Source organism: Thalassospira australica, from assembly GCF_044790785.1.
GTDB classification, from domain to species: domain Bacteria; phylum Pseudomonadota; class Alphaproteobacteria; order Rhodospirillales; family Thalassospiraceae; genus Thalassospira; species Thalassospira australica_A.
Window position 1 is genome coordinate 162,501 of the sequence record NZ_CP085258.1, and the last position, 115,343, is coordinate 277,843.

Sequence of the window (115,343 nt, forward strand, 5' to 3'; positions counted from 1 at the left end):
TCCGACATTGATGTGGATACGGAGATCCTGTTCCTGATGGTTCAGGCGTCCCCGTCCCTTCAAAAGCAGCTTAATGCAGCTGAGCTTTGCGAATTGGTCGGCCCGGAGCCCTCTGGTGGCGCAATCCAGTCCGTCGTGTCCGCGGTTAGATGGATCCTCACCAATCAGGTCAAACTCAGGTCGGCTGTCTGGCGCGTGGCGCTTGATAAGCACGGATGGGCGGCACTCGCGGCCGTTGTCGTTGCTGTCGATCGGCAAGGCGTTCGAGATCCGGCCAGCTACCTCTATTCCATGCTCAAAGCTGCCCGCTTGCGTGACACGGTGCGCCATAGCCTTCGCGCCCTTGAAAGTCAGGAGGGCGGCTATGCTTGATCTCGTTTCACATGACAACGGTTTGCCTCAAACTCACGTCGGGCGAATTTCGATGTTCCAGGCGAAAGCCCGCGCCCTTTCCCGGCTCCGCCGTTGGAATGGTGCCAGTGACGTAACCGTTGCACAACATCTGGTCGATGGATGCGACCGTGCCCCGCTGGAAGTGAAAAGTTACATCCTTCTCCATGACATCGAGGAAGATGAAACCGGCGATCTTATCACGCCGATCAAGCACCGAATGCGAGAGCTGGGCATCTGGGACAAGTTTGAAACCCATGTCGTCATGCCGATCCGACAAAAGTTCACACTTGCGGCCGGTCTTGAATGGCCTTGTCCGTCGGAGATCTGCGCCCAGATCGAAGAGATCGATCACCGGCTGAAGGCAACAGAATACCGTGATGCTGTCAATCAGCTGGTGGTCAGGGATTTTCGGCCGGGAAAAACACAACCTTACCCGGAATACATGCTGCCCTGGAGCCCGCAGAAGGCCGAAACCCAATTCATGGATCGGGCAATGCGCTATCTCCCCGCGCTGGAAGGTGGCAATGGGTAATATTCTTCCGATCAACACGATCCCGAAGCCCACAGTCGAAACCTATGCCGAGCTTCAGGCGGCTTTCGATCACTTCAATGCCAGGATATTTGACGGCAAGCTTCCGGCCTGTCTGATCACGCTTCAGCGGAACAAGAGGACCTATGGTTATTATTCCCACGACCGGTTTGTTTGTGGGGAGACAGGAGAGCTTACCGCCGAGATTGCGATGAACCCGAGTTACTTCGTTGCGAGGCCGATCCGTGAAGCGCTTTCCACCCTCGTGCATGAAATGGCGCATCAGTGGCAATACCATTACGGCAAGCCGGGCCGTCGTGGATACCATAACCACCAATGGGCCGACTTTATGGAACGGATCGGCTTGATGCCCAGCAATACCGGGGAACCGGGCGGGCGTCGGGTCGGTGAGCAGATGACGCATTACATCATCGATGACGGCCTTTTTGATCGTGCTTGCGCGGATCTGATGACGACAGAATATACCTTGTCCTGGTTCGACCGTTTTCCACCAATTGAGCCTGTGTCTGTCGAGAGAGGCGGCTGCGCCAGTGTTGGCGCTCTCGCCGCCGTAAGCCCCACCATCAAAGAAAACGGCTCCAATCGCGTCAAATATCGCTGTCCGTCCTGTTCATCCCAAGTCTGGGGTAAACCGGAACTTAAGCTTGTTTGTGGTGAAGAAGCATGTAACGGGGCGCACTATGCCCCCGTCGGCAAAGAGGGAACGGTATGAGTAAAGCAGGAATGGTATCGAGGATAACCGGCAAAATTTTGCCGGTTTTTACCTACGCGAGGGAATGTGTGTTTTCTGGCAATCATCCCAAGCGTGGTGCGGATACCAGACCGAATAAATATCAAACCAAAACTAAATTGGTATTGAATAAATACTTATTCGGTCTTTTTCTGGTTTTGGTTTGTGGTGGCGTCCCCGCCGATGCCAGCGCTTACGATTGCTATCAATGGCCGTTGCGCGAAAGCAAAGGCAGCTACGCCTATGATGGCGATACGATCTATATCCAGATGCCGGGGCTGCCTGATCCGATAGCAAGAATGTCAGTCCGCGTAGCCGGCATCGACACGCCCGAGATCCGGGGAGCATGTGAAGCGGAAAAATCCGCAGCCATAACGGCGCGTAATCGGGTGCGCGCGTTACTGGATCAAGCAGACCTGACAAATACCCCTGTTCAATTCTGCAATCCGGAGTGGGGCAGGTATGGCGGCCGTGTGGTCGCTTGGGTCTCAATCGGCAATATCTGGCTGCATGATCTGCTGATCGGGGAAGGACTGGCACGCCCTTACGACGGCGGCAAACGAGGCGGATGGTGCAATGTGCCTGAATGATCGGCGTATTTCTTAGGTGGCAGGATAAGTGTAGATAAAAATACTTATTTAGTACCGAATTAGTGCTTGCGGCAGGCTGCAATTTCAGTATATTTAAAGTATTGAATAAGTATTATTTTTTAACTAACAATATACTTTAATGATGTTTTTTAAGCACATTTTCAATGCGGGTTCGAATGGAGGTCAAAGTGACCGAACACAAGAAGTCCCAGAGTTCAATCTGGTCAGCAGATCGAAAGATCACGGCGAGGGCATTTGAGCTAAGGGCCGCACAAGAACTGCAATCCTTGCTGCGCGAGGAGATTTCAATCCTGCCTGCAACATTGTCGGACCAGATCAAGCCGTTTCAGATTGGCGTTCGTGCTCTCTTTGACGACCTGGCGAAAGTCGGCACAACACCTATCGAGCTGAAACTTGCCTTACAAAGATATACCGGGGCGACCGGATACCAGATGGCCTTGGGGCTTGATGGCAGTCACCGTTATCGCCTTAACGGATCTGTGGATGGTCCTGTGTCGGATGACAATCGGGAACATGCCCGGAAGATTGCCCTGAGCCGCTTTGAAAAGATGCGACGCAAGAAAGCAAATCCGGAACCTGATGTCCGATCATTTTCACCGCTGCCAGAACCGGCGAGACAGGCTCGTGCCATTCTAACAATTAATCGCCGATCTGGTACCTAACAAACACATATCCAATACCGATTATGTATTGATTTAATGCAGGAGCAATGCTGTGATTGTCATGTTTGGAAGCCGCAAGGGCGGATGTGGAAAATCGACGACAGCGGTAAATGTTTGTGCCGCGCTCGCAAAGCAGGGAAAAGATGTTGTGCTGGTTGATGCCGATCGACAAAGCACTGTTGCCAAATGGGTGATGGACCGGGACGAAAACCCGGACCTTCCCAAGGTTCACTGCATCCAGAAATACGATAACATTCGCGATACCCTGATCGATCTGAACAATCGATACGAGTATGTGATTGTCGATGCTGCGGGCAAAGACAGCCGGGAGCTTCGCACCGGTATGACAGCTGCCCATAAGCTGATCGTGCCGTTCAAGCCCTCAAATGCGGATCTGGATACATTGGACGACCTGCAAAAGATCATTGTCGAGGCGCGTGACTTCAATCCCGGGCTTGCGGTTCATGGCTTGATGACGATGGTGCCCACCAATCCTGTCATTCGCGAGCGTGAAGAAGCTCGCGAATATCTGGCAGACTTTCCCGAGATCGAGTTGCTTGCAGAGGTCATTTGTGAGCGCAAGGTATACCGGGATGCCCTGCCGGAAGGACGCGGTGTCGTCGAAATGGACAATCCCAAAGCGGCTTCCGAGATCAATGCTCTCATGCAAAGGATATTCTGATGGTCAAACGTCGTGAGCAAAAAAACGCGGAAATCCCTAACGTTGACCCCGAGAAGATCGAAGAATTTGCAAGCCGGGTGGATGATGTTGCCAAGCCCGGCCGCATGGGGCGGCCGCCGAAGGCTCCAGGCAAGAAGCGAGACTACAAGGCGATCAGTCTTCCATTCAATCAGGTTGAATGGGAGGTCCTAGAGGAGGCGGCCGAAAAATCCGGGCGGTCGAAGAATAACTTTATTCGCTGGGCGATCGCGGAAATGGCCAGGAACTTATAGTACTGGACTGGCATTTCGTAGGTGCTGACAGCCGTAACGATGCTCAAGGGATCAAGTAATGTATCGATGAGCGTCCATTTTGTCGTCGGGCAAACCAATCCGTTTGTTTGAGGATATCCCGAAAAAACAATATCGAATCAGAAAACACTGTTCCTGTCTGATCTGTCAAAGCAACTTTACGGGGCCGATACGGATGACTTTGATGAAGTGTAAGTGTTTTCTAATTCATGTTACGGTAGAAGTTGACGTTTTACATTCCAATAAAACGATTGTCCGAGTTCGGGGGCTTTATGTATCTGCGTGAACTTGAATTGACCAATTTTCGGATATTTGCAGATGGGAATGACAAAGGTCGTATCCTTTTGTCAAAAGGAGTTACGGCCATCGTCGGCGGTAACGATCACGGCAAGACCGCAGTCATTGACGCTATTCGATTGCTGCTTGGCACTAGCGATCTCGACTTTGCACGTATTTCTCTCTCAGATTTTCACACTTTGACGACTGGTGAAACCGCTACAGAGTTCAAAATTCGTGCTTGGTTCGATGATCTCAGTAATCAAGAGCGCGGTACTTTTGCCGAATATCTGAGCTATGAAAAATCGGATGATGGCACAGTTCATGCCGTTCTTTGCCTTAACCTTATTGCCAAAAATCACAAAAATTACCGCCGGGGAAGGCCATTCATTACCACCGAAGTTAGAGCCGGGGCGGAGAGTGATGGCCCGGTCTTGGATCAGAATGCTAGGTCGCTATTGGTGGCGACATACCTTCGCCCTTTGCGAGATGCAGAGCGGGAGATGTCTGCGGGGCGAGGGTCACGATTGTCGCAAATTTTGTTAAATACAAAAACCGTTGGGGCGCGCGGTGAAGAGGATTACGTCAGAGGGACTGAACCCGCCGATGTAAAAAAACTGAGTGTTCTGCACCTTGGCGACTACTCCAATGATTTGTTGTCCGGGCACGATGCAATTCAGGAAGCAGGAAAAAAGCTTAATAGCGAGTATCTTGAGCCTTTGTCGTTTGGCGGGGATATGAATTCCAGCCAGATTTCCATCGGTGCCGGAGGGGACGACAAGGCGCGTTTGCGGCAGCTCTTGGAGAAGCTGGAACTCCAACTTATCGGGGATGCGATCGGAGGGGACATTCGTCACGGGCTTGGCTCAAACAATCTGCTCTATATGGCTTGCGAGCTTCTCCTGCTTGGTGATGGCGATGACGGCACATCCCTGCTTCTGATTGAGGAGCCTGAAGCCCATCTGCATCCTCAACGGCAATTACTCTTAATGCAATTCCTGAAAGACCATGCCGAGAAGTATAAAGCCGACTTGCAGATCATCCTTACCACTCATAGTCCCAATCTAGCTTCAGTGTTGCCGCTGAATAGTCTGATGTTGATGCAAAAAGGCAAGGCCTTTTCCTTAGCAAATGGGCAAACCAAACTAGCGGAGGGTGACTACCGTTTTTTGGAGCGTTTCCTTGATGTTACCAAGGCCAATCTATTTTTCGCCCGCGGGGTTTTGATCGTTGAGGGGGATGCTGAAAACATCCTGTTGCCGACCTTGGCCCGACTTCTCGGCCGAGATCTCGCTAAACACGGCGTGTCCATAGTGAATGTCGGTGGTGTTGGGTTAGGCCGTTTTGCGCGAATCTTCATGCGTGAAGATGAGAACGATGGCGAGATCGGCATTCCTGTGGCCAGCATCACTGATCTTGATGTGATGCCCGATTGCGCACCCGAGATTTTGGGGATCAAAAAAGTTCGGAACGGTGAAGGGAATGAAGAATGGTCAGCAAATCGGAGGTGGTTGATGGTGTCGGAGTTTCCTAAAAATGGGAAAACGTTGGATGAGTTCCGACAGGATAAAATCGATAAGGTTTCGGGACAGTCTGTCAGCACTTTTGTTGCGGATCATTGGACCCTCGAATACGACCTTGCCATTACGGAGCTGGCCGAGGAGGTTTATGTCGCGGCAAAGTTGGCTCAGGCCGATGAAAAAATCTGCGACAAGACGAAAACCCGTGAAGGAGTCGAGCGTGAAGCGCGGGCTAGCTTTAAGGATCTTCCTAAAGATCGCAAGCGACCATCAGAGATTTACGCCCAATTTGCGCATAAAACCAAAACAACCGCTTCCAAGGCCATTGCTGCGCAGTACCTATCGGAGTTGTTGGAAACCAAAACCCCTATGGTTTGGGGAACTGGGAAGTGGGAAGATGTTCTTCCGTCTTACCTTGTGGAGGCTATAAAGCATGTTACGCCAAATGCTGGAGTGCTCGGCATTCAGCCACAAGATGACGACAGGGTTGCTGGGGAAGAAATACCGGAGCAGCCTATCCCATGAAGGACCTTTCACCGTTTGTTTTTCCCGAGATTACCGATGACGATATTGCTTGGGCTTCCAAAGCAATTGGCTTGCCTGCTGACGCGTTCGATCAGGCTCGGAAAGGGGTGCTAAAGGATAGGGCGTCTATTGATGTCGCTGCGTGTCCTGGTAGTGGCAAAACTACGCTTCTTGTTGCTAAATTGGCAATCTTGGCCCGTAAATGGAGGGATACGAGACGCGGTATTTGTGTTCTCTCGCATACCAATGTCGCGCGTGATGAAATTGAAAAAAGGATTGGCTCAACTGCGGAAGGTCAGATGCTGTTGAGCTATCCGCATTTCATCGGGACGATCCACGGTTTCGTGGATAAGTTTTTGGCAATTCCTTATCTGAGATGGAAAGGCTGGGACTGCCTTGTCAACGACGAACTGTGTTTTGAGAAGATCAGAGATGAAGTTCAGTTTGTTGAGGGTTTTGATTTTGATTTTAAGAATAAATATCGCGTACTTAATCACCAAAATAAGAACAAATACATCAAGCTAACTCTTTCTTATTCGGAACGGAGTGTGTCGGTTACTCCATCATGCAGTGTCGGAAATCTAGATGCGTTTTCTGATGACATCACTCTGAATGACCTAATTAGTTTCCAGACGAATTTAAAGCTCAGCGTTAGCAAGAGAGGATATCACGCCTATAATGATATGTTTGCTTACGGACATCGGCTTCTTGATGTTTTCCCCGGTAGTAGCCAGCATTTAACAGCACGTTTTCCAATCCTTTTCATTGATGAGGCGCAGGACAACAGCGAACTGCAATCTAATATTCTGCATCGGGTATTTGTTAGTGGGCAATGCAAAGTTGTTTGTCAGAGGTTTGGCGACGCCAATCAGGCGATCTTTAACAACGTAGACTCAAAAGATATTCCGATAACGTGGGTTTTCCCCAGTGATGAAGAAAATATCAAGCGCGATATTCCTGACAGTCATCGCTTTGGACAGTCCATAGCAGACTTTGCAGCTCCGTTTGCTATCGTGCCACAGGGGTTAACTGGAAAAGGTCCCGATCAAAGAAAGGCAGGCGCGGATATTGGTGAGATGCATACCGTCTTTTTGTTCGAAGAAGACGCGCAGGCACATGTTCTTCCTGCCTTCACAGATTATTTGCGAGAAATTTTTGCGCCCGATGTTCTGTCAAATGGTAGTTTCGTTGCTGTTGGCGGTAAACACAAAGAGCCGAGCGACGATAACAATAAACCGAATTCTGTCTGCGATTATTGGAGTGCGTACTCGCCCGAACAAACAAGAGCCGAACCTAAGCCGGATACCTTTATCGGCTACCTTCAGGCAGGGCACTCTAAGTTTTACAAGTGCGATAACGGAAATCTTCATAGCATGGTTGAAAGTATCGCAGAGGGAGTTCTGGAAGTGGTGCGGCTTGCGGGAGGGAAAATAGTAAGAAAGCAGCGAAAGGATCGCTATATCCGCGAGATACTTGCAGAGAAACCGGAGGTACGTGTTACTTATAGTGAGTTTATGCGCCGTTTTGCCGTTGATTGGGAAGATCTGACCCAACAACAATGGGAAAATGAGTGGCAACGGAAAGTTAGTGACATTGCCGAAGCTATGTTCGACGGTGATGAAGCATATCAGGCACCGCAGGCATTTTTAAATTGGCCGGATGTCGGAGCTGACGCTCCTGCGGGTGCGCAGGCTAGGACGATTTACCAGAAGGACGAACAATTGCCGAAAATTCGTCTTGGCTCTATTCATTCCGTCAAGGGTGAGACCCATACGGGGGTCTTGGTGTTAGAAACCTTCTGGAATGGTTATTACCATGGCAAACTCAAACGCTGGTTGTTGCGAGAAAAGCAAGGCGGTAACGGAGAAGGAGTCCAGAACTTAAGTCGTCTGAAGCTACACTACGTAGCGATGACTCGCCCAACTCACTTATTGTGCCTCGCCGTGCCATCCGCGACATTTGCCCCTGATGAAATAAACACCCTTTCAGGGGGGGGATGGCGTATCGCGCGGATTGCTGCAGGTGGTCAGGTTACATGGCAAGCTTAACCAAAAAGTGGCTGACGTTTACGGGATTAATACTCATTTAAGCCCAAAAAGCACAAGATAGAGTGTGTAATTTTAATTGCCTGATTTTCTAGCGAAATTTCAGAATATTATTGCAAGCTAAACAAGAGCTAATGGAGGTAATTTGCTTATCGGGATAGACAGAAACAATGGCCTTTTTTATGAAGGACAAAGTTACCGGGGATATGGGGTATGGCCCAAACCTGTGATATCGAACGCCAGATTTGTCTATCCCACGACTAAAATCAATGCAGATGATCCTGCTAGTCTTGGTGGGTGTTTTTTTCGTGAAGATACGTTTGATCCTGTATCGCGTATCAGACGTGGTCGGTTTTATTTCGAAGGATCCAGTCAGCCTGCTCAATGGACCGTAGAGCCTCATCCAGCGCTAACTAGTGAACTTAGGGAGAAGGCGCATTTAACGCTGAAAAAGGAGCTGGACACGTATTATGCGAGGCCAATATCGGATCGATATTTAGCGAATAGGAGTGAGCGACCGGTCGTTTGGCTGGGAATAGAAGAGCGGTTCACAATATGGAATATTGTTGACGTTGAAGCGATCCACACAGGCGAGGATCTAGTTACATTAAGATCTTGTTCTCGATTTGGGATTTTACCCGAAGTCTCTGAGGCCAAGGTGGATAAAGACTATAGAGCACCGCTAAACGAGATGCTTAATTATGTAGCAGATGACCTTTTTAAATCTTCCGCCCCATCGGTTGTTGATCGAGCACGGGAGGCAATTAGTCAAATATTGCTAACGCATTATAAAGCAACAGCGGAAAATGCTAAAGACCTTAGCAAAATGATCAACGAATTGGAGCGTGAAAAACGTATTATTGCGGCTTCAGCGGCCAAGATAGTTGCCAGGTTACATGCCCGGGCAAAACCGGTTGAACGTAAGGCGCGTGATTTGCCCCCTATTCGTCGTCAAGACGCTGAACTGGCGGTTCAATGTGTTGGCGTTGTACTTTGTGAGCTTGGTTTTGCTGAATGGCCGTAAGCTTTAAAAAAAATTAATTTTATGCGTCAAAACTTCAACAATTGTGAATTATTTTACTTCTTTCTTGAACGCTAATTCTCTGCGCAACCTCTCAAGTATTTGCCTCTTGGATGCTTCAGTGGTTAACCAAGCTCTTCCAAACCCTTGTTGTTCAACTTCGAAGTCGAAAATTTTGAATGGAGGTGTTGCTCCATCAAAATAAAATTCTGCTGGGTTCTTTCTACCTTGTCTAGAGGTACGATATCTTGGATTTGGGGCATATGTACAAAGGATCGTTCGATCTATCCAATAATCTGCACGCAGGAGAACATCTGCCAAAAGGTGATACTTCAACGGTATGCCTTGAGAATGCATCCAGACAAGAAACTCTACTTCACGTATAGCAGAATAGTAGAACTTTCCTAACCGCCACCTGAGAGCGTCATCAATACGCTGATCCGAATAGTTTTCGCGAAGTCTCAACTTCAGCGGCGCAATTTGATCCAGCCAATGAGGTTTGGCTTGTTTATTCATCCAACGCCAAAAACGCTGCCATGTTGGTAAGTTTCCGGTGCGTTCAATGAACCGATGAAAAAGATGTTGGAGAGCAAAAGGACATGTGAAGTCTTCAATTTCCCGGATTTGATGCTCTTTCGGGACATTGCCAAGTGCATGTTCAGTTTTCTCTAAAGTTTCTCTTATGTCATCTGGAGAAAGAGAAAACAATTTTTCATGATCGAAGTTTTGTACAAAAGATACCACATCCCCGTAGCCAGGCCGTTCGACCCACTCCCGGTAAGCTCTTTTTGCAGTTGGCCCGCCGTTCTCAACAAGATCACAATAACATTCAGAAAAAGAAACCTTCATTGTTCTCGTTTGTTAATTTTAATATTTCAAAATTACTTTGATTGTGCCGAATATTATCTAGAGATCGTCGACAATGGCTATGTTACAAGATCAAGTGGAAGATCTGATATGTCTCGTAATCGTTTTCCTTCAACCATTGTATCGAGAAGTTCAAGAGTTTCCTCCCGACTTTGATCAACGAGTGCTTCTCGGAGTTCATATAGTGCAAAGTGATAAACACAGTCGATGTCACCTGTACCCAAAGCCAAAGAAGCGATACGGCCCGGGGTCGGCTCACCTGTAATGACTGCTATATGAGGCAAGCGTCCTTTTCTGTTGCGGACAAGATTCAAGCCTTCCGACCTTGCATTCTGCGCCCTGTCGCTACGCAGAGTCCATTTGCAACTGATAGACGCGTGGAGTATGTCCTGCTCTTGGTTGACTTTTCTGAGGCTGCTCAAGCGCGCAGTTTCACTGTCTACAAGCAACTCTATGGCGTTAATCGTAAGGTCTTCTTCGGGGGCGCGGGCAACAACAATATCTGGCTTAATAAGATAGTCCGACCCGAGAGCTGTCGCGATTTCGCGGTTTGACTTCGCAATCGCTTCAAGATCATCGAGGTGTGCATATTGATCGAAAGACGCGATAGCACCGCCCTTTGATACTCTAAACATGCCAGGGCGAAGGTGCCGCATTCTATCAAAGCAAACGCTTACAAAGCTGGCGCACACACCTTCGAAGTCTGCTCCTGCTGTCTGTCCTGCGAGTTTTGGTGCGGTTTTTGCCGTGCCGAGCCGATCTAATATTGAACTTGCAATAGCAATACTAGCTTTGCTGGACTTATCGGCATTGCTCGGAATACCTGATGCACTTTTGGTCAGAATGTTATCTAGTAAGGTTGCGTGGAATTCCCGCCGTGCCAGCGTCAGCCAACCGTCTCTCATTACGCCACCACCTGAAAAGACCTTCTAACTGACAACGCAGCTCTGATTTTCAGAGCTACGGCTTCCGCGACGGGAGGAGGAAACGCGTTTCCAACTTGCCTGTAAGCTGGTGTTTTCTTACCAGAGAATTGCCAATGATCGGGAAAACCTTGGAGCCGAGCGACCATCCGGACCGTGAGGCGCGGCATGCCAACAAAATCTTCATCGGGAGATTCAGTGGTGATACCCATTCCGTCCACCCCGAGAGTCGCCCAAGCACGTTTAGCTCTCGTCGGGCCCAGATCCGGACCACCATGTTTTTTGGAACCGCCAACTATAGTTGGTGCGATATCATCAGCTTGTTTTTTCCATCGCTCTGCACCTTTCCAACCATTTTCGGACATTAAATCATAAAGCGCCTCGCCAACCGTCGGAGCATTGACTCCTGATGGAACTGGCCAAGAAAAATGTTCTGCACGATCATTTCGGATTGCCACGATAACAACACGTGGGCGAAGTTGCGGTACTCCGAAGTCGGAAGCATTAAATAGGTGCCACTCTGTCTGGTAACCTAACTTTTGGAGCTGCCGTTTGAGGCTCTGGCGATAGTCTGCGAACACGGCATCAAGAAAGCCGCGCACATTCTCAATCATAACCGCTTGTGGACGAATTTCATCAACAACGCGCAGAGCGGCAGGAAAGAGGTTTCTCTCATCTGCGTGGCCAAGCTGTTTTCCTGCAACAGAAAATGGAGGACAAGGCAACCCTCCTGCCAGTAAGTCTACCCCTTCGTACGGACGACCGTCGAACTTCATCAAATCAGCTTGATCACCTTGTAAAATATTCCACTGCGGTCGGTTCAAGGCTAGTGTGTTCCGGCAGTGGTTGTCGATTTCGATAATAGCTTGATGGCTGTAGCCAGCTTGCTCCAAGCCTAAGGCTTGGCCTCCTGCTCCGGCACAGAGCTCCACTGATGTAAGATTTTCCAACATTCATTCCTCCCCTTTCCTAACACATCATAACTGTGCTGGCTGCAATGCGAAAGGAACCAGATATTGATACCCATCCCCGCTTGTTCCCCATGTGTTCTATATTCTATGTAAGCATTCGGTCAAGCTTGTTTCAGCCTAGTTTCCTCTGTTTAGCTAGGTGACAAATCCCTGTAATCTCGTCTTGGTTGGAGAACCACCAAATGCTTCTTGGTTCACATAATTCCGATATTATGCGGGCTTGGTGACCATAACCCGGTCAGAAGGGTATACTAACTAGCACTTAAGGTATTGGAACAGGAATCGACTTTAGGTGAGTTTGTTTAACTTTTGGAGAGAACGCTGCAAGCTTTTGAGCTTCCACATCACCTTCCACCTAGCGAACGCAAATCAAATTGCTTTTGCCCTTGTCGGCCTCCTTACCTCAAAATTAGCCAAGAAGGTGTCTGTGAACCTTGGGGCTATTCTTCAGTTGTCGATATCGATCTACTGACAGATTTGGCTGCCGATCCGGGGAGGGGGAATTTGCCGAGTTCCCCCTCGTTGGTAAGTATCTCATGCCCCAACATAATTTGATTTTTTAGAATGAAGTCAGTTTTTTGCTATTCGATTGTTCATTGGCAATCGATCCGAGGGCTTTGCGGGCCGTGTGCAGATAAAGCACCGGCTCGCGATATACCGCATTACTGGATTCTGCCTCGCGGAGATCCGACAGAAGGGTATCAATGCGCTGGGTCAGGTCGTTGTGATTGACAACCATGTTTGCCTCCAAGGATGTAATTGAAACTATCCCCAAGAAAGTATGTCGGCCTTCTCCCTGGGCCGGACCCAGCAATCCTAATGCGCAATGATGAATGGATTTTTCGTTGTTGGTCCATATCTTGCGCGGATTATTCCATGCAGCAGCCAAACGCGGTTATTTGTATTAAGTGGATTGTGCTATCCAGAAGTCGGTAAAATTCAGATTGGTATTTTTTCAATACATATTTGGTATTTTTTATCTATTGATTTTGTATTTTTGAGCATGCTCGCCTGATAAGGTTTTGCGAGTGCATGCGTTTGTGGATTGCACAAACCACAAAGAACCCCCGGCATATTATTCGATGCCGGGGAGAGGGTTGGGGTGTGCAGTTTTGGTTACCAGACTTCAGTCCCATGCACCGAGTAGTTTCGTTCAAGTTGGCCTGCCTGGTCTTTTAGTAATTCTTGTCGCAAAACGTTACGGTCAAAGGGAGAACCGTACCGTTCGGCAATATCGATCAGTGGATCTGGGGTGTCGAAAGTACTACCGCCATTACCTTTCCAGATAAAAGGCTCGTCTGCCCCAAGGTGGAGAACTTGAACGAAAAAACTGCAAATTCCCGGATCCCAGCCAATTACTACTTCATGTTCACGGTTATCAAGGACACAACGGCTCATGGTAGCTCCCTTTGGAATGTAAAAATCGGCCTATGTAAGCATGGCTAACAACACGTTCAATATTCAGGAACAGATTGCTGCATGCAATCATTGATTGCATATTTTGTGTTAAAGCAGCATCTGAAAAAGGCATGATTTTGTTTCCGGGCTGAGAGATTAAGCAAACATTTTTTCTCGGCTGCACTCAAGTTCAGATAGGTGCGCCATGCGCGACACCGGTCAATCTCACTCGTATACATGGAAGCCGAAATACGACCCTTACGGGAAACGATTGGTCGTGCCGACAGTATCGTGGACAACACCCTTTCAGGCACTTATCAGGTACCCTTGAGGCACTGATCTTCATGATCGGCCGAAGGAAGGGCTTCGCCCTCTGCCGTAAAGCAGAATCAGGGTCCCCGCTCGCGCCCTAACGGTCGCGAACATCCCATATTCAGCTTGACGGCATTCACCCTTTTTAGACGACGGGAAGAAGTTGAACCCGCCATAAGGAAAGGGAAGAGCGATGAAGATCACTAGCAAACATCATCTTACGCAGACCGAGCGACGCCATATTAAGCGACTTATCGAGATCGGGTTCGGTCTCGGCCGGTGTTATGGAGCCACCAGTCGCAAGCGCTTTGCTCTTGTGAGCAGCGCCGGAAACACCGTGATACTCAAAATCTCTGATTATTATCGTGACGATATGAACCGCCCCAAATGGTCGCCCTGGAAAATGGCGCAGATTGATTTCGCATCAACCGAGGAAAAGCCAATCAAGTCGAAGCCTGACAACGATGTATCAGCATCGGATGCAACACATCAAATGAACTTGAGGTTGTGAAATAGGAGGCAAAATAATGCACAAGGTCACAGATCACGACATAAAGAACGCCAAGCGTATTGCCCTTGAATTTGATGCTGCAGTCATAGCAAACGATGGTAATGCTGCACAGAAGGCCGCACATGATTTCCAAGGTCTCATCGCAACGACCAATGGAGAAAATGGCAGCTTTGGCAGTTTTGCCGCCGATGGGGCAGGGAGAGTTCTCACAACAGTACTTGCGGCTAAAGCCGGTCAGGTTCCGCATTGGGGGCAGAACGGGGTGTTTGTTCTGGAAACCAAACATGGCCGTGCATTGGTCGATTTCACCTGCCCATTGGATACATGCAGCAGCTTTGGCTTTACTGCCATTGATCTTGGTATGCCCTTCATTTCCACGACAGGGTATCGCTCACATTTCTATGTAGAATGGCCGCCACTCAGCGTTAAGGAAGCAGCTGCTGCAGTCTTTTGCGAATATGCTGAGGCCGGGGAGATGGTAAATATCAAAATCGAATATCGTCAGGGCCGGAACAACTCGCTGCCGGATTTCGCAAAGCCGTCATGCACAGCGTTTCAGGGCATTCCAACGCAAACCGATGATAAAGGCCAAATCGGTTTTCAGTTTTGATCGGCCGGTTGAATACGACAGGAAAAAGACATAGACGGAAACCGGCAAAATTCTGCCGGTTTCATTTCTTTTTGCCAAGTACCCGCGCCATGGCCTCAAAGTCATGTTCAATTTTACAGGTGCGATGCCAACGCAGACCAACGTGATCCCAATGAGCTGTAATCGTGTATCGCTTCATCATGTGCCGGAGCTGTGAAACTGTCTCGGGTTCACGCGACCATACCTGTAACCTGGATATCAAGGCGCTAAATCGCTTATGGATATCGGCGATATTTGCCGGTGCCTTTATCTCTTCAAGTGACCGTTTTAATCGTGCAATTTCCAGCTTTACGAGACGCATCTGTTCGGTGTTGTCATCAAACCATGCCTTTAACTCGGCACTGTCGCTATTCACCTTGAACGTGTTCAGTGCATGGGCGGCGCGATCCCGCATTCCTTGCAGCCTTTGTTCGGCTTCGCTGATCTGCTTTTCCAGCCTGTTACGTCTTTCCGCTATGGCTTCATGACCATAATGCGCTTCGATGTCCGCGCAAGTCAGGCGCATGGCTTCACGAGTGATAATATCGCATAGCTCTTCGTAACGGATCGCACGGTTCGGGCAGCCTTTTTTCTTGCAGGAATAACGATCCGCCCAAGCCGCTGTGATTGTGGTGTCATGTTCGGCACATCGGAGACGCCCAGCAAAAACCGCAACAACCTTTCCTGTCGACTTGATCTGTCTTTGTCGCCAGTGCTTGATCCGTGTTTTTGAAATCTGGTCTGTTTCTTTAGGTGATCGCATGCTGGCGGTTTTTCGATATTCCGCTACCTTGGATGACCTTTCATCCAGTTGCGCCTGAATCGCCTCAAATTCCTGTTCGTCGATGATTTGCAGCTCGGGAACGGGGACTTGTATCCATTCGCTTTCCGGACGGAGGACCGCGAGCTTTTTACCGGTCTCGGGGTGTTTGCGATATTGCATCCTGTTAAACGTCACCACACCCTTGTAAAGCGTGTTGCGGAGCAGGCCGGTTTTGCGAATGCGCGATCCTACCAATGTCGTTGGTGCCCACTTGCCGCCAGAAGGTGCCGCGATCCCCTTGCGGTCAAGAATGGTGCAGATATGCTGAAGCTTGCTGCCAGTTGAATACAGTCTGAAAATTTCGCGGATGACTTCGGCTTCTTCCTCGACAATGCGACGCTTGCCACGGATAAGTTCACCTTTGCCATCAAAAGCCCGTACAATCTCGTATCCGAAGGTTCGGCCTCCGGGGACGCCGCCGCGTAATACAGAAGCAACCATGCCTCGATGCGTCTTGTCTGACAGATCCTTCAGGTAAAGAGCATTCATCGTGCTTTTCAGGCCGATATGCAGTTCGCCGATGACACCTTCAGAAATGGTTTCGACATCGATGCCGAGGAAGACCATTTTTTTGAAGAAGTTTGCTGTATCTGCCTGATCGCGGCTAATGCGTGACAGATCTTCAGTAATGATCCGGTCGAAGCGACCGTCAAAGGCTCCCATAAGAAGGTTGTTTATGCCCGGGCGGTTTTCCATCTGGGAGCCAGAGAACGCTTCATCGTAATACACATCTTCGATCGTATATTGCTTGGCTTCGCAATAGCCCTCACACCTCAATATCTGGTCTTGGCTGCTGGTGGTTTGGCGGTCTGTCGAATGGCGTGCGTAAATCGCAACTCTCACGTGAAGTCCCCTGCGTTTCTCTTTTTTGATTACACGGCGCAGAAACAGGTGTGCAAGCGATATGTAAGCGCAGGGTTTTCGCCTAAAAACTGGAGGACTGCAACACTTTGGAGGGTTTCAGCCATATTGCAGGAGTTTGCAGGAGATTGCAGATGTTTGTCGAAGTTCGCACAACTTTACCCTGTCGTTTCTTAGGCAGGATAGGTTTGGTGATATCACCAAACGATCACTTTGTGATCATCCTGCCTTATTCGCACGACAAGTCGCGCTCAACGGATAAAAGAGTGTTTTTTTGTTGTCCCGCAGCCAGTTACACTGAATGCCGAATTTAAGGATGGCTTGACATACGTCATCCACCTGCTGGTGAAACTCCGAAAGGAAGAGAAACATGAGCAAGGTCATAGCGTTTGACTTTGAGGGAGTCGAAGTCAGGACAATCTATAAAGGGGATGAGCCTTGGTTTGTTGCCATGGACGTGTGTATGGCTCTGGGGCTTTCCAATCCGCGTAAGGCAATCGAAAGTCTCGACGATGATGAAAAGGGTGTAACTTTAAGTGACACCCTTGGCGGGAAACAGGAAATGAACATCATCAACGAAAGCGGTCTCTACATCCTTATTCTGCGAAGTCGCGATGCCGTGAAACCAGGTACGTTGCAACACAGGTTTCGGAAATGGGTTACGAATGAGGTGCTGCCTGCTATCCGGAAGGTCGGACAATATGTTCCTCAAGGCAGAAATATGCCATCAGAGATGATAGAACACAGGCCTACTAGCTACCGAGTGTTTGAGGCGATTATCCGTCCTGATGGCCCTTGGGGGAAGATATGGGCAATTCCTGTCTACAGACTAGATGATGTAGATTACTGGAATGTGCCGCTCCTTCTTGAAGCTGTTTCCGGATCAAGGGAAATTCCTCCACATATCAATCCCCGACAGTTTTCGTATGACTTGATGAAGGAGCACATCGATCTCCCCGGTGCGGAGCCGCTTCGTGTTGCCAGTTATCGCCAATTAGAAACTCTTGTGCCAGCTGCTGTAGGGTATCTTGACAAAAGAACCCGTGAATTGTTGCAGATGATTCAAAATACGCCTCTGAGGGAGATAGCCCGACGCGGGAATAATGTCGTTCATCTTCGTGATATTACCTCTGAGCAGCCGTAAAGGAAGCCATCAGCATGGCAGAACGGGCGTCTTGGGGAAACTTTCCACCTATTATCCGAAACGGTGATTTGGGTGAGCTACAGAAGCAGCCGGAGTACGCTCTGGCAAAAGGTGGCGATACAGAGGCTGCCCAGGATATTGCGGAACGACTTGTGCGAGCCGACATGCTCAATCAGATTCAACAGGTGATAGGCAACAAGAGACCCCTGAATAGCCCCTGGAATTGTAGACACCCGGTTTGATCAGATTGATACGACAACAGCGGTCGGAAAGATGTTCTTTCACCTTATCGGGATGTTTGCCGAGTTTGAAAGAAATATGATCTCAGAGCGGACAAAAGCGAGGCTGGAAGCCGCCAAGCAGCGCGGCACGTATGGCACAAAACCCTCAATATCCCACGCAACCATGCAAAAGGCGGCAATGCTTTATAAGAAAGGGTTTAATTGGGTGGCTGTTGCTAAAGCAGTCGGCGTATCAAAAAGCACGATCTACAATTATCGAAGCGAGATTGAGGCCTTAATGAAGGCCGATGTAGAGGAAGAATTAGAAAACCCTAAGCCAACAGATTAAGGGGCTATTCATACTGACGCCAAATTTCAATCTCCTAAGGTGCCCCTATTGGTGTGCTCTGATGTTGCCGGGTTCAAAATGCATCGATTTGGATGCTAAATGTCTCAATTTACAGTAGTGTATAAGTTGTGCATTACTGGCAATGGGTTCATTTTCAGAATGCTGCGCATAACTCAAGGTGTTATCATACAGGGGCAAGTGTAGATGCAGGTCAGCCGCCTTAAGATCGATAATTTCCGGGGAATCAAGGCCGCTGAGCTTGATTTTGATGGGCATACGCTCCTTGTTGGGGGCAATAATATTGGCAAATCGACAATCTGCGAAGCCCTGGAGCTTGCTCTTGGCCCTGATCGTCAGAGCCGCTTCCCCGTCGTCGAAGAGTTCGACTTCTACAATGCAGGCTATCTCGACGAGAACGAGGAGTCTGTCGAAATCCGCATCGAGGTCCTGCTCACGGACGTGACCCCCGCCGTCGAGAAGGCGTGCGCGAACTATCTTGAGCGCTGGAACCCGGCGACGCGGACAATCCTGGGTCAGGGGGAACTGGCTCAGGTCGATGGTGCCGGTCTCGTCTGGTGTCTGCGCCTGCTGACCATCGCCCGATACAACAAGGAAGAGGACGAGTTCGAGGCGGCAACACATTATGCGAAAGCCTACGACGCTGAAGACGAGGGCGACAGCCGGGTCTCGCGAATCATCAAACGGTCCTTCGGCTTTCTCTACCTCCGCGCCCTCCGTACCGGGTCGCGGGCGCTCAGTCTAGAACGCGGCTCCCTTCTTGATGTGATCCTTCGCATTCAGAGCCTCCAGACCGGTATCTGGGAACACGTCCGTCGCCGCCTCGAAACTCTGGACCCTCCGATCGAGAAGGGAGCGGCAAAGCTTACGCCCGTGCTCCAAACCATCGAAGCGCGCCTTGCCGAATATATCTCCATTGCCAACCCTGGATCGGCAACCCGTTTATTTGTATCGCAACTCACACGGGAGCACCTCCGAAAGACGCTGAGCTTCTTCATCTCCGTCACTGAAGATCAGAAGCCGGTACCCTTTCAGGATGTCGGTACCGGCACACTCAATACATTGGTACTGGCTCTGCTCAGTTTCATTGCCGAGCTTAAAGAAGAGAACGTGATTTTTGCGATGGAGGAGCCGGAGATTGCACTGGCGCCCCACACGCAGCGGCGGATTGCGACGTACCTGCTGACGAAGACGACCCAGTGCTTCGTCACATCCCACTCGCCGTATGTCATCGAGACCTTCGATCCAGACCGTATTCTCATCCTACGCCGCGACAATGCGGCGACCGTCACGGGCAAGCGTGTCACGCTCGGCGAGGACGTGAAAGCCAAGACCTATCGCCGCTACATCCGCCGCGGCTTTGCTGAAGCCATGCTCGGACGCGGTGTCATCGTGGCTGAGGGCATGACGGAACAGTTCGCCCTTCAGGCGGTTGCCGAAAAGCTCGAAGCGGCCGACGACAACCGTTATCCGCTCGACCTGTCCGGTGTCACCATCATCACCACTGATGGCGACGGCAGCATCGCGGAGTTCGGTCGCTTCTTCGTTTCCCTTGATCTGCCTACTTTCGCATTCTTCGACAACAAGGCCCGCCCGCAAAAGGAGAAGGATGCCCTAGCACAAGCCAGCTTCCAAATCCTGAACGAGATTGCCTATGCCGGCATGGAGGACCTGCTTGCGGCTGAAGTGCCGCTCGGTCATCAGTGGACATATCTTGAGCATGTTCGGGACACGGGCATTGCGCCCAAGATACTTCTTCCAGCTGCGCGTCCAGAGGACGACAAGGTACGAGAGTTCACGCGTCAGGTATTGAAGGACGGGAAAGGCTGGGGGCGTGCAGCCGATTTGATCGAGCGCTGTGCGGTCGACGAACTTCCGCCGAGCATCGTCGGGTTTCTTGATCAAATCTATGCGCTGTTTCCGCGCCCGCAGGTGCCGGACATTGTGGAGCCGAATGACGATCCGGCGGAGGAAGGTTTGGAAGTGGCGGACGATGACGCGGCTATGCCCGCGGCCCCAGCCGTCCCTGCCCCCGAGGCGGGTGCATGACCTTCGTCACCTGTCCCGACCGCGACCGCATTCTTGGCGCCGATGGACACGTTCTTGTCACGGGCGGACCCGGTTGCGGCAAGACGACCGTTGCGCTCCGCAAGGCGTTATTGCGGATCGGCGCAGGCTTGCTGCCGGGGCAGAAGGTGTTGTTCCTGAGCTTCTCGCGTGCGGCAGTGGCGCGCATCGCGCAGGCCGCCCGCAAGGATCTGCCGAAAGAGTCCCGTCGGCATCTCGACATCCAAACCTTTCATTCTTTCTGTTGGCAGATTGTGCGGGGGCATGGATATCTCCTCGGCGCCGCATCCCCGGTTTGCCTGCTTCCGCCACACGACGAGCGGGCGTTGCGCAGCGGTGCCAGGGACGATGACCCGGCCTGGGATGCAGAGCGGGAACGCCTGTTTCTGGAGGAGGGGCGCCTTGCCTTCGACCTTTTTGCGCCGAAGGCACTCACGTTGCTTCATGGCAGCGCAGCGCACAGGAAGCTGGTTGCGGATCGCTATCCACTCATCATCGTGGACGAGGCGCAGGACACCGGCACGGAACAATGGGCCTGTATGGAAGCTCTCGCTGGCCTTACGCAACTGGTCTGTCTCGCCGACCTCGACCAGCAGATTTATGACTTTAGACGCGATGTAAGCCCGGAACGCCTCAAACAGATTATGGCGGCACTCGCGCCTTTGGAGGTGGACCTTGGCGTTCAGAACAACCGCAGTCCCGGCGCCGAGATCGTGAAGTTCGGGAATGACATCTTCGCGCAAACACCTCGCGGCTCCGCATACAACGGTGTTAGCCAATTGTCTTTCCGTCCGGATGCCGCCTTGCGCGACCGCGCCATTCGCACCGCCGTTGGCATGTTGTGGAAGAAGATCACCGACGCCACAGGTTCACCCCCAGAGAGCATTGGCTACCTGACAAACTGGGGGAAGGGGGTAACGATCATAGCGCGCGCCCTTCAGGGCGGAGACGGCGTTCAAGAAATCCCCCATCGTGTCGTCATGGACGAAGCCGAGGTGCTCCTTGCTACGCGCGTCGTTGCGCTGTGTCTGGAACCGGTTGAAGACGTGTGGGTGACTTTGGCCGCCGGTCTCGACCTTATTGCCGAACTCTACCGCGCTCGCGGGAACATCAAGAAAGCCAATCAGCTCAGTGCAAATGCCGCTGACGCTCGGGCGGAGCGGGTGCGCGGAAATGCGAAATGTCCGCGCTCACTGAAAGATATTCTGGAGCAGTTGAAAGCCAATCCGCTGAGTGGGAATCCCGGACAGGACTGGCTCTCGGTCCGGCGCCTCTTTGAAGCTAGTGACACCGCGGAGCTTGAGTTTGTCGCGCGCAAAGTCATCTATCTGATGGGGTTCAATCGAGGTCGGCGTATCTCGGATGCGCTGGCAGAAGTATGGCAGCGGCGTGGTTCCTACGAGGGTGCTCGCGTACTCATGGAAGCGGCGATTACGGAAGATCAGATCATGGGCAGCGACGGTGACCTGACCGGGATCAACGTCATGACCATGCACAAGTCTAAGGGCAAGGAGTTCGATGGCGTTATCATTCTGCACTTGGGAAACAGTATGTCGCCCCTGTCGCCGGATAATGAAGCGGCACCGCATTTGAAGAGTCGACGCTTGCTACGGGTGGGCATTACCCGTGCGAAGGATCATGTCCTTATGCTGACGGATGCTTACAGCCCGTCGCCGTTGTTGGTGGGACACAGTCTGAATCGCAATCTGGAGGAAACAAAGGGCGAAACATGACCGAAGCCAAGGGAATCTTACATATCATCCGCGGGCGAATTTATGAGTTGGCTGAAAATGCTGCATCGATGTTTCGAAAGAGCGTTTTACCCATCTACGGAAGTACCCCAAATGGTCAGCCGGTAAACATCGAGTCCTGTATTGCTATTGAGTTTTCGGTCACCGCAAAGCCGAATGGTGATCGAGGAGCGGATCGTTTTGATTTCGCGCTCGGAAAGCTCTCAGAGAGCGACGTTCAGGCAGTGTCAGGTTTGGTGAGTGCCAAGGGCTACGCCTTAAAGAAAGCCCGTGTGCCAATCTTCGGCTGTGAAGCCGTGGCAAAAGCTGCTCAAGATCTGGTTGAAGCATATAATGCACCCAAAGAAGAATATGATGCCATTGTGCAACAGCTCATCAATAGGATGAGAAAAGATCTAACCGGGATCAATTCCAAATAAGGGAGAAAATAATGTCTGAGCCATTCGACAATCTGGAAGAGCAAGAACGTCTCATGGAGGAAATGCTGGACAGTGATTTGCGGGCACCTTTAAGAGCCGGCATTGAACATTACGTCCGGCATCTTGCTGGACTGGACTACCCTCACCTAGAAAAAGCTTTTTGGGACGATGTGAGAAATGAATTCCATAAGGCCACTGTGAAGCATTTCGGTGAGCAAGAAATTGCAAAGTACAAAGGAAAATAAGGGACGCAGAAATGGCACGTCGGTTGGATGATAAGCACGAGATAGAGTTTCGTAATCGAGAGAACTTGGGACGTGAGTACCAGGTGACAGGTGAGATCCTGAAAATAGGAACAGGCGGACTCATTCATACTGTGAGAGGCACTGGGCGCGATCAGAAGAAAGCCGAAGACAGCGCCTATCAACAGGCAAAGGATTACATCCTTTTTCTTGATGACGAATGAGTCAACTTCACATCAAGGAACAATAGTATGGCAGTAGAGTACAATTTCCATGTTCGCTTCCTGCATAGCTGGTCAATAAAGCAGACTCAGGACTGTAACGGACTTGCCCAACTACGGGAGTGGCATCCAAAGTTCATGTGGGACGTGAATGATAAGCGCTTAATTCATGCCGATCTGACTAATGAGCAAGCAATGGCATTGAAGCTCAATGATCTGGAAGTGGAGCCATATCCAGAGACAACGGGCCCTGTCCGGCATTCCAAATAAGGGAAATCGAGATTGTGCCGGTTATCCAGATCGCATTCCCATCATCAATGAACCAGCGCGATATTGAAGCCAGTCCGACTTGGTTGGCCATAAAAGATCTGAATCTTGCAATCACACCAACCCTTGCGCATCCACAACGCAGCTTAGTGTCAGGGAGCGACGAACAGATAACATACGTCGAATTAGCAGCAGGTTGGACGACCGTTAAGATTGAGGTAGTTTCCAAATAAGGGACATGTGAGGAAGCCGATAATGGAGCCAATCAAACATACCTTAACTAGACCGGCTCCCTATGCGCTGGGTATTTGGGGGGGCCTGTGGCTTCCGGATATCGATTTGGCGTTGCTGTCTATTCTTCATCATAGATCAATTATCACGCATTCAATCCTTATCCCTTGGCTGCTTTTTGTAATACTCAAGAACCGCGTGCCTTTTTGCGGCATTGCCGGTCTTTATGCAGGTATTGCTATTCATTTGGCTGCCGATTGTTTGTCCGCGACTGTTGGTTTCGGGATGATTTGGACGCCGTGGCCATTCAAAGCGTCACTGGGGCCAGCTTCACCGATCTGGATCGTGGTCAATGCCGCACTGGGTATTTGGTTATCATTGAAACTGACACCAGAGAAAAAGATCTGGCTCGTTACAGGGATGTGTTTGGTGGCATTGGGTTATTCTGTGCTAAACGAGATGGCAATGTTGCCCTTCATCACCTTTGGCCTGATCTTTTCTGTCGTGTTCTTCATCCGCTATAAAATGATGAGAAAACAGGCCATCGATAAAACGTCGGCGAGTTGAACCGTCGTAAGGATCAATTCCATCAAATAAGGGACAAAGAATGTAACTGGCTGTCAAGGCTGTGTATCCAGACCTAAAAGCTCGGCCTCTACATAGTTCTTTGCAATTCTTGACTGCATAATGGGGAGAGTAAGATTGATGGATATGCCATATGAAGATGGAGATTACGTTGTCTTCCCTGAGGAGGCGCTGAAATATCTTCCTGAGAAATGGCAAGACCACATCCATAGCCTCAAGGAAGAAGGAAAGGCCGTTCTCGATATCGCAGACAAGGATCTTCAGAACCTGTTGCGTCTGGTGCATGCATTTCCATCAACTGTCACTCTTCGTTACATCCTATCACGGCTCCGCTCTCTGTCATTTGAACCCTCACTCGATTGGGTGTTGGAGAACGATACGCTAATCCTAGCCTTTGTAACGACCTATGCTCGACTTGTTGAAGGAGGTATAGCGAGTGGGATTTCGCGCGGAAAACTGCCAAATCATCTTCGTACCGTCCATGACGAAGTAATGGAACTGCGGCACAAGCGTTATGCACACAATGCTGGACACAATTCACTTGGCGGAAGCCTTGACGTTCAATTTGACAGTCAAAAATTTGAAGTCGGGATAAAATACATGATTGGCTTTCAGGTGGGAGGGGCCTTGGAATGGGATCCCCTTGTTGATGCCATCGAAGAGTTGATGTTTGATCGATTGGAAAAGCAACTGCACAGATTGGGTAAGAAAACCGGCCGTAAATGGCAGTTGAAGAAACAATCGGCCGAAGAGAGTGGTGAGTGGTTTTTTCCAAAGAACCCATCATCAAAAAAGCCCCCGCAGGGTCTCTGACATTATTTAAAAGATCCGTATTGGTACCTTAACAAAGTATCAGATTCCAATTAAGGGATGAATCTGGCAGACGCAGAACAGCAATCGGCAGCTGGGCGTCAATGGTTGGGGCAATCATTCTTGCGCGCGCAATTGATGACCCAGAGTTTTCAAATGAAGTACTGGAACAGACCCGGGAATGGATTAAAGCTGGAACGGTGGAATGCGTGCCTAACGAATTAGATAGCTGATCAATTGATAAGAACTTTGATGAAAAAATTTACAATTCGGGTTGCTATTGCAAGCCTTATGATTGTCGCGGAGGGTTAAATACAAGCAGACCTTGACAAGACGTCTCGCCGCAAAAAAAAATCTCGACATAAGGTGCGAGAAGAGCGAGTTCACCTCATTCACTTGGACTTACTCGGCCCGTTCTGGATTGATGCGTCGCGCTTCCAGTTTTGTTCGTCAGTTCACAATAATGGCGGTCGCTTTTCATCAGGGTGGTTCGGTGTCAGTACTAGGAAAGTTTTCCGGTCTGATCTTTAGTGGCACAAAATGTGATTTCACGGAGATAATTGCGATCTGGTAGCAATTAATCTGATCTCGTTCGCAGGTAATGTGATTTTGCTAAATCATTTAGTTTGATCCGGAAGAGCGCAATAAGTGCAATCCGCTATGCATAGTGCATGAAGTCCAACACCACTGTCTGTTCGTTCTCGTCCCAGATGGCATGAATGCTCAGTCTGCCGATGTTTTGGCGAAGCTAGATCACCGCTTCCTGGTTACGAAACCAGATCCGCTATTTAACAATTGTATTGCTCAGACTGCCTGAGAAATACAGTTTCCAGTATCAAATCGTAACGCTGGGAAAGTATAATGACACTGTCGTGCCTGCTTCTCTTTCCGATATAATTTTGCAATCTCCACCGGATTGCTTTGCGAAACCATAAACCATGCTCAAACCAAGACCGCTACCTTTCCCGACATCTTTGGTTGTGAAAAATGGTTCGAAAGCATTCTTGATCACCTCTGGGCTCATGCCTGTGCCGGTATCTGAAACGGAAATCGAAACATAATGACCGGGTAACATATCTGTATTATCCGAAATATCGCTCGCATCAAGGCAGGTTTCGGAAGTTTCAATTACAAGCTTTCCACCATCGGGCATGGCATCCCGTGCATTGATGACAAGATTGAGTAAAGCTGATTCAAGCTGTGACGGATCTATTTCTGCTCGAAATACGTCTCTGGTGTGAACGATTTCAATAGAAATGTTTGCGCTTAATGTTCGTCTGAACAAGTTTGCCATGTCGTCGATATGTTCAACCACGTTGATCAGGCGAGGAGCAAGTGTTTGTCGTCTTGCGAAGGCAAGCAAACGGTTGGTCATTTCGGCGCCACGCTCGGCTGCGGTCATCGTCATTTCTGCAAGTTTGCGTAGTTCGGGCGATGGAACACTTTCGGCAAGCATTTCGGCATTGCCGATAATCACGGTAAGAAGATTATTAAAATCGTGCGCCACACCACCAGTAAGCTGACCTATCGACTCAAGTTTCTGTGATTGTTGCAAGCGTCGGTCCATCTCGCGCTGGTCCGTAACGTCAATCATGCTCCCCAACATTCGGATAGCTTTTCCTTGCTGATCACGAATGATAAATCCTCGGTCAACAACTTCGCGCACCGAGCCATTTGCATGCATAAAACGATATTCCGAAAACCAGTTATTGCTTATTGCCTGAATGGTTTCATGAATACTTGAAACAACGCGGTCAGTATCATCAGGATGAATGTGATCCGTCCATGATGCTGATCCAGATGGCATCAGGTCCGGGTCATAGCCAAAAAGAGTTTTGGTCGCTTCATTCCACCAGACCGTATCGTTGACCAGATCCCAGTCCCAGATGACATCATTGGTCGCGCGGGACACCAGTCGGAACCGCTCTTCGCTGATTCTCAGTTCCTCCTCTGCGCGTTTCCGCTCCGTCACATCACGGAAATAAACTGCAATCCCTTCCGGAGTGGGAAATGCACTGATATCGAAAATTTTGCCAAGCGGTTCATATTCTGCCGTAAAACGGGTGGTTTTGTTGTTTGAAACAGCTTTCTCGTATTCGTCTTGAAAAATTGACCCAACCGCAGCCGGGAATTCCTGCCAAACATTTTTGCCCAACAAATCGTGTCGGGATCTTTCCAAAACAATTTCAGCCTGACTGTTCAGATAGCTAAAGCACCAGTCACGGTTTAAAGTGAAGAAGGCATCGTTGATATGCTCGAGTGTTTCGACCAGTTGTCGGGAAAGCTGGTCGGTTTTTTCCTGTGTTTCGATAAATTCGGATATGTCCTGAAAGGCACCCTGAACGGCAATAATCCTTCCTTCTTCATCTTTTTCAGGTTCACCAATCGCTCGGACCCATATCCGTTTTCCTTTTGCGGTTATAAGGCGAGCGATCTCGTCAAAAGGTATTCCCCTTTCAAGGCAGTCGTCGAAAACCGTTTTGATAACTGTTTGATATTCCGTAGTGTAATAGGAGATTGCTTTCGCAAGGGTAGGAGAGAAACTATCTTTTTCTCCGTGGATGCGCGCAGTTTGCGCACTCCACGTCACGGTCAATGGTGTTATTGTCACCCGCCAGCCACCAAATTTAGCTGCTTCTCCAGCTATACGCAGCAGACTGACTGCTTGGGACAGGTTTTCCTCTCGGGCAATGATCTCACTTAGATCCTGTACAACACCGGTCAGCTTTTTACCCGCCGATCCCTGCGTAATCTCACCAATTCCTCGGAGATGGACGATTTTACCGTCAGGACGCAAAATACGATGCCGGAAAATGAAATGCGTCTGATCGGATTGCTTGAATCTTTGATAATTTCCAAGAAATTCTGCCCGGTCATCTGGATGAACTAGTGCCAGATAACTATCGAAATCGTGACCAAACTGATCAGGGGAAACGCCATACATGTCGTAAACATCATCAGACCACGACAATCTTCCCGTCACGAAATCGAGCTTCCATATACCGAGACCAAGCAACCTTTGTGCTGTTCGCAAATTGGCTTCATGTTCATTGAGGCGGCTATTGGCAATCTGCAGTTCACGGGCGCGAAGTTTGACGTCAAGCGTTACATCATTGCGATCCTCTTGCAATCGACGCATGGCTTGGGATTTTTGCGGAGCAATATCTGATGAAGTTTCCCCGTACTGGGCCACAATGTCGGTAACATCCTCAACCCAGTGAATGATGAGGCTAAGATGTCCATCCGGTCCGCGAACGGGTGTATTCACTGTGCTCCAGTAACGCTCTTCGAAACCTCCCCCCAGAGACTCCGGACGCGGAATGGGGTAGCGCTGCACGGCCATAACATCGGCCTGCATGCTGCTTTTCACCCGTTCCAGTGAAGCACAAAGCTTTCGTACCCCATCTGCATCATCCGGGGCTGCAGGAAACGCTTCGAAAAGATGTTTACCACGAAGCTCTTCGCGGCGTGACATTGTGGATTCAAGATATGAGTCACTGACGGCTGCAATTTTATAATTTTCCGGCTCCAGAACAAGAAAACGTCCAGGCACTGCCTCAAACAGCGAGCGGAAATAGTTGGCTGCTTCTTCCGCTGACTTACGCGCCTTGTTCTCTCGACGTAAAAGCTCCTCACGCTCCTGCTCAAGTTGGGCAAGACGGGTAACATCGCGAATAGACGCAAGAACAGCCTTCTTCTCGCAATATTCAAGGGTATGCCAGCGAATGTCGGCAACCATCACTGTACCGTTTTTGCGCAACAGATTCCAACGTCCCCCCACCTGAAAACCATCACGTATATTTTCAAGAGCGGTGAAAAGACGAGGAATATCCTCCTTCGGACGAAGGTCGGTTATGGTCTGAGCGAGAAATTCTTCCTTGCTAAAGCCAAATTCTTGTTCGGCAACACTGTTTACAGCAAGGAATTGAAGGGTATCGAGTTCGAACACCCACATGGGATCAGGATGATTGTCAAAAAAAATCTGCCGGGAAAAATCCATCTGGTCCCCTTAGTCTTACTCATTCCCGGGCGGTTGGACTGTCCCGAGTTTCTCCTTTGAAAGACCTTTTTTGTCGGCTATCTGCCCAGCAAAGTTTCTATTTCCTTAATCAGCATAGTAATGCGAAATGGCTTGGCCATGGTGGACGTTGCTCCGAGCTGTTTTGCAATACCCAGAAACTCCATATTGTGTGTCCGCCCTCCACCTGAAACGGCGATGATCGGAATTTTTGCATCTTTTTTTCGAATTTCCTGAATGGCGTTCAAGCCATTTGTGTCGGGCATGATGATGTCAGTTATGACAATATCTGGTTTTGCTCGGGAAAATTTCTCCAGTCCTTGCGCGCCATTTGCAGCCGATACAACGGTAAATCCATTCGCGCGCAAACCTTCCGTAACGGTCTGGCGAACCATCGTATCATCATCAATGAACAGAACTTTTAAGGCCATAATGTTGTCCGTTTTTGTATGGTCTGCATCTGGATCAATATTGTTTCATATTAGCGCAGCTGAAGAAAATCTTCCCATCCCATGGTAATGACTTTTCCTGGAATTTTTCTTGTTTCGCCTATATTTTTGCCGCTTAGGTAGTTGATACCTGCCGCAGCCGAAGCAATAGCCAGGCTGGTGTTGTTTACATTCAACAGATAGGTCCGCAAGCGTGCCGTGGATGCAAGCCCGGCAAGATGATCGATTTTTTTCATCACATCGCCTTCAGACTTTCTGACATCCATAAGGTCAACCCCAACGCCAAAAAGATTGCAGTCCGAATAAGCCTGCAAAGATTTGGTCTCAAGAGGTATCCGACATGTGATCGCGCGGAACAGCGAGCTCAGAAATGATGCGAATTCAGCTATACGCACTGCAGGAACGCCGATTGGTAAGTGAACCAATTCTACAATAAAAAAGCGCCGTAACTCTGCAGGCAATTTTGCCGCAGCATCAATATAGGCTCGTCTGAGATCGGAACGTGAAATTGTTTCATAATGAATTGTAATATTGCACGCAAAAACAAAACCATTATCCATCACTTTAGACAAGGTTTGAGCCGCAGAGCGCAACGCTGCTATATCAATATCAACAAAACTCTCAGGAGCTTCGACTATCCCTAAAACGTTATAGCCTTCGGCCATATAACTTGCCGACATCATGCGTGTGGCTATGCAGCGGTAAGTCGTTATGGTTTTTCGTTGCACATCCCAAATCGGGCGGTAGATAAATTTAACGGGGTGCTGCGTGGGGGCTTTGATATCGTCATCAGGTAGATCGTCGTGATCAATAAGGACCGAACCCTGATATTTGCCTCCGGGTGCTTTCTGCGTTGCATCGGAAAGTGCTTCGGCAAGATTGATGTCCTTGAATAGCAACTCCCCATCTACCTGTTGAACGGCGGATTTTATGATAATTTTACTTGTATCGGGCGAACCCAGAATAAACTGGTGAACTTCTTCGACAACCTTTCCGACCAGAAGCTGAGCAGCTTCATTTGACATGCTTGAAAAAACGACAAGAAATTCTTCTTCGCCATATCTGAAAAAAACATCGTAAGGAGTAAGGTGGGCCTGTAGTTTTTTCTCGGTAAAATTGAAAACCCGGTCACGCACGGCTTCCCAGCGGTCCCCCAATTCCTCGCGAAGATTGTCAAAACCGACCATATGAATGCGTCCGGCTTCCACCAATTTTGATTTGGTCAGGATAGCATTCAGCTTGGTTTTGATATTCACAAATGAGTTAGGGTTATCGTACATGTTGCTCCCGCAAATACAGTGGTGGCCGGGTAAGGCTTCAACCCGTGTCTATTGAAAACAACCTATTGTTTTGATTGTTTACAATAATTCTACCTTAAAAGATGGTGTCTATCAGCAATGTTTTTGCTGCGATACCCCTCAGATAGCAAATCTGCTATGTCGGGATTGTCAAAATTTTATATATACAGTTTATGCAATAAATGGTTGCGGGATTTATTCATTGATCTGATCCGTAATAGGAAAAACCAATCGAATACTTGTTCCTTTGCCGTGTGTGCTGCTGATTTCAAAGCGTCCCCCGGACTGGCGAACAAAGCCATCAACCTCAGTTAATCCTAATCCAACAGCCAGACGTGCATCGCGAGTGGTAAAGAATGGTTCTGTCGCGCAGGCACGTGTTTCTGCCTTCATACCTTCACCATTATCCCGGACCTGAATTGTGTATTCCTGTTTACTGCTTTCAAATGAAAGGGAAATCGCACCTTTCAGTATTCGTAAAGAATTGGCCTGAATGGCTTCAACTGCATTTTGAATTAATCGGGCAAGACAAAGTTCAAGCTGTCCTCCGTCCAGATATATTTTTCTTTTCTGGTTGGTGGGCGAGATTTCCAAATCGAAATCAATATTGACCGGCACAAGATACTTCAATCGCGCGTGTATATCAGCCAGGCCTGATCCGACTGTGATGGTTCCCGGTCGAAGATAAGCATTCTTTGCAAAAAGTGACAGGCTGTGAGTAATTCCAGATGCTTTTTCGGAAAGCGTAATAAGTGTTTCGGCATTTCTTTGGAGGTTTGGTGAGTTCCCGTTTGTCCCTATATCATCGGCAATAGCCATAATTGTTTGAAATATATTATTGAACTCGTGAGAAACTCCGCCCGAAACCATCCCCAGCAAGCGTAATTTTTCACTGGCGATAAGTTGCTCCTCGCGTTTGTAAAGCATTGATATATTGCGAAACTGCCAAACACAGCCTTGTGGAACATCATTGAATAAAATCGAACGTACATGATAGGCGGAGTTCGGTAGCTTCCAGATCTCGTCGATATCGACTTTGCCATTTGAAGTCTGCCGAAAATGCCGCCTGACCAAATTATCACGGTTCTCCGCATGATCGCGCAACTCTGCCATAGAATGGGCAATGTCACTCATCGGCACTTTACCCGAGGGACAGCAAAGTAAATCCGCGGCAATATGGTTTACAAAACCAAAAGTTGCGTTGTGAGGTATAAAGATCAAGGCTTCAGGAAGGGCATCAAAAATGCTTCTGTAGCTCTCCGCATCTTTTGCTGTTTCTTTGATATGTTCGAAATGCGCAATTTTTCCGCTGACGCTTTTGAGTGCTGCGAGAATTTCGTTATTCGGTCTTGCCGGAAATTCACTGTGGAAAAGCGCCACGTGGCATGAGCCAGGTGGTTTCGGTCTTAAAACACTGCAAACAAGACACTTGTTACTTAGAAGTGCTGCAATCTGGACAGGCAGGCGTATCCGGTGCCGGTCAATCTGTTGAAATTCATGTACTTGTTCTGCCGCCAAATCAGGTGATCGCATTGAGCCACCAAAATCAGTTATGACAGCCTCTGATGTGAGCAGGAGTAGGGGGGTAATCAGTCCATGTTGTTCAGTTGTTTCGATTTTTTCGGTGGGAATTGTTTTGCCTTGTTCTCTCCAGAAAAAGGCAGCCTCGACCGAAAAATGTGACAAATCGCGCCATATCATCTCGACAAACATATTGCGGATGAGTTTTTGAGTAGAAGAATGAATTTGGTCTGTATTCATCTGGTTTCCGGCAGGATTCTATCAAGGCAATCGATGATCACCGAGGGGTGAGTCAGATGTGGCAGATGACCGCTTGTTTTAACAATTTTAAGGGTAAGTTCAGGTATGTGACGTTCTAGATAGCAGCCGACTTCCTGAGGAACAGCGATGTCATTTTCAGGTTGGATTGCTGTTACCGGTACAGATATGCGTGACAGAATATCTCGAAAGTCGGATTGGAAAATGAACCTGGTGGTCTGGATCGCAATATCAGGTCGCATGGTGCGCAAGCTTTGCGAAAACTCGTCTATTATATCCTCCGTTGCCTCGCCTGCCACCAAAGGTACAAAACCTGCGGCCCATGTCTGATAATCGTCATTCATCATTGCAAAAAGAACATCGAAATCCGATTGCTCAAAACCGCCGATATAATCATCATCATTAAGATATCTGGGTGAAGCAGCAATCGTTACAATGCTTTCAAACATCTCAGGCTGCTCAATACTGGCCAGCAGGGACGCCATTCCGCTAACCGAATGTCCAATCATATGGCATTTAGGGATTTGTTGTTCTGAAAGCAGGGACAAAAGATCATCGGCATATGCCCAGATATTAGTATGACGATCCGGATTAAAACTCTTTTCGCCGTTTTCGCCCGCACCTGCCAGATCAAAAACTCCAACATTGTATCTTTGCGAAAGCCAAGGAACAATAAAGCGCCATGCGGTCTGGTCCGTTCCAAAACCGTGTGACAATACTACCGTTGATGTATCTGCACGTTGCTGTTTGGCAGGAGTGAAATGCCATTTGTGCAAGTCAGAAAACAACATCGGGTTCTCCGCCGGTTCTTTCAGATATTCGCGCCTTACGAAAAGAGTTCTGTCGGTTGATAGTTCGCTATCCAATTACACATTGTTTCATTTGGCATTGGATGGCCGATATAAAAACCCTGTACCGTGTCACATCCGAAAGCAGAAAGCAGTTGAAGCTGATCAAGTGTTTCAACACCCTCGGCAACCACCTCAAGTCCCAGTCCTTCGCCAAGAGCGACAATGGTTCTGACAATTTTGGAAGCTTCTTCAGAATGCCCAAGTCTTTGTACGAATGATTTATCGATCTTGATTTCCGAAAAGGGAAGTCGCGCCAGTTGGACAAGAGACGAGAACCCGACACCAAAATCGTCAATCGACAACCGGAAGCCCTTTACACGCATACGCGTAAGCATGTTCAGTGCCATGATTTTGTTATCGCTGGTGCTGCTTTCGGTTAGCTCCACAATAACGCGTTCAGCTGCAATATTGAATTTCTCGCAAGCCTCCGACAATAGACCGACAATATCCTCCCGGTCCAAAAGCCTCGGTGAGAGGTTTATAGAGATATTCAAGTTGTTGTGATCAAGGCTTGCCAGAAAAGCCAAAGATTGATGCAGGACCACTTGTGTCAGTTGCCAACTGTATCCTGCACTTTCCGCAATGCCAACAAAACTGTCGGGTAAAACAATTCCGAGATCGGGATGTTGCCATCGAACCAATGCTTCGAAACCTTTCAGGTTTCCGCTTTTGCAACAAATCTTTGGCTGAAAATAAACCACCAATCCTTTATTCGTGATCGCCGTGAGCACTTCATCTGGCTTGAAGCTGTGCGCGAGCAGTTCAGGCGCAGGTTCCCTCTGTGATAATGAACGGACCGACTGATCGGTTCTATCCCCTTGGCTAAGCAACTGGCGAATAGACGATGCACGGAATGGTTTGGTCAAAACACCAGCAACGTTCAATCCCAGTTCATCTGCAACCTGTCGGGCAGCATCAAGAACCCTGCTGCCCGCGCCACTAGCGATAATAAGGTGGGGGTGTGGTCCCGGCTGGCGCGCAAGCCGTTGAAGTATCTCTATGCCGTCCTGTTTCGGCATAATCAGGTCGATAATAACCATAGCGGGTTTGATCTTTTCCAGACTAAGGAAAAAATCATCAGGGTCTACAGTGGTATGTGCGTTAAAACCTGACAATTCCGCTGCTGATGCGATCAGTGAAAGAATACCAGGATCGTCATCAAGCACAATTATATGTCTTGCATTAGAGGCAGGCATGACTGGTGGTCCGTTTGTTTCGTGAATTTTATCCGGTAACTTTTCTGCCCAGAACTTCACGGATTTTTTCGGCAAGTTGCTGGCGGCGATATGGTTTGCTTAGCAATGTAACATTGGGATCAAGCCGCCCATCATGGATCATCACGTCTTCGGTATATCCCGAGGTAAATAAAACGCCCAGATTGGCACGATGTTCCCCGGCCATTTCCGCAAGTTCTCTGCCATTCATCCCCCCTGGCATAATGATATCGGTAAACAGCAAATCAATTTGCACGCTGCTTTTTATGATTTCCATAGCTTCGGGACCATTTGCTGCTTGCAATGCAGTATAGCCGAGGCTCTCGATCTGGTTGATGACGTGCTGACGGACCATATCGTCATCTTCCACGACAAGAATGGTCTCGGTTCCTGCCGGTGTATCGGACATGGTTAATTCCTCGTTTGTATTTCTGGCTGTTTTCCCAAGTTTCGGAAAATATATCCGAATTGTGGTGCCGTGATTTGGCTCCGAATATACATTGATGAAACCATTCGATTGCTTCACAAATCCAAAAACCGTGCTCAGGCCGAGGCCTGTCCCCGAACCGGGTGGTTTCGTAGTGAAGAAAGGTTCGAAAATGCGGCCCAGCGTTTCTTCATCCATCCCGTGTCCTGTGTCTGATACCGTGATCGTTATATAGTCCCCGGGGGGCATTTCCCGCATCATTCCGGGATCATCTATCTCGACAGTGTATAAACCGGTTTCAATAATAAGTTTTCCGCCGTTCGGCATGGCATCACGTGCATTCAGGCTTAAATTCAAAATGGCACTTTCGAGTTGAGCGCCATCTATCATTGCCAGGTCATCATCTAAAGTTTGATTGATTTCAATTACAATATGCTCCCCAAGAGTTCGGCGAAGCAGTTTTTCCATCCCCCGCACAAGTTTGCCAACACTTTCTGCTTGAGGATGGAGCGGTTGGCGACGGGCAAAAGCGAGCATGTGATTGGTTAGCTGAGACCCTTTTTCCGCAGCGTTTTGAACCATTTCAGCCAGAGAGCGGATATTTTTATCGGCTTTCTTCTGCAAAGTAATAAGTTCGGCATTACCCAAAATAACCGTCAGCAGGTTATTAAAGTCATGTGCGATCCCGCCGGTCAACTGACCGATGGCTTCCAGTCGCTGTGACCGGTTTAACCGTGCTTCAAGGTCCCTTTGTTGTGTTACATCTGCAATCGCACCTATAACACGTGTCGCAAGGCCATCTTCGTTGCGGATGATTTTTCCCCGGTCAATGATGCGCGCAGTTCTGCTATCGGGCGTAATAAGCCTGTATTCATGGCTCCACTTGGATTTGTCGGAATTTATTGTTCGGGTAATTGAAGCAGTCACATGGTCGCGATCCTCGGGATGAATGCGTGCGAACCACTCGGGGCTTCTTTTCACATCATCTGGCGAAATTCCAAAATGCCGCTCTAAACCATCGCTCCACCATGTCTTGTCAGAAGCGATGTCCCAGTCCCAAACAACATCGGATGTCGTTTCGACAATGGCACCAAACCGTTCCTTTTGTTCCGCCCCTGCTATTTCAGCAGTTTTCTGTAGTGTTATATCCCGCGCAACGCCCAAGATGCGCTGAACAGCTCCCTGATGGTCATGCATTATGAAGCTGCGGTCCTCTATCCAGCGTATGGATTGGTCCGGGCGCATGATTCTGTATTGCGCGATATGCGGATTATCAACAATACGTTCAATGTTGATCGGCGGTGAATTTCGATCTTCGGGTAAAATGGCGTCGGCCCAAGCCATTGGGTTGCGGTAGAGCTCTTCGCGAGATCTTCCCCATATGGTCTCGTAAGCCGGACTCACATATAACATTTGCGTACGATCAGGATTGGTAATCCAGAAAACTTCACCAATGGTATCGGTTATCTCCCGGATTTTTCGTTCGCTGTCTTCCAGAGCTTCCAGGCTGTTTTGATGCTCTATGGCGATTGCAACAAGATGGCTGAACCGGTTGAGTAGATCCACTTCATATTCTTTTGGCTCGCGTGAGTGAGAAGAATACAGCGCAAACGTTGCAACAATTTGCCCTTGCGCATTAAAGACGGGAACGGACCAGCAGGCGGCCAGATTGTTGTCTCGGGCAAGTTCGCGGTAATCAGCCCAAAGTGGATCAACTGCTATATCGTTAACGAAAATTGGGATTCCAAGGTAGGCGCAGGTTCCGCAAGACCCCGCATTTGGGCCGTAGAGCTGACCGTGTATTGCCTGATTATAACTCTCGGGCAATCGTGGTCCGGAACCAAAAAATATTTGTCCGTTTTTCACAAGCAAAATAGACGACATACAATCATTTGCTGCGAGGTCCATTGCGTGTGTTATCTCGTCGAGGACTTCCTTTAGGGAGCATCTTTGAGCAATTTTTTCCAATGTTTGCTGCTGGCCATTGCGAAGCTCTTCTTCTCGTTTGCGCTCTGTTACATCCCGCTCAATTGCAACAAAATGAGTGCAGTTACCTTGGTCATCAATGAGGGGAGAAATTTCAAGTTCCAGCCAGAATGGGACTTGATTGCAGTCATAATTTACAAGAACAGAACGAATGGGCGTACGGGCTATAAGCGCTTTGCGGATACGTGCCAGTTCGTTTTTGTCGGTTGCCTTACCCTGCAACAGGCGTGGTGTTTTCCCGATCACCTCGTGCCGCAGGTATCCGGTTTTTTTTTCAAATGCCGCATTAACGTAGATGATCCTCGGACCGGGTTTCTCCAGTTTGTCAGCTTCGGTGATAATAACAATATCGCCAAGAGCCTCGAACGCAGATGCCAGCAAATCCGGTGCGATGGTCATATATACGATCCTTGTTACGGAACATCAGACTGCCTTGAGAGTTTCACATCATGTTATGGCTGCTCTGCTTTTAATCAAGCCATCTTCTGTCAAAGCATCCCGATGTTTACCGACTCTTTTTGTGTCAGTCCTGTCCCAATTCCATATGTGAATTCACATTATCCCTATGGATTAGATCTCTGTAGCTTGGCAAAACCTCATCTCAGGCGTCATATCACAAATATCTTAATTCTTGCTGGAGCCTGAGGATGATAAGTCGACCGATGATTACAAGCGTTTTCCTCGCTTTGGTCGTGTTCACCGTCGCTCTTTTCGTATCTTTTCGAGGGATTTATGCCGAACTTTCCCGGTATGAAAAATCCTATCTCCAATCCAGGGCGGATTACGTATCTCTCGCTATTGGGCGGGTGATGGAGCATGCAATACAAACAATAAATCGTGTTTCTGGAATATTGGCGGTCTATCCGGAAGGTTTTTCCAAAGACAATCGATATATGAGCAGTCTTTTAACACGGATTGATGACAACAGTCATGCAATCGACGGAATTATTGTCGTTGGACCTGATGGTGTCATCAAGACAGGATCATCAACATTTGGTTTTTCCGACAATATTGTTGCCGATTTCCCTTTTTTCGAGGCGCATTTTTCTGAAGGTGTCTATTTGGATGCCACTTTTATTGGGGAGGCTTCTGATTACCGTGAAGAGGATAAGTGGTATATTCCGGTTAGCTATCCTGTCGTAAGTGGTTCGACAATACAGGCCATTATTGTTGCTTTTGTCGATACGAGTTTTCTGGAAGATTCACTTTTCCTGGGATCTGTATATGAAAATCAGGTTGCGCGTCTTTCAAACGGGGATGGTTCATTGATCTATTGTCTCGGAAGGGGAGCCCTTGAACGGCAAGCAAATTGTGAACCAGATATCCTTGATCAGGAAGGAGGTATAGGTTCTTTGGTTTTGAGCTGGTTGGTTCCTGACGGTTATCAAACAACAGTTCAGTCCGATGTAGAATCCGTAGATATTTATGTGATCCTGCATCAACCGGCAAATACGATTCTTCAGTCAACTCTCGGAGTTATCTGGAGGATGGGAATAGTTGCTTTGGTCGGTACATTGACCTTTGGCCTTTGTTTATGGGTTATATGGCGACAAACAAAAAGCTGGAGGGAAAACGAAACACGCTGGAAACGTAAAAGCCGACGGTTGCTTGAGCTGGCAATGACAGACCCATTAACCGGTTTGAATAACCGGCGTTCTTTTGAGATTGAAGCCCGGCGTATTTTGCTCGACAGTGCCAAAAATCAGTTACAGATAGGTGTAATGCTGATTGACGCTGACCATTTCAAGAAAATTAACGATGATTATGGTCATGCGACGGGTGATGTTGTTCTGCGAGAGCTGGCGAAAATGCTTAAGTCCAATACGCGCGACACCGATATTGCGGGACGTATTGGTGGAGAAGAGTTTGCAATTATATCACCGGATATTTCTCCCGAAGGATTGAATCGTCTTGCACGGCGTATTTTGCTTAAAGCCCGAATGTTAACGATAGATTCAGAGGAAGGTGAGGTTTCGCTGACAGTCAGTATTGGAATGGTCCATGTGCCAGGATCGAATATACATCATGACATTATTGATCTGATGTCAAAAGCGGACGATGCTTTATACAGAGCGAAGGAAGCCGGGCGGGATTGTCTTAAAACCGAGAAAATGTAAATCTTGCCTTGTTGTGCTCAGGAGGGAGAACTGATGGCGTACTGTCGGGAAAATGTGGTGAGATATCCTGCCCTGATTATTATTGCTCTGATGCTGCTTCAATTTTTCTCAGAGGTAGCAAGGGCTGATGGTATGCCTGTTTCGGGGGAGTTGACCCTCTTCGGTGTCTCCGGACCTGATGGCCAAACCACCACAAAACTTGATGCCCTGCAATTGGCGCAGTTCCCTCAGCATACTTACTCTGTCGAAACGCCTTGGACAAACGATGAAACCGGTTTTACCGGGCCGCTGCTTAGGGATGTCCTGCAGACTTTCGGTGTAAAGAATACCGAAAATGGGGAGTTAATCCTGCGTGCCCATAACGATTATTCGGTAAGAATACCTCTTTCGGATGTGTTCAAAAATATGCCCATCCTTGCCATGCAACGCGATGGTGTCCTGATGACGATACGGGACAACGGACCCTATTGGCTGATCTATCCTTGGCATCAGGATAAATCTCTGCGCAATGAAGTATTTTACGCACGTTCTGTGTGGATGATCAAAAGTATCTCGATCTCGAATGGCAACAATGCGCAATAAATTTCTGATCGTTGCATTTGTCATGATCGGTTTGGCAATGGTCGGCAATCTGGCGCTGATCGTGCTTAATGTTCAAGCTCAATCACAAAAAATAGACGAAGACATTAATGATCGCGTAGCAGGCACGACGCAGGGTTTGCAGCGCGAGATTATGGCGCTGACATATGAATTGTTACTCACGCATCACGGACATGCATATAGCCCTCAACTCCAGCTCAGGATCGATATTCTCGCCAGTAGATTGGAATTGCTTAATTCAGGCAAGGTTGGTGAAGAACTTCACCAGATTGCCAAAGTGCCAGAACTTCTGACAGAATTGAATAACCGTTTCGAAATTCTCGACACCAAACTCTCTTCCGGGAATGCTTCAGATATTGCCCAATCACATCCCGTCGCTGGAACGGAGGCTCTTTTTATTGCGAACCAGATGGCCGAGATCGCCAGTCAGATAGCTAACGAGACCCAGTACTACAGTGCCTATAAGCATGTTCGTGAGCAGACGGAATGGTCGCGTTTCCTGCGGTCAGTCTATATCCAATTGGTGATAGGTGTCGTAACTTTTGCTGCAATGATATGGCTGTTTGTAGTTTTGTATCGGTCCTATGAATTGAGCCGAAGACTGGCTCAACGTGAGCATGATGCAAAGGAAGCTGAGGAAAAATTCCGGCTCGTTGTTGAAAACATCAACGAAATCTTCTGGATTTCCAACCCGAACAGCGACGCGTTGGTTTATCTCAGCCCCGCTTTCGAGAGAATAGCAGGTATCAAGCCAGAAATTTGTATGGCGGACCCGACCGCCTATGTTCGTTACATTCACCCGGATGACCGCAGCCTATTTTTACAGACTATCAAAGAGCGGGAGCATAACGATTCCGTTATGGAATATCGCTTCGTAAAACCTGACGGTTCAATTCGTTGGGTTGTTGATCGTGCTTTCCCGGTCTTTGGCAGTGAAAATAACCTTCTTTATTTTGTGGGAGCTGTGCAGGATATCACGGAAATTCGCCAAGCCGAACAGGCTGTACAGAAAAGCGAAGAGCTTTTCCGACTGGTATCCGAGGTGACGACAGATGTCATTTGGGAGCGTGATCTCGTCCTTGACAGAATGTGGTGGAGTTCCGGGCTTCTGTCTGTGTTTGGATACAAGCCTGAAGACTTCCAAGATCGACCGGATTTTTGGTGGAGTAGTATTCATTCGGATGATTTTGAACGTATGCGCAAACATGTCGATACCATACTGTCTGGTGAAAAACAGGAATGGTCGCATGAATATCGCTTTCAGCGCAGTGATGGAATTTATGCAAGGGTTCAGGAACAGGGGCAGGTAGTTTCCGGACCAGATGGAAAACCACATCGCATTGTTGGTTCCATTGTTGATGTCACTGACCGTTATGAAATGCAGGAACGTGCGCTGCAATCTCAGCGTATGGAAGCGATTGGCCAGTTAACCGGAGGACTTGCTCATGATTTCAATAATCTGCTGCAGGTTATTCTGGGGAACGCCGAGTTGCTCTGTGAGGAATTAAGCAAGAATGAGCGCCTGTATGCTATGGCGCATATGACACAGGTTGCGGCAGAAAGAGGGGCGTCGCTGACAGCAAGATTACTGGCTTTTGCCCGCCGTCAAGTCCTTGAAGTATCAACGATAGATATTGGTAAACAAATTGAGGCCACGCTACCGATCCTCAAACGTACGCTGCCTGAAAACATTATCCTGCATTATCATCCATTCGAACGTCCTTTGGTGTCGCAGATTGATCATACCCAGCTTGATAATGCTGTTCTAAATTTGTGCATTAATGCCCGTGATGCCCTGCCGGGCGGAGGCAACATCACGATAAGTGTGAAAAAGTCTTCCCTGAAATCAGGCTTTGATGACGAAGACCCTCAAAGATCAATGCAGGATAGTGCTCTAATCACCATTGTTGATGACGGTTGCGGTATGACTGAAGATGTTCGGCAGCGCGTGTTCGAGCCCTTCTTTACGACCAAAGAGTTTGGCAAAGGTAGCGGCCTTGGTCTCAGCATGGTTTATGGTTTCGTCAAGCAGTCGGGAGGGCATATAAATATTGTTTCTGCTGCAGGTAGGGGAACGAAGGTTGAGATATATCTACCACTTTCTGGTGGTATCATACCTAAGACCTCACCGTTTCCGGCATGATTTCTATGGTTTGTTGGTACGACCTATATTGAACCAATGGAGGTTAGAGATTTTCAGTTATGATTCGAAATGGCTATCTGGGAGAACTTTAACAGCAGCCGGAATACACATGGAAAACTTGGGCCTCTGTCGCAAATTTTGGGGTTGTTGACAGATGTGGCTACGGGGGGCATCCCGTGAGATTTCTTCGTAGCCAGTCTTGGGTGGGTATAGGTGGTATAGCAACCATCCTTGGCGTGGTGCTATCGTTCGTGGTGCATTTATCCGCTTCGACAATAGAAAAAAAGCACCCTGCAAGAGAGCATCCCGAAACCTCATGGATTAGCGACGAGATTTCCATTCGCGTAAATGAGTCATGGATGGAGAATGAGGGAGAGAAAAGATGGTAAGCAGGTTTAGTGACGAAAAGAATAGAAATCAGCCAAATCGGGCCCGGCAAGTTTGGTTGATTTTGGTGGGTAAAGCCATGAACCGTCAAACAGTCACGTATAAACAGTTGTCGGAGCTGATGTTTGGCAAGACTGCGGCAGGCGTTTTAGATAAGATTTTGGGGCATATCGCCTATTATTGTGAAGACAATGATCTGCCGCAGCTGAACGCAATTGTGGTGAATAGTAAGACGGGTGTGCCTGGTGACGATATACCGCTTAGCTCGTTGGACATTCACGAGGTCCGTGAAAAAGTCTATCAGGAAAACTGGTACGATATTATCCCGCCCCATGCTGATGAACTAAAGGCTGCATTCAAGCAGGCATCACTCGGCTATTGAGAAAAAGTCCACCCTTTAAGATACTCAGCTCCGAATAAGGGAGTTTGAATAAATATGGCTAGATGCACTGAAACACATGAAACGTAGGCTTGGAAGATTCGACGGTCCGCACGTAATTGATGTCCATGTTGCAAAACGCATTAAAATGCTGCGTAAGGTCTTGGGCATCAAGCAGCGGCAATTGGCTGATCTATTTGGAATTTCTCCCCAACAACTCCAGAAATTTGAAGCTGGACGAGACAGATACAAAGCCAAGCATCTTCATTTGTTGTCGCAGATGTTTGGTGTGGAAATTGACTTCTTTTTTGCGGGCATTCCCGACGAAATTGCAAATATGTCACGTTCGGAACGTGACAAATTCATTTCAACCGTGAATCAAAAATCAGAAGTAAAGAACTCAAGCGCAATTGAAGCAGTATTCATTGACAACATTTCTCGTTTATCTGAGCAGCAGCTTCTGATGGTGAATGAGAGAATATCCCGGATGACGGTTGAATAGGCGCACACTCGGTTTCATTCGATCTCTTGTGCCCGGCCTTTTTGTCGATTTAGCGGTTTATCATCACCATCAATTCCGACCTTCTTAAGGGAGGTTTTGACCCCATCAATCTGTCCAGATTTCAGCATATCCCCGAACGACATGTAGTTACGCTTTTTGTCCTGATCAGACAGGGGAGGGGACAGCAAATCGGCGTCGATGGCGATTGCTGCTTTCTTCGCGTGGTCCAGAGGTTTGTTTTCGACGGCCATATGCGCATCCATAGCGGCAATGACAATCTTCCGATCGGGATTAAATCTGCGTAGAGTTTTTCCGACGGCTTCAAGATTTTCCGATTTCACTGCCCAGACAACCGGCTTTTTCGTCAGACGGTTGAGCTCGATGGCGCTGATCAGGTCATCGGCCATCAAAATAGGATCGTCGGGGTCTTTTGATATTCGCCCCCCGATAACATGATGGAGACCTTTATCGTCACCGGTGCCGCCCAGAGTTTCAACAGATCCTTTTTCATTAATGCGGTAGACGGCGGAAAGTCGGTTTCCACAGTCTCTGAGAGGGATAAGGACATTTCCGGTATCATCCACTCGGAAGCCTGCCCACGCCTTATATGAGCCCATGTCATTCCGCGCAGAAACAACCCTCTTGTCTGGCCGGGACGCTTGTTGCCATGCCAGCCACCCATCATCCCCAACAGGGACGGCCATTTCATTACGCAAGGCAGTCATTGATGGCACTGTCTCAGGATCTGGCCGAACTTCCGCTTTCCAGACATTCCGGTGTGTTGTAACCGTGCGGTTCTGAAGGTTGCCCTGATCATCACGATATTTTTCGACGACCTCGACTTTCTTCTTTTCGGCGATATCAAGTGTGATCCAGTCGCCCGGTTTTGCTCCGGAGCTATTGACGGCACCGGCAATATCAACACCCCAGACGTAACGTTCCGTTCCATCCTGATCCTGCAGCTTTACAAATTCGGATTCCGATTTGTCAGGGTCAAAGTTGTAATGATCACGACCCATATCCATCAGACGGGCTGCTGATCGAGATGGTTCATACAAGGCATATTCCTTGAACGTATCCGCTCGTGTCGGCCGAACGATCAGGGCTGCAAATTTGTCGGCCGCTGCCCTCTCCCCAGGCCTTTCCTCTTTATCCAGGGCAAGAACAATATTTGCTTCGCTGTATCGTAGGCGGGTCTGTTCAAGGGCAGTTTGCCAGTCGTCAGGTGTTTCGGGGACGACAACAGGGCAACGTGTTGCCCGATGGATGGCCGCTGCATCGGCATAGTCAAGCGCAACGATCACGGTATCCTTCTCGTCGCGCCATGCGGGATCGATCACATGCGAGAGCGCAATATTATCGATCGGATCAAAGACGGCTCGTTGATTGCCTTTTTGATCGATCAGGATGACGTTTTCCAAACGGCCGGAACGATCTTTCAATGGAACGGCGACCTCACCATCAGGCGTAAGCTTGACACCGTAACCACGAATGCCGGCAGATTTTAGCCAGGATGAATTGCCGGGGGTCGCCCATTCCGGGCAGGCATCCCAGACGAGAAATGCCTCGTCCTCTGTCGCACGGGCAAAGGCACGGCGAATTTCCGTTTGATCGTCCTGGTTCGGCATCCGAACATAACCGATACTAGGTAACTTTGCGTCGGTCTTTCCTGCGACAACCGGTTTGATCAAGGGGCTGGATTTGCGATAGCGTCTTATCACCAGCTGCAGCTCGCGAGGATCTGCGACAATGACGACAGGGCGTCGGGTTGCATCATGAATCTTTACCGCATCGGCATAATCGGCCGTGAAGATCACCGGCCCGGAATTGATCTGTTTTCTGGTGTCGATGATGTGTGTCAGCCCGCGTGCCTTGATATTGCCGATCGACATCATATTTTGTCCCGGGGCATATATGCGGACTGCCTGCATAAAACCGTTCTCGTCCTTAAAGGGGACGAGAAGGTTGCCGACGTCATCCAGCCGGCATCCCCGGCCGGTTGAGCGTGTATCTGCCAGCCAGTTTAAGGATTTTGCATCCGCCCACTTTCCGGCTTCACGCCACGCGGCAAGGGCAGGGGCTGCGAGTTTGGAAACCGGTGTCGGTCGATCATCGCCAAATATCAGATGTATGAATTCCTGCTGGGCGATCAGGAACACCATCGCAAGCGGGTCGCGATAGGCCTCACTGAGCAGAAACAGTTTCCAGTTTGAAATCGTTCTCGACAGAAGCGTACTGCGACGATGAAGAGGTTGCTGAATATTCAGATATCGTCGCCATAGCGGCGACATGCGGGGATGACGCATTGTTGGCCGACGCTTGTAGCGTCGTTTTGGGTGAGTAGGGAGGGTGGGTTTGTTATCTGTTTCTATGACCGGGGGAACAAAATCTCCGAGCTTCTTTTCCAAGGCGGATTTGCTCATGCCACGATCGAGCGCCGATGCCTTCATGCCCTGACCATCCGGGCCGACCAGAACAAAGCCGTTACCGCGCTTTTTTAGCTCGATGTCGTGTTCGGCAAGAAATCTGTGCAGATCCTGCCAGGCTTCTGCGCCGTTGATTTTATCAAGCAGATCCTCGCGATGTTGAAGAACATGGTTCTGGAAGCTTTCCTGCCATGTTTGCGCCTCGAAATCGCGAGCTGAAGGAGACAGTTTTGGACCCTGCTTTTCTCTCTGGGCCATGCCCCGGTCGATAAAAAGGCCATATTGCTTTTCCAGTTTTCGAGAGACGCGCTCGAGCAATTTGAAATCCCGGAATGGATTGACGACCTGAAGCGTGCGGGGATGGATCTTGTTAAAGGCGATATGCATGTGGAAATTGTCGGTATTGATGTGCGTACCAGCCACATACTGATGTTCGGCGAAGCCGAGGCCTTCGGCATAGGCCGAAGCAATATCCTTCAGATCCTGTTCGGAGAGCCGTTCTTTCTCGCCCGGCCGGAACGAAACCATCATGTGATATGATTTGTCGGTGACTTCGGGCTTCATCAAGCGGACGGCATAGACCTCGCGCAAGGCCAGTTCGAGATCATCCAGCGTCTCGCCGGCGCCACAGTTCTCAATCCAGAATTTATCCAGTTTTTCTCCGGGCTCTTTGGCCGCCGCTATGTATTCGGCCAGTTCTTTGTAGTTATCGGGAATGTCCGGTCTCTTAGGGATTTTCTTGGCGATCATTTCGCACCACGCCCGATCGTGCGATCGATCTTGCGCACAACATCTTTCAATTCGTCCTGGGTGGATTTGATCGCGGCGGCCAAATCATCGTATTTGCGCAAAAGATCGGCGCTTAGCGGTTCATCAAGTGCGATCTTCAGAAGGTTTCCTAGGCGGGCAAGATCGGCATTGACCTGCAGCATATCAAGGATCGCTTGGGCTGCTTCAAAATCCCGCTGTGCCGGCAGGGGACTATTCATCAACAGACGTCGCAGCACTTCTGAACGATCGAGACGTAATTGCAATGACAACTGATCCAGTCTGGCGCGTTCTTCATTAGGCAGCGTCACCAGAAGCCGAGGTTTTTTGGTCGCCACGGGCGGTGTCCTGTTAAAGCCGATAGAGCAGAATGAGGCCGACGACCGTTAAGGCCGTCGGCAGTAACAGATAATCAAACTGAAATCTGGTTTGACTGGCTCTTTTGCTTTTTGGGCGAGATCTGCATTGATCGACCACGGCTGGTTGAAATACCCAGATCGGAAAGCTGTTGCCGGATCTCGCGCCGGAACAAATCGAAGCCGCGAGCAACATGCACATCGTTATGGTCGGTCAAGCCCTGTAACTGCTCATCTGCAGTAAGGGAAGGTTTGAGGATCTGCGCGTTTGATCGCTCGGCAGCCCGTTTGGCCGCTTCCAGTCCCGGGTTGTGACCGACTTTTTCGACTTTCAGGGGGTCATCATCGGCAGCAATAACAATTGGCCGGTCAGGATTTTGATTGCGCATGGTTTCGGCAATGACTGGAAGATTACCGCCATCAAAGGCAACGACAGTGGTAAACCCGGTCGCTGCATGCAGGCTTTTTGCCGTTGCATAACCTTCTGCGATAATCAGCGGAGTGTCTTTTTTACCCGGAATGATGTGCATCAGGCCAGCTTTGCGGCCATCCTTCAGATAACGTTTTGTTCCGTCCGGGGTGATGGTTTGAATGTTCTCGATGAAACCCTTCTCGTTGGTCATCGGCACGATCAGATTGCCAGATCGGTCAACGCGAAGAGTTTCCCCGGATACCTGTTTTTTCCTAAGATATGGATGATCGCTGGTCGCCTCGATGGCGTTCATGAAGGTTCCGTAGGCACGTTTGGCAACCTGCTGATACTGGAACTTCAGTTCTTGGGCCTGTTCGGCTTTTCTGGCAGCTGATTGAGCTTTGATCCGTTCCAGTTCTTCCGGATCGATCCTGGTACCCGTCGCCACCCACTTAACCGGCTCGGATGCTTTTTTGAAATTCATGATCTGGCCGGCCGGAATACCCTCAATAAAGCCGCGATAACTGCCGCTGGTTTGACCCTTCGCATCGCCAGCAACGGCAACGCGGTGCCATTTGCCGTCCATGCTTGGTAGGCCTTCAATCATCAGACCCTCTTTGCGGCAGGCATCGGCAAATTCCTGCTGTGGATCAATCTTGGTCTGGTTCTCTGCTACCTTCTGCTGCCATTTGGCAAACGGTTTCATGTCGGTGCCTTCATGAACGAACCATGCTTTATTATGCCGATCCCATCTGGCGCCGAGGCCTTTGGCCTCTCTTTTCTCGGAGTAGGGGACATTCAGATAGATCCGTTTCTTTTCGGGATCATGCCCTTTTGCATTTTCCACCATGACTTTTTCCTCCTCCCGACTGGATGCCATATGAGCCTGCAAAGAAGTCTGGGGATGTTCGTCTAGCGGCTTCGATAGTCGTTTCAGGAAATCGTCCTTGCGCTGGTCCGCAGAGATATACCAGTCTGGAACTGGAACAGAAGACTTGGAACCGGGGCCGTCCAGATCCCACAAGGCCGAAACCAGCTCGCGATGAAGCGGCGAGGCCGACGCTTCCGACTGCATTTGATCGAGCACCTTTTCCCTATGGGATGATCCATTTAGCCGCCGTTCGGGGGAAGCGGCATAGTGGGCGACCCAATCGATTTTACCGAATTGTTCAGCCAGGTGGGCAAATTCGGCAAATTCCTCAGCGTAACCCGGTACTGTCTCGGCGACGCTGCGCCAGTTGGCTCGCTCAGAAGATTGTCCGAGGAAACGAATAAGGTGATCCGTAGACAGGTCTGTTGCTAACAGCCGTTCCTTGAGTTGATCTGCTGTTAGCAGTCCTTTTTCGTTCCTCGAACCGGAAAGCACCAGCGCATCTTGCAGCTCCATCGCCCAAAGGGTCGGGTGCGCATCAGGATATTTTTCAAACATGCCATCAACGGCCTGCTGTCGTCTTGCAGCTTCCCTTTCACCGTAAGACGCGCCGAACGACATTGATTGATTTTCAGCCATTTCCTGTCGTTGTTCTTTGACAGGGGTAAGGGAGAGGCGTTTTTCCGGTTCCATGATCCAGGTGCGAATGTTTTCTGCATCTCGTGCCGCCTGAAACAGAATGTTGCGATCCTCTTTGATCGCTGCCATCCAGTTTTTCACGTAGGGGGCATGGCGTTCCGGGTAATGTCCAAGGCCCAATTCCGTTGTCAGCATGAAACTGGCGATTTCTGCCCGGAGTTCTTCACGGGCATAGGTTTCAGACCCGAACGGCCCGAATTCCCGGGCCATGCGAGATTGATGGCCAGTCGAATGTCCGCCCTCATGTAGTGCTGTGGCGTAATATTCGTACTGACCTTTGAACCAGCCTTTTGGCGGCATGTGGATTTCATCGCTACCTGGTTGGTAAAAGGCGCGATCGCGCTGATCATGGTGGATCGGCACTCCCAACTGAGAAAGTGCCTGTTCGGCCCGTTCCACCGGGTTGAAATCGGGTTCCATGCCGACATAGGGAGCCAAACCATCAATCTGCGTGCCATTGAAAACGACAGCGTGAAAGACCTTCGGTCGATCCAACTTGAATTCGCGATACCGTTGTTTGCCCTCAGGATCGAGAACCGGGTTGCCTGCTTCATCTTTAATCGGCTGGCGTTCAGACCACTGCCAGTATTCGATCTGAGTACCTTTTTCCCCTTTACGCACCTGATATCCGTTGGCTTGTGCCTGGCGATATGTCACCCAACGCGGATCTGCATAACCGCGAGATTCAAGCCAGATCTGGTTGATCCCGCGATAGGCTTTGCCAGTGGAGGGATTAAAGGAAGGCTCGCGGACATTTCCGGGCTCCCAGGGCTTTTGCCAGGGGGCTGTACCGCGTTCCATTTGCTCAATTAGGGATTCTACGACCTGATCGCGAAAGTTCGGTTTAGCCATGGCCCTTTACCTCCTCGATCGCGGTCGGATCTTCGCCGTCGAAATGGCTATCAAGTGCATCATCAAGCGACAGCGCCGGCTCATCGATCGCGCCCATCGCTTCGGCGACATCCGGATCGACAGAAACCGGGCCAAGATCGCTTGTGGCCGAAACTGCGCGCGATGCGAGCTTGAGAAATTCGTTGTCGGTCACGCGGGCATTCGCGCCCGTATTTTGTTCAGGCTGCTTCATGGGATTTCTCCATCATTGGCGAACTGTTCTGATTGACGGGATGTGGATGCATTTCAGGAGGCGGCATCTGCGAACGCCGGTTCAGCTCTTTATCAAGGAAATAAAGGCTTTGAGTGCCGTGGATGGGTGGTGAACCGGCCACGAAAATAAGCGCATCACCAGGACGAGGCTTTTTGCCCTCGGTATCGATTACCGGCAGGCGCATGCATTCGTCAGGTGTCAGCAATGGACGTGACGTTTCCTGGATGTTGTCGGAGTTTGACCCGCCAAACTGTCCGGACTTTCCGGATTGCGAACGACGTTTCTGAACGATCGTCGCCCGACCGGTCATTTCCGAGATCAGCTTGGCGGTTTCCAGCTTGTTCGGGGTGAAGGCAATCCGCACCTTGGAGTTTGCCATCAGGGATTCATCCTTGCCGTAGCATTTATGTAGTTGCTCGACATTCTGGAAGATCATGTATGCCCGGATGCCGTAACCGGCCATGAAGGCCAGGGACTCTTCGAGGATTTCCATTTTTCCCCATGCCGCCAGCTCGTCGAGCATGAGAAGCAATGGATGCTTGAAGCTGGCCGCAAGACTTTCTGTCTGGCGACGCAGGAAAAGGTTCAGCATGATCCGGATCAATGGCCGCAAACGGTCTTTGTCGGACGGACTGACAACAAGAAAGAGCGCCATCGGCCGGTCGCCATTCATCAGATCGGAAAGCCGGAAATCGCTTACGGCGGTGTTTCTCGCAACGATCGGATCGGCAAAAACCGTCAACTGCGTTTTAGCGTTGGAATGAACACCTGATCGCTCTTGCGGAGCCTTGATCGCCATGCTGTTTGCGCCACGACGGACTTCCTTGTTCACGTGCGCGAGGCCGTGGTCGTAATCGGCCATCGCTTCGAGGATCTTCACAAAGTTGTCCTGGGCAGACATCTGATCGTCGGGAGCTTCTTCAGAAGCCCCTTCGCGGGCGGCTTCAATCGCATCGACCGGTGGTTTAACGGTCGAAATACCGGAAAGAAACGTGTTCACATCGTCAAAACAGGCGATGCGTTTTTCTTCCTTTTTAACCTTGTAAAGAACATGCAGAAGGACGACCGAGAGCCAGCCAAAGCCCTCTTCGCGCCAGTAATTTCCGGCCATGCCTTTGCCGTCAGGATCGATGATCATTGCTGCGATATTCTGGCAATCCGCAATATCGCGTTCCGTCTCAATGCGGACTTCTGCCAGCGGATTGAATCTCGACGATCCGCTGATTGCGGCCGGTTCGAACTTTTCAACACGGATGCCGAAGAACTTCAGCCATCCGGAGGTTTTCATGAAGTTCTCGCCTTTAATGTCCAGGGTAAGGCTGGAATGCACCCAGGTGAGCAGGGTGGCGATAATCAGCGAGACGCCTTTACCGGTTCGGGTCGCAGCCCAGACCAGAACATGTTCGGGGCCCTTATGTCGGAGGACGCGGATCTTGCCGCGCCAGTTGCGAACCGCCCCGACAATGACGGAATCACCGTCTTTGCGAAACAGGCGGGCTTTGCGAATGTCCTTCATGGTCGCCCATCTGGCCGAGCCATGCAGTTCGTTTCCTCTACGGGAGCCGGCAACGGTGTCGTTTCTGGCCTTGGACATGAGAATGCCAACAACGATCATCAGCAGCACGCCCCCGATGGCCGTATAAAATGCCGGATAGAGCATTTCTTTAGGCAATCCGGCCGGGTGAATAGCCGCAGCTCCGAGCCATTTCCACCACGCCGGGTTTCTCGGATCGAAACCCACTTCGAAATGCCAGAGGCCGATAACGCCGGCAATCATGCCAAGAAGGATGACGACAAGGAAAAAGTGACCGAGACGCTGGCTCATGCCGCCCTCCCGTCTTTGAGGATGAAGTTGTCGTTTCGCGGCTGCCAGATATCGGTGATGCGCCGGAAACCGTCCTGATCGCGTTTGATTTGGACAACCAGATCAACCATTTCCGTGAGGAATTCGGGGATACGATCCATCTTCATCCCGGCCCAGGCGATGTTCTGATCGAACTTGCGATGGATTGCGTGTTTCGGATTGGTCGAATGGATCGTGAAGCTGACACCGGTTGCGCCGGCATTCAGCGTGCCCAGAACGGCAAAGGCATTCTTGGTGCTGATTTCCCCGAACGGCACACGATCCGGGGTAATGCGGTTGACGTGATCGAACAGAACACGCCAGTCAACCATGCCACTATTGTTATCGCTCTCACGCGCTGCAAGCAGTCCGTTGCCGTCCCAGAAGCGATCGAGGAACAGTTCCATTGTGTCCTCAAGCGCGATAACGCGGACAAAGTCCGCTACCGACGACAGCAGAAGATTGAGCAGGGTGGTTTTGCCAGTGTTCGTTCCTCCCGAAATGGCAATGTTCCATCCCTTGATCATCGCTTCGATCAGCAGATCCTTGATCTCGCTTTCGCACTCGATGTTTCGGCGCTCCATGGCGTCATCAAGGAAATCGCGATTACCCTTTTGGGTTGCCGCGATCAGCTGATCCCATGTCGGTGTGAAAGGGTGTTTACAACGAATTGCGAGGCTCAGGCCCGATCGGACAGAGGGTCCGACCAGGCATTCAAAGCGATGTCCTTCATCCAGTGCCGTTGAAAGGATCGGGTTGGTATCGGCATTGAAATTAAGGCCGCGCCCATTCGAGAGGCTTTTGCACAGCTTCTCGATGGCAGACTGAGTCAGTTCCGGATCTTCGATCAGCTGTTTGCCTTCACCGCGTCGGTCGACGACGATCTTGCCCGGCCCATTGAGCCGGACTTCGACCGTTTTCGGGTCGTCATAGTATTTCGCGAGCGGTGCGACGATACGCTTGTAGATCGGATTGATTGGGGAGATGGCGTTCATTACATCCACCCCCACGATCCTGCGCAGTTGTCTTTCGCTGACTGTGTGACGGTCGGGTAAGATGGATAGGTGTCCTGGTAGACAGGGTAATAACCTTGCACCATACCGGAGCCCTTCCTGATAGGGGGATTATAGACCCCTTGGTATGATGGGAGCGTGTTCGCAACCTTACAGGTATTTGTGGCAGTTCCCCCCACCTGCTGACCATCTTCACGAATGACGGTTTTGGTCGCCTCAGAATCACGCCACGCACAATGATTTGGTGAAGTTTTAGTTCCACTTCGATTTTGCGTGTGTTGATCTGAACCTTGTCCGGGGTAACTGTAGTTGTAGTTCACTGAGCTCTTTCCACACGGAGCATAGCTGGTGCTTCCGTTATCCGGGTACTTCCATCTGCTGGTAGATCCAGACGCCCATTTGATATCTACGGTGCATTTATTGCCGAGACTAAGGGGCTCAGCCTCACCGATCACGACCTTATGAAGGCTCTCGTCCGGACGGCGATAGGTTTCGACTTCATCTCGCTCGTCAAACCTCGTGCATCCCTCATAGAAGGTTTCGCCGTTTACAGCGGGACCCGTACCAACATAAGTGTATGGAATTTGCGGATCACCGGGCAGAACCTGCGAGGTCAGGACGTTGTACCGGCCAGTCGGGGTGGGAACGCCTTCGATATAGACGGTTACAAGCCGGTAAGCGAAAAGCTGGGCATCATGCGGTTGCCAGCCTGTCAGTTCCTGCTGATGCTGATAGATGACACCGTTGTCCTGGCACTCCGTCACCGGTTCCTGTTTTCCATCGAGCAGATAATAGAAACGTTCCTGCCCGATGCTCTGGCTGGCGCTGATATTATGGTTCCATTTGGACGGATCTTCGCAGCCGGCCGTGGTTGACTGGATATCCTTGGCGGAAGTGTCCGGTGTGCAGGGTGTGCGATAGAGCTCGAAGCCGTTGACATTGATCATCACCCGGCTTTGCAGTGTTACCTTGCCGCTTTCCCGGTTGATGATCGGCTCGCAAACCTGATCGCCATTGGCGGTCTTGTAAATCGTGCTGTGCGGATATTCTTCGTCGTTATCCTGGCAGGAGGTGTCCCAATCCTGACCATCCAGCGTGTAGATATATTTTGAGCGGCCAAAGGACTTGTTCGCAAGAAAGTCATCGCGAATGTCGCAGCCTTCGGTCGTTTCGACCAACGGCACAGGTTCGACTTCGATTGAAGCTGCACAATCGGCAACCGGGACGACTTTGCCGTTATGGTTGGTGTAAACCAGCTTGCCTTGCGGCACAGCCTGAAGGTTGACGTAATCGAGATAGACATTGCAGGCATTGCGATCTTCAACAATGTCATAGATTTTTTCTGCGTTCGGCTGGCAGTCCCCGATTTCTTCCCGATTGCCGCCGCCGTCCGTGTAATAATATATGAACTGTGCGGTTGCTTTCATCGTCTCGGTATTTTCGTCGTAAGAGCAAACGGCGTAAGATTGGTTGATCTTGAAACGCTCTGAACCATCGGCACACTCGCCGTATTCTGGCGTACCGTCAGTTGTCGTCACGACGCGGGTTTGCTGGATCGCTTGAAGCTGATCAAGATCAACCCGAATTTCGCATCCTTCCGTCGTGATGTTCGAGCTGATGATGGCTTCCTTGCCGACATCCAGTGTGCTTGGGGTGCTATATCCCGAGGCATCCGGATTGGAACCGGCATTGCTACCGACACCGCCAGAGGACGCGCCAACACCGGAATCAGCAATCTCTTCCTCTTTTTCTTCCTTAACTTCCTCTTCCTGCAGGGACGCGAGGCGTTCGAGAGCTGCTTTTAGTTCCGCCTGATTACCCTCAACCGAAATCGGCAAAGAGGGATCGAGCGAGGGCTGTTCAATATCGAACTGTGCAACAAAGTTGTCGGAGTTAAGTGCCTCGACACGACTGTTCTTCTCGACACTTGAAAGCACCAGCTGACCGATCTTCATGTCGTCAACTGAGACAAAACGTGCATAGGCGTTCGCAGTTACGCCTTCCGTAAGGTTTTTGGAAACACCTGGAACATTGACAAGCCCGAGATCGAGCGCAACCGGTTCATTTTCCGGAAGTTCCGTGACCTGTTTGGTTCTGGTGATGATTTTCACCTTTTGAACCAGGGCATCCATGTCGCTGCCGGCTTCATTTGCCCCGGGCTGATCGACCGGGGTGGAGACTGCAACTGCAGTTTCCGAATTGTTGTCATCAATCGACTGCGCCACCTGTGCGGATGCCGGCAGAACCAGACATGACGACAACAAAAGCAAAGCTAAAAATTTGCTTTTCATGACGTTACTCCACTTCTTGGATGTACCAGTCCGTTGCCGGACGGATTTGAAGGCGTGTGCCTTGGGGAATGGTGATGATTGGTTTGAGGTCGAGGGTCCGCTCAAGCATGTCGGCCGTAATTTCCCCAAACTTGGTCGAGAGTTCTTCAGATGCTTTTTCGGCGGCCGCTGTTGCGACTTCACCGTCGGCATCTTCTGTCTTCGTGCTGGCGGCGGCATATCGGACGGCCGTGGAAATACCGGTCAACAGGAAGGCATTGCCGTAACGCTGCCAAAACCGGTTATCGACTTCGCCTGCGACACCGAGCCAGCCCTGCTGGTTCGTCACGTTTGAGCCGATATTGAGGATTTCCGCCCGATGACCTGCCATCAGGATACGTTCGCAGTTAATGCCGATCTGGCTGCTGCCCATATCCTCCGGTGCCATGAAGGTGCAGACCAGCCGCGAGCCTTTGGGGACAAGGTTCATGCGGCCGTGATAGCCGAAGACATCGCGGGTGGTTTGCAGAATGACCGATCCCGGTTCACCGGCACCGACCTGTGTATTGATCCCGGTTTCCAGCTGGACGGGAATGTAACGATCCTGGGTAATTTTCCGGGTGTTATCCACGGGCAGGGTCGAGGTTTTGCGGGCTCCGCCATAATCTTCAGGGGGCGTATCGAGCTTTTTGAGATCGAGCGGATCAGGCGCGGGAGCAGATATTTCAGGCATTTTGCCAACGAGCGGATTGCTTGATGATCCTGTATCTGTCCAGGCAGCAAAGGTTGGTAAGTTGCCGGCATAAACCGGCCGTGCCCATGCTGCCTCCAACGCCAGCCGATAAGGATCAGGCGGAGGAGGCGGCGCAGGCTCCACTTCCAGCACGGGCTCCGGTTCCGGCTTCGGAGCAGGCGGCGGTGCCGGTGGGGCAGGCGGTGCTTCCTGCCGTATGATAACAGGAGGAAAGCGCGGTGCTGTCGGTTCCGGGGCAGGGGGCGGCGGTGCAGGCAAAGCCCACGCGCTTTCGTCATCTGGCGGCAATGTAGGTGCCGGCACAGTATCTACCGGTTCGGCACAGGCTCCGCCAAAGGTCAGTCCGACAATGAGGGCGATATCGCAAAAGGCGCTCATGCCTTTATGCCCCCATATATTCAATGCACATGAATTTGAACCCGCTCTTGAGCGTGATCAGTTTCTGTGTGCTTTCGACGATGAAGGTCTGGCCCTGTACCCGTGTATTGACCAGTTCGTCAAATTCATCGACCACCACATAGGCCGTCGGCAGTTCCAGATCCTTCCACTTGTCGCCGAACTTTATGTAAGTCATTTCATCGTCTCTGAAGACCGTAACCGGTTCCAGTTCGTCATGACCCCAAAGCTTGTATTGCCCCCATCCGCGAAGACTGTCGGGATTGAACCTGGCTTCGGCAACAAAGTCGCCCTCAGGCGTGCCCGGGTTGGTGTTGACGAGGCCGTCAATGGCATCTTCGACATGGGAGGAAGCGGGCAGATCCATCTTCGGAACTGAAACAGTATTTTCACCATACTTATTTGGTACTGTTTCGGTATCGGTATCGTTTCCCATCGGCACTTCGAGCGGTGTATCGATTTGCACCGATCCGGCGATCCTGACGACAAGATCGGGAATGTTGTGGGAGTTCACTCCTTCGGCACGGAGATAGAACGGATAAACCCGGCCGGATTGCCCATAGACGACAAGCGACGTGTCATATCCATAGCTTGCTGGTCTGACGGCAAGCCTTCTGTCACCCCGGCGCTCGATGGACCAGCTCACTTTATCACCGATATCGGTGCGGTCGATTTTCTCGCCACGCGGCAATTCAAGGATAGTGACGACATATTCACGGGTGCGAACCTTATAGGTGCAGTCCTCGCACAGATCCGTCACATAGACGGCATCGCCATCTTCTGCATAATCCCATGCTTCCTGAACTTGCCCTGATGTGCGCGGCCGGATCAAAGGACCGAAATTGCCTTCAGCCTGATCCCGAGCCTGATCCACGATTGATTGAGGGACCGGCATCGCATGTTGGCCTGTTTGTGGAACGTTGTTGCTGCCTGCTGTCGTCGTGCCGGTGCTGCTTTCAGAGAAAGGTGCCTGATTTGGCATTGGTGGCCGACCGGATGGCGTTTGCGCACTGGCCGAGTGGATGACAAACAGAACGACATACCCGAGAAAGAGCAGGGTGCCGATGACATGAATGGTAATACGGAGGGCTTTCGGGAGCCTCATGGAACATCCCCTTAATGCTTCTGAGTTGCCTGAAAAATCGGGTTTGCGACGGGTGGATACGTTCATCATGAACTGCCCCTGGTTCGCAAAATCATGTCCGTGACAGTGACCCCGAAAGGATTGATGTATTTGTTTTCGAGCGTGACGGTTTTGGGGCTTGTGACCATTGAGAGGTAAGCCCTTAAGTGGACCGGCTCGCCGATCTGGCGGCCGTCACGTCGATCGATGCGCGTGAAGTCGATCGCAAACTTGTAATCGCCCGTCAGGCTTGCGACCTTGTTTGAGCTTTCGATGATGATTTCCCGATCAAGCCCGTCTTTGATGGCATCGGCGATTTTCCCGCTTTTGATCCATTCATCATGGAAATCCTGCCATTCTGAACGTTCTGTCATGCGGGAGATTTCCTGCATGCGTTCTTTCTGTGTTACCGGATCAATCTCAAGGCGGGCTTTGACATACCGCCGTGCCTTGCCTTCCAGCTCCACGTCAAAGGCATTGACGTCTTCGACAACCGGCTTGATCTGGAAGCGAACAACGTCTTCGTTCGCCGGAATGATCCAGAACGGTACCTTTTCCTTGAGAGGGACCATTTCGGCGATAACGCTCACCAGCACGACGATCGATGCCAGCTGCGCGATATTCATGCCGGCCGACATCCGAAGCATCCAGGCAAGCCGTCTGTGCGCTGCCTGAAATGAAAACGGATCGGAAGCGACGGCCATTCCGTGCCGGCCATTGGTGGCGGGAATGAGCTGGTCCGCTTTCTTGTCTGCTACCTGGTTGTTTTTCTGTTCAAGATATGCGGCCCTTCTGTCGCGCATATTCTCAAGCAGCTTGCCTAACCAACCCATTCAAAGCCTCCGCTGTTGAAAGGGATCGGTTCGCAAACACAGGGGCTTTTTTTCATTTCGTCGGTGCCGGTGCCCTCTTTGGGCATCTCGACTTCTTTGCCGGTCACGGCACAGCCAGCGAGGAGAACGACAGCGGAAAAAACAATGATCAGACGTTTCATTTGCTTTCTCCTTCGATAGAGGGGAAAGCAGATCGAGCTACAGCTATTTTTTCGGGGTGCTTCGATACTTTGGTTGAGAAAGGAAAACGGCTGAAGAAGGTTACAAAAGCGCCAATATAAATGACCCAGATCGTCGTCAGCAGGACAACAACCTGATACGCGCCGGTTCGCATTTGCTCGGGCGAACTTGATCCCAGATCCCGGAAGATTGAGATTCCGCTATCCGAGGTAAAATAGACCACAAAGAGAAAACCGGCACCAATGGGGCCACAGGTGGCGGCCAGATAGGAGTTGCTAATCCTCAGAACAAATCGCAGCCAATTGGCAATTTCGGGGAGGATGAAATGACGCACATTTTTGAGCAGAGCTTTCTTATCCAAATTCATCATTTGGCACCTATGTCGTTGGTTTTGTCAGGGGATGATGCGACGCCGGATTTCCCGGGCAGGATCGCAAACAGAAATCGAATGCCGGTCCAGATGGAGGCGGCAAAGAACAGGAGAAGAAGCCCCTGCCTTGTGAGTTGCGCTTGGTCGCGAATTTCGAGTTTGAAGAACGCTTTGAAGAAAAGCAGTGTCGCTTCCGGCTCTGCCAAGAGGCTCAAAAGCGCCAGATAAATCACGATCAGGCCTAATCGCTTCAAACTGGAATGAAGGGATTTCGCCAACTGCGATGCCAAGGCGAAAAGGTCGATCTTATCCACGGTCTACCCCTCCTCTGCGAAGGGCATCCATGTATTTCCCCATGTCGCCCATGGACGAAACACTGCGCAAATCACCGAAGAAGGATGATTTGGCGTCGCCCATCATGTTCGGATTGTTCCGGCTGGCCTGCATCGCGTCTGACCAGTTGCTTGCGCCACCCTCAAGCTTGTCTGTGAATTTCATTGCGGCCTGAGCTGCAGGCGGCAGAAACGGCTTGACCTTGTTTGCAAGACCGAATGCAGCGCCCATTGTTCCTCCGACAATCGCGGCGGCGGCCGTGTTGGTGAATTGCGATTGGGCGATTGAGTTGGCGATCGCCGTGGCTTCGGTAACGAAGATGATCCCCATGTATCCGACCAACACAGCGGTAAAGCCTGCGCTAGTGAAAAAGGTTCCCATTGTGATGCCATCGACTTTGGACATGTCGATCACCGAAACCGAGAACAGGCAAAAACCGATCGCGATTGTGGCGCCATAGAGCACCATGCCAGCCGCCATCAGAGCTTTAAGACTTGCCCACACCATGCCACGCGCCCAGCCGAAGCCGACAGCAAGCAATAGGAAGGGGGACATCCCGGACAGCACCATCACCCGGAATAGTGTGACTAGGACCTGACTGAGATAGACAAGGATCAGAATGAGCCAGACCAACATGATCAAGAGCCCCGCGAGCGGTCCTGTCAGATTGCCCAGCGAGAAGGACATATAGATTTCCTTGCCCATATCCATGACAGCAAGGAAACCGTTTTCGGTCGCATACAGGAGGCGAACAATCCCGAGATATTCGTCTCCAACTTCCTTATCGTTTTCAGTTTTATATGTCTGGATAACTTTGCTGGCTGCATTTGGTGAAGTGAGCTTAAAGAGGGTGGTATTGTTATCTTCGCCCTTTAGCGGGACCGAACTATCGCCACCCGTATTCCGAGCTGCATCCATGACCAGAGACGATGCACCGCTGATGGTATTGATACCGGTTTTATAAACCTGCGTTACCACTCCGGACTGGCCTGCAAGTAAACCGCCTGCTAGAATCACAAAGAACAACTCATGACCGAAATTGATCAGATCGAGCTTGCCCATGACGATTTTCAGGCCGGATATCGAAACCCATAAACCGGTGACAGCCGCAAAGATCACTAGCATTGAGGGGTTCAGTGCTTCAGCCAAGCCGGTCACGAACATTTCGGAGTTCTGGGCGAAAGTCAGGGCGATTGTGCAGGTAGGACAACTATCCATTTTGGCCCTCCTGATTTTGGGAGGAGGAGCTGCAAATGCGGGTCCTCTGCCGCTTGACGAGAGATCGAGACCGAATGGTCCTGACCGGTTTTTTGACTATGATCGGGCTGTTGGGTTCTGGACCGAAGTTGAGACTCTGCCTGCCTTGGAAAAGGCTTGGGAACGTTGCGAAAACAATGAAGCTTTCGCGCACTGGAATAATGTCTGGTTGATTGAGCGTGGGAGACACCAGTCCTGGGCGCTGAAAAAGCGTGCCAATGGACAAGAAGCTGTTTGGACGGCTTGGGAAAAGCGCCATGCTAACTTTGTGTATGACTACGTTCTCGAACACTACGGTCCAGAAGGTATGGCGCTGGTCAAAGGTGATCTTGAGACCGTACAATATTGTCACGATCTTCTTCGCACCTATGAAACTTGGCATTACACATACAAGGCAGCAAAGAGAAACCCCGCTCACGGAGCCGGAGTTTATGAATACGAATACAACAACATTTCCGAACCCTTTAACGGTTGGGATCGTCACTGCTTTCAAATGAGAGGGCCTAAAGGCATTAACAAAGACGAATGCAACGATTTGCCCGACTGGCGCACCCCGGAAGAGGTTGCAAAATACGATGCAGGGTTGGTGAACAACCAGATCGCCAGAGCAAAATCGGCGCGGCAAACCGAGGAACAGCGTGCGACAAGCCGCAAGGTTGTTGAGGATTATCTCGCAAGCCATGGTGACAGCCTGTCGGATGTTGACCGTGAAGCACTCAAGGCCGCCATCGAATAAATGCAGTAAACCCGTTTTGATCGGAAGGGGCATCATTCTTCTGACCCTTCCGGTTCGTTGCCTGCTGCATTCTCGCCACCGGACATCGCTTCGTCCCATGTCGCATGCTGTGGCATGAATTTCATCAGCATGGCCGCCTGAATGCGCAGAAGCTGTGCGTTTTGCTGCTGGATGGCAGTCTGCTGGCGACTTTGATGCAGCAAGATCTTGTTCATTGCTGCCATGTGCTCTTTCACATCTTCTGCGGCATCGGCCTCAGCCTCGATTTCATCGGCGGTTTTCTGGTTATCCTCTACCTGGGCGATAACCTGGTCAGATTGAGCCAATCCGGTATTGATGGCTTCAAAGACAACCGCGTTCTGGCGCTGGATAACCTGTTCGCGCGCAGTATCGCGGGCACGGGTATAGGCCCTGTTTGCTTCAGGTGAAGCATCGGGATTTTTCCAGTCTGCCGGACCACTGCCGCCCCAACTTCCGCCATCGGGTATAGACCAGTCTTCAGGGCCGTTCCCTTCATCGAAAGTCCAGCTATCCGGGTCGTTGGGATCGAACCAAAGGGCTTCGCGATAAAAGGCACGACGGGCGCAAATGCTCTCCCAATCAAGCTCGTCGAGGCTCAAACCGGGCATCAGGCCACTCAGGTCCGGAAGAAGGCACCGGGCGTCTTTGGAAATCTGTTGGGCAAGTCGGGCAAGGTTGACAATCGGCATGGTGACACGCCCCATTTTGCCGATCGCATTTACCTGGTCCTGAGCCGTTCGCGACAGCTTGCCCAGGATCTCCGTTTGCTCCATTAGCTGATCAAGCTGCTTCTGCAGGCTGTTGAACTGTTCGGTGAGCTTGGCAAAGGACGTCGCGTCGAAAACCGGATATGTCGCAAGTGCCACGGATGGCGCGAATATCAGGGTACCAGCAACGATCAGCGACTGAAGGCGGGAGCGGGTTAAAGATGGCTTGGCCATGCATTCCCCCATTTCTGTTTGAGAGCCGCCAGCTCGGCATTGGCCTGTGGGCCGCTCTTGTAAAATCGGCGGGACTTACCGAGTGGCGTCAGATCCACATCTGCGATGACGCTTTCCTCGTATCCTGTGGTCTCGTCGCGTTTGATGATCAGGACACGCCTGTCATTTTTCCTGCGGCTGCGTGTGCGACCCTGAACAAAGAGCATTTGCTCAGCGTTCAGATTGAAGGGGCGCAAGCTTTCTTCTGTGACCTTCGAATTCGGGAAGAAGATGAAAACGGCCGTGTTTTCAATAATTGCTTCGTAACCCTCGGATTTTGTGAGGGCCGCAGGGTCCTGGAAGATCATGCCGCAAATACCGCCAAGCTTGCGGTATTCACGCCACATCACTTCGCTGAGGTTCCTGAAGCCAAGATTTTGGCGCAGTCTGGCCGCTTCCTCGATGGTCATCACAAACCCGTCACCCTGGCCGGCAACCGACTTTGCAATCGCTTGGGAAATGTGCGCTACAACCGGCCCGCCAAGGGACGGATCGGCCAACGCCTCGTTCATATTGAGGCCGACCATGTGGGATTGGTTCAGAACACCACCGAGACTGTCCCGAGGAGCGTTGAAAATATGACTGCGAAGGCCCTTGTTGCCCTTGTCGTCAACAACCCATTGGGCAAAGGCTTCGCGTAGGGCCGAGCGGCGAGCGAATGCGTAAGGGTAGATGGCATTGATCGTTCGTTCAGGCGGCTCAAGCGCAAAGGTCAATTCAACGGCATGATCAAGGTCGCGGATGTCTTCCTTGTCGAGATCGATACCTGCAATCGACTTGAGAATATGCCTGACACGTTCCCTGTTTCCGGGTGTGTCTTCGCCAACATCCAGCGGGTTCAGAGCAAGGCCGTCATAGGCCTGATAAAGCCCACCCATTGCTTCGATCATATACCGTGAGCCTTCCTGTGAATCGAACAGGTAGGAACGCACATTCGGGAACTTTGCCAGCCCGCCAAGCAGGTGCATCATCAGAGTGGATTTGCCACTGCCGGCCGGAGCGAAAACCAGAAAGTTGCCAAGCGTGAGCGGCTTGTTCACGACATGGAACTGGAATGCATAGGTTTGACCGCTGGGGGTGGCAAACCAGCGCACGGGGGCAGGGCCAAGCGGGCTTTCCAGCATACCGGTTGCGGAATGCGGGAAGGCCCATATCGCTGCAATATTCTGATCGCGAAGATCAAGACTTGCCATCATCCGCCCGCCTGGGGGCAGCAAGCCACCCTTACCCGGTTTGGGCAGGCGGAAGAACCAGCAGGCAGGCGCACCGGCTGTCTGGATGGAATAACCGATACGCTGATCACCGAGAATGACGGCAATTTGTTGGATCAGAAGATCGAGCGCTTCTGCGGTTTCGGCGCGTGCAATAATACAGAATTGCGATGCAAACAGTCCGACATTGCCTGATGCGAGATACTTGATAAGAGCGTCTGTTTCCTTCGCTGCCGCCGGGTTGCCGAACCACGTGCTTTCTTCAGATTTTTGCCGACGCTTGAAAAACATTGTGGCCTGATCGCGTCCCCAGGGCTCGCAGACCTGACTGATTTCAATGTCACCCTCCAAGGTCAGGATTTCTCCCATAAACCGGGCAGAGATTTGCTCGGGCCAATGGGTGACCGTGATGATCTTCTGGAATTTTTGCTGCGGAACATTCGTCGTGATTGTGCCGCTAATCTTGTCAAACGAGATATCGGAGGCAGGCAGGCCACCCGAAATATTGCGGCTGGCAGACGGCAGATCATGACGGTATTCCCCGCACACCAGACCATTCAGGAAACCGGTTAGCGGGCAAGCTTCGTCATTTGTTTCGGCTTTGCGCAGGACCGAAGGACGATAGGGGGCGAGCAATGCATCTATCTTTTCTTCGGCTTCACCAAGCGGGCGCATTTCCGAAGCAGAGAGCATCAGGTACCAGTCGATAAAATAACTGGCCTTGAACCGTTCGGCCTCAGCTTTACCGATCTCTTCCAAAACAGCGTTGGGCCATGTTGCCTGATTGCTAATCTGGCGCTGGCGTTTGACCCCTATGAAGCGGATGGCAACACCGGTTTTGCCGAGTTCCATGATCAGATCAGAGCGACCATGCATCATCGTGTTCTGCTCGACATCAATCCGAGCGTCGTAGCTGGTGCCTTCGATATGCCATACCCGGGAAACGGAACCGTCCTTGTTCCGGATGGTGACATCGTCAATCAGATCGATGCAATCGAGTTCAAGCTCATCCTGTAACCAGTCTTGCTGCAGGTCGCCGAGCATCAGTTTGCGGGTGGCCGGCACAGCAAGGCCGGCACCCATCAAAGATATCATTCCGGTGGAGATAACCTCGGGCCAAATCATTTTGATTGACCTCCGGCTGACAGGACAGAGAGCTTCCCTTTGCGTTTGACCCAGAAACGCGGGGCAAGGAGAAGCTGTTTGTCAAAGAATGGGTCGTTACGATAACGACGAACGAGAAAAAGCCAGCTGCCAACGATCCCGATTGCTCCACATGGAATTGCAAGCGCCAGTGATCGTGCGATCAACGGGATTACAAGGGCTGAAACTCCAAACGTGGCCGAGACGAAGAGCAACCTTAAAGGAAGGCCCGCGATGGTCATTTCATGCTGAATGTGGGTCTGGACGAGGCTTGCGGCTTTCATGGCTACCTCGCATTATTCGATGAATGATAGAAGACCGTCGGCCATCAAAGGGCCGGCAACTGCGATAATTCCGCCAATCACGCGGATAAATGCTTGTTTAGGGTCCATTTGACCTGTGAGAGCCCCCCAGCCGCCCCAAAACATTAGGCCCAAGCCGAGCATTACAGCGACAATCGCCCCGACACCTTCTGAAATCAGGTTCAGCCCGTCGACGATCCAGCTGTACCACTTCTTGTCGGAGCCACCTGCGCCCCCCTCGCCACCAAGGTCCACGCCCTCCTGGGCTAACGCCTGTTGAGCAAGGATAAAGGTGAGCAGAACATTGCTGGTGACAGCTCCGATGAATGATTTGATTTTCATTAGATCCTCGTCTGTATTTGAATTCGTCAATTAGCGGGCGGCCGCAAAAAGCAGGCCGACGTTGAAAACGACGGCAATCAGGTTGACGGCAGTGATTATCGATAGGTACAGAAGGTTTTTCCTGAACTTGCCCGTAGCGCGATCCGCCTGACGGGCGGCCTCGTTCATGGCTTCAACACGCTCGCGAACGACATCGCCAATTGCTTCATTTTTGAAGGTCTTGATTGAAACATCGACATCGCGCGTGAACGTGTCGGCAGCGGCCTGCACTGCTTCGGACAGAGCTCGACGTTCCCGTTCGTTATGTCGCTCTTGCTGGTCAAGCCCGACACGCAGCATTGTGAAAACCAGCAGGATAGGATCGTCTTCACCGACCGTTACCCCATGCTGTTTCCAGAGAAATGTGCGCAGTTCATCGATTGTCTCGATGCTGTTTGGAAGCGGCGGCATATCGTCGAGAGCAGACATCAGAGCATCGCCTCTTCCATGATGTTGAAGAGGGTGCCCCACGTTGTTCTGAGGCGCTGCTTTTGCATGATCTTGAAGTCGGGAGACGCAATAGCTTCCTCGAAAGACAACCGCGCCTGTGTCATCTGTTTGATGTCAAAGCCGTAGGTGGATTGGCGGAGTTCGGGAAGCCGGACGAGACTGTGATAACGGTCCTTGTTTTTCTTAAAGAGGGCCGTCTGCTCGAAGCCTTCCGGCTCCATACCCGGGCGATTTCTTTCCACCCGGCCATAGACGAATTCGTTGATCCAGACGACTACGGGAACATCAGGAAGGTGAACCAGAACCTCAGCCAGTCCCCTTAATGTGTCATCCAGTGCTTGCCCGCCTACCAGCACACAATGCAACCTGACTTCGTGACCGGCTTCACGCAGCATTGAAAGAACCTGAGATTCCAGAAGGTAAGACAGAAGGGGCAGGAATGTGCTGGCACCATTATCGATATTGGCGGCAGCGTTTTCGGGAAGTGCTACGATGTCTTCGATCAAATAATCGAAATAGCGCGGGTTAATTTCGTCGTCCCGATCCCCAAGCTTCACAGCTTTCACCGGAAAAGCCTTGTAACCGGCAAGCGTCTGATTGACCGGGTCGGTATCGAAACCCTGAACTTCGATCTGGCGCTTGGCGTAATACTGCATCAACAGGCTGTTGATGAAGGACTTGCCGACGCCACCCTTGCCCTGAAGAGTGATGTTAATCAACGCCATCAGAGATAACTCCGTCTGAAATGATGATTTTGATGCCGAGCGAACTGGCGAGCTTGAAAAGCTTTGCGCCTTCAAGTTCGCCGGTACCGTTTTCGAAATTGCGATAGGTTCTTTCAGACACACCAATCAGGCTGGCGGTCTTGAGCTGAGACATGCCAAGCGCTTTGCGCTGTTCGTGGATACGACGATGGAAAACGAGATATTCGGCTTGCCAGTTCATTCGACCTCCATCGGCCGAACCGGCTCTACCAGTATTTCGAGCTGATCAAGCGGTAACGGGAGATCGGGAAGATCGAACTCTTCAATCTCTCCGTATGCCGGAAACGATATTTGGGAAGAATCCTCAGCAAGCAATCCGTTACCCAACCACTGGGCGAGAAGCACACCAATAAAACTTCCAAGAACACAGCCGATAAAACGTGTAAGGAAGGGCGGCCAGCCAGTTTCGCTAGCAGGCAAATTCGGGACGCTAATTTCTGCACCGGAGTGTTCGGGGTTCTCATGCGGCCAAGGTTGTTCAATCTTGCCTGGCGCGAAAGCTGCCAAATAAACATTCGCTTGTGCAAGTTCGTCGAGAAGCTGAAGTAGCAGCCCAAGAGCCCACCCATCACGAATTCGGTCGTCTGCTATCTTCTCCCATTCATCCGGGCAGAATGGGTAATTCAGCGATACATGAAGGTAAGCCAGTGAACGTGTCAGGGCTTCGCGTTGTTCTTCAGTGAGATCAAGCGTTTCGCCACCGATAACGAATTGCAGGCCGATATCTCTTGCGCTCTCGGCAAGGCGATGAAGCGTTTGTTTGGTGATGTTGAACTGGTGAAATTGAGAGATCGCCGAAATCAAGGCAGGATCGACAATGTCGACAGCTATCCTGTGTTCGGCATTCGCATTGCTTTGAGAGGTCATCAATTTGCACCCGCCCCTGACACTTGGTCATCTTCAAAGGCTGGTGAAGTCTGATCTTTCTTGCCCGTCGTTTCAGCATAGTCGCAGACTAGGCTGTCAGTGCGAGGATCCAACTTGAGTTCGTCAGGTTGAAGTGCAAGCGGCTTCTCTTGCTGAACCGCGATGACCCGGCATGTGACTAGGCCGACAGGCAATTGTGGATTGGGCTCGAACATCAATCCGTTACGACCAGACGGCCATTTTTCAACATCATATACCAGCCACCCTGCAAACGCAGATGGGCTCCCCAAGATGCCTGCGAACAATCCTGCGACGACTAAGCGTTTCATTGACTTCCCCTAAATTTCTGTCCTTGACGCCTGAAGCCCGACCCGGCTTCACCGGGTAACGGGCGTAGGTGTTTGGGTGGTGTTGCTTCACCAGACCGCACCCGAAGCACGGCGGTGATTGACTTGATGGGAAGGCGGATCGTTGCCGCAGGAGGTAACCATTCTGGTCATTGCTCGGCCTCATTCGGTTGTGGGTCGTCGTCCCAGATTTGCATGCGCCCTGTCTCAACCCGGCCTTCAATGGCGGATGTATCGGAGGCTTTGCCTGAGACAGGGGGAGCACTTTGCAAAACACCCAAAGGCGTATGTGCAGGCAATTGTTTGACTGCTTTGCCGGCATTAATCAGGGGAGGTTTGGGAGACGCGCTGGACGAAAGGGTGTCGAACCAGGAATAGAAGGATCGCTGGGACATGGTAATGCGACCTGCTGAACGCAGATCGAGGTAAATCCGGTTTCTGGATTTACCTTTCTGATGCTCACCGAATATCTCATCGCGCAGGGCGATGAACTCGATTTTTGCCTGTCCCCAAGCAGCCTGCATAGACTTCCCCATCATGCATCGTTCGGTCATTAACGACTTGACAAGGAAGAGAAAGATATGATCCCAATCTATCACGGGTTAGCGATCTACTGGCTCTATTGAGCTAAAATCTGCAAATCCCGTGGAAGTGAATCAAACATCGGCGATTGTCCCCGCAACCAAACGATCAAACCCCGCCATTCGGCGGGGTTTTGTCGTTTTGGCTTCGGGGATGACGGATGTTGAACCCGCAAACAGGCCAATGCCTGTTTGCCAGGTTCTTTGCGGAGCCCATCGGGCGGAGCTGAGCGAGCAGCGCGAGCGCTAATCCTCTCCCCGCAACCAAATAAAAAAGGCGGTCCCTTACGGGGCCGCTTTTTTTATTTGATCACGTGAACAGCCTTTAAACCTCTGATCTTCCTGCGTTATGGGCCTGTGCTCATAACTTGAAGGCTGAAGACGTATAGAAAACGTGCCAGTGGCACGTTTTTAGTCTGAAGGTTGAGCACGGCGGAGCCGCGCGCAGACTGCGGAGGTTCCACCCCCCCAAAAAAACTGGCAGAAATCCGCTCCCATATCTTTTTTCAAAAAAAGTTCTTGATTTGTTCTTTTGTTTATGGCATAAAGGAAAAATCAACGGGAGAAATGCACCCGGACCGAAACCCGCGAGGCCTTGAGCTTCGCGGGTTTTTGCGTTTGGGGCCGGATGAAAGAGGGTATCAGGATGATGCGGCAAAGATACGGACTGAGACAGAGACGGGGGCCGGGCGGCGGGGTGACCCGCAGGATATGGGGCGGCGGATGGCGGAGCCGTTACGGCGGGATTCTGCCCAAGGACTAAGGCAGCGGACTAAGGGGACTGACCCGGTCATTTGTCATGACGGGAGAGGTGCGTCTTGTTGGAAAAGGAGCGTTGAATTTGCCGGGAGCGGCAGCGATGGCAGCAGCGGGCAGCGGTGATCTGTGACCCGTCGATGGTGGACCATTGGGGGTCGTGCGCCCGAAGTGTGTCCGGACCTCGGCGGTTAGCGGAAAGTGCCGCCGTTGCCGAAAGTGACCGGAGCGGGTAGTGGGCCCGAAGGCCGTTGGAGAGTGAGGATAGCAGACGCCCGAGATGCGTCCGGGCTTCATCGGTTGCGGGAAATGCCGTGATGGCCGGAGGTGATGGGAGCGGGCGGTGAGCCCGAAGGTCGTCCGTCGGTGAGGATGGAAGACGCCCGAAGTGTGTCAGGGATCCATCGGTTGCAGGAAGTGTCGCAGTGGCCGGGAGTGACCGGAGCGTGCGGTGAGTCCGAGGTCGTCTGCTGGCGAGGATGGCAGACGTCCGAGGTGTGTCTAGGCTTCATCGGTTGCCGGAAGAGTCGCCTTGGCCGGGAGTGACCGGAGCGAGGGGTGAGCCTGAAGGTCGTCTGTTGGCGAGGCTGGTGGAGGCCTGAGGTTTGTCTGGGCTTCATCGGTTGCCGGAAATGTCGCCATGGCCGGGAGTGATCGGAGTGGGTCGTGGGCCGAGATTGCCTGCTGGTGAAGCTGGTGGAGGCCTGCGGTTTGTGTCCGGCGTCTGTGGTTGCCGGAGGAAGTTCGGTTTGGGGTGGAGCCCTCTGCCGTTGCATCCGTCACCATCTGGCGGCTGTTCCGATTGTCACGTGTTTCGGATGGAGCACTGGATTTTACGATGCCTTTGCCGTCAAACGGGATCGCGCCACGGATAGCGCCTTTCGCGAGAAACGGATCGAATGTATCAAGGGGGCTGATCTGGCATCCTTTGGCTGTACCCCGAAGATACAGCCAAAGTGATCTTTATGCGCGGTCGGGAATAAGAAACCAGCCGGCGTTAGCCGGTGTTATGCGTTGATCCGGTGCGGATGCATCAGACCCTTATGCCGAACAGTTTTTCCGCATTGCGGAACGCAATTTTTTCCTTGGCCTCCCGGGGCAGATCGACTGCGCGAAACCAGTCGGTGCCCTGCTTCATGTCGGCAAACGGATAATCGGTTCCAAACATCACGCGGTCCACGCTGATGTATCTCAGCAAAAGATGAAGCAGTTCATCCTGGAAAAATGCGCTGGTCGTGTACCAGAAATTGTCATTGAAATATTGGCCGATAGGCTTGTTGAGTGAGCCTTCGGTCACATCGCCCAAATCCCCGACGATACGCTCGTAGTAGAATGGAAGGCCCTCTCCCATGTGGCCGATGATCATCTGCAGTTTGGGGAATCTGTCGAACGTTCCGGTCATGATCAGTCGAAGGCATTGCGTAAGCACCTCCTGATGCCAACCATATCCCGAACCACTGAGAATGTAGTCCTGATACTCGTCATTATATCCGGGCCGCGTAATGCGGTAGTAAATGTCGAAGACTTCCTTGGGCGGGAAACCCGGATGCAGGTATATCGGCACACCCAGTGCCTCGGCACGGGCCAGAAGGGGCTCGAAATCGGGATGGTCGAGAAACTTTTTGCCAATGAAGCCATTGGTCATGGCCCCGACAAAGCCATCTTCGCGAACGGCGCGTTCCAGTTCGTCTGCTGATGCCGCCGGGTCCTGCAGCGGCAGGGTTGCATAGGCCCGGAACCGCCCCGGATAGGTGACCATCGGGCCCGTGGCAATCATCCTGTTGAGGCGATAGGCAAAATCGATGCCTTCCTGACCCGCAAGATCCTGCACGCCCGGCGTATGTGCGGAGAGGATCTGAACATTGATCCCCGCCTGATCCATGGCACCGATGCGGCCAGGGCCGAGCTCGGCAAGACCGGTTTCCCTGAGGTATTCCACGTGATCATCGTTAATCGCGTTGAGCGCGATCAGTTCGTCGGTGGTATAGGTTTCTTCGGTGGCAATAAAGGGCAGGTCCTGGTCTCGCAACGCGATGACCGAAGACGTCTCTGTCGCGGCCGCGCGGGAGATCATGGCAGGTGCGGCCAATCCGGCACCAACACCAAGTGCCGCCGCGCCACCCAGAAAGCTGCGGCGTCCGATTGCGAGGCTATGTTGGGGTTTTTCGGTCGGTTTCATGTCAATTTCCAATCCGCTATTGTTGTGGTGTGCAGTTCGGGTGCTGTTTTCGTCATCATGTTGGCGTGAAGGGGGTCTGCCCGCCCGTGTGCGCACCAGACATCGGATCAACGGGCAAAAGAGATGCTCCTTCGGGGGATTGGCACAGGCCGCAAGACCGCAAGGCGGGATAAACAGGACATCTATCCGCCGCTATCAGCCGCCCAGTTGCTTCGGGCTAAACCCACCTAGGGCAGATGGATCAGCGGTGTCAGCCATCCCTTTTCCTGCATCAGCTTTATGGCTTCAAATATCGGCCCCGCCGCCAGAAACCACATCGCATCGCGTGTCGTGGTTAAAAACAGTGCCGGTTTGCACAGCAGGTTTTCCTCATCCCGCCAGCGAAACCAGGTCGGGCGAAAGCGCGGGACGGTATTTTGATAGCGCCGGAACGCCTTGCCAAAACGTTCCGATAGCAAGGCCTCTTCGTGCGCGACAACATTGCGAAACACCATCCAGCACAGGCCGGCAAACAAACAGCCCAGCACGACACTGCCGGTCTGTGCCCCGACGCCGAACGCGCCGATCATGTTGAAAACATAAAGTGGATTTCGGCAGCTGGAATAAGGCCCGGTGGTGACAAGCTCTGTTTTCTTGCGCCCGCCGATATAAAGGGAGCACCAGCCACGCCCGAAGATGCATAGGCCAATCGCAAACAGCCCGGTGGCTTCGATCATGTCGTGAAGCTCGCTCTGGCGCTCCGCCATCGCCTGACTTCCGGCAACAAGAACCAGAAGCACGACAACGCCAATTCGAAGGATACGTTTTCGTCGGCGCTGTATGGTGCGCAGAGCCGCGCCTTCGGGAAGCACCCCCAGCACCCCCGGCGTCTGGTTTGATGTGTCTTTACGGGCGGAACCGAGTTCGGCCGAACGCGACATGAAATTTACTCCTGCAAGATCAAGCCGCAGAAGTCATATCGTCAGGGGCTGGTTCTGGCGTCCTATACTGCATAACCGGTCGTTCGGATGGCCCTCCCGGACGTATGGGCGCCGACCATATGCCTGGGCGGGGTGCCCGCGCCCCTTTCCGGCTGCATATAAAATTTCCTGAGAAAAGTTCTTGATTTGTTCCTTTATTTATGGCATAAAAGAAAAGTCAACGGGAGAAAACCGCCCGGACCGAAACCCGCGAGGCCTTGAGCCTCGCGGGTTTTTGCGTTTGGGGCCGAATCAAAGAGGTGATCGGGATGCAGCGGCAAAGATACGGACACAGACACGGGCAGGGCGGCGGGGTGCTCCGCAGGGTATGGATCGGCGGATGGCGGAGCCATTACGGCGGCATTCTGCCCCAGGACTAAAGAGGGCTAACCCGATCATTTGTCATGACGGGAGAGGTGCGTCTTATTGAGGAGGGATAAGTGAAATCTGCCGGGAGCGGCAGCAATGGCAGCAGCGGGCAGCGTTGAGCGTGGCCCGCCAAAGGTGGACCAATGGGGGCCGTACGCCCGAAGTTTATCCGGACCTCGGCGGTTAGCGGAAAGTGCCGTCATGGCCGAAAGTGACCGGAGCGGGTAGTGGGCCCGGAGACCGTCAGTTGGCGAGGATGGCAGATGCCCGAAGTTTGCCTAGGCTCGATCGGTTGCGGGAAGTCTGGCTTTGGGAGAGGGACTCTACCTCCATTGTTTTTTAGGGGCCAATGCGGTGGAGTTCAGAGAAAGGGCATCTAAAAACGTGCCAATTGCACGCTTTTAGTCTGAAGATTGAACGCGGGCGATAACCTGAGCGCAGACTGTGGAGGTTCTTGAATGTCATCTCTCCCCCAAAAAAACAGTATCATGAGTTTAACCAACCTTCATTAAAAAGGTCAAAGATCGGATCGATCTAAATATGTAAGAATGGCATGAAGTTGTTATGTTGGATTAGTATTCGTCATCAAAACTTTCAAGTTTGATCAGTTCATCATAATGATTGGCAAAATTTATGATCGTTGATAGGAGTATAGGATCAATTTTATCGCCAAATTTTCTTAGGTAATGGTATGCATTTTTGCAGCAAGTCGGGAAGTGTGGCGCAGATGCAGTGTGTTCCCAGGAATTTCCTTGAGGTACAAAGTAAAGAAAATCGGTTGATATTGGAGGTGCCTCATTGTTTTCCTGGCTGAAGGCAATTTTGAAGGGGGTTATTGTGGGGATGAGCTCAACAGGAACCATTCCGTTTCTAGGTGTGGAGTGATTGTTTTCGGCATATTTTCTCAATAAAAAAGTACAGATTGTGTGTGCAATTGCTACTCTGAGTGCTTCAAGATAGTATGGTTCTTCTGTTATTTTCAGAAGAAGTTCACATGTTTCTTGATTGATGGGCTCTTTGCTTTCATGGAAATAGATAAAAGAAAGATAAGTCTTTTGTTTATCTTTCAATTCTTTACTTGGAATTTTCGGAAGAGATACAAATCTTGTTGCGCGGTGAAAGTGACTTGATAAGTCAAATGTTCCGAAATCATGGGATTTTTCGACAAAATCAAGAGCGTCAAAAGCTTTCATCTCGTACAAAGCTTTAATTAGATCAAATTCGTCAATGTCTCCAGAGATTGATGATAAAGAGTGAGCGCTAGATAGTAATATATTTCCATCATCTTCATTTTGAAAATGTCCAGGTTCAACATAGTATTTATGAGAATATTTAGTGAAAAATTCTCCAGGTTTAGATCCCTCTTTTAGAAATATCCAAAATGTGCGTTCCAGCCATTCTTTCTCAAGATACTTGCGTCGGTCAAAAAGAAGGCCTCCAACCAAAGAAAATCGTTTTAATTTCAGTAAGCTATTTATAAATTCTTGAACATCTAGAATTGGTGCTAAACCAGCCCAAAGAAACACGACGGTGTTCCATCGGTCAGTCTCAACATTCATTTCAAGGTGCTTTCGATCAAATCGCACACCCTTGATGTCCCTGTAGATGCCATCGAGACAGGCTTGAGCAACTAGAAATTCTCCTATCGATTTATGGGCAAAAGAGTATTGGCCCGGTCCTATCAGTAGACCGGACCTCTCCCTTAAGTGATCTAATACATTTTTTGCGCTTCCGTTAACATTCTCGGTGGTGAGGAATTGGTTCACCCAAAGTGACACTTGCTCTTCATCGACTGCATCGATTTCCTCTGAAATCATGTTCATTGCGATAATCTGGAGAAAGCGCTTCTTTTGAGCTTTGCTTAATGGTGTATGATGAGGAACCAGTTCTTTACGGGTTTCCCAGAGCCCTAGCATGCCATCAATGTAGCGATCATAAAGCTGTGCGCGGTCGTCAGGTAACTGGCCGTCCATGTGGTGAACTACGAGCAGTGTGGATAATAGCAGCGGGTTTTCTGTTAGGGGGCCAATTGTCGGATCGGATTGCCACTGATGGGCTAGTTGCGCCGGTTCGGTCAAGGGCGAACCTGTTTGGATTTCAGGCCCATACTGCTGGAATTTTCGGATATAGGATTCAATGCGTTGTCGGTCAAAGGGATCAAGGCGGATATCGCGCCAACCTTGTGATAAAAATTGTCTTCCGTGATCTGAGGAAAGTGGACGAGAAGTGACAATTACAACTGTACCGGGGTAAGCAGATGTTAAGCTCGAGATCCAGTTGAATGCTGATGTCCTTACTGATTCAGCAATTTCGTCAAACCCATCTAATATGACAACTAATTGACCTGAGGAACTCCACTCGTTCAGCACTGCACTAGTTATCTGCTCTCCAAATGATGCGGGGACATTCTCTTTTACGAGCTCCATAAGGGAAGGAGCTTCATCAAAATTGGAAATGCGACGAAGTTGTTTTGTAATAGCGAGTATTTTATGTGAAGGAGATATTAATTGGGAGCTCAACCAGCTTGCCCAAGTAGATTTGCCAGCGCCTGCACCCGCAGAAATGAAGACGTTTGAATTGGAGCCCAAGGTCGAAATAAACTTGTTGCTGTCTGAAAATGTATCTTTAACAGTTGGTCTCCTCCGTTCTTCGGCGGGGTCAGAAGTAAGTTCTGAAAGGTGTGGTTCTATGAAGAGTTGATCAATGTCTGCTTGCGGGACCGGTGTTTTTCTTAAGCCGTGTATAGTTAACTTTAGGGCAGCTAGGGATGTTTTATGATGACAGATCTTCTCAATCAGTGGGCTGTTTCTTGAATTCTTAAGAGAGTTGTTCTCCATGCCTTGATACATTTCTGCAAGCATGTTTTTTACGTCATCAATTTGCTTGAATTGAAATTGAAATTTTTGTGTTTCCCACTCTTTGAATTGAGGGGGAATGTTGACGGCTAGCTGTACAAATGCATTCAAGGTCATACTAAATGCAGAAGGGTAACTAGTTGAAAGTTTCTTAGTCGATGGTGACAGCAAATTATTGGTTATGTGATCGACTATTTTTTCTGTATCTAAACCAAGTTCTAGTATCGTTTTTTGCTCTGTTAGCAAGTCTTCTATCGGTGTTGTAATGCCGTCTATAATCTGATCAACGACACAAACTTCAATTCCTTCAGTATCAAGGTATTCCGAGAGAGGTTCCATCACAGCACAAGAGAACTCGCTGACTTTCGCTTGTATTTTTGCTTTAGCGAAGTTGTCAGGTTCTTTATCGAAGGATTTTTCGATAAGAGTTGCTAGCAGCGATCCAGCGGCACCCAGTAGAATCTCACCAATCATTTCCACCCCAAAATCTACAATATTAGATTGTGTTGCTTTATGATGGTAGCGTGCCTTAATTAATGCAAGCAAAAGTAGATGAGGGTTGGGGCATGCAAACTAGGGACAACGTTTCAGTTTGTACAAGGATGCGGATGGTGAGATTGGATACAAAACACCCCCAGCCTCACGACCGGGGGTGTTTCTCGTTCGGAGCCCGAAAGCTCCAATCCAGATCATTTCAAAGGGGTGAACCCCTTACGCGGCGAGATCAAACCGGTCCGCGTTCATCACCTTGGTCCAGGCCGCGACGAAGTCCTTGACGAACTTCTCGTGGTTGTCGTCCTGGGCGTAGACTTCGGCATAGGCGCGCAGGATGGCGTTTGAGCCGAAGACGAGGTCAACGCGGGTGGCTGTCCATTTGGTCACCCCGGTTTTGCGATCAACGATGTTGTAAAGGTTGTCGCCGACCGGTTTCCAGCTATAGGCCATGTCGGTCAGGTTGACGAAGAAGTCGGTCGTCAGTTTGCCAACACGGTCGGTGAAGACGCCGTGTTTGGTGCCGCCATGGTTGGTGCCAAGAACGCGCATGCCACCGACCAGTGCGGTCATTTCCGGTGCGGTCAGGCCCATGAGCTGGGTGCGGTCCAGCATCATTTCTTCGGGCGAGACCACATAATCGTCTTTCAGCCAGTTGCGATAACCATCGGCCAGCGGTTCGAGCGGCTCGAAACTTGCGGCATCGGTCATTTCGGCCGTCGCATCGCCGCGGCCCGGTGCGAACGGGACGGTGATGTTGACACCGGCATCCTTGGCGGCCTTTTCAACCGCCGCCGTACCACCGAGCACGATCAGATCGGCGAGGCTGACTTTCTTGGCAAGGCCTGCCTGAATGCCTTCAAGGGTTTTGAGAACCTTGGCGAGGCGTTCGGGTTCGTTCCCCGCCCAGTCCTTTTGCGGGGCAAGGCGAATGCGTGCGCCATTGGCACCGCCGCGCATGTCCGAACCGCGATAGGTCCGGGCACTATCCCAAGCGGTGTTGATCAGTTCGGCACTGGTGAGGCCGGAGGCCAGCAGTTTGGATTTCAGATCGGCGATTTCGGAATCCGAGAGGGTGTAATCGACGCTCGGAATCGGGTCCTGCCAGATCAGGTCTTCCTTGGGCACGTCCGGGCCGAGATAGCGGACTTTCGGGCCCATGTCGCGATGGGTCAGTTTGAACCAGGCGCGGGCAAAGGTTTCGGAGAAATATTCCGGGTCCTTCATGAATTTCTGGCAGATGGCGTTATAGGTCGGGTCGACCTTCATCGCCATGTCGGCATCGGTCATGATCGGTTTGCAGCGGATCGAGGGATCCTCGACATCGACCGGCATGTCTTCTTCCTTAATGTCGGTCGGTTCCCACTGCCATGCGCCAGCCGGGCTTTTTTTCAGCTCCCACTCGTGGCCAAACAGCATATCGAACCAGCCCATATCCCATTTGGTCGGGTTGGTGGTCCATGCGCCTTCGATGCCCGAAACCATGGTATCGCGGCCAATGCCACGGCCATTGGTTTTCATCCAGCCGATGCCCTGATATTCGACGCCGGCGGCTTCCGGTTCAGGGCTGAGGTCAGACGGCGAGCCATTGCCGTGCGCCTTGCCGATGGTGTGGCCGCCGGCGGTAAGGGCTGCTGTTTCCTCGTCATCCATTGCCATGCGGGCGAAGGTTTCGCGGACCTGGGCGGCGGTTTTCATCGGGTCTGGCTGCCCGTTGACACCTTCCGGGTTCACATAGATCAGGCCCATCTGCACGGCGGCAAGCGGGTTTTGCATGGTGTCGGGACGGGTGATGTCCTCATAACGGCTGTCGCTTGGGGCCAGCCATTCCTTTTCCGCACCCCAATAGGTGTCCTTTTCCGGGTGCCAGACATCTTCGCGGCCAAAGGCGAAGCCATAGGTTTTAAGACCGGCGACTTCATAGGCAATCGTACCGGCGAGGATCATCAGATCGGCCCAGGAGATTTTGTTGCCATATTTGCGCTTGATCGGCCAGAGAAGACGGCGGCCTTTATCGGTGTTGACGTTATCGGGCCAGGAGTTGAGCGGGGCGAAACGCTGGTTGCCCCTGCCGCCGCCACCACGGCCATCGGCCAGACGGTACGAACCGGCAGAGTGCCATGCGACACGGGCGAACATGCCAACGTAGCTTCCCCAGTCGGCCGGCCACCATTCCTGGCTTTCATTCATCAGCGCGCGAAGGTCGTTTTTAAGGCCTTCGACGTCGAGCTTTTTGAGTTCTTCGCGGTAGTTGAAATCCTTGCCCAGCGGATTGGTTCTGATGTCATTCTGATGCAGGATGTCGAAGTTCAATGCATTCGGCCACCAATCCATGACCGTGGTGCCCAGTGCGGTCATCCCGCCATGCATGACCGGGCATTTCCCTGCTGTCTGTTTTCCGTCCATTTTTCTCTCTCCCGTAATGGCTGGCTGTTGCTGCTTTCCTGAGCCGGGCGGTTGTGCCCAAAGCGATATTTGCGGATTGGGACATGATGGGGCATCCCCAATACGCTGTATTGTATGGCTTTAAGGTCTCTCTCTCCCGCCGGGTGTCAGGTGGTCATATGGACCGCGGCAACGTTTGAACATTCTGGCGAACATTTGGCGTGATGCTTCCCTGTTCAAGGTAATGTCGAAACTTGTGATCGCAACAAGACGATACTGTTAAATCAGTGAGCGTCATCTGAGGCGATGCTGTCAACAGGCTAACGCGTTTTGAGTGTATCGGTTAAATAGTTATTTTTTAAATTTTCGATAGATTTTGTCGATCTGATTGGCGGCAAGGGGCAGTAACACGGGATTGTGACTGGTTTTCGGGCGGTTTTCGGCCAGTTTCCGGTTGGTTTTCCGGAGAACTTAACCGCATCCTGTTATCTTTCTGGTTGGGATTTCGGGGAATTTTGCGCCGTCGGGTTGAAAATGACGTATAAGCATGACTGCGGATCGGTTTGACAATGCAGGGTCCCGACCCTGATCAACAGCGGAGGACAGATCATGAGTTTTACAAAGAAGTTGCAGGGCCTTGTGGTGCCGGTACTGGGCGTGGGGATGCTTTTTGCCGTGCCTTTGCAAGCGCAGGCACAGTCGGTGAAGGTGACACCTCTTGGCGCGGTTGACGGGGAGTTTTGCCCGTTTGACCGGGCAATGGTCTTTGAGGACCCGGACGGGACGCGCATTCTTTATGATGCCGGTCGGACCGTTGCCGGGCCGGGTGACGCGCGGCTTGGCAATATCGATGCGGTATTGCTGAGCCACATGCATGGCGACCATCTGGGCGACCGGCATATCGAGGCGGTCAATGCCAGCGAATGCGGCAAGCCATCCGTGCCGGTCGATGTGCGCGGGATTTCAAATACTGTCAATATCGCCAAGGAAAAGAATGCCCTGATCGTTACCGGCAGCGAAATGCCGCCGATTCTGGGCGGGAAGCTTGGCAGCATTGGCGGCGACCCGGAAAAATCGGTTCTGGTGCGGTTTGGCGGATCGCGCATGGTGGGCGGGGTCCGGATCACGACCGTTCCGGCGGTGCATAGCAACGGTGTTTCGGGGGATTTCCTTGGCGGGACGCTAGGCGAGATGCTGGCAGGTTCGGGGATCACCGCCTATGCCGGGCCGCCGACAGGCTATGTGCTGACATTTTCCAACGGGTTGTCGGTTTATCTTTCGGGGGACACCGGCATCACGGCCGAGCAGGATCTTGTGGTGCGCGGTCATTACGAGGCGAAGCTTGTCGTGCTGAATATCGGCGATACCTATACCACCGGCCCGACCGAGGCGGCCTATGTGATCAATGAACTGATCAGGCCGGCATCGGTTATTCCGTCGCATGCCAATGAATGGGCGACCGAGGGCGGCAAGGTCCGCGCGGGGACGCGCACCGAAAGCTTTGTTGCCGCGATCGATGTTCCGGCCCATCTGCCGTTAAGCGGCAGAACGATGGAATTTGATGCGGCGGGCAACTGCACCGCCGGGTGTGGCTGATCGTGCCGGGTGTGATGTTATCAAAGCGGGGCATTCAGGTGCCCCGTTTTTTTTGAGGTTCCCGTTTCATGGTGTTTCCGGTCACAAAACCGCCATCGCGCATTTGCATGCTTTTCAAGCGCGCGTGATTGGCGTTAGGCTTGCGCGTACAAACATCAAAACATCATTGGGGAAGTTGTGCGACATGGACGGGTCCGATCAGGCGGTGCCGGATATCGCCTATAGCCCGATGCCCGAAGAAACCGGCATCCGTGACTTCATAGCCAAATGCGACCGGTTTTATCCGCCCGATGCGGTTGCGGCGGATATTGCGCAACAACGCAAATGGTATGGGGCGCTTTGCGATGCGTTTGCCTATCCCCATCCGCCGGGGCTTCTGACCTGTGACGATCATATTGCCGGGGTGGCGGTCAGGATTTACCGCCCGGCCAAAATTCGCACGACGCGCAAGCTGCTTTACCTGCATGGTGGCGGGTTTATCGTCGGATCGCTTGATAGCCATGATGCGATCTGTGCCGAGATTGCCGAGGCGGCGGGGGCGGAAATGATTTCGGTCGATTACCGGCTGGCCCCCGAACATCTTTGGCCCGCCGCCCATCAGGATGGGTTTGCGGTTGCGCGGCATTTGCTGTCGGCGGGGGCGGAGATCGTCCTGATTGGCGATAGTGCCGGGGCGACATTGGCGGGCGGGCTTGCGATCCGGGCACGCGACGAGGGGCTTGGCGCAGGAGTGATCGGGCAGGTCCTGATTTATCCGGCCCTTGGCGGTGATCTTGGCTGGCCATCCTATGGGCAGATGGCATCGGCCCCCGGATTAAGCACCGATGATGTGATTTATTATCGCGATGTCCTGAAGGCACCGATGGATGATCCGGTGGCCTATCCGTTATCGGCGGAGGATTTGCGGGGTTTGCCGCCGACCTATATCACCGCGGCCTATTTCGATCCGCTGCGCGATGACGGGCGGGAATATGCCGCGCGGCTGGCCCGGGCCGGGATTGATGTGACGTATCGCGAGGAACCGCAGATGATCCATGGCTGGCTGCGGGCCCGGCATATGAGTGACGGGGCGGCGACAGGATTTCGTTTCTTGTGCGATGCGATAGAAAGAATGGCATCCGAATAGGATGTGATGGATATTTTCGGAGATGATGATATCGGTTTTGGTGTGTTCGCGGGCGCGATACATAGTTATTGATCGATCATCTTCGATATAATGTACCCTTCTTTCGGGTATATTCTTCAGGCGATATTGTCCCTTATATTTTCATGTATTTCATTGCGTTCCGGATTTCTGTCCGGATCGCGATTTTGATTAATCTGTATTGTGGTGATACTGTTGTCCGATCATGTTTTGTATCCCGTGGCGGTTATGTCGCATCGGGATCAAATGTTAAGCACGGATACGGACAGATTGCGGTCGGGGTGGCCGCAAAAGTTTTCAAGGGAGATTGCAATGGGATCGAATGCCGAGACGGGCATCGAAAGCCCGGAGGGTGCGGCCAATCCGATCGATACCGATTATGAAATCGGGCAGGATAATATCACCACAAAAATTGGCCCGTTCGGCCTTGATATTCACAATCCGGTCTTTCTGATTTCCGGTTTGTCGATTGTGGCGTTCGTGTTTCTGACGCTGGCGTTTCAGGACAGTGTCGGGCCGATGTTCAATGATTTGCGCGACTGGCTGACGGCGCGGTTTGACTGGTTTTTCCTGTCGGTGGCGAATGTGTTCGTGCTGCTGTGCCTGTTTCTGATTGTCTCGCCGCTGGGCAAGGTCCGGCTGGGCGGGCAGGATGCGACACCTGATTATTCCTATAGCGGCTGGTTTGCCATGCTGTTTGCGGCAGGCATGGGCATTGGCCTTATGTTTTATGGCGTGTCGGAGCCGATTTCGCACTTTACCACCTCGATGGGGGGCACGACGCTTGGCGAGGGCGGTGCGCGCACTGACTGGGCCCCGCTGGGCGGGGCGGCCGGGGATGCGGATGCGGCGTTCAATCTTGGCATGGCCGCGACGATTTTCCATTGGGGGCTTCATCCGTGGGCGATTTATGCCACCGTGGCGCTGGCCCTTGCGCTGTTTTCGTTTAACAAGGGCCTGCCTTTGACCATGCGGTCGGTGTTTTATCCGATCTTTGGCGAGCGTATCTGGGGCTGGACCGGGCATGTGATTGATATTCTGGCGGTGTTTGCCACCCTGTTCGGGCTTGCGACATCGCTTGGTTTCGGGGCGGAACAGGCCAATGCCGGGCTTCAATTCCTGTTCGGGTTGCCGGAATCCAACGGATCGAAGGTTTTCCTGATCATTGCGATTACGGGGGTTGCGCTGGTTTCGGTGCTGGCCGGGCTTGATGCCGGGGTCAAACGGCTTTCGGAAATCAACATGATCCTGGCGGCCCTGCTGTTGCTGTTTGTCGTTCTGGTCGGTCCGACCATGGAGACGATCACCGGCTTCTTCACAAGTCTTGTTGCCTATGTCGAATATCTGCCGGCTCTTTCGAACCCGATCGGGCGCGAGGATGCCAATTTCAGCCAGGGCTGGACGTCGTTCTATTGGGCGTGGTGGATTTCATGGTCGCCGTTTGTCGGCATGTTCATCGCGCGCGTGTCGCGGGGCCGGACGGTGCGGGAATTCATTACCTGCGTTCTGATCATTCCGTCGCTTGTGTGCGTGCTGTGGATGACGGCCTTTGGCGGCACGGCGGTGCATATGGTCAATGACGGGGTGCAGGCGATTGCCGATGCGGCGCTGCCGATCAAGCTGTTCAGCATGCTTGAGGCCATGCCGTTGCATGCGATCACGTCGTTTATCGGGATCATTCTGGTGATCGTGTTCTTTGTGACCTCGTCCGATTCCGGGTCGCTTGTGATCGATACCATCACGGCCGGCGGCAAGGTCGATGCGCCGGTGCCCCAGCGGGTTTTCTGGTGCACGTTCGAGGGGCTGGTGGCGATTGCGCTGTTGCTGGGCGGGGGGCTTGGCTCCTTGCAGGCGATGGCGGTTTCCACCGGGTTCCCGTTTGCCATCGTGCTGTTGCTGGCGTGCTATTCCATCATTCAGGGATTGCGCAGCGAGCCGCGATAATCCGGGCGACAGACCAAAGCAAAAGGGGCGCAAATCACTGCGCCCCTTTTGCGTTTCGATACGGGGTCGGTCAGGGTTTGATCTGCTCGAACGTCATGATCGATTTGTTGCTGGCGTCGACCAGCATCAGATCGTCGTCCTGCAATTTCCAGCCCTTTACATCGGCCATCGCGGCGATAAAGGCGTCCTCGATTTCCATCGCGTCTTCCATGCACATCATTTTGGTGCTGCCGAGCGGGGAGACATCAAGGGCGGTATCCTTACGGGTGTAGCTGCCGAAATAGCGGTTGCATCCGGTTGATCCGGCAATTTTTCCGTCATTGGTAAAATTGACGCTGGCAAGGATCGGGGTCATCGGGGTCAGGCTTTTGTCCTTCGCCTCGATGCGCATCAGTTGCCAGTCGCGATCAGCGATGGCCGACCAGTCGGCGGGTGATTTTTCCTCGGCCGGTTTGTTGCTGGCGGCACAGCCGGCAAGCCACAGGCTGCTGGCAACGGCAAATGCAGCGAAGGTAAAAGAAGTTGCTTTGCGCATTCAAAATATCCTGTGTTTGAAACTGTCCCGGTCTGGCAGCCGTTTTTTGGGCGGCCTGAACCGTGTCGGGATACTCATACGACTTTGCGGCGAAATTTTAGCATGATCACGGGGCGTTTTTATAGTGTTGTCGTAAGGGCTTGGCGGGGGTGCGGTGCACAAGACCTTTGCGTCGGGATATCCTGGCGGCTAATGTAGCCGGGCTTACCCGATATTCCACGTTTGCCCCTTATCAAGGTCATGATCATGAAGCTTACCCTGTCAGACGCACATGTGCTTGTGTGCGATACCCTGTTGCGTTGCAAGGTTGATCCCGACAATGCCAGATCGGTTGCGACAGCCCTGATCACGGCCGAGGCCGCAGGGCAGGGCGGGCATGGATTGCGCCGCGTTCCTGCCTATGCCGGGCAGGCGCGTGCGGGCAAGGTTGACGGGTTCGCCAAGCCGGTTGCCGATCAGCCGTTTCCCGCCGTGTTGCGGATTGATGCGCAATATGGCTTTGCCTATCCCGCACTTGATCTGATGATCGAACGATTGCCCGATATCGCGCGTGCGCAGGGGATAGCGGTTGCGGCGATCCATAAATCGCACCATGCCGGGGTGATGGGGCTGACGGTGGAAAAGCTGGCCGAGCAGGGGCTGGCGGCGATGATGTTTGCCAATGCGCCCGCCGCGATGGCGCCCTGGGGTGGGCGGCGTCCGATGTTTGGCACCAATCCGATTGCCTTTGCCACCCCGATTGGCGATGGCGATCCGATTGTGATTGATCTGGCACTGTCAAAGGTGGCGCGCGGCAAGATCATGGCGGCCAAACAGAAAGGTGTTTCGATCCCCGATGACTGGGCATTGGATGTGGATGGCAATCCGACGACGGATGCGGTCAGGGCGCTTGAGGGCACAATGGTGCCAGCGGGCGGGGTCAAGGGGGCGGCACTTGCCATGATGGTCGAAATGCTGGCCGCCGGATTGACGGGTGCGCAATTCGGGCATCAGTCATCGTCGCTTTTTGATGACAAGGGCGCACCGCCTGCGTTGGGGCAGATGGTGATTGCGATTGACCCGGTTGCGGTTGGCGGGACGGGGATCATTGATCATTTGCGTTATATTGCAGATGAAATCGCGCTTGAAGAAACGGTGCGTCTGCCGGGGCGGCGCGGGCAGAATGCGCGGCGGGATGCGGAAATTCATGGCCTTGATATCGAAGATGATGTCATCGCCGCGATTGAGGACATCAAGTAAATCGATGCGCGATCAGGCGAAATCCGGCATCCTGACGGTTTCTTTCTGTCGGGATATTCCGTGTCATGTTTGCGTGTATCTATATTTATGAATTCTATTACAAGTAATTATTGAATAATTTCACGGTATTTGTTTCTGTTATCTATTTTTTATTTTAATAATTACTTGATGTATAGACAAGTTTGATTGTTGTCGGTAAAAATAAAGTCCTGTGATCATCGAACTGTAACTTCACTGTCACCATAGAGTCGCGGTTTGTGCGTAGCTTCCTGAGCAGCGAAACACAAGCAGGCGGACTTCAATGCTGGTCGTAGATATCTCAGGACTGAACAAGAGCTTCTCGCGCGATAAGCGGGCATTGAACAATGTCAGTTTACAGGTCCGCGAGGGCGAGATGGTCGCCCTGATCGGGGCGTCCGGTTCGGGCAAATCCACCCTGATCCGTCATATTGCCGGTTTGCTGCGCGGGGATCGCGACGGTGGCAAGATCGAAGTATTCGGTGAAGTCATCCAGCAGAACGGTCGTATTGCAAGGGGCGCACGCAAGGTGCGCGCCGATATCGGCGTTGTGTTTCAGCAATTCAATCTGGTCAGCCGCCTGACGGTTCTGACCAATGTTCTGACCGGGATGCTGGGCCGGGTGCCGGCGTGGCGCGGGTCGCTGTGCCTGTTTACCAAGGCTGAACGGATGCGGGCGATGACCGCCTTGAAACGTGTCGGTATCGATAGCCATGCGACAAAGAAGGCGCGCAATCTTTCGGGCGGGCAGCAGCAGCGCGCCGCGATTGCACGCACGATCACACAGGGCGCGCGCCTTATCCTCGCGGACGAGCCGATTGCATCGCTTGATCCGGCGTCATCGCGCAAGGTGATGAATACGCTGGATCGGGTCAATCGCGAAGACAATGTCACCGTGATCGTATCGCTGCATCAGGTCGATTATGCCCGTGACTATTGCGCACGCACCATTGCGATGCGCGATGGCGAGGTCGTGTTTGACGGCCCGTCCACCGAATTGACGCCGGAATTCCTGCGCGAACTTTACGGCGAACATTCTTCCGAGCTTTTCGCACCTGCCCCGGATGACGTTCCGGCAAAGAGCAGGGTCGCGGAGAAGGATCTGGCTTTCGTCACGAGCTAGGTCACGACGACGTTCTCTCTGCCTTACCTCTTTTTATTTCACCTCTACCAACCAACCTGACGGGGGACTTCCCATGATCCGCAAGACAATTGCATCCGCAGCCCTTGCTGCCAGCATGCTCGTAACCGGCATGGCCTATGCCGATGTTGAGTTCAAGCCGCTTGAAAAAGACCCGGAAACCATCGTTTTCGGCATCATTTCCACGGAATCCAGCTCCAACCTGAAAGCTCAGTGGCAGCCGCTGATCGATGATATGGAAAAGGCGCTTGGTCAGGAAGTCGATGCCTTCTTCGCACCGGATTATGCCGGGATTATCGAAGGCATGCGTTTCGGCAAGGTGCATGTTGCCTGGTTCGGCAACAAGTCGGCGATGGAAGCTGTGGACCGTGCCGGTGGCGAGGTTTTCGTTCAGACGTCCAAGGGCGATGGTTCGAACGGTTATTATTCCCACATCATCACCCAGGCTGATAACGACAAAATCAACAGCCTTCAGGATATGCTGAAATGCGATCATTCGCTGAATTTCGGTATTGGTGATCCGAACTCCACCTCGGGCTTCCTGGTTCCGACCTATTACGTTTTCGCCCAAAACGGCGTTGATCCGAAAAACTGCTTCAAGACCGTTCGGAATGCGAACCATGAAACCAACCTGATGGCGACTGCCAATAAGCAGGTTGACGTTGCAGCCAACAATTCCGAACAGCTTGCCCGTACCCAGATGAACAAGCCGGAAGTGACCGACAAGGTCAAAGTGATCTGGACATCGCCGCTGATCCCGTCCGACCCGATGGTTTACCGCAAGGACATGTCGCGCGAACTGAAATCGCGGATCAAGGCATTCTTCCTGGGTTATGGTCGTTTTGGCGATGTTGAACGTGCCAAGGAGGTTCTGGCGAACAATTCCGACGGTATGGGTTTTTTCATGGAAAGCAGCAACGCGCAGCTTTATCCGATCCGTCAGCTTGAACTGTATAAAAACAAGCTGAAAATCGAAAACACGGCAGAACTGTCGGCGGATGAAAAAGCCGCCCGTGTTGCCGAGATCGACAAGAAGCTGGCCGAACTCGACATTCTGGTTTCTTACGAGTAACCGGCTTTATGGCAGGGGGCCCGCAGGGGCTCCCTGTTTGTTTTTACCATCCGGGATGAACACCATGAACAGCAGTATTTCCTCTGCCGCGTCGGCACCGGTGGAACTTCCGCCACGCGATCTGAAACGGTCCGCTGCCAATATTCTTTTATGGGCCATCATTATGGGGCTTCTGGCCTGGTCCTGGGACGGGGCGGATATGCGTCCGATGTCGCTTGTGGAAAACAGTGGCAACATGGTCGAGTTTGCCGATGGCTTTTTCCCGCCGGATTTCCTGATGTGGAAAACCTATATTTCGGAAATGGTGATTACGATCCAGATCGCGATCTGGGGCACGGCGCTTGCCATTGTCTGTTCGATCCCGTTCGGCATTCTGTGTTCGGAAAATATCGTTCCGTTCTGGGTTTATCAGCCGGTGCGTCGTTTGATGGATTCCTTCCGCGCGATCAACGAAATGGTCTTTGCCATGCTGTTTGTTGTCGCGGTCGGGCTTGGTCCGTTTGCCGGTGTTCTGGCCCTTTGGATACATACCACCGGTATTCTTGCAAAACTGTTTTCCGAGGCGGTCGAGGCAATTGATCCCGAACCGGTTGAAGGCATTCGGGCGACCGGTGCCAATGGGTTGCAGGAAGTGATATTTGGCGTGATCCCGCAGGTCTTGCCGCTCTGGATTTCCTATTCGCTGTATCGGTTTGAAAGCAATGTGCGTTCGGCAACCGTTCTGGGTATTGTCGGGGCAGGTGGCATCGGCATGGTTTTGTGGGAATATATTCGCGGGTTTTATTACGCGGAAACGGCGGCGGTCATGATCATCATCATCCTGTCGGTCAGCCTGCTTGATATTGCATCCCAGCGTTTGCGCAAACTGGTGACGTGAGCATGAGTTTCAGGATTACGCAGGCCAAACCGGCAATGAAACACTTGTCGGAGGCCCCGACGATTGATCCGAGTGCGGTGGTGGTTGATTGCGCGTTTGGTGTCTGGACCGAAGTCGGGGCGCGTACCAGCATCCGCGAAAGCGTGATGGGTGATTATTCCTATGTCGTCAACGATAGCGAGATCATCTATTCCGATATCGGAAAATTCGTAAATATCGCGGCCCATACGCGGATCAATCCGGGGCAGCACCCGATGGACCGGGCATCGATGCATCATTTTCAGTATCGGTCGGGCGCCTATGAGCTTGGCGATGATGATCCGGCGTTTTTTGACTGGCGCCGCGAAAAGCGCGTGAAGCTTGATCATGATGTCTGGATCGGACATGGCGCGATTGTTCAGGGTGGGGTTACCATCGGGATCGGTTCGGTGGTTGGTTCGGGTGCGGTGGTGACCAAGGATGTGCCGCCCTACTCCATTGTGACCGGCATTCCGGCAACGCCGCTTCGCCCGCGGTTTGACGGGGAAATTGTCGATGCGTTGCTTCGCATTTGCTGGTGGGACTGGGATCATGCAACATTGGCAGACCGGCTTGACGATTTTCGGCATTTGCCGGTGCGGGATTTCTGTCTGAAATACGATCTGCGATAAATTGACATCCAATCCGAGGCCCCATGACCGACTATCAGCGTTATGCTGTTTATTATGCACCGAAAGCCGACAGTGATCAGGCGGGGTTTGGCAATGCCTGGCTGGGGCGTGATCCGGCAACCGGGCGGGAACTTGACCGCCCGGATGTCAACGGCCTTGCCGATGGTGAGGTTGCGGCCATAACCGTTTCCCCGTCGCGATACGGATTTCACGGCACCCTGAAACCGCCATTCGCCTTAAAGGACGGGCAGACACGTGCGCAGCTTGAAAGGGCGATTGCCGACTATTGCGCCGGGGCAAGCCCGGTTGCGTGTGGCACCCTGATCCTGAAATCGATTGGAAGTTTCTTGGCCCTTGTCCCGACCGAACCTTTGGGCGGGCTTGGCGATCTGGCGGCGGATATTGTGCGCGGGCTTGACGATTTTCGACGTCCCGAAGACGAAGCCGCGATGAACAAGCGCCGGGCATCGGGACTGAGTGAGCGGCAGGAAGAATATCTGGTCCGGTGGGGATATCCCTATGTGATGGAAGAATTCCGTTTTCACCTGACCCTGACGGACAAACTTGATCCCGACCGGATGATGCGGGTGCGTGATGCGGTGGCCCCGATTGTTGCGCCGTTGTGCGATGCACCATTTACGATCAGCGAAGTCTGTCTTTTTGGTGATCCGGGTGATGGAAAGTCGTTTGATTTGTTGCGGCGCTTTGCGCTTGGATGACGGGCGATTGCGCCCCGGAAGTTAAAAAAATGCTGCAGTGTTTTGCTGCAGCATTTTTTGTTCAGACGGCCCTGTTTCCGGGCGCTTGGTCCCTTGGGGCGGGGCGATGGAAAATGGCATCAATGAAGCGGCTGATGCCGGTTTCAAGGTCATTGTCATTTTCAACGGCGATCACGTTGGGACCATCGACCTGATAGGCCGATGCGCGCCGCAGGCGTTGTTCGATATCCTCGGAACTTTCGCGGCCACGGGCCACAAGGCGTTGACGAAGGGCGTCTTCGCCAGCCCGGATGCTGATGACCCGGACGGCATCATGGCCCAGCAGATCGCGGGCATCGTCAATCACGCTGCGCGAGGCATTTACGACCACGATTTTGCCGCTGGCGACGTCGTTTTGGACATGATTGGGAATGCCGTAACAAAGATTGTGTGCCCGCCAGCTCAGCAGGAAGGCCCCCTTCTTTGCCATGGATGCGAAATCTTCGGCGCGGACCGGAATATGGATTTCGCCGACCGATCCGGCCGGGCGGGTAATGCAGCGACGGGGAAACAGGATGGTTTCATCGTCATGCAAACGCGCCCGTGCCGCATCCAACAGGGTATCCTTGCCAACCCCGCTGGGGCCGACGACAAGAATCAGTAATCCATTTTCCGAGGCGCCATGAGGGATGTCATGGCGCGCGGTCATGACACGCGGCTTCCCAGACGCCACACACCGCGCACAATCGGATGATGTGGTGAATGATGAACCCGGATCAGATCGCCGCGTTTGCCAACCGCAATCTCGCCCCGGTCATCAAGGCCGACCTGTTTTGCCGGGGTCAATGTTGCGGTGCGCACCGCACGCGGCAGGTCATAGGCGTCGAAATCATCAAACAGTTTCATCACGCCGTGCAGCAGACTGTGCGGGACATAGTCGCTTGAGATAATGTCGAGATATCCGTGTTTTGCCAGATCGCCCGCCGCGACGTTGCCGCTGTGCGAGCCGCCGCGCACAAGGTTCGGCCCGCCCATCATCACGCCAAGCCCGCCTTCGTGCGATGCCCTGGCGGCCGCCAGTGTCGTCGGGAATTCGGCCACCGTCATTTTATCGGCGACGGCTTCGGCAACGTGGGCGTCGGTTGCGTCATCGTGGCTTGCCAGCGCAAGGCCCCGGCTGTGGGCGACGTCGACAACGTGACGGCGATGTTTGGCGGAATACAGTTCGGAATCGCGTTTGCGGCTGGCGACGAATTTGCGCATTTCCTCGTCCGAGAGGCCGTATTTGCCCTGATAATAGGTGTAATAGGCATCCAGGCTGACGAATTGGCGTTGGCCCGGCGTGTGATCCATCACCGAGAGCATCTTGACCAGAGGCAGATCAACCAGATTATCGAGTGCCTCGACCAGCCCGCCATAGGACGTTTCACAGCGCAGATGCAGTTTGTGATCTGCGCGCAAAAGGTTGTTCTCGAGCGCATGCTGAAGGGCAGTCACCGATTCAACCAGTCGTTCGATCCGTTCTGATCCGTCTGAGACGTCGCCGACTGAGATGGCATCAAAGACCGTTGTGATGCCGGCACTGGCGACCTGATTGTCGTGCGCAATCACCGCAGCGGTAGCGGGCCAGCGGGTTTTGGGACGCGGGGTCAGGTGTTTTTCGAGATTGTCGGTATGAAGTTCGACCAGACCGGGCATCAGATAATCGCCGCCCATGTCTTCGGCACCGGGCAGATTGGACGGGCGGTCCGAGATATCGGTGATCAGGCCATCCCTGATCTGAACGGCACCTTCGATGACATCATTGGCCAGGACAATTTTGGCATTGGTAAAAATCTGTTCAGTCATTGGCCCCAACTTTAAACGAAGTCACATCAAACGATCCCGTGCAGACCGCATCGCGGGTGTCGTGATCATGGAAAATACCGGCAATGGCAGCGCCGCGTGCCTTGGCTTCTTCAATCAATGCCAGAACCGTGGCACGATTTTGGGTGTCAAGCGATGCGGTCGGTTCATCAAGCAGCATGATCGGATAATCGGCGATGAAACCGCGCGCGATATTCACGCGCTGCTGTTCGCCCCCGGAAAAGGTCAGGGGGGAAAGTTGCCACAGACGTTCGGGAATGCGCAAGCGGGTCAGAAGATCGCGGGCCTTTGCCAGTGCCGTTTCGCGGGCCGTACCCAGCGCGATCAGGGGCTCGGCGACGATTTCAAGCGTTGGCACACGCGGAATGACGCGCAGGAACTGGCTGACATAGCCCATGGTGCGTTTGCGCATATCAAGGATCGCATGCGGGCTTGCGGTGGTGATATCAAGCCAGTCGCCATCGTGCAGCACGCTGATCGAGCCGCTTGAACAGGTGTAATTGGCATAAAGCATGCGCATGAAGGTGCTTTTCCCCGATCCGGATTCACCGGTCAGCGCAATGCATTCACCGGCATTCAGGCGGAACTCGACCCCTTCGAATACCGGGATCGTGACGCTGCCCTGAGTATGGAGGGTAAAGCCCTTGGCGACGTTTGTGGCGTGAAGCATTTCAGACATTTCAATCGCCCTAATTTTGCAGGATGGAAGAAACAAGCAATTGGGTATAGGCGTGCTGCGGATCGTCGAGCACCTGATCGGTCAGGCCGCTTTCGATCACTTGGCCGTTCTGCATGACCATCAGGCGATGCGACAGCAGGCGGGCAACCGCCAGATCGTGGGTGACGATGATCACCGCCAGATTAAGGTCGTGAACCAGCCCGCGCAGCAGATCGAGCAGGCGGGCCTGAACCGAGACGTCCAGACCACCCGTGGGTTCGTCCATGAAAACGAGACGCGGGCTGGTTACGAGGTTGCGGGCAATCTGCAGGCGTTGCTGCATGCCACCCGAAAAGGTTGAGGGCAGATCATCAAGGCGTTCGGTGGCAATTTCGACCTTGCCAAGCCAGTTTTCGGCGGTGCTTCGGATATTGCCGTAATGACGGTCACCGACCGCCATCAGGCGTTCGCCGATATTGGCCCCGGCACTGACATTCATGCGCAAACCATCGCGGGCATTCTGGTGAACAAACGCCCAGTCGGTGCGCATCAGCAATCGACGTTGCGCTTCGGACATCTGATAGACATCGCGGATGCCATCAATGCGGGTGTGATATTCGACCGTGCCCTTGGTCGGTTCCTGCCGGGCTGCAATGCTGCGCAGCAAAGTTGATTTGCCAGATCCGGATTCACCCACGATGCCAAGCACTTCGCCGGGGCGGAGTTCAAAACTGACATTGCGGCAACCGACCCGGTCGCCATACATCATGGTCAGGTCGGAAACGCGCAGAAGCGGTTCATGTGAGCGGGTCATTATTCTGCGGCCTTTCCGTTGCTGTGACTGGTGCCAAGGGGCTGGTCATGATGTTGCGGGCCGCGATGGCCGGCGTCCTGCCGTTCGCTGCAATAATCGGTGTCCGAGCAGACGAACATCCGGTTGCCCTTGTCATCGAGGATGACCTCGTCAAGGTAGCTGTCGGTTGCGCCGCACATGCCGCATTCGTCCTTCCAGCTTTGCACCTCGAACGGGTGATCTTCGAAATCGAGGCTTTTGACCTTTGTGTAAGGGGGCAGGGCATAGATGCGCTTTTCACGTCCGGCCCCGAAAAGTTGCAGGGCGGCCATCATGTCCATTTTCGGATTGTCGAATTTCGGTGTCGGCGACGGATCCATGACATAGCGATCATCGACCATCACCGGATAGGCATAGGTGGTGGCGATATGGCCGTGACGCGAAATGTCCTCATAAAGCTTCACATGCATCAGGCCGTATTCCTCAAGCGCATGCATTTTGCGCGTTTCGGTTTCGCGGGGTTCCAGGAAGCGAAGCGGTTCGGGGATCGGCACCTGATAGACAAGGATCTGGTCTTCGCGCAGTTCCTTTTCGGGAATGCGGTGGCGGGTCTGGATGATCGATGCCTCGGCGGTTTTTTCCGTGGTGGCGACATTGGCGGTCTTGGCAAAGAACTGCCGGATCGAAACGGCATTGGTGGTGTCATCCGCGCCCTGATCGATGACTTTCAGGGTATCGTCCGGGCCAATGACGGCGGCCGTGACCTGCACTCCGCCCGTGCCCCAGCCATAGGGCATCGGCATTTCGCGACCGGCAAACGGCACCTGATATCCGGGGATGGCAACGGCCTTAAGCAGGGCGCGCCGGATCATGCGTTTGGTTTGTTCATCAAGATAGGCAAAATTATAGGCCGAAGATGATTCTAGCGGATTATTTACGGTCTGTTCCATATTGATTACTCCGCGGCTTCGGGTTGTGATCTGGCGTTTTCGGCATCGGCTGCATCTGGGGCATCCGCCTTTGCCAGACGTTCCAGCACTTCGGCACGCATGCGCCGGACAAGTTCAAGTTCGCCCTGGAAATCGACATAGTGGGGCAGCTTGATATGTTCGACAAAGCCGGTTGCCTGCACATTGTCGCTATGTTCCATGACGAATTCCTCGTCCTGGGCCGGGCCCATGACCTGTTCGCCCATTTCACGGGCACGCATGGCGCGATCCACCAGTGCCATTGAAATCGCCTTGCGTTCGTTCTGACCAAACACAAGCCCGTAACCGCGGGTGAATTGCGGCAGTTTGGTTTTGGAACCCTTGAACTTGTTGACGGTTTCGCATTCGGTCAGTTCGATATCGCCGATATCGATGGCAAAGCCGAGTTCTTCGGGTTCGATTTCGACCGCAACACTGCCATAGCGGATTTCACCGACAAAGGCGTGGCTGTTGGCGTAGCCGCGCTGGGTGGAATAACCGAGCGCCAGAACAAAACCCTCGTCCCCGCGGGCGAGATTTTGCAGGCGAAGATCACGGTCGGCGGGGAATTTAACCGGCTCGCGCGTCAGATCGGCGACCGGGGCATCATCATTGGTCGGGTTGGGTTCATCCTGTATCAGGCCCTCGTAATTCAGAAGGTCATCCAGAACGCGCGGCATGGTTTCATCCACCGGATGATCGGCGGTGTGGGCGGTTGCCGGTTCCTCGCCATTGGCCATCAGGGTGAAATCAAGCAGGCGGTGGGTGTAGTCAAATGTCGGGCCGAGAATCTGCCCGCCCGGCAAATCCTTGAAGGTTGCCGAAATGCGGCGTGCGATATCCATTTCGGCGGTTTTGACCGGTTTGGAAAAGGCAAAGCGCGGCAGCGTGGTGCGATAGGCGCGCATCAGAAAGATCGCCTCGATCAGATCACCACGACCCTGCTTGATGGCAAGGGCGGCGAGATCGCGGTCATAAAGCGATCCTTCGGCCATGACGCGGGTGACGGACAGGGATAATTGCTGTTCGATCTGGCTGGTTTCGATTTCGGCAACGTCCCTGTCGCCGCGGCGTTTTTCGGCCAGAAGCCGATGGGCATTGTTGATGGCGCGTTCGCCACCTTTGACGGCTACATACATTTTAGCTGACCTCGATCCGGGTGGTGCGCGGAAGGGCGGCGATTTTGCGATCTGCGGCAAAGAGGACATCGACACCGCAGGGGAACAGATGATGGTTTTCCGCGCGCCATGCGTGGAAGGCAGCGGGCAGGCCGGGTACGGAAAGGTTCTGGCTGTCCTTGATGCCGGGGCCGCGCAGGATCATGTCGGCCTTGTCCGATATGTCTTCGACCATCAGGATCAGGGTTGCCGACTGATCAGGGTATTCCGCATTGCCAAGCGCCAGATCCGTGATGAAGGCGAGATCCCCATCAAGACGGGCGACGGCAAAATCGGCAGAGGATGGTGTTCCGGTGATCGGGCTGCCGCAATGGAATTTGAGATGGGCATCGGCAGCATTCGATGCGCAATCGGGGGAGAGCCAGATTGTCGTATCCATATCGGCCATCGCCAACAGGAACGCGGTTGCGGATTTGTTCAGCCCGGCCGGTGCGGGGAGATCAAGCGGCAGATCGTAAATGCGACCGGGGTGGGCCATGGCATCGAGAATGGTGCGGAACACGGCATTGGAATCAAAGGCAGCATTTTCAAAGCCGCGCAGCAATTCGGGGGTCCGGGGTTGCGGGATCATTCGTCTTCTCCTCGGACCAGGGTAAAGAAATCGACCTTGGTGGCAGCAACCTTGCGGGCGGCTTCGCGTTTTGCCTCGGCCTGCTTGCGGGCCAGCATGTCGATGAAATCGGATGCGGCGTCGTCGCGCTGCATGATCGCATCAAACAGGGCGGCATATTGCGCCTGTATCCGGTCGCGCCCCTTGACATAGGCATGGCCGACCGTGCCGTCGGACAGGGTGATGGCACAGCGCGTGACGGTCATTTCGCCAAGGTTGAAGCGTTGCCCGGCCCCACCGGCACGACCGCGCACCATGACCATGCCGATTTGCGGTTCGCGCAGGTGACGCCATTGCACATCGGCAAAATGGTCCTGCCATTCCTGTTCAAGGGTTGCGCGGTCCGTGCGGGCCAGCACCGCCATCCAGCGTTGGCGGGCCTGTGTGGCGGGATCGATGTTCGATCCCTGGTCTGATCCGGATTGCGGGGCGGGGTGCGCCGTCATCTGTCTGATCCTTCTATGCGGGTATCGACAAATTCAAAATTTGTCTAGACGTCTATACATATTCACGTTATAAGACGATTACGCCCGCTTGGCAAAGGCCTTGCGGTGAAAGTTTTGTGAATGGGGATTTCGATGGATTGGGAAGCCGGGCTATCTATCTGGAAGCAAATCGAAAAACAGCTTCTTGCCGATATTGCCAGCGGGGAGTTCGCACCCGGCGATAAAATGCCGACCGAGATGGAACTGGTCCGCCGATTCGGTGTTAACCGGCATACGGTGCGACGTGCGATGTCAGCCCTTGTCGATGCCAATGTCGTACGTGTCGAACAGGGGCGGGGGGCGTTTGTTCAGGAACAGATTCTGGATTATCCGCTTGGTGCCAAAACGCGGTTTTCCCAGATCGTATCGGGCCGCCATCGTTTACCCGACAAACGGCTGATTTCGTCAGAAATCCTGAAAGCCAGCGCGACCATCGCCCAGTTCCTTGATGTCAAGCCGGGCACGCGGGTTGTGGAACTGTTTTCGGTGTCGGAGGCGGATGGTGTCCCGCTGGCAGTCGCGACCAGCTACCTTCCGGTTGCGCGGTTCGAGGGGATTGTCGAGATATTCATCCAGACAAAATCCCTGACCGAGGCGTTCAAGCATTTCGGGATTGACGATTACAGCCGCAAAACCACCCGCATCAGTGCCCAGTTGCCATCATCACGTGTCGCAAGCCTTTTGAAACAGGCGAAAAACCGGCCGGTGATATCGACGGAAAGTGTCGATGTCGATTCTGCCGGTGTGCCGATTGAATACGGGATTACCGCCTTTTCCAGCGACCGGGTACAGTTGATTGTTGAATAGTCTGTTCAGATTTTTGGTCAGGTTTTTGGTTTGCGGCACCAGAACTGATACATGTTGGTAAAGGTGTTGGGGAATTCGTGTTCGAATTTGTTCCACGGAACAAGGCGTTCATTGCCCTTGAACTTGCTATTGATTTCGGTGCGTTTGGCGGTGAAATGATGTTGCGGGCGTAGTTCAAAATCGATGAATTCCAGACCCAGCTCATCAAGGCATTCCCGGATTTGCAGCAGGGTAAAACGATGCTCCTGCACATGGAATATCAGATCGCGACAGGCACTCAGGCTATAGAAATCCGAGCGAATACCCGGCTTGAAGGCAAGTTCTTCTTCGCCTGTTAGAATATCCTGTCGGCATTGCCGGATGTCGTCCGCACCCGAGCCATAGCCCTTTTGTGCGATATAGTCCCGCGCAGCCACGATATCCTGACGTGCCAGTTCGCTGTAAAGGCCGATGCGCATGAGCCCGCCGGGTCGTAAAATACGTTCCAGAACGCGCCAGCCTGCCATCGGGTCATCCATGTGATGGAGCACGCCCGAACATTCGACAACATCGAATGTCCTGTCCATGTTTTCCAGTTGCAGGATATCGGCCTGACCGAATTCGATATTGCGAATGCCAAGATTTTCGGTTTGGCGTTGCGCATAAGCAAGGCTGGCAAGGCTTAGATCCACGGCGAGCACACGCACGTCGGCAAACCGGGTCGCGGTATGCAGGCTGTGTTGTCCGGTGCCGCAACCGGCAACAAGAATTTCCGGCTTTTTCGGTGTTACGTAGTCCCCCAGATCCATCAGCAACGGATTGCTGCGCAGCAAGTCGCCAACCGGGCGACCATTTTTGCTGATCCCGGCGTGAATCCAGCGCGGATACGGGTTTTCCTCGTATTGGGCGCGGACAATCTGCGAAACCTTGTCGTCGATACCGGTCAGGTTGGGGATTTTTTCGCGCAGTTCGCGTTCCTGCAGCGGTTCGTCACGCTGGCGACGGATGACATCGCGCATTTCGTCGGGCCATGTGTCCGTTTCAAGATCCGTGGCCCAGTCATAGTCGATCAGTGCGCGATAGCAGCACAGAACAGCAACTTCTTCCGGCGCGGGATTTTTACCTGCGGCCAGATTGTCTTTGATGGCCTGCTCGCGTTTTGTCAGCGCAGCCCGTTCATCCTGATCCAGGATATAGACATATTCATTGTTAAAGCATTGTGCCGCCAGTGTTGCGAGAAATGGCAGGTGATCGGCAAGTTTTGCGGGCGGATCAAGCAGCAACGCCCGCCGGATGGCCGTCAGGGCAAATTCGAATTGTGCATTGGAAAATGGCACAATATTTAACAGTCGCAGGAAAAGAGGTTCGGCATTCAAACGTTCAAGGTCATCGGGGTCAACCCGGTCAGGACGTTTTTGCCGGTCTTCGTAGCGCTCGATAATCGCCCGAAACTCATCCTTGAGCATCAGTATCGACATCACGGGTACAGCAAGTCCGCCCGGTGTGATCTCGTCCGAGGCGAGCATGTCCAGAAGAGTCTCTTCAAGCTCCTGATTGCCCGATTTGAGGTTGCAGCCCTCCAGCGTATTGGCAAATGAAAAGAAATGCCGGTTTTCGCCTTTGTCGAGCCTTCGCGCATTTGTGTGATGCCGGATGGCATCCTCTACCCGGCCAAGGAGTTTCAGGGCAATCCCGGTGTCGGTCTGCAAATCTGCATCACGGGGATTAAGCTGCAATGCAGCCTTATAGTGATTGAGAGCTTCGGTCGGTTTGCTTTGCCTCGACAGCGCATTTCCCAACCCCTTGTGTGCTGCGAAATGGGTGGGGTTGTGTTTCAGGGCAATCTTGTAATGTTCAATTGCCTCGGCAAAGTTTTGCCGGTTAGCCAGAAGGGCTGCAAGGTTGCTGTGCGCCTCCGTATAGGACGGATTGATCCGGATCGACGTGCGATAATGTTCTTCGGCCGCTTTGGGATCGTTTACTGCTGCCAGCGAAACGGCGAGATTGTTATGCACCACCGGATTGTCGGCAGCACCCTTTAACGATTTGCGCATCAATTCGATGGCTTTGCGATAGTTGCCCTTCTGATGGTGGCAAAGGCCCATCAGATGCAGGGCTTCGGGCTGGTTGGGGATCATTTTCAGGATTTTCTGGTAAAGAATGATCGCATCGGAAATGCGCCCGGCACGCTGATGGTTCAGCCCCATCTGCAAAACCTGTTCCAGTGTCACATTGCCTGTGCCGTTACCCTTTGCCATCGTCGCCCCGTTCCCCCGAAGTGAGTTTCATGCTGATCCTTGCCGTATTGTGGCGCGGCAAGCGTTTGTATGGCGTTAATATTCCCGACCCGGACGTGCCTTATAGACCGGGAAGCCCAGTTTAAACCGTATGGCGCTGGCGCGCAGTGCGAAAGCGCACAGAAATGCAATCAGGGCGACGGGTGCGCGGGGCAAGGTCAGGATATCAGTACCGACGACATAAATCGACGCCCCCAGAAGCGCACAGGTGATATAGATTTCCGGGCGCAGGATCAGCGGAATTTCGTTACAGACCACATCACGGACCATGCCGCCAAATGTTGCCGTGATGGTGCCAAGGATGACCGCAACAAGCGGCGAAACGCCAAGGTTAAGGCCAATGGCCGCACCGGTAACGCCAAACATCGCAAGGCCAAGTGCATCAAGCCAGATCAGTGCGACATAACGGCGTTCGACCAGATGGGCGGTGAAATAGGTAAAGACCGCACTGCCGATACAGGTAATCACCCAGGCCGGATCCCTGATCCAGAAAACCGGTGTGGCACCGGTAATTACGTCGCGTACCGTGCCCCCGCCAATGCCGGTGAAGGTCGCGATCAGCACGAAGCCGACAATATCCATCTGACGACGGGATGCTTCGAGTGCGCCGGTGACGGCAAAAACCGCAACACCGGTCAGTTCAAGCCAGTAGATGATTTGCGTAATGTCCATAATATCGTTTCATCACTGTTTCGGTTCAGAATCAGGCATGGTCGGCTTTGTGTCTGGCGTAAAAGAACTTTGGAACCGTCGATTTTTCAGTATGTTGGAAACCATCATGCCAAACAGAAGATGAACATGGAAAATGTTTTCCTTCGATGGTCTTAAAAAGCCGCATACGCGGTCTTATATGCTGCGCTCGACAAGCCGCATCCTTGAGAATGACGGCATATAAACCGGGCAGCCAAAAACGTGCTGCCCGAAGGGAAGTGTGAGGATTGACTGTGAAAAGCCTTTCGCGGGTGGGTATTCGCATCCAGATCGCGCTGGCCACTGCGATGCTTGTCGCGGCTTTGGCAGGCGTCATGAGCTATGTCGTGGGTACAAGGTCAGCCGAAGATCTGACAAAACAGATCGGAACCGGCGTGTCCGACGTTGCCTTGCAAATGGCGGATGCACTTGACCGCACGATGTGGACCCACCGCGGAGAAGTTGCGGTTCTCAGCACCCTGCGTACCCTTCGCAATCTTGATGATATCGATCAGGTCAGCGCGTTGATCAACCGGTTGCAGCGTGAGTTGCCGATCTTTACATGGATCGGGGTTCTTGATGCCACGGGCAACGTGGTGGCAGCGACCGGTGATATCCTTGTGGGCAGCAATATCTCGGCACGCCCGGTGTACCAGTTCGGCAGCAAGGGGATGTTTATCGGCGATGTCCATGATGCCAAACTGCTGGCTGAAAAATTCCCGAGCCCGACTGGCGAGCCGATCCAGTTTGTCGATATTGCCGTTCCGTTGCTCAATGATGCGGGAGATCTGAATGGTGTTCTGGCAACGCATCTGAGTTGGGAATGGGCCGATAGTGTGCGCCGCAACCTGTTTGCCGGGCAGGGTTTGCATCGCAATGTCGATATTTTTGTCATCAGTGCGGATGGTACGATCCTGCTGGCGCCGGATTTTGACATGACCGGGCAAAAGCTTGAACTTGATGTGCACCGGGAAACCTGGCAATCGCATATTGGTTGGGAAATCGCCAGATGGCCGGATGGTGAGGAATACCTGACCGGCTTTGCCCCGGCGGAAGGGCATCTGGATTATGGAGGGCTTGGCTGGTCGGTTCTGGTGCGTCAGCCGATAGAGGCCGCACTGACGCCGGTTAACGAATTGCGCGAGGATATCCTTGCCGTTGGTCTTGGTCTTGCGCTGCTGTTCAGCCTGATCGCGTGGTGGGGGTCCGGGTTTATTGTGGGTCCGCTGGTAAAAATGGCCAATGCTGCGGGGCAGCTTAAACGCGGTGAAATCAAAAGCCTGCCGGACGTTGCAGGCGCGCGCGAAATCAATATTCTGTCAAACAGTTTGCGCAGTCTGGTGACCAAGCTGACGGAAAAGGATACGGCGCTGGGCGAGATGAAGCATATTGCGCATCATGATCCGTTAACCGGGCTTGGCAACCGTCTGGCGCTTGATGTCTATTTCGAGCATGCGGTGGCACAGGCCAATCGCCAACGCAGCCAGATTGGCGTTCTTGTTCTTGATCTTGATGATTTCAAACAGGTCAATGACCGGCTGGGCCATGCCGCAGGCGACGAAGTTTTGTGTGAAGTGGCGCGCAGGTTGCGCCGTTGTATACGCGGTGGGGATCTGGTTGCCCGTACCGGCGGCGACGAGATGGCAATTGTATCGCATCTGGGGGAAGGCGGCATCCCGGAAGTCCGTGTCCTGGCCGAGAGAATCCTGAACGATGTTCTTATGCCGTTTATTACCGGTGGAAACCGGGTGACGATCAATATCAGCATTGGCATTGCCGTGTATCCCGATCACGCAACCCGGCCAGACGAACTTTTGCAACAGGCTGATCAGGCGTTGTATGTCGCCAAGAGCAAGGGCAAGCATTGCTATGTGATTTATGGCGATGAACATAGCGAACATAATTCCGGGTCGGGTATCTGACATCCAAAGTGATGATGGTTCCAATGACTTGACTTGGGATCGATTGCTGCGCATTAAGCAACTCATGACGATTTCATCTGAAACTGAACTTGAACACCTGCGCCGCATCGGGCGTATTTGCGCGCGTGCCCGTGATGTTATGGGTGCTGCTGCCGTTGTCGGGATCACGACGGCCGAACTTGATGCCATTGGCCGCAAGGTCCTTGAGGATGCCGGGGCGGTTTCCGCGCCCGAAAGCGAATATGATTTTCCCGGTGCGACCTGCATCAGTGTGAATGAAGAAGTCGCGCACGGCATTCCCGGTGACCGGGTTCTGGCGGATGGCGATCTTGTGAATATCGATGTGTCGGCGTCGCTGAATGGTTATTTTTCCGATACCGGTGCCAGCTTTGTCGTCGGAACGCCGCGCCCGGAAATCGAAAAGCTGTGTGCGGATGGCAAAAAGGCAATGTGGGCCGGGATCAAGGTCGTGCGCGACAAGGCCCCGATCCGCGAAATCGGCCTTCGGATCGAAAACTTTGCCCGAAAAGGCGGCTACAGCCTGATTAAAAATCTGGCCAGTCACGGGATCGGCAAATCATTGCACGAAGCCCCGGAAACCATCCCGACATGGGATGATCCGCGCGAACGCCGGTCGCTGAAAAAAGGTCAGGTCATCACCATCGAACCGTTCCTGTCGCGGGGGTCGAATTGGGCGCTTGACGGGGATGATGGCTGGACGCTCTATGCCGATACCGGCGCACCGACCGTGCAGTACGAACATACGCTGGTGGTAACCCAGAATGGCTATGAAATCATGACATTGGCCGGATAAACCCGACCGGTTTATATTGCGCTGCATGATGGATATGAAAAAGGCCGCCCGGAACATGTCGGGCGGCCTTTTTAGTGCGGTATTGATGGCGGTTATGCGCCGTATTTTGCCTTGGCTTCGCGGCGACGCGCATGCAGGACCGGCTCGGTATAGCCGTTTGGCTGTTCGCGGCCCTTGAACACCAGATCACAGGCGGCGGCAAAGGCAACACTGTCATCAAAGTTCGGTGCCATGTTGCGATATTCCGGGTCGCCTTCGTTCTGTTTGTCGACGACGGCGGCCATGCGTTTCATGGTTTCCATCACCTGATCCCTGGTGCAAAGCCCGTGATGGAGCCAGTTGGCGATATGCTGGCTGGAAATGCGCAATGTGGCGCGGTCTTCCATCAGGCCGACATTGTTGATATCGGGCACTTTGGAGCAGCCAACCCCGGCATCGATCCAGCGGACAACATAGCCAAGAATGCCTTGGGCGTTGTTATCAAGTTCTTCCTGGATTTCGCTTGGCATCGGGTTGATGTCGCCAAGGCGCGGGATCGAGAGGATATCATCGAGGCTGGCGCGTTCGCGTTTACCGACTTCGTCCTGAACGGCACGGACATCGATCTGATGATAATGCATGGCATGCAGGGTGGCCGCAGTGGGGGATGGAACCCATGCGCAGTTGGCCCCGGCTTTGGGATGGCCGATTTTGGCGGTCATCATTTCGGCCATGCGATCGGGTTTGGCCCACATGCCCTTGCCAATCTGGGCGATGCCCTTCATGCCGCATTCAAGGCCGACATCGACATTCCAGTTTTCATAGGCCGAAATCCAGTACTGGTCTTTCATTGCTTCCTTGCGAACGACCGGGCCTGCTTCCATGCTGGTGTGGATTTCATCGCCGGTGCGGTCAAGGAACCCGGTATTGATGAAAACTACACGGTCCTGGGCAGCACGGATGCATTCCTTGAGGTTCACCGTCGTGCGGCGTTCCTCGTCCATGATGCCGACCTTAAGGGTATTTTCCGGCAGGCCGATTTCACGTTCGACAAAGGCAAACAGATCATTGGTCAGGGCGACTTCTTCGGGGCCGTGCATTTTCGGCTTCACGATATAGACACTGCCATGGCGCGAGTTCGAGACGCTGCTGTTGCCGTCAATATCGTGTTTGGCGATCAGGCTGGTAAACATCGCATCAAGGAAGCCTTCGGGGACTTCGTTGCCATTGGCATCCAGCACCGCGTCGCTTGTCATCAGGTGGCCAACATTGCGCACCAGCATCAGGCTGCGCCCCGGCAGGACAACATTGTGGCCATCAAACCCCTGATAGGAACGATCCGGGTTGAGGCGGCGGGTAACGGTTTTGCCGCCCTTTTCAAAGCTTTCTTCCAGCGTGCCTTTCATCAGGCCAAGCCAGTTGCGATACACCGCAACCTTGTCTTCGGCATCAACGGCGGCAACCGAATCCTCGCAATCCTGAATGGTGGTCAGGGCGGATTCCATGATCACATCGCAGACACCGGCCGCATGGGTTTTGCCAATCGGGTGCGTGGGATCAATGCGGATTTCCAGATGCAGGCCATGATTGCGCAGCAGGACTTCGGAAAGCGCGCCGTCTTTTTCGTTGTAGCCGATGAATTGCGATGGCTGTGCCAGCGATGTTTCGCTGCCGTCTGACAGGGGCACCACCAATGTCCACCAGCCAGACCCGTCTTCGCGGACTTCGTATTTGGCGACATCGGCATGTTTGCCATTGGCAAGCGGCACGGCCTGATCAAGGAATTTTGCCGCATAGGCAACGACGGCTGCCCCGCGCTTGGGATTAAAGCCAGCGGTCTTTTCCTTGCCGTCGGCATCGTCAATGACATCGGTGCCATAAAGCGCGTCATAAAGGCTGCCCCAGCGGGCATTGGCGGCATTAAGGGCATAGCGCGCATTCATCACCGGCACGACCAGCTGCGGGCCGGCGACGCGGGCGATTTCCGGGTCAACATTGGTGGTCGAAATATAGAAATCGTCGCCTTCGGGCAGAAGATAGCCGATTTCCTTGAGGAATTCCTTGTAGGCCAGCGGGTCGCGGGCCTGATCTTGCCGAGACAGGTGCCATTCGTCGATTTTGGCCTGCAACTCGTCGCGCTTTGCCAGCAGCGAACGGTTCCGTGGGCCAAGTTCGTTCACGAGCTTTTCGAACGATGCCCAGAACTGGTCGGAGGAGACACCGGTGCCCGGGGTGATTTCGTTGGCAACCAGATCATGCAGAACGGTTGCGATCTGAAGGCCGCCTTTGGTGATACGTTGGGTCATGTTTCCTCTCGACAGGCTTGAAGTCTTTTGCAACGGCCCGATGTGACCGATGCATATCTTTGTCACAACATATGGGCTGGAAGCGGGCAGGGTCCACAGCCGGTTTCACTTTCGTGGGATGTTTTCCGTATTGTGGAAACGATACCGACGCCCGCCGGGTGATTATTGCAGTTATATGCCGCTATATTTTGCCCAAAGACGGGGTGTTAAGGGTTGTGTCTGTTTTGATCCGGGCCCTGATTTGGGTCTTGATCCGGGGCTGAGCCCGCCTGATCAGGGGTGTCATCTGTCGCGGGATGGCCGATATCGTCCGGTCGGTCGGCGGCATGTGAGGCACTTCCGTCTTCTTCCTCGACGATGTCATCGGTGATGGGCGACATTTCAAGTGCCATGGGCGTGGTGCGCGGCACGGCGACAAACTGGCCCTGCTCCTCGATCGTGATGCGGCGACCGAAACCTGCACGATAGATGGCAAAGCTTGCCACCAGCACGCCGACAATCGCAAACAGAACCGGCATGCCCCATGGACCAAAATGACCAATGGCAAGCGACCCGATGATCGGCCCGGTGGCAGCAGACCCGCCATAAATGATCAAGAGGCCACCAGATGCGGAAACGATCTGATCGGGTTCGAGATAGTCATTCACATAGGCGACCGACAGGCCATAAACCGGCATGATGAAAATGCCGATGATCGCGCCCCAGACAGTCAGATTGGCGCGCACAACTTCCGGCGCGACAAGCGGGAACAGCCCGCAGATGGCAAGCCCGATCAGCACGGCGATCATGACATACTGGCGCGGGACAATGTCGGACAGGCGGCCAATCGGCCACTGCATGATCATGCCGCCCAGAATGACGAAGGCCATGAAGTTGGCGACCTCATTGGTTGCCAGTCCAAGGTCGGAGGCAAAGATCGGACCGACGCCATAAATCGCACCGGACAGAACGCCACTGCCGGCGGCGGCGACAAAGCCGAGCGGCGAAATGGCGTATAGCTGACGGAATTTCATGCGTGCGCCACTGACCGCGGCGGGCGGGGGCTGCCGGGTGAGTGCAATCGGCACCAGAGACAGCGACAAAAGGACCGATGCCACGGTAAAAAGTTCGAAACTGCCAATCGGTGACACGTTCAGCAACAGCTGCCCGATGGCAAGACCGGCCAGCGACACGGTCATGTAGGCGGCAATCATGCCGCCGCGCGATGTATTGTCGACCTGTTCGTTGAGCCAGCTTTCAATCACCAGATACAGGGCCGAAATGCACAGGCCCGTCATGGCACGAAACAGCGACCAGGTAATCGGATCCACAAACACGGCATGCAAAAGCGTAATCGCCGATCCGGTCGATGCCAGTGCGGCAAAGGTCCGGATATGCCCCACACGGTTGACAAGTCCCGCGCCCCAGATGATCCCGCCGATAAACCCGGCATAATAGGATGCCATGATGATACCGGTATAGATCGGGGCAAATCCCTCCGACGAGGCGCGCAACGCCAGCAGCGAGGATTGCAGCGATGCCCCGGTATTGAGGGTGAAGGCTGCAAACAATGTCGCAGATAATGCGATGATCAGTGCGACCGGCGAACGGGGCATTGCTATCCTCTGGTGGTAAAGCCGCAGCAGGGTCTACCCTGCGCGAAGGTCGGGAACCCTGTCAATCTTTACAAGGTGCTGTTCTGAAAGGTCTTGTCAGCCTTGCGGGACATGTGACGGATCGAACGTTACGGCGCATAAGATGTTCCGCAGAATTTCAAGCATTGAATTAAAGTCGAAGCCCTGCCGCGAACAGTACCGGTTTTGCGCAACTGCCATGTTAAAAGTGCGATAAGGTTGAAACCGGTAAAGGGTGGGCTGAGCGAATAACCAGCTTGACCTTCGGCCCTTTGATGCGCTCTATGACTTGGAATTGGAAGCAATTTGCCAAAATCCGTTGCCGTAAAGACGGATTTTTGCGTTGATCGCCACTATTGGCCCGATCCGCACCCAAGTTCGGTATTTGCAAACCGACCGGTGCCCGGGTTCTGCAAGGGGAGGAAACCTTGAACATTCTTCGTACAATCGGCGCAATCGCGACCGGTATTGTTGTCCTGTCGGCCGTAAGTGCCGCCCAGGCAGAAACCCGCGTCACTTTCAAATCGGCCAAGGCGGCGTCATCCTATTATCAGATGGCAGCCCAGTTCGCAGAAGCGATCAAGACCGGCACGGACGGCGAAATCATCGTCACGGTCGAGGAAAGCCAGGGATCGGTCCAGAACGTGATGGAAGCATCGGTTCGCCCGGGCAATTATCTTTTCACAAGCCCGCCCGCACTGGTGGGCCTTGCGCAGGCAGGCAAGGGGGCGTTTGAAGGGCGTCCGACCGAAAAATTCAATGAAGTCCGGGCCCTGTTCCCGATCCCGTCGCTGACCATGCATTTCGTGATGCGTGCCGATGCCGGTGTGACCGACTTTGCCGGACTTGCGGGCAAGACCATTTTGCTTGGCAAAGGATCGTTTGGCGCGAATGAGGGTGAAAAATACCTCGATCTGTTCGGGCTTAAAGATAAGGTCACGTTGTCAGAAGCGGAGCTGTCCAACGCGGTGGCCGCCCTTAAAAACGGTCAGATTGACGGTTTTGTCACGGCCGGTTCATGGCCTGCGCCCAATGTGATCGAGGCTGCGGCGGGAACGGATGTCAACATCCTGTCGCTTTCCGATGAGCAGCTTGCGATGACCAAGCGCGATCTGACGGTAATCCCGGCCGGGACCTATAACGGTCAGGAAGACGATATCCGCACGGCTTCCCTGTCGGTTGTTGCCTATGCCACGACCGAGATGGATGATGAAACCGCCTATCAGTTGACCAAAACCTATTGGGATCAGAAATCTGCCATGAGTTCGAACGCGTCTTGGTGGAAAGGTGTGACCCAGGAAATGCTGGCCAATATCAAGGGTAAAATTCACCCCGGCGCGCTTCGTTTTTACGCCGAAGCCGGTTTCCCGGTTCGCGACGATCAGAATTGATGGCCGATTGGCAATAATGTGATGACAGGCCCGGCCGCCACAGCCGGGCCGTTCTTTATCGGACGTATCAGGATTACGATGTCTGCTGTTTCCCGCCCTTTCTGGATTGCGCTTGGCGCGGTATCCATCTTTTTTCATCTCTGGCTGATTTTTTCGGGGCTGGTTCCCAATCTGGTCAGTCGGCCGTTGCATATGGCTTTGGCGCTGCCTTGGGCATTGGTGTTTGTTGCCAAAACACCGTGGCAGAAAATCAGCGGTCTGATCCTGACCGTGATCGGGCTTGCGGCGTGTTTGTGGGTGGCGTTCAATCACGGCATGCTGGGTGATCAATACGGGTTCCTGGTAGGGAATCTGCAAATTGCCATATCATTTGTCCTGCTGGGCATTGTTCTTGAAATGGCACGGCGCGCCATCGGATGGCCTTTGCCGAGTGTGGCGGCGATTGCGCTGCTTTATGGGTTCTTTGGCGAATATATTCCCGGTGAATTCGGCCATGGCGGGCTTCCGATTGAAAGCATGCTGGGTACGCTGACCATTGCCGAAGGCGGCCTTTGGGGAAGCCTGACCGGGGTTTCGGTCAGCATCGTTGCGATCTTTGTCATCTTTGGCGCGATCCTGAATGGCGGCGAAGCCGGGCAGGGTTTCATGAATGTTGCCGGTGCGGCCGCCGGGCGGCTGCGCGGTGGGGCGGCCAAGGTTTCGGTGATTTCATCGGCGTTGTTTGGCTCTATTTCCGGCTCGGCATCGGCCAATGTGGCATCAACGGGGGCGATCACCCTTCCGGCCATGACCCGGCTTGGCTATCCCAAAAAACTTGCCGCTGCGGTCGAGGCGGTGGCGTCTTCCGGCGGGCAGATCATGCCGCCATTGATGGGGGCGGGGGCCTTTGTCATGGTCGAGCTGACCGGGCGGCCCTATGTCGAGATCATGGTTGCCGCCATTTTACCCGCGATCCTTTATTTTCTGGCGGTCTGGGTGGGTATTAACGCCTTTGCACTTCGCTATGACTTGCCCGGTGTGCCGGAAAAGGATCGGCCCGATACCCGTGCGGTGATTGTGACGTCGGCATTCTTCCTGGTGCCGTTTGCCATATTGCTGTGGGGCATGTTTGGCGGTGGCTATACGCCGCAATATGCCGCCTGCCTTGCGATGATTGCCGGTGCGGCGTTGCTGTTTTTTGATGGCAATCTGCAATTCAACCTGAAACGGACCGGTGAAAGATTTACCGAGGTTTGCCTGAGCGCCGGGTGGCAGGTTTCGATGATTGCCGCCATCATTCTGTGCGCATCAATTGTGATTGGCGTGCTTGGATTGACCGGGCTTGGCGTGAAAATCACGTCGCTGCTGTTGTCGGGATCGGGTGGCATGTTGTGGCCTGCTTTGCTTCTGACGGCAATTGCCTGTCTTATTCTGGGCATGGAGGTGCCGACGACGGCGGCTTATGTGATCTGCGTTTCGGTGGCGGGGCCAGCATTGACCGAACTTGGCCTTGATCCGTTGCAGGCGCATCTGTTCGTGTTCTGGTTTGCCCTGTTATCGACGATTACCCCACCGGTTTGCGGGGCGGTGTTCATCGCCGCAGGCATGGTCGAGGAAAACTGGCTCAAGGTTGCCGGAACGGCCATGGCGCTGGGGATTGGGCTTTATATCGTGCCGCTTGCGATGATCGCGAACGGGTCACTGATTGATCTTGCGGCCAATCCGCTTTGGGCAATTGCGGCGGCGCTTAAGGTTGCGATTGGTCTGACGGCAATTTCATATGGCATTATTTCACCGCGCCATATTGCGGTTCGCGCCGGGCTTGTCGCGGTTGGGTTGCTTGCGATTTTTGTTGTCGGCATATAACGAAAAACGGGCCGACATTTTGTGTCGGCCCGTCAAAGATTAAATATCAGGATACGTTTTTAAACCCGGCCACTGCGCGGTCCGGCAAAGAACCATATGATCAGGCCAATAACCGGCAGGACGAGGATCAGGATCGTCCAGATGATTTTCGAGCCGGTGCTTGCACCGCTGCCCATGACATTGATGATGGCCCAGATATCGGCAATCAGAATGATCAGTCCGAGAATTCCACCATATTCCATAACCCAACCTCATTTTTCTGTGTCAGCAGACAGGAAGGCTGTCGGCTGTTGTTGAAAATCAAACGATTGGCAAGGCAAGTTGTTCCCGCGTGGCATTTTACGACCAAACGGCGAAGTTACCTAGACGACTTGTCCGGCGGACCATCCCGATGACCAGGCCCACTGGAAATTGAAGCCGCCAAGATGGCCGGTAACATCGACGACTTCACCGATGAAATAAAGGCCGGGGACATCGCGACATTCCATGGTTTTCGACGAAAGCGCATTGGTATCGACCCCGCCCAGGGTGACCTCGGCGGCGCGATAACCTTCTGATCCTTGCGGCATGACCGACCATTGATTGACATCGGTTGCAAGCAGACGCAGTGCCTTGTCACCGGTTTCGCCAATCGGGCGATCAAGACCGTGGCGGGCGGTGATCATCTGGGCCAGACGATTTGGCAGAATGCGCGAGAGCACATTATGCACGGCCTGTTTCGGGCTTTCGGCCTTGGCCGATTTCAGAAGATCAAAGGCGTCTTCTTCGGGGTTCAGGTTGACCGTGATGGCGTCACCCTCATCCCAATAGGATGAAATCTGCAGGATCGAAGGGCCACTTAGCCCACGGTGGGTGAACAGCAATCCTTCGCGGAACTGTTTCTTGTTGCATTGTACAATCGCATCGACCGAAATGCCCGAAAGTTGCCCCAGATCGGCCCGCATGTCCGGATCGAAGGTCAGGGGGACAAGGGCGGCTCTGGTCGGAACGATGTCGATGCCAAACTGACGGGCAATCTGATAGCCAAAGCCGGTCGCGCCGATTTTGGGAATGGACAGGCCGCCACAGGCCACGACAAGTGACTGACATGTCCATTGTGCGCCGGTGCGTGTGGTGACATCGAACCCGGCATCATCGCGGCGGATGATGTTGCTGATTTCGGTGTTCAGGCGCAGTTCGACATTGGCGGCGTCGCATTCATCCAGCAGCATGTCGATGATCTGGAACGAGGATTCGTCGCAGAAAAGCTGGCCCAGCGTCTTTTCATGCCAGGCGATATCATAACGGTTCACCAGATCGATGAAATCAAACTGGGTGTAACGTTTGAGTGCCGAAACGCAGAAACGCCTGTTTTGCGAAATGAAGTTTTCCGGGCTGGTATGCAGATTGGTGAAGTTGCAGCGCCCGCCGCCCGAAATCCGGATTTTTTCAGCCGGTTTTGCGGAATGATCGACGATCACAACCGAACGGCCGCGCTTTCCGGCTTCGATTGCACACATAAGGCCGGCGGCACCGGCACCAATCACAAGGACATCAATCTTCTTCACGCAGCAGGCCAATCTTTCGGGGAAAACGACCTGCCTTATACGGATAAATTGATGTTCTGTCAGTGCCTGTCAGGCATAACGCTGCTTTTTGGGTTCGGGTGCGGTGATATCGGATGTCCGGGGTGCCTTGTTCCCGTCTGCAATCTGGCGTTCGGTCGCGACCCGGTTACGGCCCTTGGCCTTCGCCAGATAAAGCGCCTGATCGGCGCGTTCGATGAAACGGCCAAGCGGTTCGCCAAATTCAAACGTGCTGACGCCGATTGATACCGTGACCTTGCCCAGTTCCTGATGGCGGGTTCGGCTGATGACGGTGCGGGTTTCGACATTGTGGCGGATATGTTCGGCCAGCTGGCGCGCGCAGCCAAGCCCGGTCATCGGCAGGATGACGGCAAATTCCTCGCCACCATAGCGCGCGGCGGTATCGCGGCCCTTGACGTTCTGTTGCAGGGTCCGGGCCATCAGTCGAATGACCTGATCGCCGGCCTGATGACCGTGGGTATCGTTGAATGTCTTGAAATGGTCGATATCGATCAGAAGCAGGCTAAGCGGCTGTCCGGTTTCCATCGACTGCATGGCGCAATCGCGCAATTGCAGATCAAACGCCTTGCGGTTGGCAATGCCGGTCAGACAGTCGGTCATGGCCTCGCGCTTCATGGCCTCCAGATCGCGGCGCAGTTTCGATATTTCGGTCGAGGTCTTATCCAGCCGGGTTTCAAGAATACGGTTCACGCCTTCGATATCGCGGGTGGCGCCGAGCAGCGTTTTTAACGCCTGTTCCAGATTGGTGAAATCCTTGTCGCCGATATATTCGCAGAAATGGTCAAGCGCCTCGCCATAGGCACGGGTATCAATCCCGGCATTGCGGACGGTTTCGAGAACCGACATCAACTGATTGCGCAAATCGTCAGTAATGCGGGCAACGATTTCGCGTTCATTCACGGTGTCAAAAAAACGGGTGAAAAGATCACGGCATTGCAATTCATCGAATTCGCGATTGTTGCTGCGCAGGATATCAATCGTCTGCTTGAGATCAGGTTCTTTACCGGACAGGTAATTGAAAAAGACCGTGAAATTGTTCGGATGCGAGACAACACCCAGTTCCGCCATTATGGCAAGGGCTGCGTTTGACAATTGCTGTGCCCGATCCGGGTCGGTGTCGTATTCAATCATCGATACCTGCGCGACTTTCCAAAAAATGTATGTTTTGGCAAGGGCAATATACCGTTACAGTCCAAGCATAACGTTGATTTGGATCATGGTCGTAGCCGGGTTACAAAGGCGCATCAGACAAAACCGATCCATTAAAAAAGAAACAGGGAAGCAGCAGGAAATGACGTTACGGTTTGAGCGCATGGTTGCCGGTATCCTCATGACGATGGCGGTGCTGGTTTCATCGCCGGTTCTGGCACAGGAAGGCATGGGGGCGGCACCTGCCCCATCTGAAACCTCGTCTGGCGATACTTTGCCACCGGTCGATTTTCGTCCGCTTGAAGCAAATGAGCGCACCAATATGCCGCCGCTTATGGAACGCTATGTGCTTGACGAGTTAAAGGCGCTTCGGACCGAAATGCAGGGCATGCGCGCCGAATTGCTGCGCGAGGTCGTCAACCGGCAGCTTGAGGCTATCGACAAGGCGATTTCCTATTCCTCTAACACCGTGACCTATTTCTTCTATTTCGTGGCCGCGGTCGGTGCGCTTCTGACCATGCTGGGTTGGCAGTCACTGCGCGAGCTTAAATCAAGTGTCCGTAACCTTGCCGATACGGAATTGCGTCGCCTGTCCGAGGAATTTGAGACACGTCTGAGCGCGCTTGAAGACGAACTGCGCCAGAAAAGCATGGTGATCAACGATCATCAGCAGGAAATCGAAAACACCCAGACCATTCATGCCTTCTGGCTTCAGGCGAACAAGGTGACCAATCCGCGGTCCAAGATCGAGATTTACGACAAGATCCTTGAACTGTCGCCGGGCGATCCGGAAGTCATGGCCTATAAGGCCGATGCCGCGCTTCAGCTTGGAGATCGCGACTGGGCGCTTAGCCTGTGCAACCGGCTTCTGGCCGAGGCGCCTGATAATGCCAACGGCTATTACCAGCGTGCGTGCGCCAATGCAGGGCTGGGTTATCCGGAAGCCGCCCTTGCCGATTTGCAGCGTGCGGTGGCCCTTTCGGATGCGATGCGTAAACCGGCGTGGACCGAGGTTGAATTTGAATCGCTTCGTGATTTGCCGGAATTTGCCGAAATTCTTGGCAGTCCGGAAAGCCCCACACCCGCCGGATAGAAAACCTTCCGATCAACCCTTGGGCCTGTCTGCCTGCGTCTCATAGCGGATGGCTGGGACATCGTGCCTGTTTGCGATTTTGATATTGACGAGACGTCTCGTCTTGTTAGAGATTGGTGTTGATCAGTGGAAGGAACACCATGCGGCGTTCAGTGGAAAAACATCGGGCGATCCTTGATGCAGCGGGCAGGCTTGTTGTTGCGCAAGGCTACCATTCGACCAGCATCGATGCGGTTGCTGCCGAGGCCGGCTGCGGCAAACAAACCATCTATCGCTGGTGGCCGTCAAAAGCTGATCTGTTTGTGGAGGTCTATGACGATCTGGTTGATCGCGATGTTCTGACAAAAGCGTTCCATCGTCACGACGCATCGCTTGAAACCGGTTTGGCAGCACTTCTTGAACAGCTTTTCCGGTTTTACGAGACGACCCCGGCCGGTCGGATTCTGTCAGGCCTGATTGGTGAAGCCGCGCAGAATGAAGCGATCCGGAATGCGCTTCGTACCGGACTTGTGATCGGTCGTGCGCCAATCGTGGTCGACCTAGTGAGCGCGTTCAAAACCGCGAACGCCGGGCCGGGAACTGTTTCGGCGGCGGCCGTGAATGAAACGATTGTTGCACTGGTCTGGAAGCGGCTGGTGATGCACGAAGTGCTGGGCAGCGATGCCGCGCGCGAGATCGCATGCCTTGCCGTTGCGGCCGGTCGGGATGGAGGGGGCCGTGAAAGGTGATATTGTTTTTGACGGTTATCGACCGGGTGTGATCGGTCAGATCATTGATCTGCACATGCAATATTATACACCGCACTGGAATTTCGGGTTGCAGTTCGAAACCCGCCTTGCCCTTGATATGGGGGCGTTTTTTCCCCGGTTTGACGCAAAACGTGATTTCTTTGTCGCGGCATATGACAGCATGGGTAATCTTGCCGGTGCCATCGCGCTTGACGGTATCGATCTTGCCACATCGGGGGTGCATTTGCGGTGGTTCATCACGTCTGACGCCATGCGGGGCCGGGGGCTGGGCCGTGAACTTATGAATCGGGCTGACATTTTTCTGCGCGAAAACTGCTATGACAAGGTCTGGCTAACGACCTTTGCCGGACTGGATGCTGCGCGCAAGCTCTATGAGGATTTCGGTTTCAGGCTAACTGCCGACGAGGAGTCCGATCCCTGGTCCGGTACGGTCGGCCTGCAACGGTTCGAACGCGGCTGATACAGGAAAAACCCCCGGCAGTTTGCACTGCCGGGGGGGTGCATATCCGTTGATTTGTGACCTTATCCGGCCAGTTCATTCCATAGCGGATGGATCGGGGCGACATCGTTTTCGATTTCGCTGAACCGGGCGTCGCAATCAAAGAAGTAGTTGTCGGCAAGGTCGTCATTGACCTGCGATACTTCGCCAACGATCACCGGGCCTTTGCCTTCTTCGCCATAGAAGCGATGCACAAGCGTGCGCGGCAGGGTGACACTTTGGCCGGGTTCGAGCACGACCTTGCCACCGGCCGGAAGGATATTGAGCTTGCCATCGGTGCGGACATGCACGTCATTGACCATGTCCATTTTACCATCTTCGGTCAGGTTGGTCAGTTCGATCACCAGATTGCCACCACCGCGCACAATGATGTCTTCCATTTTGACCTTGTGGTAATGCCACGGGCATTCCTGATTTTCGCCGACAATCATGATCTTTTCGGCATAGGGGACTTCGCCCGGCTGGCGCAGGATGCCATTGCGCAGGCAAAACAGAATCAGGCCGCGTCGGGCAAAATCGCCTTCGCCGTAATCGGTGACGTCCCATCCCATCTGATGCGCGCGGCACCATTTCGCAAGATCAGGCTCGGCATCCCACTGCGCCGGGGAGTAATGCCCCCAGAAGGGCAGCTTGAAGGAAATGGACTCGAACAGTTCCTTGGCATGCGTGATATGAGCATTGATATCGGAACGGCGCATGGACGACCTCGTAAAGCGTTTGCATGTTTGAATGATTGGCCGCGCGAAGCGCAGGCGTTGCTGGCTTTTAGCATGATCGGTTACGGATTGCGACCCAATTTGAATGCATTCAAATGCCTGATGCATGATTTTGCAAACCTGCAAAATGACTGCCCTGATTTTGTCGATTTTGTTCCGTTTGATAAGGTGTTGAAAGAAAAAGCTATGCGTTCAGCTGAACAGCAATAATCAAGGAAACACGGGCATGTCGTCATCGTCGGGATTTGCAAAATTCGTTGCCGCAATCGTGGTTAGTGCCGGGATTGCCGGTGCCGGATGGCTGGTGGGAAAGGGGCTTGCGGACATGCGATCCCTTGACCGGTTTGTCACTGTCAAGGGTTTGGCCGAACGCGATGTGGTGGCGGATCGTGCGGTGTGGCCGATTACCTATGTCGCGACCGATGATGTTTTGCAAAATGCGCAGGCCAAAATCGAGAGCGATACAACGGCCCTTCTGGCGTTTCTTGAAACGCATGGCATCACCAAGGACATGACCGAACTGCAAAGCCTTCAGGTCACCGATCAGCTTGCGCAATCCTATCGTTCCGGTCCGA

The 115,343-nt window shown here is 52.5% G+C and carries 104 protein-coding genes (2 of these 104 cut by a window edge); 46 read left to right on the forward strand and 58 right to left on the reverse strand.

Going from position 1 to position 115,343, the window contains the following annotated elements; all coding sequences use genetic code 11:
* The 10 genes from LG297_RS00760 to LG297_RS00805 all read left to right on the forward strand — a co-directional run.
* Window positions 1-372, forward strand: the end of a protein-coding gene (locus tag LG297_RS00760; protein WP_404424157.1) for a helix-turn-helix domain-containing protein. The gene continues 708 nt to the left of window position 1, outside the view; 372 of the gene's 1,080 nt are visible here — the last part of the coding sequence; its start codon lies off the left edge, out of view; its stop codon occupies window positions 370-372.
* Entirely contained in the window at window positions 365-925 is a 561-nt protein-coding gene (locus LG297_RS00765) for a hypothetical protein (RefSeq protein ID WP_404424159.1), read from the forward strand. Before LG297_RS00760 ends, LG297_RS00765 begins: the two co-directional genes overlap by 8 nt.
* A complete protein-coding gene (locus tag LG297_RS00770) occupies window positions 918-1,655 on the forward strand; it encodes a SprT-like domain-containing protein (RefSeq protein ID WP_404424161.1) in 738 nt (245 codons plus the stop codon). Before LG297_RS00765 ends, LG297_RS00770 begins: the two co-directional genes overlap by 8 nt.
* Window positions 1,652-2,263 (forward strand): thermonuclease family protein, encoded by a 612-nt coding sequence (locus LG297_RS00775; RefSeq protein ID WP_404424163.1) that lies wholly within the window; start codon window positions 1,652-1,654, stop codon window positions 2,261-2,263. Before LG297_RS00770 ends, LG297_RS00775 begins: the two co-directional genes overlap by 4 nt.
* Window positions 2,264-2,451: 188 nt before the next feature.
* Entirely contained in the window at window positions 2,452-2,946 is a 495-nt protein-coding gene (locus LG297_RS00780) for a ProQ/FINO family protein (RefSeq protein WP_404424165.1), read from the forward strand.
* Between the two features lie 61 nt (window positions 2,947-3,007).
* Window positions 3,008-3,628, forward strand: coding sequence for a division plane positioning ATPase MipZ (locus LG297_RS00785; protein WP_404426919.1), 621 nt, complete (start codon window positions 3,008-3,010; stop codon window positions 3,626-3,628).
* Window positions 3,628-3,900, forward strand: a complete 273-nt coding sequence (locus LG297_RS00790) for a hypothetical protein (RefSeq protein ID WP_404424167.1) — start codon at window positions 3,628-3,630, stop codon at window positions 3,898-3,900. Before LG297_RS00785 ends, LG297_RS00790 begins: the two co-directional genes overlap by 1 nt.
* A gap of 290 nt (window positions 3,901-4,190) precedes the next feature.
* Window positions 4,191-6,239 (forward strand): ATP-dependent nuclease, encoded by a 2,049-nt coding sequence (locus LG297_RS00795; protein WP_404424169.1) that lies wholly within the window; start codon window positions 4,191-4,193, stop codon window positions 6,237-6,239.
* Entirely contained in the window at window positions 6,236-8,287 is a 2,052-nt protein-coding gene (locus tag LG297_RS00800; protein ID WP_404424171.1) for a UvrD-helicase domain-containing protein, read from the forward strand. Before LG297_RS00795 ends, LG297_RS00800 begins: the two co-directional genes overlap by 4 nt.
* Before the next feature lie 142 nt (window positions 8,288-8,429).
* Window positions 8,430-9,308 (forward strand): hypothetical protein, encoded by an 879-nt coding sequence (locus LG297_RS00805; protein WP_404424173.1) that lies wholly within the window; start codon window positions 8,430-8,432, stop codon window positions 9,306-9,308.
* Window positions 9,309-9,356: 48 nt separating this feature from the next.
* Here LG297_RS00805 and LG297_RS00810 read toward each other — a convergent pair whose 3' ends face one another.
* The 5 genes from LG297_RS00810 to LG297_RS00830 form a co-directional block, all read right to left on the reverse strand.
* A complete protein-coding gene (locus LG297_RS00810) occupies window positions 9,357-10,154 on the reverse strand; it encodes a hypothetical protein (RefSeq protein ID WP_404424175.1) in 798 nt (265 codons plus the stop codon).
* Between the two features lie 77 nt (window positions 10,155-10,231).
* Complete coding sequence (locus LG297_RS00815; RefSeq protein ID WP_404424177.1) at window positions 10,232-11,077, reverse strand: NgoMIV family type II restriction endonuclease; 846 nt, start codon at window positions 11,075-11,077, stop codon at window positions 10,232-10,234.
* The gene (locus LG297_RS00820; protein ID WP_404424179.1) at window positions 11,077-12,048 is read right to left on the reverse strand and encodes a DNA cytosine methyltransferase; all 972 of its coding nucleotides are present in this window, start codon (window positions 12,046-12,048) and stop codon (window positions 11,077-11,079) included. The genes LG297_RS00815 and LG297_RS00820 overlap by 1 nt, the downstream gene beginning before the upstream one ends.
* A gap of 577 nt (window positions 12,049-12,625) precedes the next feature.
* On the reverse strand, window positions 12,626-12,805 hold the full coding sequence (locus tag LG297_RS00825) for a hypothetical protein (RefSeq protein WP_404424181.1): 180 nt from the start codon (window positions 12,803-12,805) through the stop codon (window positions 12,626-12,628).
* 377 nt (window positions 12,806-13,182) lie between these two features.
* Window positions 13,183-13,464, reverse strand: a complete 282-nt coding sequence (locus LG297_RS00830; RefSeq protein ID WP_404424182.1) for a hypothetical protein — start codon at window positions 13,462-13,464, stop codon at window positions 13,183-13,185.
* Between the two features lie 505 nt (window positions 13,465-13,969).
* Here LG297_RS00830 and LG297_RS00835 point away from each other — a divergent pair.
* Window positions 13,970-14,287, forward strand: coding sequence for a hypothetical protein (locus LG297_RS00835; protein ID WP_404424184.1), 318 nt, complete (start codon window positions 13,970-13,972; stop codon window positions 14,285-14,287).
* A gap of 16 nt (window positions 14,288-14,303) precedes the next feature.
* Window positions 14,304-14,897, forward strand: coding sequence for a hypothetical protein (locus tag LG297_RS00840; protein WP_404424186.1), 594 nt, complete (start codon window positions 14,304-14,306; stop codon window positions 14,895-14,897).
* Window positions 14,898-14,958: 61 nt separating this feature from the next.
* Here the strand turns inward: LG297_RS00840 and LG297_RS00845 are convergent, their stop codons facing one another.
* Window positions 14,959-16,581 carry a recombinase family protein gene (locus tag LG297_RS00845; RefSeq protein ID WP_404424188.1) on the reverse strand — a complete coding sequence of 541 codons (1,623 nt, stop codon included), beginning with the start codon at window positions 16,579-16,581 and terminating at the stop codon, window positions 14,959-14,961.
* Between the two features lie 388 nt (window positions 16,582-16,969).
* On the opposite strand from LG297_RS00845, the gene LG297_RS00850 reads away from it, so the two are divergent.
* The 9 genes from LG297_RS00850 to LG297_RS00890 all read left to right on the forward strand — a co-directional run bounded on the left by LG297_RS00850 (window position 16,970) and on the right by LG297_RS00890 (window position 24,927).
* Window positions 16,970-17,743 carry a Bro-N domain-containing protein gene (locus LG297_RS00850; protein WP_404424190.1) on the forward strand — a complete coding sequence of 258 codons (774 nt, stop codon included), beginning with the start codon at window positions 16,970-16,972 and terminating at the stop codon, window positions 17,741-17,743.
* Window positions 17,744-17,989: 246 nt separating this feature from the next.
* Window positions 17,990-18,313 carry a recombinase family protein gene (locus LG297_RS00855; RefSeq protein WP_404426920.1) on the forward strand — a complete coding sequence of 108 codons (324 nt, stop codon included), beginning with the start codon at window positions 17,990-17,992 and terminating at the stop codon, window positions 18,311-18,313.
* A gap of 204 nt (window positions 18,314-18,517) precedes the next feature.
* Window positions 18,518-20,380: an ATP-dependent nuclease gene (locus LG297_RS00860; protein WP_404424192.1), complete on the forward strand. Its 1,863-nt coding sequence runs from the start codon at window positions 18,518-18,520 to the stop codon at window positions 20,378-20,380.
* Window positions 20,377-22,131 (forward strand): UvrD-helicase domain-containing protein, encoded by a 1,755-nt coding sequence (locus LG297_RS00865; RefSeq protein ID WP_404424194.1) that lies wholly within the window; start codon window positions 20,377-20,379, stop codon window positions 22,129-22,131. The genes LG297_RS00860 and LG297_RS00865 overlap by 4 nt, the downstream gene beginning before the upstream one ends.
* Window positions 22,128-22,568, forward strand: coding sequence for a hypothetical protein (locus LG297_RS00870; RefSeq protein ID WP_404424196.1), 441 nt, complete (start codon window positions 22,128-22,130; stop codon window positions 22,566-22,568). Before LG297_RS00865 ends, LG297_RS00870 begins: the two co-directional genes overlap by 4 nt.
* An 11-nt stretch (window positions 22,569-22,579) precedes the next feature.
* Window positions 22,580-22,813, forward strand: coding sequence for a hypothetical protein (locus tag LG297_RS00875; RefSeq protein WP_404424198.1), 234 nt, complete (start codon window positions 22,580-22,582; stop codon window positions 22,811-22,813).
* Window positions 22,814-22,824: 11 nt separating this feature from the next.
* Window positions 22,825-23,034: a hypothetical protein gene (locus LG297_RS00880; RefSeq protein WP_404424200.1), complete on the forward strand. Its 210-nt coding sequence runs from the start codon at window positions 22,825-22,827 to the stop codon at window positions 23,032-23,034.
* Window positions 23,035-23,553: 519 nt separating this feature from the next.
* Window positions 23,554-24,096 (forward strand): hypothetical protein, encoded by a 543-nt coding sequence (locus tag LG297_RS00885; RefSeq protein ID WP_404424202.1) that lies wholly within the window; start codon window positions 23,554-23,556, stop codon window positions 24,094-24,096.
* 138 nt (window positions 24,097-24,234) lie between these two features.
* Window positions 24,235-24,927, forward strand: coding sequence for a hypothetical protein (locus LG297_RS00890; RefSeq protein WP_404424204.1), 693 nt, complete (start codon window positions 24,235-24,237; stop codon window positions 24,925-24,927).
* A gap of 832 nt (window positions 24,928-25,759) precedes the next feature.
* Here the strand turns inward: LG297_RS00890 and LG297_RS00895 are convergent.
* The 7 genes from LG297_RS00895 to LG297_RS00925 all read right to left on the reverse strand — a co-directional run bounded on the left by LG297_RS00895 (window position 25,760) and on the right by LG297_RS00925 (window position 37,345).
* On the reverse strand, window positions 25,760-28,924 hold the full coding sequence (locus tag LG297_RS00895) for a PAS domain-containing protein (protein ID WP_404424206.1): 3,165 nt from the start codon (window positions 28,922-28,924) through the stop codon (window positions 25,760-25,762).
* A gap of 77 nt (window positions 28,925-29,001) precedes the next feature.
* Window positions 29,002-29,373 carry a response regulator gene (locus LG297_RS00900; protein ID WP_404424208.1) on the reverse strand — a complete coding sequence of 124 codons (372 nt, stop codon included), beginning with the start codon at window positions 29,371-29,373 and terminating at the stop codon, window positions 29,002-29,004.
* 50 nt (window positions 29,374-29,423) lie between these two features.
* Entirely contained in the window at window positions 29,424-30,671 is a 1,248-nt protein-coding gene (locus LG297_RS00905; protein WP_404424210.1) for a diguanylate cyclase domain-containing protein, read from the reverse strand.
* 213 nt (window positions 30,672-30,884) lie between these two features.
* Window positions 30,885-32,450 carry an ATP-binding protein gene (locus LG297_RS00910; RefSeq protein ID WP_404424212.1) on the reverse strand — a complete coding sequence of 522 codons (1,566 nt, stop codon included), beginning with the start codon at window positions 32,448-32,450 and terminating at the stop codon, window positions 30,885-30,887.
* Window positions 32,447-33,259 carry an alpha/beta fold hydrolase gene (locus tag LG297_RS00915; RefSeq protein WP_404424214.1) on the reverse strand — a complete coding sequence of 271 codons (813 nt, stop codon included), beginning with the start codon at window positions 33,257-33,259 and terminating at the stop codon, window positions 32,447-32,449. Before LG297_RS00915 ends, LG297_RS00910 begins: the two co-directional genes overlap by 4 nt.
* A gap of 35 nt (window positions 33,260-33,294) precedes the next feature.
* The gene (locus LG297_RS00920; protein WP_404424216.1) at window positions 33,295-34,575 is read right to left on the reverse strand and encodes an EAL domain-containing protein; all 1,281 of its coding nucleotides are present in this window, start codon (window positions 34,573-34,575) and stop codon (window positions 33,295-33,297) included.
* Entirely contained in the window at window positions 34,544-37,345 is a 2,802-nt protein-coding gene (locus tag LG297_RS00925; protein ID WP_404424218.1) for a PAS domain-containing protein, read from the reverse strand. Before LG297_RS00925 ends, LG297_RS00920 begins: the two co-directional genes overlap by 32 nt.
* Before the next feature lie 263 nt (window positions 37,346-37,608).
* Between LG297_RS00925 and LG297_RS00930 the strand changes: the two genes are divergently transcribed.
* From LG297_RS00930 to LG297_RS00950, 5 genes are all read left to right on the forward strand, one after another.
* Window positions 37,609-39,063, forward strand: coding sequence for a diguanylate cyclase domain-containing protein (locus LG297_RS00930; RefSeq protein WP_404424220.1), 1,455 nt, complete (start codon window positions 37,609-37,611; stop codon window positions 39,061-39,063).
* A 33-nt stretch (window positions 39,064-39,096) separates the two neighbouring features.
* Window positions 39,097-39,645, forward strand: coding sequence for a molybdopterin-dependent oxidoreductase (locus tag LG297_RS00935; protein WP_404424222.1), 549 nt, complete (start codon window positions 39,097-39,099; stop codon window positions 39,643-39,645).
* Window positions 39,635-41,806 (forward strand): PAS domain-containing protein, encoded by a 2,172-nt coding sequence (locus LG297_RS00940; RefSeq protein WP_404424224.1) that lies wholly within the window; start codon window positions 39,635-39,637, stop codon window positions 41,804-41,806. Before LG297_RS00935 ends, LG297_RS00940 begins: the two co-directional genes overlap by 11 nt.
* Window positions 41,807-42,188: 382 nt before the next feature.
* The gene (locus LG297_RS00945) at window positions 42,189-42,575 is read left to right on the forward strand and encodes a hypothetical protein (RefSeq protein WP_404424226.1); all 387 of its coding nucleotides are present in this window, start codon (window positions 42,189-42,191) and stop codon (window positions 42,573-42,575) included.
* A 76-nt stretch (window positions 42,576-42,651) separates the two neighbouring features.
* A complete protein-coding gene (locus tag LG297_RS00950) occupies window positions 42,652-43,074 on the forward strand; it encodes a helix-turn-helix domain-containing protein (protein WP_404424228.1) in 423 nt (140 codons plus the stop codon).
* Between the two features lie 14 nt (window positions 43,075-43,088).
* Here LG297_RS00950 and traI read toward each other — a convergent pair whose 3' ends face one another.
* The 14 genes from traI to LG297_RS01020 all read right to left on the reverse strand — a co-directional run bounded on the left by traI (window position 43,089) and on the right by LG297_RS01020 (window position 59,888).
* Window positions 43,089-46,250 carry a TraI/MobA(P) family conjugative relaxase gene (gene traI, locus LG297_RS00955; RefSeq protein ID WP_404424230.1) on the reverse strand — a complete coding sequence of 1,054 codons (3,162 nt, stop codon included), beginning with the start codon at window positions 46,248-46,250 and terminating at the stop codon, window positions 43,089-43,091.
* Window positions 46,247-46,606, reverse strand: coding sequence for a conjugal transfer protein TraJ (locus LG297_RS00960; protein ID WP_404424232.1), 360 nt, complete (start codon window positions 46,604-46,606; stop codon window positions 46,247-46,249). Before LG297_RS00960 ends, traI begins: the two co-directional genes overlap by 4 nt.
* 74 nt (window positions 46,607-46,680) lie before the next feature.
* A complete protein-coding gene (locus tag LG297_RS00965; RefSeq protein ID WP_404424234.1) occupies window positions 46,681-49,458 on the reverse strand; it encodes a zincin-like metallopeptidase domain-containing protein in 2,778 nt (925 codons plus the stop codon).
* Entirely contained in the window at window positions 49,451-49,690 is a 240-nt protein-coding gene (locus LG297_RS00970; protein WP_404424236.1) for a hypothetical protein, read from the reverse strand. The genes LG297_RS00965 and LG297_RS00970 overlap by 8 nt, the downstream gene beginning before the upstream one ends.
* Entirely contained in the window at window positions 49,677-51,536 is a 1,860-nt protein-coding gene (locus tag LG297_RS00975) for a type IV secretory system conjugative DNA transfer family protein (RefSeq protein ID WP_404424238.1), read from the reverse strand. Before LG297_RS00975 ends, LG297_RS00970 begins: the two co-directional genes overlap by 14 nt.
* Window positions 51,533-52,549: an ATPase, T2SS/T4P/T4SS family gene (locus LG297_RS00980; RefSeq protein ID WP_404424240.1), complete on the reverse strand. Its 1,017-nt coding sequence runs from the start codon at window positions 52,547-52,549 to the stop codon at window positions 51,533-51,535. The genes LG297_RS00975 and LG297_RS00980 overlap by 4 nt, the downstream gene beginning before the upstream one ends.
* Window positions 52,549-54,858, reverse strand: coding sequence for a hypothetical protein (locus LG297_RS00985; protein ID WP_404424242.1), 2,310 nt, complete (start codon window positions 54,856-54,858; stop codon window positions 52,549-52,551). The genes LG297_RS00980 and LG297_RS00985 overlap by 1 nt, the downstream gene beginning before the upstream one ends.
* 4 nt (window positions 54,859-54,862) lie before the next feature.
* Window positions 54,863-55,969: a TrbI/VirB10 family protein gene (locus tag LG297_RS00990; RefSeq protein WP_404424244.1), complete on the reverse strand. Its 1,107-nt coding sequence runs from the start codon at window positions 55,967-55,969 to the stop codon at window positions 54,863-54,865.
* A gap of 4 nt (window positions 55,970-55,973) precedes the next feature.
* Window positions 55,974-57,092 carry a TrbG/VirB9 family P-type conjugative transfer protein gene (locus LG297_RS00995; RefSeq protein ID WP_404424246.1) on the reverse strand — a complete coding sequence of 373 codons (1,119 nt, stop codon included), beginning with the start codon at window positions 57,090-57,092 and terminating at the stop codon, window positions 55,974-55,976.
* 65 nt (window positions 57,093-57,157) lie between these two features.
* Window positions 57,158-57,736, reverse strand: a complete 579-nt coding sequence (locus LG297_RS01000) for a type IV secretion system protein (protein ID WP_404424248.1) — start codon at window positions 57,734-57,736, stop codon at window positions 57,158-57,160.
* A gap of 194 nt (window positions 57,737-57,930) precedes the next feature.
* Window positions 57,931-58,104 carry a lipoprotein gene (locus LG297_RS01005; protein WP_181850517.1) on the reverse strand — a complete coding sequence of 58 codons (174 nt, stop codon included), beginning with the start codon at window positions 58,102-58,104 and terminating at the stop codon, window positions 57,931-57,933.
* A complete protein-coding gene (locus tag LG297_RS01010) occupies window positions 58,101-58,493 on the reverse strand; it encodes a hypothetical protein (RefSeq protein ID WP_404424250.1) in 393 nt (130 codons plus the stop codon). Before LG297_RS01010 ends, LG297_RS01005 begins: the two co-directional genes overlap by 4 nt.
* A complete protein-coding gene (locus tag LG297_RS01015) occupies window positions 58,490-58,807 on the reverse strand; it encodes a hypothetical protein (RefSeq protein ID WP_404424252.1) in 318 nt (105 codons plus the stop codon). Before LG297_RS01015 ends, LG297_RS01010 begins: the two co-directional genes overlap by 4 nt.
* Window positions 58,800-59,888 (reverse strand): hypothetical protein, encoded by a 1,089-nt coding sequence (locus LG297_RS01020; RefSeq protein WP_404424254.1) that lies wholly within the window; start codon window positions 59,886-59,888, stop codon window positions 58,800-58,802. Before LG297_RS01020 ends, LG297_RS01015 begins: the two co-directional genes overlap by 8 nt.
* Between LG297_RS01020 and LG297_RS01025 the strand changes: the two genes are divergently transcribed.
* On the forward strand, window positions 59,887-60,819 hold the full coding sequence (locus tag LG297_RS01025) for a hypothetical protein (RefSeq protein ID WP_404424256.1): 933 nt from the start codon (window positions 59,887-59,889) through the stop codon (window positions 60,817-60,819). The genes LG297_RS01020 and LG297_RS01025 overlap by 2 nt on opposite strands.
* 32 nt (window positions 60,820-60,851) lie before the next feature.
* Here LG297_RS01025 and LG297_RS01030 read toward each other — a convergent pair whose 3' ends face one another.
* From LG297_RS01030 to katG, 14 genes are all read right to left on the reverse strand, one after another.
* Entirely contained in the window at window positions 60,852-61,781 is a 930-nt protein-coding gene (locus LG297_RS01030; RefSeq protein WP_404424258.1) for a hypothetical protein, read from the reverse strand.
* Entirely contained in the window at window positions 61,763-64,114 is a 2,352-nt protein-coding gene (locus LG297_RS01035) for a VirB4 family type IV secretion system protein (protein ID WP_404424260.1), read from the reverse strand. Before LG297_RS01035 ends, LG297_RS01030 begins: the two co-directional genes overlap by 19 nt.
* A 38-nt stretch (window positions 64,115-64,152) precedes the next feature.
* Window positions 64,153-64,458 (reverse strand): hypothetical protein, encoded by a 306-nt coding sequence (locus LG297_RS01040; RefSeq protein ID WP_404424262.1) that lies wholly within the window; start codon window positions 64,456-64,458, stop codon window positions 64,153-64,155.
* A gap of 12 nt (window positions 64,459-64,470) precedes the next feature.
* Entirely contained in the window at window positions 64,471-64,818 is a 348-nt protein-coding gene (locus LG297_RS01045) for a hypothetical protein (RefSeq protein WP_404424264.1), read from the reverse strand.
* A gap of 30 nt (window positions 64,819-64,848) precedes the next feature.
* Window positions 64,849-65,286, reverse strand: a complete 438-nt coding sequence (locus LG297_RS01050) for a hypothetical protein (protein WP_404424266.1) — start codon at window positions 65,284-65,286, stop codon at window positions 64,849-64,851.
* Window positions 65,286-66,032, reverse strand: coding sequence for a conjugal transfer protein TraL (locus tag LG297_RS01055; protein WP_404424268.1), 747 nt, complete (start codon window positions 66,030-66,032; stop codon window positions 65,286-65,288). Before LG297_RS01055 ends, LG297_RS01050 begins: the two co-directional genes overlap by 1 nt.
* Complete coding sequence (locus LG297_RS01060) at window positions 66,019-66,252, reverse strand: helix-turn-helix domain-containing protein (protein ID WP_404424270.1); 234 nt, start codon at window positions 66,250-66,252, stop codon at window positions 66,019-66,021. Before LG297_RS01060 ends, LG297_RS01055 begins: the two co-directional genes overlap by 14 nt.
* Entirely contained in the window at window positions 66,249-66,938 is a 690-nt protein-coding gene (locus LG297_RS01065; protein ID WP_404424272.1) for a hypothetical protein, read from the reverse strand. The genes LG297_RS01060 and LG297_RS01065 overlap by 4 nt, the downstream gene beginning before the upstream one ends.
* Window positions 66,938-67,267 carry a hypothetical protein gene (locus LG297_RS01070; RefSeq protein WP_404424274.1) on the reverse strand — a complete coding sequence of 110 codons (330 nt, stop codon included), beginning with the start codon at window positions 67,265-67,267 and terminating at the stop codon, window positions 66,938-66,940. Before LG297_RS01070 ends, LG297_RS01065 begins: the two co-directional genes overlap by 1 nt.
* 167 nt (window positions 67,268-67,434) lie before the next feature.
* On the reverse strand, window positions 67,435-67,809 hold the full coding sequence (locus tag LG297_RS01075; protein ID WP_404424276.1) for a hypothetical protein: 375 nt from the start codon (window positions 67,807-67,809) through the stop codon (window positions 67,435-67,437).
* Window positions 67,810-69,655: 1,846 nt separating this feature from the next.
* On the reverse strand, window positions 69,656-70,801 hold the full coding sequence (locus LG297_RS01080; RefSeq protein WP_404424278.1) for an amidohydrolase family protein: 1,146 nt from the start codon (window positions 70,799-70,801) through the stop codon (window positions 69,656-69,658).
* Between the two features lie 227 nt (window positions 70,802-71,028).
* A complete protein-coding gene (locus tag LG297_RS01085; protein WP_404424280.1) occupies window positions 71,029-71,721 on the reverse strand; it encodes a methyltransferase family protein in 693 nt (230 codons plus the stop codon).
* Between the two features lie 980 nt (window positions 71,722-72,701).
* Window positions 72,702-75,458, reverse strand: a complete 2,757-nt coding sequence (locus LG297_RS01090) for an NACHT domain-containing protein (protein ID WP_404424282.1) — start codon at window positions 75,456-75,458, stop codon at window positions 72,702-72,704.
* A gap of 237 nt (window positions 75,459-75,695) precedes the next feature.
* On the reverse strand, window positions 75,696-77,882 hold the full coding sequence (gene katG, locus LG297_RS01095) for a catalase/peroxidase HPI (protein ID WP_404424284.1): 2,187 nt from the start codon (window positions 77,880-77,882) through the stop codon (window positions 75,696-75,698).
* 588 nt (window positions 77,883-78,470) lie between these two features.
* On the opposite strand from katG, the gene LG297_RS01100 reads away from it, so the two are divergent.
* From LG297_RS01100 to LG297_RS01110, 3 genes are all read left to right on the forward strand, one after another.
* Window positions 78,471-79,457, forward strand: a complete 987-nt coding sequence (locus LG297_RS01100; RefSeq protein WP_404424286.1) for an MBL fold metallo-hydrolase — start codon at window positions 78,471-78,473, stop codon at window positions 79,455-79,457.
* Window positions 79,458-79,641: 184 nt separating this feature from the next.
* Window positions 79,642-80,583, forward strand: a complete 942-nt coding sequence (locus tag LG297_RS01105) for an alpha/beta hydrolase (RefSeq protein ID WP_404424288.1) — start codon at window positions 79,642-79,644, stop codon at window positions 80,581-80,583.
* Window positions 80,584-80,913: 330 nt separating this feature from the next.
* On the forward strand, window positions 80,914-82,545 hold the full coding sequence (locus LG297_RS01110) for a BCCT family transporter (RefSeq protein ID WP_404424290.1): 1,632 nt from the start codon (window positions 80,914-80,916) through the stop codon (window positions 82,543-82,545).
* A gap of 70 nt (window positions 82,546-82,615) precedes the next feature.
* Here LG297_RS01110 and LG297_RS01115 read toward each other — a convergent pair whose 3' ends face one another.
* On the reverse strand, window positions 82,616-83,080 hold the full coding sequence (locus LG297_RS01115; protein WP_404424292.1) for an META domain-containing protein: 465 nt from the start codon (window positions 83,078-83,080) through the stop codon (window positions 82,616-82,618).
* Between the two features lie 246 nt (window positions 83,081-83,326).
* Here LG297_RS01115 and LG297_RS01120 point away from each other — a divergent pair, with 246 nt between their 5' ends.
* From LG297_RS01120 to LG297_RS01145, 6 genes are all read left to right on the forward strand, one after another.
* A complete protein-coding gene (locus LG297_RS01120) occupies window positions 83,327-84,319 on the forward strand; it encodes an Ldh family oxidoreductase (protein ID WP_404424294.1) in 993 nt (330 codons plus the stop codon).
* A gap of 301 nt (window positions 84,320-84,620) precedes the next feature.
* A complete protein-coding gene (phnC, locus tag LG297_RS01125; RefSeq protein ID WP_404424296.1) occupies window positions 84,621-85,460 on the forward strand; it encodes a phosphonate ABC transporter ATP-binding protein in 840 nt (279 codons plus the stop codon).
* Window positions 85,461-85,533: 73 nt separating this feature from the next.
* Window positions 85,534-86,550, forward strand: coding sequence for a phosphonate ABC transporter substrate-binding protein (phnD, locus tag LG297_RS01130; protein ID WP_404424298.1), 1,017 nt, complete (start codon window positions 85,534-85,536; stop codon window positions 86,548-86,550).
* A gap of 64 nt (window positions 86,551-86,614) precedes the next feature.
* Window positions 86,615-87,427, forward strand: a complete 813-nt coding sequence (gene phnE / locus LG297_RS01135) for a phosphonate ABC transporter, permease protein PhnE (protein WP_404424300.1) — start codon at window positions 86,615-86,617, stop codon at window positions 87,425-87,427.
* A gap of 2 nt (window positions 87,428-87,429) precedes the next feature.
* Window positions 87,430-88,077 (forward strand): chloramphenicol acetyltransferase, encoded by a 648-nt coding sequence (locus LG297_RS01140; RefSeq protein ID WP_404424302.1) that lies wholly within the window; start codon window positions 87,430-87,432, stop codon window positions 88,075-88,077.
* 23 nt (window positions 88,078-88,100) lie between these two features.
* Window positions 88,101-88,796 carry a DUF1045 domain-containing protein gene (locus LG297_RS01145; RefSeq protein WP_404424304.1) on the forward strand — a complete coding sequence of 232 codons (696 nt, stop codon included), beginning with the start codon at window positions 88,101-88,103 and terminating at the stop codon, window positions 88,794-88,796.
* A gap of 61 nt (window positions 88,797-88,857) precedes the next feature.
* Here LG297_RS01145 and phnN read toward each other — a convergent pair whose 3' ends face one another.
* The 8 genes from phnN to phnG are packed head-to-tail and all read right to left on the reverse strand — an operon-like array spanning window position 88,858 to window position 95,294.
* On the reverse strand, window positions 88,858-89,484 hold the full coding sequence (gene phnN / locus LG297_RS01150; protein WP_404424306.1) for a phosphonate metabolism protein/1,5-bisphosphokinase (PRPP-forming) PhnN: 627 nt from the start codon (window positions 89,482-89,484) through the stop codon (window positions 88,858-88,860).
* Complete coding sequence (locus LG297_RS01155; RefSeq protein WP_404424308.1) at window positions 89,481-90,623, reverse strand: alpha-D-ribose 1-methylphosphonate 5-triphosphate diphosphatase; 1,143 nt, start codon at window positions 90,621-90,623, stop codon at window positions 89,481-89,483. The genes phnN and LG297_RS01155 overlap by 4 nt, the downstream gene beginning before the upstream one ends.
* Complete coding sequence (gene phnL, locus LG297_RS01160) at window positions 90,616-91,320, reverse strand: phosphonate C-P lyase system protein PhnL (protein WP_007089249.1); 705 nt, start codon at window positions 91,318-91,320, stop codon at window positions 90,616-90,618. Before phnL ends, LG297_RS01155 begins: the two co-directional genes overlap by 8 nt.
* A gap of 10 nt (window positions 91,321-91,330) precedes the next feature.
* Window positions 91,331-92,113, reverse strand: coding sequence for a phosphonate C-P lyase system protein PhnK (phnK, locus tag LG297_RS01165; protein WP_404424310.1), 783 nt, complete (start codon window positions 92,111-92,113; stop codon window positions 91,331-91,333).
* Entirely contained in the window at window positions 92,113-93,042 is a 930-nt protein-coding gene (locus LG297_RS01170; protein WP_317341379.1) for an alpha-D-ribose 1-methylphosphonate 5-phosphate C-P-lyase PhnJ, read from the reverse strand. The genes phnK and LG297_RS01170 overlap by 1 nt, the downstream gene beginning before the upstream one ends.
* A gap of 5 nt (window positions 93,043-93,047) precedes the next feature.
* On the reverse strand, window positions 93,048-94,199 hold the full coding sequence (locus LG297_RS01175) for a carbon-phosphorus lyase complex subunit PhnI (RefSeq protein ID WP_404424313.1): 1,152 nt from the start codon (window positions 94,197-94,199) through the stop codon (window positions 93,048-93,050).
* A gap of 1 nt (window position 94,200) precedes the next feature.
* Window positions 94,201-94,809: a phosphonate C-P lyase system protein PhnH gene (gene phnH / locus LG297_RS01180; protein ID WP_404424315.1), complete on the reverse strand. Its 609-nt coding sequence runs from the start codon at window positions 94,807-94,809 to the stop codon at window positions 94,201-94,203.
* Window positions 94,806-95,294: a phosphonate C-P lyase system protein PhnG gene (gene phnG / locus LG297_RS01185; RefSeq protein ID WP_404424317.1), complete on the reverse strand. Its 489-nt coding sequence runs from the start codon at window positions 95,292-95,294 to the stop codon at window positions 94,806-94,808. The genes phnH and phnG overlap by 4 nt, the downstream gene beginning before the upstream one ends.
* Window positions 95,295-95,426: 132 nt before the next feature.
* On the opposite strand from phnG, the gene phnF reads away from it, so the two are divergent.
* A complete protein-coding gene (gene phnF, locus LG297_RS01190) occupies window positions 95,427-96,140 on the forward strand; it encodes a phosphonate metabolism transcriptional regulator PhnF (RefSeq protein ID WP_404424319.1) in 714 nt (237 codons plus the stop codon).
* A 17-nt stretch (window positions 96,141-96,157) separates the two neighbouring features.
* On the opposite strand, the gene LG297_RS01195 is transcribed toward phnF, so the two are convergent.
* The gene (locus tag LG297_RS01195) at window positions 96,158-98,377 is read right to left on the reverse strand and encodes a tetratricopeptide repeat protein (protein ID WP_404424321.1); all 2,220 of its coding nucleotides are present in this window, start codon (window positions 98,375-98,377) and stop codon (window positions 96,158-96,160) included.
* A gap of 75 nt (window positions 98,378-98,452) precedes the next feature.
* A complete protein-coding gene (locus LG297_RS01200; RefSeq protein ID WP_404424323.1) occupies window positions 98,453-99,088 on the reverse strand; it encodes a trimeric intracellular cation channel family protein in 636 nt (211 codons plus the stop codon).
* Window positions 99,089-99,360: 272 nt separating this feature from the next.
* On the opposite strand from LG297_RS01200, the gene LG297_RS01205 reads away from it, so the two are divergent.
* The gene (locus LG297_RS01205) at window positions 99,361-101,028 is read left to right on the forward strand and encodes a diguanylate cyclase domain-containing protein (RefSeq protein ID WP_404426921.1); all 1,668 of its coding nucleotides are present in this window, start codon (window positions 99,361-99,363) and stop codon (window positions 101,026-101,028) included.
* A gap of 64 nt (window positions 101,029-101,092) precedes the next feature.
* The gene (gene map / locus LG297_RS01210) at window positions 101,093-101,842 is read left to right on the forward strand and encodes a type I methionyl aminopeptidase (RefSeq protein WP_404424325.1); all 750 of its coding nucleotides are present in this window, start codon (window positions 101,093-101,095) and stop codon (window positions 101,840-101,842) included.
* Between the two features lie 92 nt (window positions 101,843-101,934).
* Here map and LG297_RS01215 read toward each other — a convergent pair whose 3' ends face one another.
* Window positions 101,935-104,127: a malate synthase G gene (locus LG297_RS01215; protein WP_404424327.1), complete on the reverse strand. Its 2,193-nt coding sequence runs from the start codon at window positions 104,125-104,127 to the stop codon at window positions 101,935-101,937.
* A 206-nt stretch (window positions 104,128-104,333) separates the two neighbouring features.
* Window positions 104,334-105,722, reverse strand: coding sequence for an MFS transporter (locus LG297_RS01220; RefSeq protein WP_063093613.1), 1,389 nt, complete (start codon window positions 105,720-105,722; stop codon window positions 104,334-104,336).
* 446 nt (window positions 105,723-106,168) lie between these two features.
* Between LG297_RS01220 and LG297_RS01225 the strand changes: the two genes are divergently transcribed.
* Both LG297_RS01225 and LG297_RS01230 read left to right on the forward strand, forming a co-directional pair.
* On the forward strand, window positions 106,169-107,131 hold the full coding sequence (locus tag LG297_RS01225; RefSeq protein WP_404424329.1) for a TAXI family TRAP transporter solute-binding subunit: 963 nt from the start codon (window positions 106,169-106,171) through the stop codon (window positions 107,129-107,131).
* Window positions 107,132-107,152: 21 nt separating this feature from the next.
* A complete protein-coding gene (locus LG297_RS01230; RefSeq protein ID WP_404424331.1) occupies window positions 107,153-108,976 on the forward strand; it encodes a TRAP transporter permease in 1,824 nt (607 codons plus the stop codon).
* A gap of 59 nt (window positions 108,977-109,035) precedes the next feature.
* On the opposite strand, the gene LG297_RS01235 is transcribed toward LG297_RS01230, so the two are convergent.
* The 3 genes from LG297_RS01235 to LG297_RS01245 all read right to left on the reverse strand — a co-directional run bounded on the left by LG297_RS01235 (window position 109,036) and on the right by LG297_RS01245 (window position 111,693).
* Window positions 109,036-109,218 carry a PLD nuclease N-terminal domain-containing protein gene (locus LG297_RS01235; RefSeq protein ID WP_062953175.1) on the reverse strand — a complete coding sequence of 61 codons (183 nt, stop codon included), beginning with the start codon at window positions 109,216-109,218 and terminating at the stop codon, window positions 109,036-109,038.
* A 120-nt stretch (window positions 109,219-109,338) separates the two neighbouring features.
* Entirely contained in the window at window positions 109,339-110,523 is a 1,185-nt protein-coding gene (locus LG297_RS01240; RefSeq protein WP_404424333.1) for an NAD(P)/FAD-dependent oxidoreductase, read from the reverse strand.
* Between the two features lie 69 nt (window positions 110,524-110,592).
* Entirely contained in the window at window positions 110,593-111,693 is a 1,101-nt protein-coding gene (locus LG297_RS01245; RefSeq protein WP_404424335.1) for a GGDEF domain-containing protein, read from the reverse strand.
* Between the two features lie 160 nt (window positions 111,694-111,853).
* On the opposite strand from LG297_RS01245, the gene LG297_RS01250 reads away from it, so the two are divergent.
* From LG297_RS01250 to LG297_RS01260, 3 genes are all read left to right on the forward strand, one after another.
* Window positions 111,854-112,804, forward strand: coding sequence for a TPR end-of-group domain-containing protein (locus LG297_RS01250; RefSeq protein ID WP_404424337.1), 951 nt, complete (start codon window positions 111,854-111,856; stop codon window positions 112,802-112,804).
* A gap of 140 nt (window positions 112,805-112,944) precedes the next feature.
* The gene (locus tag LG297_RS01255; protein ID WP_404424339.1) at window positions 112,945-113,532 is read left to right on the forward strand and encodes a TetR/AcrR family transcriptional regulator; all 588 of its coding nucleotides are present in this window, start codon (window positions 112,945-112,947) and stop codon (window positions 113,530-113,532) included.
* Entirely contained in the window at window positions 113,522-114,013 is a 492-nt protein-coding gene (locus LG297_RS01260; protein ID WP_404424341.1) for a GNAT family N-acetyltransferase, read from the forward strand. Before LG297_RS01255 ends, LG297_RS01260 begins: the two co-directional genes overlap by 11 nt.
* Window positions 114,014-114,075: 62 nt before the next feature.
* Here the strand turns inward: LG297_RS01260 and LG297_RS01265 are convergent, their stop codons facing one another.
* Window positions 114,076-114,750 carry a D-lyxose/D-mannose family sugar isomerase gene (locus LG297_RS01265; RefSeq protein ID WP_097051376.1) on the reverse strand — a complete coding sequence of 225 codons (675 nt, stop codon included), beginning with the start codon at window positions 114,748-114,750 and terminating at the stop codon, window positions 114,076-114,078.
* On the opposite strand from LG297_RS01265, the gene LG297_RS01270 reads away from it, so the two are divergent.
* Together LG297_RS01270 and LG297_RS01275 are read left to right on the forward strand one after the other, a co-directional pair.
* A complete protein-coding gene (locus LG297_RS01270; protein WP_404424342.1) occupies window positions 114,724-114,978 on the forward strand; it encodes a hypothetical protein in 255 nt (84 codons plus the stop codon). The genes LG297_RS01265 and LG297_RS01270 overlap by 27 nt on opposite strands.
* A 16-nt stretch (window positions 114,979-114,994) precedes the next feature.
* Window positions 114,995-115,343, forward strand: partial view of an SIMPL domain-containing protein gene (locus tag LG297_RS01275; RefSeq protein WP_404424344.1) — the 5' end (the start) only. Its footprint extends 386 nt past the window's final position; the window shows 349 of its 735 coding nt (coding positions 1-349); the start codon lies at window positions 114,995-114,997; its stop codon lies beyond the right edge, outside the window.

Bases quoted from the DNA above. Each gene is read 5' to 3' on its own strand.
- LG297_RS01020 (WP_404424254.1), bottom strand. From the start codon at position 59,888: ATGGGCAAGCTCGATCTGATCAATTTCGGTCATGAGTTGTTCTTTGTG.
- LG297_RS00995 (WP_404424246.1), bottom strand. From the start codon at position 57,092: ATGAGGCTCCCGAAAGCCCTCCGTATTACCATTCATGTCATCGGCACC.
- map (WP_404424325.1), top strand. From the start codon at position 101,093: ATGACGATTTCATCTGAAACTGAACTTGAACACCTGCGCCGCATCGGG.
- LG297_RS01085 (WP_404424280.1), bottom strand. From the start codon at position 71,721: ATGTCGCGTTCGGCCGAACTCGGTTCCGCCCGTAAAGACACATCAAAC.
- phnD (WP_404424298.1), top strand. From the start codon at position 85,534: ATGATCCGCAAGACAATTGCATCCGCAGCCCTTGCTGCCAGCATGCTC.
- LG297_RS01080 (WP_404424278.1), bottom strand. From the start codon at position 70,801: ATGAAACCGACCGAAAAACCCCAACATAGCCTCGCAATCGGACGCCGC.
- LG297_RS00940 (WP_404424224.1), top strand. From the start codon at position 39,635: ATGCGCAATAAATTTCTGATCGTTGCATTTGTCATGATCGGTTTGGCA.
- phnK (WP_404424310.1), bottom strand. From the start codon at position 92,113: ATGACCCGCTCACATGAACCGCTTCTGCGCGTTTCCGACCTGACCATG.
- phnC (WP_404424296.1), top strand. From the start codon at position 84,621: ATGCTGGTCGTAGATATCTCAGGACTGAACAAGAGCTTCTCGCGCGAT.
- LG297_RS00945 (WP_404424226.1), top strand. From the start codon at position 42,189: ATGGTAAGCAGGTTTAGTGACGAAAAGAATAGAAATCAGCCAAATCGG.
- LG297_RS00890 (WP_404424204.1), top strand. From the start codon at position 24,235: ATGGATATGCCATATGAAGATGGAGATTACGTTGTCTTCCCTGAGGAG.
- LG297_RS00875 (WP_404424198.1), top strand. From the start codon at position 22,580: ATGTCTGAGCCATTCGACAATCTGGAAGAGCAAGAACGTCTCATGGAG.
- LG297_RS00860 (WP_404424192.1), top strand. From the start codon at position 18,518: ATGCAGGTCAGCCGCCTTAAGATCGATAATTTCCGGGGAATCAAGGCC.
- phnN (WP_404424306.1), bottom strand. From the start codon at position 89,484: ATGACCGCGCGCCATGACATCCCTCATGGCGCCTCGGAAAATGGATTA.
- LG297_RS01175 (WP_404424313.1), bottom strand. From the start codon at position 94,199: ATGTATGTAGCCGTCAAAGGTGGCGAACGCGCCATCAACAATGCCCAT.
- LG297_RS01090 (WP_404424282.1), bottom strand. From the start codon at position 75,458: ATGATTGGTGAGATTCTACTGGGTGCCGCTGGATCGCTGCTAGCAACT.
- LG297_RS01140 (WP_404424302.1), top strand. From the start codon at position 87,430: ATGAGTTTCAGGATTACGCAGGCCAAACCGGCAATGAAACACTTGTCG.
- LG297_RS00965 (WP_404424234.1), bottom strand. From the start codon at position 49,458: ATGGCTAAACCGAACTTTCGCGATCAGGTCGTAGAATCCCTAATTGAG.
- LG297_RS01070 (WP_404424274.1), bottom strand. From the start codon at position 67,267: ATGAAACGCTTAGTCGTCGCAGGATTGTTCGCAGGCATCTTGGGGAGC.
- LG297_RS00850 (WP_404424190.1), top strand. From the start codon at position 16,970: ATGAGCAAGGTCATAGCGTTTGACTTTGAGGGAGTCGAAGTCAGGACA.
- LG297_RS00910 (WP_404424212.1), bottom strand. From the start codon at position 32,450: ATGAATACAGACCAAATTCATTCTTCTACTCAAAAACTCATCCGCAAT.
- LG297_RS00925 (WP_404424218.1), bottom strand. From the start codon at position 37,345: ATGACCATCGCACCGGATTTGCTGGCATCTGCGTTCGAGGCTCTTGGC.
- LG297_RS01250 (WP_404424337.1), top strand. From the start codon at position 111,854: ATGACGTTACGGTTTGAGCGCATGGTTGCCGGTATCCTCATGACGATG.
- LG297_RS00880 (WP_404424200.1), top strand. From the start codon at position 22,825: ATGGCACGTCGGTTGGATGATAAGCACGAGATAGAGTTTCGTAATCGA.
- LG297_RS01220 (WP_063093613.1), bottom strand. From the start codon at position 105,722: ATGCCCCGTTCGCCGGTCGCACTGATCATCGCATTATCTGCGACATTG.
- LG297_RS00895 (WP_404424206.1), bottom strand. From the start codon at position 28,924: ATGGATTTTTCCCGGCAGATTTTTTTTGACAATCATCCTGATCCCATG.
- phnE (WP_404424300.1), top strand. From the start codon at position 86,615: ATGAACAGCAGTATTTCCTCTGCCGCGTCGGCACCGGTGGAACTTCCG.
- LG297_RS00905 (WP_404424210.1), bottom strand. From the start codon at position 30,671: ATGTACGATAACCCTAACTCATTTGTGAATATCAAAACCAAGCTGAAT.
- LG297_RS01100 (WP_404424286.1), top strand. From the start codon at position 78,471: ATGAGTTTTACAAAGAAGTTGCAGGGCCTTGTGGTGCCGGTACTGGGC.
- LG297_RS00810 (WP_404424175.1), bottom strand. From the start codon at position 10,154: ATGAAGGTTTCTTTTTCTGAATGTTATTGTGATCTTGTTGAGAACGGC.
- LG297_RS01120 (WP_404424294.1), top strand. From the start codon at position 83,327: ATGAAGCTTACCCTGTCAGACGCACATGTGCTTGTGTGCGATACCCTG.
- LG297_RS00990 (WP_404424244.1), bottom strand. From the start codon at position 55,969: ATGAGCGCCTTTTGCGATATCGCCCTCATTGTCGGACTGACCTTTGGC.
- LG297_RS01215 (WP_404424327.1), bottom strand. From the start codon at position 104,127: ATGACCCAACGTATCACCAAAGGCGGCCTTCAGATCGCAACCGTTCTG.
- LG297_RS00840 (WP_404424186.1), top strand. From the start codon at position 14,304: ATGCACAAGGTCACAGATCACGACATAAAGAACGCCAAGCGTATTGCC.
- LG297_RS01255 (WP_404424339.1), top strand. From the start codon at position 112,945: ATGCGGCGTTCAGTGGAAAAACATCGGGCGATCCTTGATGCAGCGGGC.
- katG (WP_404424284.1), bottom strand. From the start codon at position 77,882: ATGGACGGAAAACAGACAGCAGGGAAATGCCCGGTCATGCATGGCGGG.
- LG297_RS01030 (WP_404424258.1), bottom strand. From the start codon at position 61,781: ATGGCCAAGCCATCTTTAACCCGCTCCCGCCTTCAGTCGCTGATCGTT.
- LG297_RS00785 (WP_404426919.1), top strand. From the start codon at position 3,008: ATGTTTGGAAGCCGCAAGGGCGGATGTGGAAAATCGACGACAGCGGTA.
- LG297_RS01040 (WP_404424262.1), bottom strand. From the start codon at position 64,458: ATGAAAGCCGCAAGCCTCGTCCAGACCCACATTCAGCATGAAATGACC.
- LG297_RS01105 (WP_404424288.1), top strand. From the start codon at position 79,642: ATGGACGGGTCCGATCAGGCGGTGCCGGATATCGCCTATAGCCCGATG.
- LG297_RS00975 (WP_404424238.1), bottom strand. From the start codon at position 51,536: ATGAGCCAGCGTCTCGGTCACTTTTTCCTTGTCGTCATCCTTCTTGGC.
- LG297_RS01245 (WP_404424335.1), bottom strand. From the start codon at position 111,693: ATGATTGAATACGACACCGACCCGGATCGGGCACAGCAATTGTCAAAC.
- LG297_RS00775 (WP_404424163.1), top strand. From the start codon at position 1,652: ATGAGTAAAGCAGGAATGGTATCGAGGATAACCGGCAAAATTTTGCCG.
- LG297_RS01050 (WP_404424266.1), bottom strand. From the start codon at position 65,286: ATGTCTGCTCTCGACGATATGCCGCCGCTTCCAAACAGCATCGAGACA.
- LG297_RS01035 (WP_404424260.1), bottom strand. From the start codon at position 64,114: ATGGGTGCCGGCCTTGCTGTGCCGGCCACCCGCAAACTGATGCTCGGC.
- LG297_RS01075 (WP_404424276.1), bottom strand. From the start codon at position 67,809: ATGCAGGCTGCTTGGGGACAGGCAAAAATCGAGTTCATCGCCCTGCGC.
- LG297_RS01195 (WP_404424321.1), bottom strand. From the start codon at position 98,377: ATGGCAAAGGGTAACGGCACAGGCAATGTGACACTGGAACAGGTTTTG.
- phnH (WP_404424315.1), bottom strand. From the start codon at position 94,809: ATGATCCCGCAACCCCGGACCCCCGAATTGCTGCGCGGCTTTGAAAAT.
- LG297_RS00900 (WP_404424208.1), bottom strand. From the start codon at position 29,373: ATGGCCTTAAAAGTTCTGTTCATTGATGATGATACGATGGTTCGCCAG.
- LG297_RS01065 (WP_404424272.1), bottom strand. From the start codon at position 66,938: ATGACCTCTCAAAGCAATGCGAATGCCGAACACAGGATAGCTGTCGAC.
- LG297_RS01000 (WP_404424248.1), bottom strand. From the start codon at position 57,736: ATGAATATCGCGCAGCTGGCATCGATCGTCGTGCTGGTGAGCGTTATC.
- LG297_RS00865 (WP_404424194.1), top strand. From the start codon at position 20,377: ATGACCTTCGTCACCTGTCCCGACCGCGACCGCATTCTTGGCGCCGAT.
- LG297_RS01170 (WP_317341379.1), bottom strand. From the start codon at position 93,042: ATGGAACAGACCGTAAATAATCCGCTAGAATCATCTTCGGCCTATAAT.
- LG297_RS01230 (WP_404424331.1), top strand. From the start codon at position 107,153: ATGACAGGCCCGGCCGCCACAGCCGGGCCGTTCTTTATCGGACGTATC.
- LG297_RS00770 (WP_404424161.1), top strand. From the start codon at position 918: ATGGGTAATATTCTTCCGATCAACACGATCCCGAAGCCCACAGTCGAA.
- LG297_RS01115 (WP_404424292.1), bottom strand. From the start codon at position 83,080: ATGCGCAAAGCAACTTCTTTTACCTTCGCTGCATTTGCCGTTGCCAGC.
- LG297_RS00825 (WP_404424181.1), bottom strand. From the start codon at position 12,805: ATGGTTGTCAATCACAACGACCTGACCCAGCGCATTGATACCCTTCTG.
- phnF (WP_404424319.1), top strand. From the start codon at position 95,427: ATGGATTGGGAAGCCGGGCTATCTATCTGGAAGCAAATCGAAAAACAG.
- LG297_RS00835 (WP_404424184.1), top strand. From the start codon at position 13,970: ATGAAGATCACTAGCAAACATCATCTTACGCAGACCGAGCGACGCCAT.
- LG297_RS00970 (WP_404424236.1), bottom strand. From the start codon at position 49,690: ATGAAGCAGCCTGAACAAAATACGGGCGCGAATGCCCGCGTGACCGAC.
- LG297_RS00950 (WP_404424228.1), top strand. From the start codon at position 42,652: ATGAAACGTAGGCTTGGAAGATTCGACGGTCCGCACGTAATTGATGTC.
- LG297_RS00915 (WP_404424214.1), bottom strand. From the start codon at position 33,259: ATGTTGTTTTCTGACTTGCACAAATGGCATTTCACTCCTGCCAAACAG.
- LG297_RS00790 (WP_404424167.1), top strand. From the start codon at position 3,628: ATGGTCAAACGTCGTGAGCAAAAAAACGCGGAAATCCCTAACGTTGAC.
- phnL (WP_007089249.1), bottom strand. From the start codon at position 91,320: ATGTCTGAAATGCTTCACGCCACAAACGTCGCCAAGGGCTTTACCCTC.
- LG297_RS01005 (WP_181850517.1), bottom strand. From the start codon at position 58,104: ATGAAACGTCTGATCATTGTTTTTTCCGCTGTCGTTCTCCTCGCTGGC.
- LG297_RS00985 (WP_404424242.1), bottom strand. From the start codon at position 54,858: ATGAAAAGCAAATTTTTAGCTTTGCTTTTGTTGTCGTCATGTCTGGTT.
- LG297_RS00870 (WP_404424196.1), top strand. From the start codon at position 22,128: ATGACCGAAGCCAAGGGAATCTTACATATCATCCGCGGGCGAATTTAT.
- LG297_RS00800 (WP_404424171.1), top strand. From the start codon at position 6,236: ATGAAGGACCTTTCACCGTTTGTTTTTCCCGAGATTACCGATGACGAT.
- LG297_RS00820 (WP_404424179.1), bottom strand. From the start codon at position 12,048: ATGTTGGAAAATCTTACATCAGTGGAGCTCTGTGCCGGAGCAGGAGGC.
- LG297_RS01235 (WP_062953175.1), bottom strand. From the start codon at position 109,218: ATGGAATATGGTGGAATTCTCGGACTGATCATTCTGATTGCCGATATC.
- LG297_RS01200 (WP_404424323.1), bottom strand. From the start codon at position 99,088: ATGGACATTACGCAAATCATCTACTGGCTTGAACTGACCGGTGTTGCG.
- traI (WP_404424230.1), bottom strand. From the start codon at position 46,250: ATGATCGCCAAGAAAATCCCTAAGAGACCGGACATTCCCGATAACTAC.
- LG297_RS01265 (WP_097051376.1), bottom strand. From the start codon at position 114,750: ATGCGCCGTTCCGATATCAATGCTCATATCACGCATGCCAAGGAACTG.
- LG297_RS00765 (WP_404424159.1), top strand. From the start codon at position 365: ATGCTTGATCTCGTTTCACATGACAACGGTTTGCCTCAAACTCACGTC.
- LG297_RS00935 (WP_404424222.1), top strand. From the start codon at position 39,097: ATGGCGTACTGTCGGGAAAATGTGGTGAGATATCCTGCCCTGATTATT.
- LG297_RS01060 (WP_404424270.1), bottom strand. From the start codon at position 66,252: ATGAACTGGCAAGCCGAATATCTCGTTTTCCATCGTCGTATCCACGAA.
- phnG (WP_404424317.1), bottom strand. From the start codon at position 95,294: ATGACGGCGCACCCCGCCCCGCAATCCGGATCAGACCAGGGATCGAAC.
- LG297_RS01145 (WP_404424304.1), top strand. From the start codon at position 88,101: ATGACCGACTATCAGCGTTATGCTGTTTATTATGCACCGAAAGCCGAC.
- LG297_RS01045 (WP_404424264.1), bottom strand. From the start codon at position 64,818: ATGAAAATCAAATCATTCATCGGAGCTGTCACCAGCAATGTTCTGCTC.
- LG297_RS00930 (WP_404424220.1), top strand. From the start codon at position 37,609: ATGATTACAAGCGTTTTCCTCGCTTTGGTCGTGTTCACCGTCGCTCTT.
- LG297_RS00815 (WP_404424177.1), bottom strand. From the start codon at position 11,077: ATGAGAGACGGTTGGCTGACGCTGGCACGGCGGGAATTCCACGCAACC.
- LG297_RS01110 (WP_404424290.1), top strand. From the start codon at position 80,914: ATGGGATCGAATGCCGAGACGGGCATCGAAAGCCCGGAGGGTGCGGCC.
- LG297_RS01025 (WP_404424256.1), top strand. From the start codon at position 59,887: ATGACGATTTTCAGGCCGGATATCGAAACCCATAAACCGGTGACAGCC.
- LG297_RS00795 (WP_404424169.1), top strand. From the start codon at position 4,191: ATGTATCTGCGTGAACTTGAATTGACCAATTTTCGGATATTTGCAGAT.
- LG297_RS01055 (WP_404424268.1), bottom strand. From the start codon at position 66,032: ATGGCGTTGATTAACATCACTCTTCAGGGCAAGGGTGGCGTCGGCAAG.
- LG297_RS00830 (WP_404424182.1), bottom strand. From the start codon at position 13,464: ATGAGCCGTTGTGTCCTTGATAACCGTGAACATGAAGTAGTAATTGGC.
- LG297_RS01270 (WP_404424342.1), top strand. From the start codon at position 114,724: ATGAGCATTGATATCGGAACGGCGCATGGACGACCTCGTAAAGCGTTT.
- LG297_RS00980 (WP_404424240.1), bottom strand. From the start codon at position 52,549: ATGAACGCCATCTCCCCAATCAATCCGATCTACAAGCGTATCGTCGCA.
- LG297_RS01155 (WP_404424308.1), bottom strand. From the start codon at position 90,623: ATGACTGAACAGATTTTTACCAATGCCAAAATTGTCCTGGCCAATGAT.
- LG297_RS01010 (WP_404424250.1), bottom strand. From the start codon at position 58,493: ATGATGAATTTGGATAAGAAAGCTCTGCTCAAAAATGTGCGTCATTTC.
- LG297_RS00885 (WP_404424202.1), top strand. From the start codon at position 23,554: ATGGAGCCAATCAAACATACCTTAACTAGACCGGCTCCCTATGCGCTG.